This is a genomic window from Arthrobacter sp. Bz4 (assembly GCF_003075455.1).
GTDB lineage: Bacteria > Actinomycetota > Actinomycetes > Actinomycetales > Micrococcaceae > Arthrobacter_D.
Genome location: NZ_QDAE01000005.1, coordinates 56,036 through 168,879, shown reverse-complemented (window position 1 = coordinate 168,879; position 112,844 = coordinate 56,036). Strand labels below are relative to the sequence as shown.

113 protein-coding genes and 4 pseudogenes are annotated in these 112,844 nt (G+C 62.9%); 41 read left to right on the top strand and 76 right to left on the bottom strand.

All coding sequences use genetic code 11. The features are described from left to right. The first annotated feature begins 63 nt into the window (after positions 1–63). The 3 genes from DDA93_RS06445 to DDA93_RS06435 are packed head-to-tail and all read left to right on the top strand — an operon-like array spanning position 64 to position 2,085. Complete coding sequence (locus DDA93_RS06445) at positions 64–519, top strand: MarR family winged helix-turn-helix transcriptional regulator (protein WP_243400543.1); 456 nt, start codon at positions 64–66, stop codon at positions 517–519. Further along, on the top strand, positions 519–1,529 hold the full coding sequence (locus DDA93_RS06440) for a nitronate monooxygenase (RefSeq protein WP_116778331.1): 1,011 nt from the start codon (positions 519–521) through the stop codon (positions 1,527–1,529). The genes DDA93_RS06445 and DDA93_RS06440 overlap by 1 nt, the downstream gene beginning before the upstream one ends. A 43-nt stretch (positions 1,530–1,572) precedes the next feature. Further along, complete coding sequence (locus DDA93_RS06435; RefSeq protein WP_019481596.1) at positions 1,573–2,085, top strand: Lrp/AsnC family transcriptional regulator; 513 nt, start codon at positions 1,573–1,575, stop codon at positions 2,083–2,085. Between the two features lie 41 nt (positions 2,086–2,126). Here DDA93_RS06435 and DDA93_RS06430 read toward each other — a convergent pair whose 3' ends face one another. The 3 genes from DDA93_RS06430 to DDA93_RS06420 all read right to left on the bottom strand — a co-directional run bounded on the left by DDA93_RS06430 (position 2,127) and on the right by DDA93_RS06420 (position 4,336). After that, entirely contained in the window at positions 2,127–2,324 is a 198-nt protein-coding gene (locus DDA93_RS06430) for a hypothetical protein (RefSeq protein ID WP_116778330.1), read from the bottom strand. 13 nt (positions 2,325–2,337) lie between these two features. Then, positions 2,338–2,997 (bottom strand): helix-turn-helix domain-containing protein, encoded by a 660-nt coding sequence (locus DDA93_RS06425; RefSeq protein ID WP_116778329.1) that lies wholly within the window; start codon positions 2,995–2,997, stop codon positions 2,338–2,340. Between the two features lie 91 nt (positions 2,998–3,088). Further along, positions 3,089–4,336: an MFS transporter gene (locus tag DDA93_RS06420; RefSeq protein ID WP_116778328.1), complete on the bottom strand. Its 1,248-nt coding sequence runs from the start codon at positions 4,334–4,336 to the stop codon at positions 3,089–3,091. A 136-nt stretch (positions 4,337–4,472) separates the two neighbouring features. On the opposite strand from DDA93_RS06420, the gene DDA93_RS06415 reads away from it, so the two are divergent. The 5 genes and pseudogenes from DDA93_RS06415 (at position 4,473) to DDA93_RS06400 (ending at position 7,672) form a co-directional block, all read left to right on the top strand. After that, positions 4,473–4,946 carry an Lrp/AsnC family transcriptional regulator gene (locus DDA93_RS06415; protein ID WP_019481592.1) on the top strand — a complete coding sequence of 158 codons (474 nt, stop codon included), beginning with the start codon at positions 4,473–4,475 and terminating at the stop codon, positions 4,944–4,946. Between the two features lie 51 nt (positions 4,947–4,997). Next, positions 4,998–5,393, top strand: coding sequence for a hypothetical protein (locus DDA93_RS06410; protein ID WP_116778327.1), 396 nt, complete (start codon positions 4,998–5,000; stop codon positions 5,391–5,393). Continuing rightward, positions 5,341–6,444 (top strand): annotated as a pseudogene (locus tag DDA93_RS17090) (HAMP domain-containing protein); the annotation flags it as partial. The gene DDA93_RS06410 and the pseudogene DDA93_RS17090, both read left to right, overlap by 53 nt. 233 nt (positions 6,445–6,677) lie before the next feature. Beyond that, positions 6,678–7,004, top strand: coding sequence for a sensor histidine kinase (locus DDA93_RS16730; RefSeq protein WP_243400542.1), 327 nt, complete (start codon positions 6,678–6,680; stop codon positions 7,002–7,004). Next, positions 7,001–7,672 carry a response regulator transcription factor gene (locus DDA93_RS06400; RefSeq protein WP_116778326.1) on the top strand — a complete coding sequence of 224 codons (672 nt, stop codon included), beginning with the start codon at positions 7,001–7,003 and terminating at the stop codon, positions 7,670–7,672. The genes DDA93_RS16730 and DDA93_RS06400 overlap by 4 nt, the downstream gene beginning before the upstream one ends. A gap of 196 nt (positions 7,673–7,868) precedes the next feature. Here DDA93_RS06400 and DDA93_RS06395 read toward each other — a convergent pair whose 3' ends face one another. From DDA93_RS06395 to galU, 5 genes are all read right to left on the bottom strand, one after another. Beyond that, the gene (locus DDA93_RS06395; protein ID WP_116778325.1) at positions 7,869–8,288 is read right to left on the bottom strand and encodes a hypothetical protein; all 420 of its coding nucleotides are present in this window, start codon (positions 8,286–8,288) and stop codon (positions 7,869–7,871) included. A gap of 102 nt (positions 8,289–8,390) precedes the next feature. Further along, entirely contained in the window at positions 8,391–9,584 is a 1,194-nt protein-coding gene (locus DDA93_RS06390) for a phosphotransferase (protein ID WP_243400541.1), read from the bottom strand. 61 nt (positions 9,585–9,645) lie between these two features. Continuing rightward, complete coding sequence (locus DDA93_RS06385; RefSeq protein WP_133185448.1) at positions 9,646–10,665, bottom strand: hypothetical protein; 1,020 nt, start codon at positions 10,663–10,665, stop codon at positions 9,646–9,648. A 28-nt stretch (positions 10,666–10,693) separates the two neighbouring features. Further along, on the bottom strand, positions 10,694–11,374 hold the full coding sequence (locus DDA93_RS06380; RefSeq protein ID WP_024476861.1) for a GNAT family protein: 681 nt from the start codon (positions 11,372–11,374) through the stop codon (positions 10,694–10,696). 10 nt (positions 11,375–11,384) lie between these two features. Then, positions 11,385–12,281 (bottom strand): UTP--glucose-1-phosphate uridylyltransferase GalU, encoded by an 897-nt coding sequence (gene galU, locus DDA93_RS06375; protein WP_019481588.1) that lies wholly within the window; start codon positions 12,279–12,281, stop codon positions 11,385–11,387. Positions 12,282–12,369: 88 nt separating this feature from the next. Between galU and DDA93_RS06370 the strand changes: the two genes are divergently transcribed. The 3 genes from DDA93_RS06370 (at position 12,370) to DDA93_RS06360 (ending at position 14,246) form a co-directional block, all read left to right on the top strand. Continuing rightward, positions 12,370–13,005 carry a 5-formyltetrahydrofolate cyclo-ligase gene (locus tag DDA93_RS06370; protein ID WP_084442886.1) on the top strand — a complete coding sequence of 212 codons (636 nt, stop codon included), beginning with the start codon at positions 12,370–12,372 and terminating at the stop codon, positions 13,003–13,005. Between the two features lie 93 nt (positions 13,006–13,098). Continuing rightward, complete coding sequence (locus tag DDA93_RS06365; protein WP_024476859.1) at positions 13,099–13,452, top strand: FmdB family zinc ribbon protein; 354 nt, start codon at positions 13,099–13,101, stop codon at positions 13,450–13,452. 92 nt (positions 13,453–13,544) lie between these two features. After that, positions 13,545–14,246: an RcpC/CpaB family pilus assembly protein gene (locus DDA93_RS06360; RefSeq protein ID WP_051317687.1), complete on the top strand. Its 702-nt coding sequence runs from the start codon at positions 13,545–13,547 to the stop codon at positions 14,244–14,246. Positions 14,247–14,355: 109 nt separating this feature from the next. Here DDA93_RS06360 and DDA93_RS06355 read toward each other — a convergent pair whose 3' ends face one another. The 4 genes from DDA93_RS06355 to DDA93_RS06340 form a co-directional block, all read right to left on the bottom strand. Continuing rightward, a complete protein-coding gene (locus DDA93_RS06355; RefSeq protein ID WP_243400540.1) occupies positions 14,356–18,255 on the bottom strand; it encodes a DUF4011 domain-containing protein in 3,900 nt (1,299 codons plus the stop codon). 123 nt (positions 18,256–18,378) lie between these two features. Beyond that, positions 18,379–19,929: a glutamine-hydrolyzing GMP synthase gene (gene guaA, locus DDA93_RS06350; RefSeq protein ID WP_116778350.1), complete on the bottom strand. Its 1,551-nt coding sequence runs from the start codon at positions 19,927–19,929 to the stop codon at positions 18,379–18,381. A gap of 149 nt (positions 19,930–20,078) precedes the next feature. Further along, positions 20,079–20,567, bottom strand: coding sequence for a DUF3817 domain-containing protein (locus DDA93_RS06345; RefSeq protein WP_019481582.1), 489 nt, complete (start codon positions 20,565–20,567; stop codon positions 20,079–20,081). Then, on the bottom strand, positions 20,564–21,400 hold the full coding sequence (locus DDA93_RS06340; protein ID WP_116778321.1) for an SURF1 family cytochrome oxidase biogenesis protein: 837 nt from the start codon (positions 21,398–21,400) through the stop codon (positions 20,564–20,566). The genes DDA93_RS06345 and DDA93_RS06340 overlap by 4 nt, the downstream gene beginning before the upstream one ends. A 130-nt stretch (positions 21,401–21,530) precedes the next feature. Between DDA93_RS06340 and DDA93_RS06335 the strand changes: the two genes are divergently transcribed. Both DDA93_RS06335 and DDA93_RS06330 read left to right on the top strand, forming a co-directional pair. After that, positions 21,531–23,252: an ABC transporter ATP-binding protein gene (locus DDA93_RS06335; RefSeq protein ID WP_116778320.1), complete on the top strand. Its 1,722-nt coding sequence runs from the start codon at positions 21,531–21,533 to the stop codon at positions 23,250–23,252. Next, on the top strand, positions 23,245–25,011 hold the full coding sequence (locus DDA93_RS06330) for an ABC transporter ATP-binding protein (RefSeq protein WP_024476853.1): 1,767 nt from the start codon (positions 23,245–23,247) through the stop codon (positions 25,009–25,011). Before DDA93_RS06335 ends, DDA93_RS06330 begins: the two co-directional genes overlap by 8 nt. A gap of 34 nt (positions 25,012–25,045) precedes the next feature. Here the strand turns inward: DDA93_RS06330 and DDA93_RS06325 are convergent, their stop codons facing one another. From DDA93_RS06325 to DDA93_RS06315, 3 genes are read right to left on the bottom strand one after another with little or no spacing between them, the layout of a single operon-like run. After that, positions 25,046–25,537: a PTS sugar transporter subunit IIA gene (locus tag DDA93_RS06325; protein ID WP_024476852.1), complete on the bottom strand. Its 492-nt coding sequence runs from the start codon at positions 25,535–25,537 to the stop codon at positions 25,046–25,048. A 55-nt stretch (positions 25,538–25,592) separates the two neighbouring features. After that, a complete protein-coding gene (locus DDA93_RS06320; RefSeq protein ID WP_024476851.1) occupies positions 25,593–27,317 on the bottom strand; it encodes a glycerol-3-phosphate dehydrogenase/oxidase in 1,725 nt (574 codons plus the stop codon). A 49-nt stretch (positions 27,318–27,366) separates the two neighbouring features. Next, on the bottom strand, positions 27,367–28,506 hold the full coding sequence (locus tag DDA93_RS06315) for a GuaB3 family IMP dehydrogenase-related protein (protein WP_019481576.1): 1,140 nt from the start codon (positions 28,504–28,506) through the stop codon (positions 27,367–27,369). Positions 28,507–28,669: 163 nt separating this feature from the next. Between DDA93_RS06315 and DDA93_RS06310 the strand changes: the two genes are divergently transcribed. Both DDA93_RS06310 and DDA93_RS06305 read left to right on the top strand, forming a co-directional pair. Then, the gene (locus tag DDA93_RS06310; protein WP_243400539.1) at positions 28,670–29,200 is read left to right on the top strand and encodes a MarR family winged helix-turn-helix transcriptional regulator; all 531 of its coding nucleotides are present in this window, start codon (positions 28,670–28,672) and stop codon (positions 29,198–29,200) included. Between the two features lie 75 nt (positions 29,201–29,275). Further along, positions 29,276–29,551 (top strand): hypothetical protein, encoded by a 276-nt coding sequence (locus DDA93_RS06305; RefSeq protein WP_019481574.1) that lies wholly within the window; start codon positions 29,276–29,278, stop codon positions 29,549–29,551. A 10-nt stretch (positions 29,552–29,561) separates the two neighbouring features. On the opposite strand, the gene DDA93_RS06300 is transcribed toward DDA93_RS06305, so the two are convergent. From DDA93_RS06300 to groES, 4 genes and pseudogenes are all read right to left on the bottom strand, one after another. Then, positions 29,562–31,415: an ABC transporter ATP-binding protein gene (locus DDA93_RS06300; protein WP_116778319.1), complete on the bottom strand. Its 1,854-nt coding sequence runs from the start codon at positions 31,413–31,415 to the stop codon at positions 29,562–29,564. Between the two features lie 55 nt (positions 31,416–31,470). Then, positions 31,471–32,996: pseudogene (guaB, locus tag DDA93_RS06295) on the bottom strand (IMP dehydrogenase). 279 nt (positions 32,997–33,275) lie between these two features. Next, positions 33,276–34,883, bottom strand: a complete 1,608-nt coding sequence (groL, locus tag DDA93_RS06290; protein WP_116778318.1) for a chaperonin GroEL — start codon at positions 34,881–34,883, stop codon at positions 33,276–33,278. Positions 34,884–35,002: 119 nt separating this feature from the next. Next, positions 35,003–35,299, bottom strand: coding sequence for a co-chaperone GroES (gene groES, locus DDA93_RS06285; protein ID WP_019481570.1), 297 nt, complete (start codon positions 35,297–35,299; stop codon positions 35,003–35,005). Positions 35,300–35,637: 338 nt separating this feature from the next. Here groES and DDA93_RS06280 point away from each other — a divergent pair, with 338 nt between their 5' ends. The 3 genes and pseudogenes from DDA93_RS06280 to DDA93_RS06270 all read left to right on the top strand — a co-directional run bounded on the left by DDA93_RS06280 (position 35,638) and on the right by DDA93_RS06270 (position 39,045). After that, positions 35,638–37,263: a peptide chain release factor 3 gene (locus DDA93_RS06280; RefSeq protein WP_019481568.1), complete on the top strand. Its 1,626-nt coding sequence runs from the start codon at positions 35,638–35,640 to the stop codon at positions 37,261–37,263. After that, positions 37,238–38,502: pseudogene (locus tag DDA93_RS06275) on the top strand (class I SAM-dependent methyltransferase). Before DDA93_RS06280 ends, DDA93_RS06275 begins: the two are co-directional and overlap by 26 nt. Positions 38,503–38,607: 105 nt before the next feature. Next, positions 38,608–39,045: a hypothetical protein gene (locus DDA93_RS06270; RefSeq protein ID WP_019481566.1), complete on the top strand. Its 438-nt coding sequence runs from the start codon at positions 38,608–38,610 to the stop codon at positions 39,043–39,045. Positions 39,046–39,056: 11 nt separating this feature from the next. On the opposite strand, the gene DDA93_RS06265 is transcribed toward DDA93_RS06270, so the two are convergent. Further along, positions 39,057–40,073: a LacI family DNA-binding transcriptional regulator gene (locus DDA93_RS06265; protein WP_019481565.1), complete on the bottom strand. Its 1,017-nt coding sequence runs from the start codon at positions 40,071–40,073 to the stop codon at positions 39,057–39,059. A 314-nt stretch (positions 40,074–40,387) separates the two neighbouring features. On the opposite strand from DDA93_RS06265, the pseudogene DDA93_RS17085 reads away from it, so the two are divergent. From DDA93_RS17085 to DDA93_RS06245, 5 genes and pseudogenes are all read left to right on the top strand, one after another. Continuing rightward, positions 40,388–41,413: pseudogene (locus DDA93_RS17085) on the top strand (beta-galactosidase); the annotation flags it as partial. After that, the gene (locus DDA93_RS17080) at positions 41,368–42,375 is read left to right on the top strand and encodes a beta-galactosidase trimerization domain-containing protein (protein WP_347693147.1); all 1,008 of its coding nucleotides are present in this window, start codon (positions 41,368–41,370) and stop codon (positions 42,373–42,375) included. The pseudogene DDA93_RS17085 and the gene DDA93_RS17080, both read left to right, overlap by 46 nt. Next, positions 42,362–43,291, top strand: coding sequence for a sugar ABC transporter permease (locus DDA93_RS06255; protein WP_035766270.1), 930 nt, complete (start codon positions 42,362–42,364; stop codon positions 43,289–43,291). Before DDA93_RS17080 ends, DDA93_RS06255 begins: the two co-directional genes overlap by 14 nt. Positions 43,292–43,383: 92 nt before the next feature. Then, the gene (locus tag DDA93_RS06250; RefSeq protein ID WP_026040908.1) at positions 43,384–44,217 is read left to right on the top strand and encodes a carbohydrate ABC transporter permease; all 834 of its coding nucleotides are present in this window, start codon (positions 43,384–43,386) and stop codon (positions 44,215–44,217) included. A gap of 79 nt (positions 44,218–44,296) precedes the next feature. Next, the gene (locus DDA93_RS06245) at positions 44,297–45,628 is read left to right on the top strand and encodes an extracellular solute-binding protein (protein ID WP_116778317.1); all 1,332 of its coding nucleotides are present in this window, start codon (positions 44,297–44,299) and stop codon (positions 45,626–45,628) included. A gap of 200 nt (positions 45,629–45,828) precedes the next feature. Here the strand turns inward: DDA93_RS06245 and DDA93_RS06240 are convergent, their stop codons facing one another. Next, the gene (locus DDA93_RS06240) at positions 45,829–47,520 is read right to left on the bottom strand and encodes a glycoside hydrolase family 3 N-terminal domain-containing protein (RefSeq protein ID WP_347693146.1); all 1,692 of its coding nucleotides are present in this window, start codon (positions 47,518–47,520) and stop codon (positions 45,829–45,831) included. A 108-nt stretch (positions 47,521–47,628) separates the two neighbouring features. Between DDA93_RS06240 and DDA93_RS06235 the strand changes: the two genes are divergently transcribed. Further along, positions 47,629–48,768 carry a glutamate--cysteine ligase gene (locus tag DDA93_RS06235; protein WP_116778316.1) on the top strand — a complete coding sequence of 380 codons (1,140 nt, stop codon included), beginning with the start codon at positions 47,629–47,631 and terminating at the stop codon, positions 48,766–48,768. Positions 48,769–48,817: 49 nt separating this feature from the next. On the opposite strand, the gene tsaD is transcribed toward DDA93_RS06235, so the two are convergent. The 6 genes from tsaD to DDA93_RS06205 form a co-directional block, all read right to left on the bottom strand. Beyond that, positions 48,818–49,894 carry a tRNA (adenosine(37)-N6)-threonylcarbamoyltransferase complex transferase subunit TsaD gene (tsaD, locus tag DDA93_RS06230; RefSeq protein WP_116778315.1) on the bottom strand — a complete coding sequence of 359 codons (1,077 nt, stop codon included), beginning with the start codon at positions 49,892–49,894 and terminating at the stop codon, positions 48,818–48,820. After that, positions 49,891–50,334, bottom strand: coding sequence for a ribosomal protein S18-alanine N-acetyltransferase (gene rimI, locus DDA93_RS06225; protein ID WP_116778314.1), 444 nt, complete (start codon positions 50,332–50,334; stop codon positions 49,891–49,893). The genes tsaD and rimI overlap by 4 nt, the downstream gene beginning before the upstream one ends. Beyond that, positions 50,331–50,990, bottom strand: a complete 660-nt coding sequence (gene tsaB / locus DDA93_RS06220) for a tRNA (adenosine(37)-N6)-threonylcarbamoyltransferase complex dimerization subunit type 1 TsaB (RefSeq protein ID WP_116778313.1) — start codon at positions 50,988–50,990, stop codon at positions 50,331–50,333. The genes rimI and tsaB overlap by 4 nt, the downstream gene beginning before the upstream one ends. 9 nt (positions 50,991–50,999) lie before the next feature. Further along, a complete protein-coding gene (gene tsaE / locus DDA93_RS06215; RefSeq protein WP_243400538.1) occupies positions 51,000–51,536 on the bottom strand; it encodes a tRNA (adenosine(37)-N6)-threonylcarbamoyltransferase complex ATPase subunit type 1 TsaE in 537 nt (178 codons plus the stop codon). Beyond that, complete coding sequence (alr, locus tag DDA93_RS06210) at positions 51,523–52,698, bottom strand: alanine racemase (protein ID WP_116778311.1); 1,176 nt, start codon at positions 52,696–52,698, stop codon at positions 51,523–51,525. Before alr ends, tsaE begins: the two co-directional genes overlap by 14 nt. Positions 52,699–52,759: 61 nt before the next feature. Further along, entirely contained in the window at positions 52,760–53,848 is a 1,089-nt protein-coding gene (locus tag DDA93_RS06205; RefSeq protein WP_116778310.1) for a carbohydrate kinase family protein, read from the bottom strand. A gap of 91 nt (positions 53,849–53,939) precedes the next feature. Between DDA93_RS06205 and DDA93_RS06200 the strand changes: the two genes are divergently transcribed. Next, positions 53,940–55,286 (top strand): 6-phospho-beta-glucosidase, encoded by a 1,347-nt coding sequence (locus tag DDA93_RS06200; protein ID WP_116778309.1) that lies wholly within the window; start codon positions 53,940–53,942, stop codon positions 55,284–55,286. A gap of 45 nt (positions 55,287–55,331) precedes the next feature. On the opposite strand, the gene DDA93_RS06195 is transcribed toward DDA93_RS06200, so the two are convergent. The 9 genes from DDA93_RS06195 to glmS form a co-directional block, all read right to left on the bottom strand. Beyond that, complete coding sequence (locus tag DDA93_RS06195) at positions 55,332–55,844, bottom strand: GNAT family N-acetyltransferase (RefSeq protein ID WP_116778308.1); 513 nt, start codon at positions 55,842–55,844, stop codon at positions 55,332–55,334. An 11-nt stretch (positions 55,845–55,855) separates the two neighbouring features. After that, positions 55,856–56,902 carry an L-glyceraldehyde 3-phosphate reductase gene (gene mgrA / locus DDA93_RS06190; RefSeq protein WP_019481550.1) on the bottom strand — a complete coding sequence of 349 codons (1,047 nt, stop codon included), beginning with the start codon at positions 56,900–56,902 and terminating at the stop codon, positions 55,856–55,858. A 49-nt stretch (positions 56,903–56,951) separates the two neighbouring features. Next, positions 56,952–58,688: a malto-oligosyltrehalose trehalohydrolase gene (gene treZ, locus DDA93_RS06185; protein WP_116778307.1), complete on the bottom strand. Its 1,737-nt coding sequence runs from the start codon at positions 58,686–58,688 to the stop codon at positions 56,952–56,954. Beyond that, positions 58,685–61,015 (bottom strand): malto-oligosyltrehalose synthase, encoded by a 2,331-nt coding sequence (gene treY, locus DDA93_RS06180; RefSeq protein ID WP_116778306.1) that lies wholly within the window; start codon positions 61,013–61,015, stop codon positions 58,685–58,687. Before treY ends, treZ begins: the two co-directional genes overlap by 4 nt. Positions 61,016–61,099: 84 nt before the next feature. Continuing rightward, entirely contained in the window at positions 61,100–63,280 is a 2,181-nt protein-coding gene (glgX, locus tag DDA93_RS06175; protein WP_116778305.1) for a glycogen debranching protein GlgX, read from the bottom strand. A gap of 75 nt (positions 63,281–63,355) precedes the next feature. After that, entirely contained in the window at positions 63,356–63,919 is a 564-nt protein-coding gene (locus DDA93_RS17075; protein ID WP_347693145.1) for an ADP/ATP-dependent (S)-NAD(P)H-hydrate dehydratase, read from the bottom strand. Next, entirely contained in the window at positions 63,822–64,907 is a 1,086-nt protein-coding gene (locus DDA93_RS06170; RefSeq protein ID WP_347693144.1) for an NAD(P)H-hydrate epimerase, read from the bottom strand. Before DDA93_RS06170 ends, DDA93_RS17075 begins: the two co-directional genes overlap by 98 nt. A gap of 2 nt (positions 64,908–64,909) precedes the next feature. Further along, positions 64,910–65,308, bottom strand: coding sequence for a holo-ACP synthase (locus DDA93_RS06165; RefSeq protein WP_116778304.1), 399 nt, complete (start codon positions 65,306–65,308; stop codon positions 64,910–64,912). A gap of 6 nt (positions 65,309–65,314) precedes the next feature. Continuing rightward, the gene (gene glmS, locus DDA93_RS06160; protein ID WP_116778303.1) at positions 65,315–67,213 is read right to left on the bottom strand and encodes a glutamine--fructose-6-phosphate transaminase (isomerizing); all 1,899 of its coding nucleotides are present in this window, start codon (positions 67,211–67,213) and stop codon (positions 65,315–65,317) included. A gap of 109 nt (positions 67,214–67,322) precedes the next feature. Here glmS and coaA point away from each other — a divergent pair, with 109 nt between their 5' ends. The 3 genes from coaA to mscL are packed head-to-tail and all read left to right on the top strand — an operon-like array spanning position 67,323 to position 69,579. Beyond that, complete coding sequence (gene coaA / locus DDA93_RS06155; RefSeq protein ID WP_024476819.1) at positions 67,323–68,306, top strand: type I pantothenate kinase; 984 nt, start codon at positions 67,323–67,325, stop codon at positions 68,304–68,306. A 4-nt stretch (positions 68,307–68,310) separates the two neighbouring features. Beyond that, a complete protein-coding gene (locus DDA93_RS06150; RefSeq protein WP_116778302.1) occupies positions 68,311–69,168 on the top strand; it encodes a M15 family metallopeptidase in 858 nt (285 codons plus the stop codon). An 18-nt stretch (positions 69,169–69,186) separates the two neighbouring features. Further along, on the top strand, positions 69,187–69,579 hold the full coding sequence (mscL, locus tag DDA93_RS06145) for a large conductance mechanosensitive channel protein MscL (RefSeq protein ID WP_024476817.1): 393 nt from the start codon (positions 69,187–69,189) through the stop codon (positions 69,577–69,579). Here the strand turns inward: mscL and glmM are convergent. The 3 genes from glmM to rplM form a co-directional block, all read right to left on the bottom strand. Next, on the bottom strand, positions 69,576–70,928 hold the full coding sequence (gene glmM / locus DDA93_RS06140; RefSeq protein ID WP_024476816.1) for a phosphoglucosamine mutase: 1,353 nt from the start codon (positions 70,926–70,928) through the stop codon (positions 69,576–69,578). The two genes, mscL and glmM, sit on opposite strands and share 4 nt — an antisense overlap. A 130-nt stretch (positions 70,929–71,058) precedes the next feature. Next, positions 71,059–71,556: a 30S ribosomal protein S9 gene (gene rpsI / locus DDA93_RS06135; RefSeq protein ID WP_019481539.1), complete on the bottom strand. Its 498-nt coding sequence runs from the start codon at positions 71,554–71,556 to the stop codon at positions 71,059–71,061. Positions 71,557–71,597: 41 nt separating this feature from the next. Next, positions 71,598–72,041: a 50S ribosomal protein L13 gene (gene rplM / locus DDA93_RS06130; protein WP_019481538.1), complete on the bottom strand. Its 444-nt coding sequence runs from the start codon at positions 72,039–72,041 to the stop codon at positions 71,598–71,600. Between the two features lie 518 nt (positions 72,042–72,559). Here rplM and DDA93_RS06125 point away from each other — a divergent pair. The 10 genes from DDA93_RS06125 (at position 72,560) to DDA93_RS06080 (ending at position 82,439) form a co-directional block, all read left to right on the top strand. After that, positions 72,560–73,528 (top strand): siderophore ABC transporter substrate-binding protein, encoded by a 969-nt coding sequence (locus tag DDA93_RS06125; protein WP_024476814.1) that lies wholly within the window; start codon positions 72,560–72,562, stop codon positions 73,526–73,528. A 104-nt stretch (positions 73,529–73,632) separates the two neighbouring features. Next, positions 73,633–74,562 (top strand): iron chelate uptake ABC transporter family permease subunit, encoded by a 930-nt coding sequence (locus DDA93_RS06120; RefSeq protein ID WP_207771316.1) that lies wholly within the window; start codon positions 73,633–73,635, stop codon positions 74,560–74,562. Further along, complete coding sequence (locus DDA93_RS06115) at positions 74,552–75,553, top strand: iron chelate uptake ABC transporter family permease subunit (protein ID WP_243400537.1); 1,002 nt, start codon at positions 74,552–74,554, stop codon at positions 75,551–75,553. The genes DDA93_RS06120 and DDA93_RS06115 overlap by 11 nt, the downstream gene beginning before the upstream one ends. Continuing rightward, a complete protein-coding gene (locus DDA93_RS06110) occupies positions 75,550–76,308 on the top strand; it encodes an ATP-binding cassette domain-containing protein (RefSeq protein WP_116778299.1) in 759 nt (252 codons plus the stop codon). The genes DDA93_RS06115 and DDA93_RS06110 overlap by 4 nt, the downstream gene beginning before the upstream one ends. A gap of 126 nt (positions 76,309–76,434) precedes the next feature. Next, a complete protein-coding gene (locus DDA93_RS06105; protein WP_116778298.1) occupies positions 76,435–77,166 on the top strand; it encodes a hypothetical protein in 732 nt (243 codons plus the stop codon). Between the two features lie 10 nt (positions 77,167–77,176). Then, positions 77,177–77,914: an RcpC/CpaB family pilus assembly protein gene (locus DDA93_RS06100; RefSeq protein WP_116778297.1), complete on the top strand. Its 738-nt coding sequence runs from the start codon at positions 77,177–77,179 to the stop codon at positions 77,912–77,914. Next, the gene (locus DDA93_RS06095) at positions 77,911–79,119 is read left to right on the top strand and encodes an AAA family ATPase (protein ID WP_116778296.1); all 1,209 of its coding nucleotides are present in this window, start codon (positions 77,911–77,913) and stop codon (positions 79,117–79,119) included. The genes DDA93_RS06100 and DDA93_RS06095 overlap by 4 nt, the downstream gene beginning before the upstream one ends. Then, entirely contained in the window at positions 79,116–80,585 is a 1,470-nt protein-coding gene (locus DDA93_RS06090) for an ATPase, T2SS/T4P/T4SS family (protein WP_116778295.1), read from the top strand. Before DDA93_RS06095 ends, DDA93_RS06090 begins: the two co-directional genes overlap by 4 nt. Then, positions 80,582–81,535, top strand: a complete 954-nt coding sequence (locus DDA93_RS06085) for a type II secretion system F family protein (RefSeq protein ID WP_116778294.1) — start codon at positions 80,582–80,584, stop codon at positions 81,533–81,535. Before DDA93_RS06090 ends, DDA93_RS06085 begins: the two co-directional genes overlap by 4 nt. A 25-nt stretch (positions 81,536–81,560) precedes the next feature. Continuing rightward, positions 81,561–82,439: a type II secretion system F family protein gene (locus DDA93_RS06080; protein WP_116778293.1), complete on the top strand. Its 879-nt coding sequence runs from the start codon at positions 81,561–81,563 to the stop codon at positions 82,437–82,439. A 44-nt stretch (positions 82,440–82,483) separates the two neighbouring features. Here the strand turns inward: DDA93_RS06080 and DDA93_RS06075 are convergent, their stop codons facing one another. Further along, positions 82,484–85,324: an EAL domain-containing protein gene (locus DDA93_RS06075; protein WP_165802584.1), complete on the bottom strand. Its 2,841-nt coding sequence runs from the start codon at positions 85,322–85,324 to the stop codon at positions 82,484–82,486. 187 nt (positions 85,325–85,511) lie between these two features. On the opposite strand from DDA93_RS06075, the gene DDA93_RS06070 reads away from it, so the two are divergent. Continuing rightward, positions 85,512–85,919, top strand: a complete 408-nt coding sequence (locus tag DDA93_RS06070) for an Hpt domain-containing protein (protein ID WP_116778291.1) — start codon at positions 85,512–85,514, stop codon at positions 85,917–85,919. A gap of 20 nt (positions 85,920–85,939) precedes the next feature. Here the strand turns inward: DDA93_RS06070 and DDA93_RS06065 are convergent, their stop codons facing one another. Then, complete coding sequence (locus DDA93_RS06065; RefSeq protein WP_024475606.1) at positions 85,940–86,692, bottom strand: response regulator transcription factor; 753 nt, start codon at positions 86,690–86,692, stop codon at positions 85,940–85,942. Positions 86,693–87,055: 363 nt separating this feature from the next. Between DDA93_RS06065 and DDA93_RS06060 the strand changes: the two genes are divergently transcribed. Together DDA93_RS06060 and DDA93_RS06055 are read left to right on the top strand one after the other, a co-directional pair. After that, positions 87,056–88,639 (top strand): PAS domain-containing sensor histidine kinase, encoded by a 1,584-nt coding sequence (locus tag DDA93_RS06060; RefSeq protein ID WP_243400536.1) that lies wholly within the window; start codon positions 87,056–87,058, stop codon positions 88,637–88,639. 10 nt (positions 88,640–88,649) lie between these two features. Then, positions 88,650–89,219, top strand: coding sequence for an A24 family peptidase (locus DDA93_RS06055; protein WP_165802583.1), 570 nt, complete (start codon positions 88,650–88,652; stop codon positions 89,217–89,219). Here DDA93_RS06055 and DDA93_RS06050 read toward each other — a convergent pair. The 35 genes from DDA93_RS06050 to rpsL all read right to left on the bottom strand — a co-directional run bounded on the left by DDA93_RS06050 (position 89,216) and on the right by rpsL (position 112,783). Next, entirely contained in the window at positions 89,216–90,145 is a 930-nt protein-coding gene (locus DDA93_RS06050) for a tRNA pseudouridine synthase A (RefSeq protein WP_024475609.1), read from the bottom strand. The two genes, DDA93_RS06055 and DDA93_RS06050, sit on opposite strands and share 4 nt — an antisense overlap. 24 nt (positions 90,146–90,169) lie before the next feature. Then, positions 90,170–90,793 (bottom strand): 50S ribosomal protein L17, encoded by a 624-nt coding sequence (rplQ, locus tag DDA93_RS06045; protein WP_024475610.1) that lies wholly within the window; start codon positions 90,791–90,793, stop codon positions 90,170–90,172. Between the two features lie 65 nt (positions 90,794–90,858). Further along, entirely contained in the window at positions 90,859–91,869 is a 1,011-nt protein-coding gene (locus tag DDA93_RS06040) for a DNA-directed RNA polymerase subunit alpha (protein ID WP_019481518.1), read from the bottom strand. Positions 91,870–92,034: 165 nt separating this feature from the next. After that, entirely contained in the window at positions 92,035–92,436 is a 402-nt protein-coding gene (rpsK, locus tag DDA93_RS06035; RefSeq protein WP_019481517.1) for a 30S ribosomal protein S11, read from the bottom strand. A gap of 161 nt (positions 92,437–92,597) precedes the next feature. Next, complete coding sequence (gene rpsM / locus DDA93_RS06030; RefSeq protein ID WP_019481516.1) at positions 92,598–92,975, bottom strand: 30S ribosomal protein S13; 378 nt, start codon at positions 92,973–92,975, stop codon at positions 92,598–92,600. Between the two features lie 173 nt (positions 92,976–93,148). Then, positions 93,149–93,262 carry a 50S ribosomal protein L36 gene (gene rpmJ, locus DDA93_RS06025; protein WP_024475611.1) on the bottom strand — a complete coding sequence of 38 codons (114 nt, stop codon included), beginning with the start codon at positions 93,260–93,262 and terminating at the stop codon, positions 93,149–93,151. Between the two features lie 73 nt (positions 93,263–93,335). Next, positions 93,336–93,557 carry a translation initiation factor IF-1 gene (infA, locus tag DDA93_RS06020; protein ID WP_019481515.1) on the bottom strand — a complete coding sequence of 74 codons (222 nt, stop codon included), beginning with the start codon at positions 93,555–93,557 and terminating at the stop codon, positions 93,336–93,338. Between the two features lie 201 nt (positions 93,558–93,758). Continuing rightward, positions 93,759–94,580 (bottom strand): type I methionyl aminopeptidase, encoded by an 822-nt coding sequence (gene map, locus DDA93_RS06015; protein WP_024475612.1) that lies wholly within the window; start codon positions 94,578–94,580, stop codon positions 93,759–93,761. Between the two features lie 7 nt (positions 94,581–94,587). Further along, on the bottom strand, positions 94,588–95,160 hold the full coding sequence (locus DDA93_RS06010) for an adenylate kinase (RefSeq protein ID WP_024475613.1): 573 nt from the start codon (positions 95,158–95,160) through the stop codon (positions 94,588–94,590). Further along, complete coding sequence (gene secY, locus DDA93_RS06005; protein WP_024475614.1) at positions 95,157–96,470, bottom strand: preprotein translocase subunit SecY; 1,314 nt, start codon at positions 96,468–96,470, stop codon at positions 95,157–95,159. Before secY ends, DDA93_RS06010 begins: the two co-directional genes overlap by 4 nt. A gap of 195 nt (positions 96,471–96,665) precedes the next feature. Further along, complete coding sequence (gene rplO / locus DDA93_RS06000) at positions 96,666–97,160, bottom strand: 50S ribosomal protein L15 (protein ID WP_024475615.1); 495 nt, start codon at positions 97,158–97,160, stop codon at positions 96,666–96,668. Continuing rightward, entirely contained in the window at positions 97,160–97,372 is a 213-nt protein-coding gene (gene rpmD / locus DDA93_RS05995; protein ID WP_019481510.1) for a 50S ribosomal protein L30, read from the bottom strand. The genes rplO and rpmD overlap by 1 nt, the downstream gene beginning before the upstream one ends. Continuing rightward, positions 97,372–98,121 carry a 30S ribosomal protein S5 gene (rpsE, locus tag DDA93_RS05990; protein WP_116778289.1) on the bottom strand — a complete coding sequence of 250 codons (750 nt, stop codon included), beginning with the start codon at positions 98,119–98,121 and terminating at the stop codon, positions 97,372–97,374. The genes rpmD and rpsE overlap by 1 nt, the downstream gene beginning before the upstream one ends. Beyond that, positions 98,118–98,501, bottom strand: coding sequence for a 50S ribosomal protein L18 (gene rplR / locus DDA93_RS05985; protein WP_019481508.1), 384 nt, complete (start codon positions 98,499–98,501; stop codon positions 98,118–98,120). Before rplR ends, rpsE begins: the two co-directional genes overlap by 4 nt. 2 nt (positions 98,502–98,503) lie before the next feature. Further along, positions 98,504–99,040, bottom strand: coding sequence for a 50S ribosomal protein L6 (gene rplF, locus DDA93_RS05980; RefSeq protein ID WP_024475617.1), 537 nt, complete (start codon positions 99,038–99,040; stop codon positions 98,504–98,506). 24 nt (positions 99,041–99,064) lie between these two features. Further along, positions 99,065–99,463 carry a 30S ribosomal protein S8 gene (rpsH, locus tag DDA93_RS05975; RefSeq protein ID WP_019481506.1) on the bottom strand — a complete coding sequence of 133 codons (399 nt, stop codon included), beginning with the start codon at positions 99,461–99,463 and terminating at the stop codon, positions 99,065–99,067. A 99-nt stretch (positions 99,464–99,562) separates the two neighbouring features. Further along, positions 99,563–100,138, bottom strand: a complete 576-nt coding sequence (gene rplE / locus DDA93_RS05970; protein ID WP_019481505.1) for a 50S ribosomal protein L5 — start codon at positions 100,136–100,138, stop codon at positions 99,563–99,565. Beyond that, positions 100,138–100,518 carry a 50S ribosomal protein L24 gene (rplX, locus tag DDA93_RS05965; protein ID WP_019481504.1) on the bottom strand — a complete coding sequence of 127 codons (381 nt, stop codon included), beginning with the start codon at positions 100,516–100,518 and terminating at the stop codon, positions 100,138–100,140. The genes rplE and rplX overlap by 1 nt, the downstream gene beginning before the upstream one ends. A gap of 3 nt (positions 100,519–100,521) precedes the next feature. Further along, positions 100,522–100,890: a 50S ribosomal protein L14 gene (gene rplN, locus DDA93_RS05960; RefSeq protein ID WP_019481503.1), complete on the bottom strand. Its 369-nt coding sequence runs from the start codon at positions 100,888–100,890 to the stop codon at positions 100,522–100,524. A gap of 287 nt (positions 100,891–101,177) precedes the next feature. After that, entirely contained in the window at positions 101,178–101,471 is a 294-nt protein-coding gene (gene rpsQ / locus DDA93_RS05955; protein ID WP_019481502.1) for a 30S ribosomal protein S17, read from the bottom strand. Then, positions 101,468–101,803: a 50S ribosomal protein L29 gene (gene rpmC / locus DDA93_RS16985; protein ID WP_116778288.1), complete on the bottom strand. Its 336-nt coding sequence runs from the start codon at positions 101,801–101,803 to the stop codon at positions 101,468–101,470. The genes rpsQ and rpmC overlap by 4 nt, the downstream gene beginning before the upstream one ends. A 2-nt stretch (positions 101,804–101,805) precedes the next feature. After that, positions 101,806–102,222 carry a 50S ribosomal protein L16 gene (gene rplP, locus DDA93_RS05945; RefSeq protein ID WP_019481500.1) on the bottom strand — a complete coding sequence of 139 codons (417 nt, stop codon included), beginning with the start codon at positions 102,220–102,222 and terminating at the stop codon, positions 101,806–101,808. Next, positions 102,223–103,080, bottom strand: coding sequence for a 30S ribosomal protein S3 (gene rpsC / locus DDA93_RS05940; protein ID WP_019481499.1), 858 nt, complete (start codon positions 103,078–103,080; stop codon positions 102,223–102,225). Continuing rightward, a complete protein-coding gene (gene rplV, locus DDA93_RS05935) occupies positions 103,080–103,445 on the bottom strand; it encodes a 50S ribosomal protein L22 (protein WP_116778287.1) in 366 nt (121 codons plus the stop codon). The genes rpsC and rplV overlap by 1 nt, the downstream gene beginning before the upstream one ends. Positions 103,446–103,483: 38 nt before the next feature. Then, complete coding sequence (gene rpsS / locus DDA93_RS05930) at positions 103,484–103,765, bottom strand: 30S ribosomal protein S19 (protein ID WP_019481497.1); 282 nt, start codon at positions 103,763–103,765, stop codon at positions 103,484–103,486. Between the two features lie 12 nt (positions 103,766–103,777). Then, the gene (gene rplB, locus DDA93_RS05925) at positions 103,778–104,617 is read right to left on the bottom strand and encodes a 50S ribosomal protein L2 (protein ID WP_024475620.1); all 840 of its coding nucleotides are present in this window, start codon (positions 104,615–104,617) and stop codon (positions 103,778–103,780) included. Positions 104,618–104,648: 31 nt separating this feature from the next. Beyond that, entirely contained in the window at positions 104,649–104,954 is a 306-nt protein-coding gene (gene rplW / locus DDA93_RS05920; protein ID WP_019481495.1) for a 50S ribosomal protein L23, read from the bottom strand. Beyond that, positions 104,951–105,598 carry a 50S ribosomal protein L4 gene (gene rplD / locus DDA93_RS05915; RefSeq protein ID WP_024475621.1) on the bottom strand — a complete coding sequence of 216 codons (648 nt, stop codon included), beginning with the start codon at positions 105,596–105,598 and terminating at the stop codon, positions 104,951–104,953. The genes rplW and rplD overlap by 4 nt, the downstream gene beginning before the upstream one ends. 4 nt (positions 105,599–105,602) lie before the next feature. Further along, entirely contained in the window at positions 105,603–106,259 is a 657-nt protein-coding gene (gene rplC, locus DDA93_RS05910; protein WP_024475622.1) for a 50S ribosomal protein L3, read from the bottom strand. 16 nt (positions 106,260–106,275) lie between these two features. Next, a complete protein-coding gene (gene rpsJ / locus DDA93_RS05905) occupies positions 106,276–106,584 on the bottom strand; it encodes a 30S ribosomal protein S10 (protein WP_003803825.1) in 309 nt (102 codons plus the stop codon). Between the two features lie 624 nt (positions 106,585–107,208). Further along, positions 107,209–108,159 (bottom strand): type IV toxin-antitoxin system AbiEi family antitoxin domain-containing protein, encoded by a 951-nt coding sequence (locus tag DDA93_RS05900; protein WP_133185446.1) that lies wholly within the window; start codon positions 108,157–108,159, stop codon positions 107,209–107,211. A 280-nt stretch (positions 108,160–108,439) separates the two neighbouring features. Then, complete coding sequence (gene tuf, locus DDA93_RS05895; protein WP_019481491.1) at positions 108,440–109,630, bottom strand: elongation factor Tu; 1,191 nt, start codon at positions 109,628–109,630, stop codon at positions 108,440–108,442. A gap of 151 nt (positions 109,631–109,781) precedes the next feature. Then, on the bottom strand, positions 109,782–111,896 hold the full coding sequence (gene fusA, locus DDA93_RS05890) for an elongation factor G (RefSeq protein ID WP_019481490.1): 2,115 nt from the start codon (positions 111,894–111,896) through the stop codon (positions 109,782–109,784). 42 nt (positions 111,897–111,938) lie between these two features. Continuing rightward, positions 111,939–112,409 (bottom strand): 30S ribosomal protein S7, encoded by a 471-nt coding sequence (gene rpsG, locus DDA93_RS05885; RefSeq protein ID WP_019481489.1) that lies wholly within the window; start codon positions 112,407–112,409, stop codon positions 111,939–111,941. Further along, positions 112,409–112,783: a 30S ribosomal protein S12 gene (rpsL, locus tag DDA93_RS05880; protein WP_019481488.1), complete on the bottom strand. Its 375-nt coding sequence runs from the start codon at positions 112,781–112,783 to the stop codon at positions 112,409–112,411. The genes rpsG and rpsL overlap by 1 nt, the downstream gene beginning before the upstream one ends. Positions 112,784–112,844 lie beyond the last annotated feature (61 nt).

The window sequence follows — 112,844 nt, the reverse complement described above, 5'->3', positions numbered from 1 at the left end:
AATGTATCGCTCGTCGGATGCTGGAACTTGACCCGCCGGGCAAAATGTTAACTACTTAACAGTATGGATCTCCGACAGTCGACCGTGTTCAAGCTGCACCGGGCAACAACACTGGTGACCCGGGTGTCCGACGAGTACCTCATCGCACGTCATGGCATCCACTACGCACCTTTCCTGGTCCTGTTGACCCTTCGCATCGCTGGCCCGTCTCCGCAGCGGGCAATAGCCCAGGGACTCGACGTGAGCAGGGCATCGGTCACTCAACGCGTCCACCAGCTCAGGGAGCAGGGCCTGGTCAGCGTGTCGATCAACGCCGCAGATCCGCGGGCGAACGTGGTCGACCTGACGCTCTCGGGTCGGCGGCTAACCGACGCCGCGTGGCACGGGCTCGAAGCGACGCTTAACGCCGTCGACGACGGTGTGGACGACGGATTACTCCGACATCAGCTCGAAAAGCTGATTACTAACTGCACCACTGCCCTTTCAGTGGTCAACGCGACCGGCCACAGGACTGAGTGATGTTCCCTTCCCCAATCATCGCGGCGCCCATGGCCGGCGGCGTATCGACCCCGGCCTTGGTGTCAGCTGTCGCGCGGGCCGGCGGCCTTGGCTTCCTCGCTGCGGGCTACAAATCAGTCACGGCTTTGCGCGCTGAGATTGCATCGGTCCGCTTGACCGGCCTGCCTTTCGGGGTGAACCTGTTCGTTCCCGGTGGTCCTGCGAAAAACCGGGAACCGCTGTTGGCCTACCGCGCGAAGCTGGCTTCCCTTGCTGACCGTTATGGCGTGGTACTGCCCGATCCCCAGTACGACGACGACGGCTGGGACTCCAAAGTCCGCACCCTGATGGACGAGCCAGTCCCCTTCGTAAGCCTGACTTTCGGGCTACCGGACCGGGCAATCATTGGCGCACTCCAGCAACGCGGCACCGTGGTCATTTCAACGGTGACATGCCAACGTGAGCTAGTCGTAGCCCAGGAGCACGGGGTCGACGCAGCTGTAGTCCAGCACAGTTCAGCGGGAGGCCACAGTGCTGTCTTCGAACCCAGCCATCCGGCCGAGAGGCCAACCACCGACATTGCAGCCCTGATTGCCTCGCTGATCCCGAACTCCACAGTCCCACTGATTGCAGCGGGAGGTCTCACCGGAGGACGGGACATCCGGCGGACGCTCGACGCCGGGGCGACAGCCGTTCAGCTCGGAACACTGTTTGTGCGAACCCATGAAAGCGGTGCGCGCCAGATCCACAAAGACGCTCTCGCCTCCCTGGCATTTCAGGGGACTGCGGTGACCCAGGCATTCAGCGGAAGACCGGCAAGGGGGCTCGAGAATCGGTTCATGAGGGAACACCGCGATGCCCCGCTCGGATACCCGGAAGTGCACCATCTGACATCACCCCTGCGCGCGGCAGCCGCAGCTGCTGGCGATCCTGAGCTGCTGGCATTGTGGGCCGGCACGGGGTACCGCGCCGCTCAGCCGATTGGGGCGACCGACCTGGTGGCACACCTAATAGCCGAGCTCGACCGCTAGGGTGGAACCCAACCGCAATCGTTCACGAGGAAGTGGCTTGCCCATGGCTGAAGACGCCGCACCTACCCTAGCCGCCCCCAACCGTGCGCGGGATACCCCGATGCTCGATCAGACAGACCAGCAGATCCTGAAGGAGCTGGTCGCCGACGCACGGATCACCAACGCGCAGCTCGCGGAGCGGATTGGGGTGGCGCCGTCGACGGCTCTCTTACGAACGAGACAACTCGTGGACCGCGGAGTGATCAGCGGGTATCACGCACAGCTCGATTTCGCGGCAATTGGCCGCGCCGTTCAGGCCATGGTCTCGGTCCAGCTCAAGGGTCATAATCGCGAGGAGATCGATCGGTTCACTGATCGGGTGCCGAATCTGCCGGAGGTAGTTTCCACCTTTCACGTCGCAGGATCGGTGGACTATTTGCTGCATCTGGCGGTGCCAAGCACGGAGGTCCTGCGGGACTGGGTACTGGACCATCTGACGACAGATCCGGTGGTAGGCCACACCGAGACGACCCTGGTGTTCAACCATTTACCGGGCAATACCGGGGTGTTGCCTTAGCCGCGACGACGGACGCTGCGGGGTCAGGTACAACTGGGCCCCTACGGCCGCAGGCCTGAGTGGTGCGCGGCCGCTAGATCCCGCCGTCGCTCGTCGTGAGCATGGATTGCTTCACTATGGCGGGCATGATCGAGTGCGAGTCGCTCGCCGATGGAGACCAGGCGGTGACCCACCAGGATGAGAAGGGCGTCGAAACCCGTGGGCCTGACGGACGGGGAATAGGTGGCAAAAGTGGTCATCACTGCTTCTTTTCTACGTCAAAGGTTCGGATGAAGGTGGCTTCCCCTGATGCTGTAGCGGAATGTCGAATTGTCCCTGCAGGATGGGGAAAGCGTTGAAGTGCAGCTGCACTGCGCGAGCGTCGGGATCGGTAGCGCCGCTGTCACGATATTTCGCCAGAAGGGCTCTGGCGTGGTTCAGCATCTCTCCAGTGATCTCGGCCAGCTGCCCGGCAGTCAGCCGGGCGTTCATGGTGGCGATCACCGACCCGTCAAACCAGTCCTGTGGGAGGTAGTCATAGCCTTGTTCCATGAAGTCCTGTAACAGAGCCGCCCGGTGATGCTCAATCTCACGGTTGAGTATTCGTGACGCGTGCAGGGCCGCAGGATCTTCGGCCAGATCACTGGAAAACAGGCTTAGCGCACCCGGTGGCCGCTCCCACCAGCGCTCCCGGGCTGAGCCCTTACCCTCCACCTCTCGGACCAGTTGGTGCTTGGCGAGTTGGCGAAGGTGATAGCTGGTCGCACCACTCGATTCCCCAAGCCGGGCAGCAAGTGTGCTGGCGGTCTGGGGGCCGAGTTGAGATAGCTGCTCCAAAAGCTGGATTCTAAGCGGATGAGACAGCGCTTTGAGCCCGGCGAGATCCAGGGTGCGGTCGGCTGACTGGGCATCGGATCCGTGGCGTGTACTCATAGACCCAAGATACAGTTACAAAACTTTCTTTGCAAGGGTTTCTTTGCATAGAAATCTTTGTAGTGGGGCCTCAGTAGCTGGGCGGTGAAAGCTACCCAGGGAGGTGGCCTCGAAGTGTGCTGCGCAGGCTTCGCATTGCCAGAGCAAAGCTTGCCAGAGCGATCAGTCCCGCGAAGCCAGCTACCGAACGGTCCAGTCCCCACGCTTGGGTGGCGGCACCAAGGCCGACCACCGGAAGGCTGCTTCCCAGGTAGGTGAGGACATAGAGGGTACTGATGATCTGGGCATGCTGGGATGACTCCACCCGCAGGGACACCTCGTTGAACACCATCCGAAACGCCACCCCCTGTCCCGCCCCGGCAATAACACACGCCACAACCAAGAGCGGCACACTGTCGATAGACCCAGCCACGGGGATCAGTGCCACCCCCACCCCTAGTGCGGTCAGCCCGAGTCCGACGACATGCCTACCCCGCACCTTCATCAATTGGCTCAGCGCCGACGAGGCCAGGACCAGAGCTGCCAGGAGCCCGATCAGGGGCCGGGAGCTAGTGTCGGCGAGCGAGGCAAAGCACGTCGGCGCCAAGCTGAGGGTGAAACCGAAAACGGCAAAACTGAGGAATCCAACTGCTGATGCATTCCAGAAGGCCCTACCAGCGGCTTTCGACACAGCGGGACGACGCGGCTTCAGGGCGCGGAGGGGTGACGCTGGGTCAGCCGTCCTGATGGCTGGCCGGGCCTTCAGGGTGAGCAGCGGAACCAGCAGCATCAGCAGGACCACCGAATAGATGGCGAACGGGGTCCTGCTGGGATCGGGCAGCAGGGATAGCAAGCCGCCGATAATTGGCCCGGCGGCAACTCCCCCGGCTGACGCCAGCAGCGTGAATCGTGAAGCCCAGTCTGGTCGGTGTGGCAATAGGTCTCGCAATGCAGCGGAACTGGCCCCGGTCGCCAGGGCGACCGCCGCACCCTGCAGGCAGCGCCCCAGAACCAGCATTGGAAGCGAGGTTGCTGCTCCGAATACCCCTGCCCCGGCAAAACCGATCAGGACGGCGAGCACCAGGGCCGCCCGCCGGCCAACATGGTCAGACCAATGGCCCACGAGCAGCAGGCCGACCACCAGCGACACCACATAGGCGGAGAAGGCCACTGTGACTTCGAGCGGCGAAATTCCAATCTTTGACTGCAGGAGTGGATAGATCGGCGTTGCCAGGTTGGCCCCGATAAGGAGGGTCGAGATGACCACCGCAGCCAGCACCAGCCGACTTTTGACTGACGCGTCCCAGCCCCAGCGGATCTTGTCCGACGGTTTCATCCGCAGCTCGCTGAGAATACTCACTTCGACTCCATACAGTTAAACAAACAGCACATATCCCCCTTATTCTCCGGTCCTCAGGTGCAATCGGAGCATTTTGGATAGTAACTTGAGCGTTATCACCAATTTTTGACTACGTTACTGACAGGAAGTGGACGTCATGAGCAAATTGGACCTGGTCGACATCCGGCTCCTTCTGGAGCTCGTTCGGGATCCGCGGGCACAGATTGGCGAACTCAGCGATCAGCTGGGGGTTGCCCGCAACACAGCCCAGTCACGTATTCGACGGTTGCTCAGATCTGGGACTCTGCGATCGAGCGGTCGCGAACTGGATTTGGAAGCGCTCAACTACGATGTTGCGGCCTTCGTCACCATCGAGGTCTCCCACCGCGAGCTCGACGGCGTCATTGCCGGCCTTCGACGCCTCTATCAGGTACTGGAAGTCCATGAGATCTCGGGCCGTGGCGATATCTGGTGTCGTGTCACCGCAACCGACACGCATCACCTGCAATCTGCACTTCGATCGATCCTGCGCATCAAGGGAGTGATTCGCACCGAGACCGTTCTGGCCCTGCACGAACACATCCCGTACCGCACCGAACCGCTATTGCAGACCCTCGCCGAGGAGAACTGATTTTTCCCGGATTCTCATGCGGGTCTCATCTTTAGTGGGGATACTTAGGACATGAAGTCCCCGTCGCTCCATACCTGGTTGGTGGGTGCGGTATGCCTGAGCGGAGTTCTTGCGGCCGGCGCCGGGTTGGCGAGCTCCCTGGCAGATCCCGAGCCGGCGGATCTTGGATCGTCATTCACCCAAACCGCAACCCCGGCCCCACCCACGGAGCCCAGCAAGGCACCGTCACCCATGCCGATGGCACCGTCCCCCTCGTCGCCGCAGTCCGACACTGTGCCAAGTCCTGTCCCGGAACCTGTTGCACCCGAAGACGGCCCCCCTCTCCCCGCTAAGGTGGTGCCGCCACCGCTCCCCCTGCAGAGCGACGAAAGCGACGACGACGATTGGGAAGTCGATGACGGAGCCGACGAGGACGATGGGGATGACGGGGACGATGGGGATGATTAAGCCATCGTCCAGCCCCCGCACAGAAGTACTCCCTGCTCAGGCGGGCGACCGTAACGACCATCTTGCACGCCCGCCAGCCAATCGGCCAGGTCCGCCTGAATCACCTGCTGAACGCCCGCCAGCCGCCCTGCCCCCTGCGGGCCCGGACCGTAGGTGGCAGCGGATCTCTTCTGCGCTTCGCGGCTACTGGACCGTCAGGACGAGGGTGCTTGGTGCAGTTCTCGCGTTATCTGCTCTCGGCCTGTTGGTGGCCGGTTCAGCCGCGTACGCGTTGCAGCGCGGCGATATCAACGCTGACATGGACAACTCACTCGAACGAAACTTCCTTGAGTTCGAGTCCTTGCTCGAGACCGGACTCGACCCCACCACTCGCGAAGACTTCACCGAAGCAGGGGAGCTGATTTTCGTCGCCATGCAGCGCACCCTCCCGGCACCCAACGAGGGGATGCTGGGCACACAAAACGGCGAGGCGGTCCTGCTGACCAACCCTGCGGTACAGGTTCGATTGGAGGATGACCCGGAGTTGGTGGACTACGTTACTTCGCAAGCGGACCCGACGAGGGTCAGCATCACAAGCATCACAACCACCGAAACCACCTATCGTGCCCTGATCATCCCCGTCCAGCTAGCTGCCGATACGTCACCCAGCCAGTACGTTCTGGCCTTCGACGCCCGAGCGGAGCATGGGCAACTCAACCAGACCTTCGCGACCTTCGCCATGATCTCTTTCGGTACCCTCGTTTTCATCGGTGTGGTCGGCTGGCTTCTGGTCGGCAACCTACTCATGCCGATCCGCCTTCTTCGAGATACCGCCGAGCACATTGGCGATTCCGATCTGTCCGAACGGATACCCGTTTCAGGAAACGACGACCTGTCGGATCTCACCAGGACAGTCAACGCCATGCTGGAGCGCCTCGAAGGCTCCTTCACCTCGCAGCGACAGCTTCTCGACGACGTCGGCCACGAACTGCGGACTCCGATCACCATTGTGCAAGGCCACCTCGAACTCCAGGACTCCCGCGATCCGGCCGACGTCGCAGCGGTCCGTGGTATCGCTCTCGACGAACTCGACCGGATGCGGCTCCTCGTCGATGACCTGGTTACCCTCGCGGGAATCACCCGACCAGACTTCGTCAGACTGGAACTGGTAGCCGTTGGCCGCCTCACTGACGAGATCCTCGACAAGGCGCGCCCACTCGGGGCGCGCCGTTGGACCATCGCGCCCGGGCGGAAACTTCGTGCCTGCTCGACCCACGCCGGATTACCCAGGCCTGGCTCCAGCTCGTGGTCAACGCGGTCAAGTTTTCTGGCGATGGCTCAACGATTGCTGTTGGTTCGCGGCTGGATCACGCCGGACTGTCCTTGTGGGTGCGGGACGAGGGAATTGGCGTACCGGAGGAAGACCAGGGGCGGATCTTTGAACGATTTGCGCGTGGCGTTCGCGGACGACGGACCGAGGGTTCCGGTCTCGGGCTCACGATCGTCAATGCAATTGCGGGAGCTCACGGGGGTATTGTGCAGCTGAAGTCAGCTCCCGGCAACGGGTCCACGTTCACCATGGTGCTGCCACTCAATGACCAGTCGGACAAATCAGAGGAAGTAAGAGCTTGAGTCAGATCCTAATAGTGGAAGACGAGGAGCGGATCAGTTCTTTTGTTGCCAAAGGCCTGCGATCCGCTGGCTACGCACCCACCGTTGCCGACAGTGGGAGGGATGGCTACCATCTTGCCCAGACTGGGGACTTCGAGCTGATAGTGCTTGACCTTGGCCTGCCCGACCAGGACGGGTTCACCGTGCTGCGGCGCCTTCGCGAGTCACGGAACACCACCCCCGTGATCATCTTGTCGGCGCGGAGCTCGATCGACGACACTGTTGCGGGCCTGGAGGGAGGCGCCGACGACTATATGGCTAAACCGTTCCGTTTTGAGGAACTCCTGGCCCGGGTTCGTCTTCGGTTACGACAGGATGCCCCCACCGCCGACAACTCGGTTCTCACTCACCAGAATCTGCAGCTGGACCTTAGGACCCGCCGCGCGGCGGTCAATGGCAAGGAGATCGATCTCTCAGCCCGGGAGTTCGCGTTAGCCGAGGCTTTCCTTCGAAACCCTGGTCAGGTGCTCAGCCGGGAACAGCTGCTCTCCCGGGTCTGGGGATACGACTTTGATCCCGGTTCCAACGTGGTGGATGTCTACGTGCGTTATCTGCGTAACAAGCTCGGCGCGCAACGGTTCACCACTGTTCGCGGCATGGGATATCGGCTGGCCTCGGACGAGCCTTGATCCGCCACTGTCACCTGCTCTGCGCCGCCATGGGAAAAGGAGCGGCGGCAGTACCGGACATGTCGGGACCGCACCGCCAACACCGCTGACTGATCAAACCGTCAGCAAGGTTGGGATTCCGGAATGCTTGGGGCGAACACTCCGGAATCCCGGCTTGAGGGCTGGCCAACCTTCTTTAGGGCCAGACAGAATTTGGTCATTCCCCACTTGACGCCGACACAGCGCTGGGGGCCGAGTAGCCCGAATTCCCCGAGACCACAGGTGGCTGAACCGGGGCTGGGGCCGGAACCAGGACGGGTGCCGGTGCTGCGGGGGTCGAGACAGACGGAGCACTTGCGGCACTGGGCGCTGAGGATTCAACGGCCTTCGGAGTGGGCGAAGGGGCTGGCGAGGGTGTCAGCCTGTCGGAGTCGACGGTCGTAGCGTTCCCGACGTCGTCGCCCGGGCTGGTGCTGCCGTTCGCCCGGTCTTTGGTGGCGGCCCCATCGTCGCTGGACCGGTTGATACTGGAGCCAAGATCGCGAGGGGCGTGGTTACTGTCCGCGACGGCAACCCCAAGGCCAAGGGCCATAACGCTGAGTGAGCCGGTGGCGATCCAGATGTTTCGCTTCTGCACGGTGGGGTCCTTTCGGGATCCTCAGTAACTGGTTGTACAACTACTGTGCACGGCGTTTGTGAGACGAGGAGGAACTGATTATGAGAGACCTCTCACAATCAGTCAGCTTTCAAGCGTCAACGCTTCGTTGGCGAGGGTCTCCGCGATGGAGAGCCGCTTCAGGGCGTCGGCTCTCCAGGACGTCGGATCCGCGGTGGTCGCCCTGTGTTTGGCGCCGGCCACCAAAGTGAGCGCCACGCCTGCAGCACGGCCACGAAGGGCGGCCGGGTTCACTTCGTCGTCGAATACTGCCAGGAACCGGTTGAGAGCCGCGGGGACATGCTGGTAACGGCTGTCCAGGGCCGGTAAGACCGCGAGATGCCCGATGAAGCAGGCCAGGTCGTCCACCAGGTACCCGGGGCCCAGCGCGTCAACGTCCAATAGACCTGACACGTTGCCGCCCGAAACCAACAGATTCCCTTCATAGAAGTCGCCGTGCGACGGGACTTTGGGGCCGGCAGGGCTTGATGAAACGAGACTGTGCACCCGTTCGGCGAGTTCCGAGATTCGTGTCGCTTCGCCCGGTAGGACGGCGGTAGCTCCCTTGGCGTAGTCGCGGACCCGTGCCGACCAGGCTGGCCGCTCCGGCAGCTGCATCGCTTCGGCTGGCAGCCGGCGCAGCAACTCGACCAGGGTCTTCGGGCTCAGCGACTCCGCACCGTCGCGCATGAGTTGTTCAGCAAGCGGGGTGCCGGCAGCTGGGTGCATCGCCAGCACATCGGGTGCCGGAACGTCGATGAGTGACGGGGCGGGTATCGCCGCCGCCCTGAGCATTTGATGACGTGCGGCGAGTTGAGCTGCTTGACCGGCCCGGAGAACCTTCAGATAACGCCGCTGGCCGGCCAGATCTGCGGTGAGGACTGCCCGCCTGAGGGGACGGTAGCTGACCGTCGCCAGCACCGGAACGCCCTCCGGTAACGACCCGGTTAATTGGCTGTCCAGGAACAGTGCTTCGCCCACTTTTCGGGCATCGCACGCCCACGGCAGCCCGGGTAGCAGCGGATCGTTAGGGTGTAGCCACACCGTTAACGTGGTGTCGTCGGGTCCGCTGAGCTGCACCGTTGCGGGGATGTCGGCAGGTAGTGACGCGGTACTGACGCATAGAAAATCTGTGGTGAGTTCGCCGTTTTCGGCTTCCGCCTGCACCTGATATATTCCGGTTGCCCCGGCCCCGGGACGGTGGTGAACCTGTTCCAGTGACCAGTGAGTGGGTCGTCGTCCTAACGTCGCGAGTGCGAGGCGAAGTGGCTCAGCCACGGCGTCTCCCTCAAGCAAACGCAGTTGGGCCGCCTCGGCCCCCTGCCTTGGATGGGAAGAATCAGGCCCGACGACGCTGTAGGACGTCATCCAGGTTCATCCTGCCAGTGGTGGGGTTGGCGGTTGAGTTGCTTCCCGATGACGTGTCAGGACTGGCTACTGCCGGCGCAGCTGCTCCTTGTTTCAGGGTCGTTTTGGCCTGTGCCTTCGGAACAGCAGGGAGCTCCAGTGGGGCTGGAGCCTGCCGCTGTGCCTTTGCGGCTGCAACATACATCGGCTTGGGCACCTCAACGGGCTCCCAGGGTGTTCCTGCGGATTCGGTAGTCGCCTCAGCGTCAGGTGAGACGGAACTGTGGGGATCAACGCTGGCTGCTTCCGTAACGGTGGCACTGGCGGCGACGGCCAGGGCCGCCTGGCGCAGTTCGATGGCCGTCAGGTTTGCGGTACCGGTTGTGCCCGTCGTCGACCCCTGCTCGTTGGGAGAGCTCTCTGCTGCGGGGCCCGTTGTTTCGGCGTCGAAGAGGTTGGTCTCCCGCCGCGGGGCGGGAACAGCCGGGGCGGCGAACGCTTGTGCCCGGGGAGGCAGGTCAGTCGTCCGGTGTGACATGGCGTCTGCGAATGCCGCCTCGACCTTACGACGCCGATCGCGGACAGCGAGGACCCGGAGTCCTGCTACCGCAAGCAGGAACAGCACGAAGGCTCCAGCAGGTACCAGTGCTGGTATCAGGGACAGGACTGCGAGAGGTATGCAGACGACGGCCGCTAGAAGCGCTACAGCAGCGATGGCCGCAATGGAGCCGCGCCCGCGCCGGATGGTGAGCCGGCCCTGGGGCGAGTATGCCTTGGGGGCTGCTCCGCCGCCCATGGTGCCAGCGGCGTCGGTAGTGTGGCCGGACATTTCCATAATGCTCCCCTGAGAGACTTTGCTCTCGGCTGTTGCTGATGAAACTAGGGCGGAGGTGGCCACCGGCTCAACCAACAGGGCCGGGCGGCGGATACGAAGAACGTAGGGGGCAACCCAGATCAGCCAGAGGCCAACAATAGCGGCGAGCACCACCGAGCTGTTCATAGAGAAGTCCACGTCTAAAACCGTAGGTTGTTTACCCCGATCAGGTGAGTATTGCCGGCGGTGTGTCGTCCCCGGGTTGGTGAATTGCCGTGTCCCGGTGGCTACGGGCCACCTGGTTTTTCCAGCGTGCCAGTAGCCCGTCGGGGACCTCGTCGTGGGTCAGCGCGAAGCTGCGATGGTCAGCCCATCGACCGGCAATGTGCAGGTAACTCTCGCGCAGCCCTTCGTCCCGGAATCCCAGTTTCTCGACGACCCGTAGACTCGCCGAATTTTCCGGCCGGATGTTGATTTCCATCCGGTGGAGTCCCAGGCTCCGGAAGCAGTAGTCGGTCACCAGGGCAACTGCGGTGGGGGCGATGCCCTGGCCGGCGCGCTGCCGGTCCACCCAGTAGCCGAGAGTGGCGCTCATCGCCGACCCCCAAACGATCGTCGAAACCGTGAGTTGGCCGACAATGGCGGTCTCCCGGAGGTGAGAGCTGCGTTCAGTGATCAGAAAAGGTAACGCGGAGCCGCTCCGTGCCTGTTTCTTTAACGACCGGACCATCTCGGTGTAACTCGGCAGGTAGCCGCCCGGGGCGGGATTTGATGCCTCCCAAGGCGCCAACCAGTCAGCGTTGCGCTGCCTGACCGCCGACCATTCCCGCTTGTCTCGAAAACGAACGGGCCTGAGGACCAGATCGTCGGTCTCAAGGGTCACCGGCCAGGTGAATTGCCCGCTCACTGGGTACAGGCTAGCCGTTGAGGTTGTTGGTGAAGCTCTTCAACCAGTCCTGGAGGTCTGGGCCGAGATCCTCACGCTCCGACGCGAGGGTGACCACGGCCTTGATGTAGCTGAGCTTGTCTCCCGTGTCATACCGGCGTCCACGGAACACCACTCCGTATACGCCTGATCCTTCGCCGTCGGCAGAGGCAAGAGTCTGCAGCGCATCGGTCAGCTGGATTTCACCGCCGCGGCCGGGGCCGGTGGTTTCCAGAACGTCGAAGACCCGCGGGTGCAGGACATAGCGACCGATGACTGCCAGGTTCGATGGAGCTTCGTCAATTGCTGGCTTCTCCACCAGTTCGCTGACCCGAACATACTCTTCGCCGTCGATGGCTGAAATGTCGGCGCAGCCGTAGGCGCTGATCTGCTCAGGGTCAACCTCGATCAGCGCGATCACTGACCCACCGGTCTTTTCCTGTACCTCGATCATGGTCTTGAGGAGAACATCTCGCTCGTCGATCAGGTCATCGCCGAGCAGGACGGCGAATGGCTCGTTGCCGACGTGAAGCTTCGCACGGAGCACTGCGTGTCCGAGACCCTTCGGGTCGCCTTGGCGGAGGTAGTGGATATCCCCGAGCTCCGATGGACGACGGACCGCGGCGAGCTTTTCGTGATCGCCCTTCGCCTCGAGGGTCTGCTCGATAAATGGCACCCGGTCGAAGTGGTCCTCCAGCGAACGCTTGTTGCGTCCGGTGATCATCAGAATGTCGGTCATACCGGCATGGACTGCTTCTTCGACCACATACTGGATCGCCGGCTTGTCGACTACCGGAAGCATTTCTTTGGGCATCGCCTTCGTGGCGGGAAGAAACCGCGTGCCAAGTCCCGCAGCGGGGATGACAGCCTTGTTCACTCGTGAGCTCATGACACCACCCTACATAACGTCAGTCCGCTTATAGCGACATTTGGCTGCGGGAGGCTAACAGTGGTCGGTTTCGGTAGTGTGTGCCGGTATGGGACACACTACGACGGCGGCGGAAAAGCAAAATGCCAGGCAGTTCTTTCGTTCCAGGCGCCGAGAAATGTCCAACGAAGAGCGTCTCCGCTCGGCTGCTGGCCTGGCTCAGCAGGTCCGACAACGGCTGCAGGCATCGTCAGGCCCCCACGGCGGTTTGATCGCCGCCTACCTATCAATGGACCCTGAACCAGGGACCGCGCGGCTCCTTGACGCGTTAAACCGCGACGGATACGACGTCGTCGTGCCGATCTGCGAGCCTGACTATCAGCTGTCCTGGTGCCAGTGGAGCGCCGACGCCGAACTGCGCCGCAGCCCTCGCGCGCCCCTGATGGAACCTGTAGGTGAACGCTTCAGCTTTTCCGAGCTACTGGACCGTCATGGCTTGCCCTCCCTCGTTTTGGTGCCAGGACTGGCGGTCGACCACACCGGCACCCGCCTGGGACAGGGCGGCGGCTACTACGATCGGTTCCTTGCCCAGGCACGGACGGTGGTGCCGGACCTCCCGGCGGCAGCATATCTCTATGAACACGAACTGTTACCGAAGCGGTCGCTTGCCAAGACCGAACTCGACATGCCGCTCAGCGGCGCGTTCACCCCCTCCGCGTTCCACCGGCTGAGCCCTGCAGCGTAGCGGTGTAGACTTAGCACTCGGGACCTTAGAGTGCCAGTCGAACCGACTTGGGTGACCGATCCCCAAGAACACAGCTTGTCCAGGAGGATTTTCTTGCCTACTTACGCATACGCCTGCAGAGACTGCGAACACGCTTTCGACATTCACCAGGCCTTCTCCGATAACTCCCTGACCGTCTGCCCTGAATGCGACGGATCGCTTCGGAAAAAGTTCAACAGCGTGGGAGTTGTCTTTAAGGGGTCCGGTTTCTACCGCAATGATTCCCGCGACAGCAAGAAGTCAGTCGACGTCGGTGCGAGCAATTCCGTCGCGTCCACCGGCTCGGGTTCTGAATCGTCATCCAGCAGCTCCGAGAACAAACCGAGCACCACAGGCCCGGGCAAGGACGCCTCCCCGGCCCCCACCAAGTCAGCACCGGCGACAAAGACCACCGCGGCCGCCAGCTAGGGACACCGCTGAACACCGTCTGCCACACTGGCTTTATCCACATAGCAGGCGAAGCGCCCCTCGTGCTGCCAAAGCGGTTCTAACGTTTGTGGATGGCCCTTGGCAAACATCCACCACGGCACCCCCAACGAGCCGGGGAATCCTCGCACCGCGTCGGGCGGTTCGTGTTCCGAAACCGCAGGCTCCTGGCAGCAATGCTGTTCTGCCTGGCCACGGCAGTGGCCGTGGAGGCGTTGATCCCTCCCGAGCAGACCCGCGTCGGCGTTGTTGCGGCGGCGGCAGATCTCCCGGTGGGTACCGTTCTCACTGCCGCCCACCTGACCATTGTTGAACTGCCGGCCGAGGCGGTCATGTCCGCGTCCTTCGCCGACCCGAGCGAAGTAGTGGGTGAACAGCTCGCCACTCCCCTGCCGCACGGCTTCGTTCTCACCCCCACCGCCTTTGTCGGATCAGGGCTGCTCACCGGCGCACCCGCAGGCACCGTCGCGGTACCCTTACGCCCGTCGGACCCGTCAACGGTCCAGCTGCTGTCCCCCGGCCACTATGTGGAAGTTGTGCTCAGCACGGGGAATGGCTTCGACGTACCTGGTGACACAACCGTGCTGGCTCGGGGTTTGCCGGTGCTGTGGACCTCGGCTGCCCCCAGCAGCGGCCCATCGGGCGTCTGGCCGGGCAACTCTGAGAGCGAAGGGCTCGTGGTGGTTGCCGCAGCACCGGCAGACGCCGCAGCCCTGGCGGGCGCCACCAGCACCGGCAACGTTCATCTGGTGCTGACCGGCGCACCACCCGGCTAGGACATCGAGTTAGACCATCGAGTTAGGGCACGGGCGAGGGCACGGGCGAGGACATTGCGCTAGCGCACGGCGTCCTTGGTTCGGCTGCCAGGGCTGCCAGTCAGGACCATCAGTCCCAGTGCGGGGGACGCTGGTCCTTCAACCACGCTTCATGGGACTCGTCGCGCTCACCCCATGAATCGGCCTCATCCTCTGCAGCGCGCTTGGGCAGGACACTGTCGTGGCTTGCCTGGCCTGTTCCGCTCATGCTCGTCCCGCTCTGTGAGTTTGAATGTCGTCCACTGGTCACCTCGGGCAACCCCAGATAGCGTCCAATCAGATCAGCGCATCCGTTCGGGTCGGTGAACACCTCGATGGTCCAGAGGGGCATGTACCGCCACCCCATCCGCTCAAGGAGTTGGGGGCGAAGCCTGCTTCGCTCCCGAACCGTCATGGTGCGGTACCTTTCGGTCCCATCGGATTCGATAGCGATCGGTGGCGTTTGCATGCCGGAACCTGACTCGTCGGACGGCTTACCTACTGTTGCCGACCCTGCTGTGGCGACGATGTCGAGAACCCCGTCATAGTGGTCCAGCACGTGGGCACCACGGTCGCGAAGTCGATTGACCAGATCCGCGACCAGCGGATCTGGGTTCACCGGTGCTGCGGGCTCCCCTGACGGATCCGGGGTCTCTCCGGTCCCCTCCCCCAGCTCTCGCTCGAGCAGACCGAAGAAATCCAACGCTCCATTGTCGAGCCGGGTGGGGTCGAGGTCCGTTGGGAGGAAGCACGTAACAATGTGGAGTTGGTGACGCGCCCTGGTCATGGCTGTGACGAACCGACCGCGACCATCGGGGCCGGACAGCTGGCCGAAGTTATGCAGTGCCCTGCCGTGCGGGGTCCGCCCGAAGCCGAGGGAAAAGATCACGCAATCCCGGGTGAGGCCCGCGGCCCGCTCGACCGGGACCACTCGGAACGACTCCTTGCCCGGGGCGAAGAAGTCAGCCGCCCAGGGCAGCTCTGCCATCCGCTGTCTAATCGCCTGACCTACCCGCCCTGCGTGCCGGGCGCTAGCGGTCACCACTGCCAGCGAACTGCTGGGACGGCGTCGGATGTGTTCGAAGACCAGTTCCACGACACGGCTGACTTCGGCCGCAACGCTTTCCACACCGGCCTGATCGGCGCTCGGCATTCCGGTGCCGTCTGGTAGATAGTCGACGGTGAGGGCCCGGCCGGTACCCGAAACTTCCGAACCATGAGGTAGCCGGGAGAGCCGGCCGTCATAGAAGGTGTCGCTCAGATAGCCGGTCAAAGCCTTGTCAACGCCCCGATACACCACGCTCAGCGGACTGGTGGGGAAGATGCCAGAGAGGGCCGAGTAGGCGCTGTTGAGCTGGTCGGCTTCCTGAGGTGACTCGGCTCCTGCACCGACGCTGAAGCTTTGGGGTCCGCCGAGGCGGTCATCGCCGAAAGCGATGACCTGGGTTGCCCTCGCCAGAGCCGGAACGGCCGACTGCAGGGAGATTGATTCGGCATCCAGAACAATGACCGCGTCAAAGGTCTTGTCGGCTGGTAGCACCATCGGAAGCATGAGGGGACTCGCCGCCCAAACCGGCATGAGGGCGGTCACCAGGTCGTCATCCTGGGCACTGAGCCCAGCGAGATCCAGGGTGCCTGTGCGGAGCAGTTCCCGGAGCTTCTCCGCTTCCGCGGGATGCGCCGCAAGCGCCGTCCGCCAGCGTTCAGCGAGGGCAAATCGGAGCCGTCCTGGACCGGAAGCGATGTGCGCGTTGTCGGCCAGACGGTAGTCCGCTTCGAGCCGGCGCAGGCTCTCGCCGTCGGACATTGCCAGATAGTCGTCACCGCTGATCATGGCGTCGAGGGCAGACTGCCACCACGCCAGTTCCAGTTCGGATCCCACCTGACGCGCGCTGACTTCGCGCCGCGCCAGATCGTCGAGCAATTCGCCCAACCCACGTTCACGCATTTCGTCGAGCAGCAGGGTGCGCTCCGGCAGGGTTGCGAGGGTTTGTCTGTCCCTGGCGAGCTCGGCGAGGCGTTGGCCCAGCTCTTCCAGCGGCATAGCGGCCAGGTCAACATGGCCGGGGGTCGTGGCAAGTACTTTGGTGAGCTCGTCCAGTTCCCGGCGGATCTTGTGGTGGAAGTTGTTGATCTCGGCGAGACCCGTTGGCACAGAGGGGTGCCGTTCAGTCGTCGCGTACCGGGTCCAGAGCGTCCGCTGCTGCTGCACTTCCACCAGGGAAGTGTGCAGGTCGGCGATGTGTACACCGGGGCGAACATATTCCTTTGCCACCCTGCGAAGCCGCGATCGGGTCATCGAGCTCATCTCGATGGCGCGCTCCCGACGCCAGGACGATGAGGCCGTGGCGGTGATGAGGTCGGTGACCGGCCGGTCGAAGATATCTGGCGTGAATTTGTCGAGACTTGCCCGGACCGCTGCGAGGAGCTCCAATTGCTCTCCCCACTCGGTGAACGAACCGCCGAGACTGATCTGGGAATGATCGGCTACCCGCAGCACCTTTTCCCGAAGCAGCGGGATGTCGCGGGCCAGGTCGACGGCCAGCTCGTGTGCACGCTCAGTTTCCTTACGGTTCAGCAGCTTGGCACCGTACCAGGGACTCTCTACGGCCGAGGCGCTGAAGCTGCCTAGTTCTGCTGCCCTGCGGAGCCGGCCAGCGAGCTCGGCACGGTCGGGGATGCTGTCCATCACGCTACGGAGCAGGCGAACCGTTGTTGCCGGCGAGGGATTCAACGAGGTCAATTCCGCCAGCGACTGCATTGCCTGGTAGGGCGAACAACCCCAGCGGCTTCGCACGTTGTGCAGAGACCTCACATGGTCCTGCAGCTGATGGCGGTGATCGACCAGAGTCTGGTGGAGTCCGTCCAGCTCGGGCCGCGTCGCCTTCTCGTTCCGCACGATCGCCCGGATCAGCTGGTCTTTGAGTTGCTGTTCGTTGATGTTGGCATTGAGCTGGAGGACCAGCGAGCCAAGGTTCAGTGTGTCCAGTTCCTGGACCACTTCGTTGAGGGTACCGCGACGCTCAGCCACCACTAGGACGCTCTTGCCCTGCTCGGCAAGAGCCGCAACGGCGTTGAGAGCGGTCTGGGTCTGGCCTGATCCTGGGGGTGCCGACACCACCAATGACCGTCCCTGGATGATCTGGTCCAGGACCTGCTGCTGCGCAGAGTCGGCATCCCTGATCAGCAGTTCATCGGCTGGCAGACGTTCATCAATCGGTGTTGCCAGCTCAGGGGCATCCGGTGCCGCAGGTGCGGGCTGTCCCTCCTTTGCCGCATCCACCAGGGCTGCAAGCACGGGATGGTCGGAGCGGATGGCCGGATCGTCGGCGACGTCAGCGAGATCGGCAAAGGTGGACACGAGGAGATGGTGCTCGATGGCCATCCCACGCACACCCTCGGTCAGTGCACGGAGCTTGTCCAGGACCGGCAACGGATCGAAGCGCGCTGTGCCGTAGGCCAGTTTGGCGACGGACTCGGGGTCGAACGACACCCCCTGTGCTGACCGCAGGTGGCGCACCAGCGCGGGATTAAGCCGCGCATGCTCGGTGAGCTGGAGTTCGTAGTCATCCTGGGACGCATGAACCGTCAGTGAAACCGAGGTCAACAGAACCGGCGCGGTCAGCGACTCGGACCGGCCGTCGTCGTCGACGCTGCGCCAGGCGGCGGTTCCGGCAGCGAGATAACCGACGTCGATACCGCGCTCGGTGCCCACCTCGTAGATCTTCGCCCGAAGGACCCGTGCCGCCTTCATCGCAGCCGCGTACTGACCCGGGTCCCGGAGGAGAGTGGACAGCCGGGTGCGACGGCCAGCAAGGAGCTGGGCGAGACCCGAGGGGTGGGCGTGCGTGAGATCGATGCTGTTGGCCGACGCAGGTGAGAAGTGCAGCAGGGTGTCGGCACCCGCGTGGGCGCCGAGCTGCTTGAGCCACGGCAGGAGGAAGTTCCCAGCGGAGTCCCCGGGATCCTGCACTGACACGGTGGTCTCCATTTCTGCGGTTATTTTCGACGATCTCGACCAGATGGGCATGCCTTCCAAGCTATCCGACAAGGGTGGTCACGGCGGGGCCGCAACACCGGGGACGGTCAAATACCCTTCCCAACCGGGGTCGGACTACTCCCACTCGATGGTGCCTGGCGGCTTGCTGGTGATATCCAGCACCACCCGGTTCACTCCCTCTACCTCATTGGTGATGCGGTTGGAGATCCGGGCGAGCAGGTCAAACGGCAGGCGGGACCAGTCGGCGGTCATTGCATCTTCACTAGACACGGGCCTGAGTACGATCGGATGCCCATAGGTTCGACCGTCACCCTGCACTCCGACGCTCCGAACGTCGGCGAGCAGCACGACGGGCATCTGCCAAACCTCGTTGTCCAGTCCGGCAGCTGTCAGTTCCGCACGGGCGATGGCATCTGCCCGGCGTAGCAGGTCAAGCCGTTCCTGGGTCACGTCGCCGACAATCCTGATTCCCAGACCTGGGCCGGGGAACGGCTGTCGACCCACAATTTCGGCGGGCAGCCCAAGCTGCGCGCCGACCGCCCGGACCTCGTCCTTGAACAGGGCACGAAGGGGTTCGACGAGTTCAAACTGCAGGTCCTCGGGAAGACCCCCCACATTGTGGTGGCTCTTGATGTTCGCAGCACCTTCGCCGCCACCGGACTCAACGACGTCGGGGTAAAGGGTGCCCTGCACCAGGAAGCGGATCTTTTCACCGTGTGCCTGAGCCTCGGCGATGATCGCCCGCTCGGCTTCCTCGAAGGCGCGAATGAACTCGCGGCCGATGATCTTGCGCTTGGTTTCAGGATCGCTGACCCCAGCCAGTGCGTCCAGGAACCGCTTTTGTTCATTGGCTACGTAGAGGTTGACGCCGGTCGCAGCAACGAAGTCACGCTCGACCTGCTCTGCTTCCCCCTCGCGGAGCAGACCGTGATCCACGAATACGCAGGTCAGCTGGTCGCCCACTGCCCGCTGTACCAGGGCTGCGGCGACGGCGGAGTCAACCCCTCCGGAGAGCCCGCAGATGACGCGCGCGTCCCCCACCTGCTCACGGATGCGGTCTACCTGCTCTTCAAGAATGTTGCCGGTGGTCCAGTTGGCGTCAAGCCGTGCGCCCTTGAACAGAAAGTTTTCCAGCACCTGCTGCCCGTGGTCCGAATGTTTCACTTCAGGGTGCCACTGCACGCCGTAGAGGCGCCGTTTTTCGTCGGCGAAGGCAGCAACCGGGGCACCAGCGGTGCTGGCCAGAACCTCGAATCCATCGGGTGCGGCCTGAACGCTATCGCCGTGGCTCATCCAGGCGTTCTGGTGCTCGGGGACACCGTCAAGCAACGATCCCCCGACGCCGGACGCTGCGACGTCGGTGGAGCCGTACTCCCGAAGCCCGGTCTTCGCGACCGTACCGCCCAGGGCTGAAGCCATGGCCTGGAAGCCGTAGCAGATTCCCAGGACGGGCACGCCTGCCGAGAACAGCTCGGGGTCAACCCGAGGTGCACCCTCGGCATAGACGCTCGAGGGACCGCCCGACAGGATGATCGCCACCGGGTTTTTGGCCAGCAGATCGGCTGTTTTGAGGGTGTGCGGCACCACCTCGGAGTAAACGTCCGCGTCACGGACCCGGCGGGCAATGAGCTGGGCATACTGGGCGCCGTAGTCCACCACCAGCACCGGCCGGTGGCTGGTTTCGGAGATCTCCTCGAGGGGGGTGGCGGTGGCTTCGGCTTGGCCTGAAACTCCGGGTCCGGGTGCGGGAATAGTCACGCATCAACAATAGTCGCCATGGGCACCCGACCGCACATTGCGACGGCCCGATATCGCTAGTACCGAGACGCTGCCTCGGGGTGGGCGGCGAGCTCCTGCTCTACCTGACGGTGGATCCGGCGTTCAACAATGAAGGACAGCAACGGCACAACCCCACCCAGGGCCATCACCAGGAACTGTTTGAACGGCCAGCGCATCATCTGCCACAACCGGAAATCAGCGATCAGGTACACCACGTACATCCAGCCATGCACGATCAGCACAGTGGTGGAAAAGTTGAACCCTTCGGCGGAATCCGAGAACTCCTTGTCAGTCAGGGACAGCAGCCCCTCGGGTCCGCCGATCATGATGTGGGATTGCATGCCGTAGGCGGCAATCATCTCCACGACCACCAGCAGCAGCATGATCCCGGTGGCGTAGGCCAGCACCTTGTAGAACTTCACGGCGGAGAGAATCTGGGCGTGGGTGCCGCCGAACCGTCGCTTGGTTTTCTTAGCGGTACCAGCTCTGCCGTCGATGGATTTGTTGACGTCTGGCGTGCTCACTGTCGTACCTCATTCGTAGTTGTTTCACGCTCGGACGGGGCGACTTCTTCCGCCTCGTCATCTTCTGCTTCTTCGAGGGTGCGCCGGTAATCATCAGCCACCAGGCGCCACCAGAGGAAGAAGGCGAACCCGGCAAAGACAAACCATTCCACGGCATAGAAGATGTTCAGCCAGTTCAGCGGGGTCTCCTGCGGCTGGGGACCGACTGTGACGACCTCCAGTGGATCCTCGGGTGCCTGCTGCGCTCCAGCCAGCGTGGTGCTTGTTGAGACGACGAAGCCGGAGTAGATGGCCCGGTCCCACCGGTTGGTGAGGTCGGCAGTCGCGAGGGTGGGAATCTGGCCAGCGACTGGTCGCTCGGCGACCGGTCCCTCAGCTGGAAGCAGCCGCCCGATCACGGAGCCTGGACCCACCAGCTCAGGCACCTCAATCGCCGCTGTGGCGTCGGCGATCCAACCGTGCACCACCGGAATTACTGTCTGCTCGTCGAAACCGGTCGCCGCCACCGTGGTCCCCTGATCGACCGCAAAGGCCGAGACCAACCAGAACCCCGGCCGGTCTTCCTGAAGCCGATCCTGCACCAACACCGTGGTGTCAGCGAGAAACTCGCCATCCATGGTGATCATCTGGTCCGCGACCGGCGCTGTCATGGGGACACCCGGGCTAAAGACGTCGGTTAGCGGTTGTACCTGCTCGGTGGCGCTCTCTGGGGGCGGCGCTTCACCGGACGAGTTGGAGAACTGCCATTGGCTCAAAAGCACAAAGACTCCCGCAATCACCATGGCGAGGATCAGTGAAAGGATCCAACGGGGTTTCAGCGCGGTTTTGAGCACACCTTAACGGTACTTCGTCACCGTGTAGAAAACCGAATGCACCCGAGAATTCCCAGCCGGCCAGCAGTGGGCAATTTAGTGATTGGGAAGTGCCTACCACTTGGGTGCGAAGGCGCTAGGATGGTTGATCGTGCGCTCGTATCCCTACCCTGACCCCGGCCCTCCGGACCTCCGCTCCCCTTCCCGCTATCTGCTCTGGCTCGCATCGAAGCAAAAAGCAACGCTTCTGGCCGGAGTAGTGTTCGGCACTGCCTGGATGGTCGCCCAGGCTGTAATGCCCTATGTGCTGGGTCGGGCCATCGATGAAGGCGTGGTGGCAGGCGACTTCGACCGGCTCCTGCTGTGGGTGGGCGTCCTGATCCTCCTGACCGTCGTGCAGGCAATCGCAGGCACTCTCGAGCACCGCACGGCAATCAGCGGCTGGCTGCAGGCGGCCTTCCATTCGATCCGTTTGATCGGCTACAAGATCACCCGTACCGGGGATGCTTTGCCGCGGCGACTCTCCACCGGTGAGGTGGTTTCAACTGCGGCCTCGGACGCCACCCGGCTGGGCGAGATTTACGCGGTATCGGCCCGGCTGGCTGGCTCCATCATGGCCTGGCTGGTGGTCTGTGTGCTCATTTCACAAACCTCTCTCCTGCTCGGTCTGATCGTCCTGATCGGTGTTCCTGCGTGCTGCGGCCTCCTGCTCTTCGTGGTCCGCCCCCTCCAGGCCCGTCAGCGTGAACAACGCGAAGCGTCCGGCAAGATGACCGCCGTCGGCGCCGATACGGTGGCCGGGCTCCGGGTGCTCAGGGGAATCGGCGGTGAGCACATTTTCGTGAACCGCTACCGTCAGCACTCCGCGAAAACCCGGAACTCTGGCATCCGTGTTGCGTACTCCCTGGCCGATCTCGAAGCTTCCCAGGTGTTCATTGCCGGGGCCTTCAGCGTGCTGTTCACCTCGGTCGGCGCCAATCTGGCCCTCGCGGGTGAGATCGAGCCGGGACAGCTGGTGGCGCTCTACGGCTATTCGATCTTCCTCATGACTCCGATTCGCGCGGCTGCCGACAGCGTGGCCCGCTTCATCCGGGCACATGTTGGTGCCCGCAAGATCATCGCCGTTCTCGTCGTCGAACCCGACGTAACTGACAGGGACACCACTTCCCCAGCACCACCCCCCGGCGCTACGCTGCACGACGCCAGCACCGGCGTGCTCATCCACCCCGGTCGGATGACCGCGGTGGTGTCGGTGGACACCGCCGCGTCAGCCGATCTGGCAACCCGGTTGGGCCGGTTTGAGGACGAGGTGCTCCACCTCGCCGAAGTCCGCTGGGGTGCCGAACCGTTACGCAACATCGCACTGCAGGACATCCGCCAGCGGATCGTGGTGAGCGAGGCGAACCCCCAGCTTTTCACCGGCTCCCTGCGCTCCGAATTGGATCCACAGGCGAGGCATGATGACACGCGCATCCTTGCCGCCCTGGACGCCTCCAGTGCACTGGACATCCTCGACGGAATCGACGACGGCCTGGACCACGAGGTGACCGAGCGCGGCAGGGGCTTTTCGGGTGGGCAGCGTCAACGCCTGGTCCTCGCTCGCGCCCTGCTGACTGAGGCCGAGACGCTGGTGCTGATCGAACCGACCAGCGCCGTCGATGCCCATACCGAATCCAGGATCGCTGCCCGGCTGAAGGGCCTGCGGGGCGGCGCCGACCAGACCACGGTTGTGGTGACGGCCAGCCCGCTGATGCTCGGCGTCATGGACCACGTCATTTACCTTGAGGATGGCCGTGTGGCCGCTGAAGGAACGCACCTGGAGCTGCTGACCAGCCAGCCCGCCTACCGAAACGTGGTAATCCGAAGTGAGTGAAACAACTGCCGCTCCCGACCCGACGGGGAAGCTTCCGGTTGCGGACCCGATCCAGGTTCGAGCCGAAGCCGCGCGGCTAATCAGGCACCACCGCGGCGGACTTTCCCGCGTCATTGCGCTTTATGTTGGGTCTGCCATCGCCGGACTGGTGGGACCAGTACTACTCGGTCGAGTGGTCGACGCCGTGGTCGAGGGAACCACTTCGGACTATATTGCGGTCATTTCGCTGGTCATGCTGGGGTTCCTGATTGTTCAGGCCCTCCTGCGACGACTGGCCGTCCGGGCCGGAATGGTGTTCGGGGAAACGGTTTTCGCCGAACTGCGCGAGGACTTCATGAAACAGGTCACCTCGCTGCCGCTGTCCACCGTGGAAAAAGCCGGAACCGGTGACCTCGTATCCCGCACCACCAACGACGTCGACGCCGTCTCCCACACTGTGCGGTTCGGTGTGCCCCAGGTGGTGGTGTCGATAGTGACCATCCTGCTGACCATCGGCGCAGCAGTGATCACCTCGCCGATCCTCGCACTGGGTCTATTGGTCGGCCTCCCCGTGCTGTATCCGGTGACCCGGTGGTACCTCAAGCGAAGCTCGGCTGGTTACCAGAAGGAACGGGAAACCTACGCCGTCGTGAACGGCTCGATCACCGAAACCATCGAGGGCGCCCGCACGGTGGACGCTCTTGGGCTGGGTGCGCTGCGCCGGGACCGCATCGATGGAGCGTTGACGGACAGCTATCGGGCCGAGCGGTACACCCTCTGGCTGCGCACTGTGCTTTTCCCGGCAGCCGACTTTGCCTTCTGGCTGCCGGTGGCGGGTGTACTGCTCTGGGGCGGCTGGCTCGCCTCCATCGACGTCGTTACCCCCGGCGTCGTCGCAACGGTTGCCTTGTTTGCCGTGCGGCTCATTGATCCGGTGGATCTCCTGATCATGTGGACCGACGAAATTCAGGTGGGTGCCGCATCGCTGGCGCGCATCGTAGGGATCAAGGAGGTTCGGCCGGATCGGCACGCCACCGATAATGAGCCGTTGAACGACGACATCCTCGTATCCAAGGCACGGTACGCCTACCGCCCCGGCCACGACGTCCTGCATGGTGTGGATCTGCAGTTGCGTCGGGGGGAACGGCTGGCAATGGTCGGGCCCTCAGGCGCTGGTAAGTCCACCCTGGGACGGTTGATTGCCGGGATTCACCCGCCCACCGCCGGTTCGGTCACCGTCGGAGACGTGCCCCTGGTTGATCGTCCCCTCGACGCGCTGCGCCGTGAGGTGGCACTGGTCACTCAGGAACACCATGTGTTTGTCGGATCCCTGGCGGACAACATCCGCCTCGGTAAGGACGATGCGACGCAGGCGCAACTCGAACAGGCCCTGGACGACGTCGGGGCGCTGGGTTGGGCGCGCGCCCTACCGCTCGGACTCGAAACCGAAGTGGGTTCCGGCGCGCACGAGCTAACCCCAGCCCAGGCCCAGGAACTTGCACTTGCGCGGCTGGTCCTCGCCGACCCGCACACACTGGTCCTGGATGAGGCAACCTCATTGCTCGATCCGCAGGCCGCCCGCGATCTGGAACGCTCGCTGAACGCGGTGCTGGAGGGGCGGACCGTGGTGGCCATTGCCCACCGCCTGCATACGGCTCACGACGCCGATCGGGTGGCCGTCGTGGAGAACGGCAACATCACCGAGCTCGGCTCGCACGATGAGCTGCTCGCCCTTGATGGTTCCTATGCGGCGTTGTGGAAGTCATGGCGGTCCGAATGACGACCGCCATGACAACGGGCTTCTCGCAGACGGCTCAGTGGTCGAAGAACACCAGTGAGGAATTGATCAACTCGGCGATTACCTCGGTGTCGTGGGCACGCCTGAGTGATTCCCTGAAGTTCTCCTTGAACAGGGACCGCGCCAGCGTGGCCAGCACCTCGAGGTGTTCCGAGAAGGACTGCGACGGCGTGGCGATCAGCAGGACCAGCGTCGCCGGTCCGTCCACTGCCCCGAAGTCGAGGCTGTGGCCATATTTGGTGACGCCCACCGCGATACTGGTCTGGTTAACGTAGTCGCTGCGGGCGTGCGGCAGCCCTACCCCGCCCGGCAGCCCGGTAGCCATCTGGTGTTCCCTCGAATTGACCTGCGCAAGGAATCCCTCGAGCTGCGAGATACGCCCCGCCTCGAACAGTTTGGTGGCAAGCTGTTCCGTCGCCGCTTCCTTGTCGGCGGCAACCATCTCCAGGATCACCAGGTCAGGGGTGGTCAAAACGGCATCGGTGAATTCCAGGGATCGCTCGGTCATGGTAGACCTCTCGCGGGTTGCATTGGGCAGGCGGCACGGCGTCCAGACCGCGGTCCTAGCTTAGCGGGACAATATCTTCAACTCCCATCCGGGCATTGTCTGCCAGGACGTCGTCGGGCTGCTCCTGACTCAGCCGCTCGGCTTCTACCCGGGCGAGGTAGTGTTTGACCTCGCGGTCCACCTGGGCGTCGCTCCAGTCGAGGAACGGCGCCATCAGCGACGCGACCTCAGGAGCCGCCGACACGCCACGGTCCCAGGATTCGATGGAGATCCTGGTGCGGCGGGTGAGGACGTCGTCGACATGGCGCGCGTTCTCATGGGTTACCGCGTAGACCACTTCAGCTCCAAGATAGTCATCTGCCCCTGGCAACGGCTCGCCGAGGCTCCTGTCCTCGCGGATCAGCGCGAGAATGTCCTCCGCATGGCTCCCATAGCGCTGCAGGAGGTGTTCCACCCGTGCCACGTGGACACCCGACTGGTCAGCCATCCTGGCACGCTTGTTCCAGGCCGCCTTGTACCCTTCAGCGCCCAGCAGCGGGACGGTTTCGGTGCAGCTGGCGGGGACCCGCTCGTCCAGTGCCCGGGTCGCCTCATCCACCGCGTCCTTGGCCATCACCCGGTAGGTGGTCCACTTGCCCCCAGCGACGACCACGAGGCCCGGAACCGGGTGCGCGACCACGTGCTCCCGTGAAAGTTTCGCCGTGGAGTCACTTTCGCCAGCCAGGAGCGGCCGCAGCCCGGCGTACACACCCTCGACGTCTTCCCGGGTGAGCGGGCGGCGCAACACCTTATTGACATGCTCCAGGATGTAGTCGATGTCCTTGGAGGACGCGGCCGGGTGCGCCTTATCCAGGTCCCAGTCGGTGTCGGTGGTTCCGATGATCCAGTGACGACCCCAGGGGATAACGAACAGGACGGACTTCTCGGTGCGCAGGATCAGTCCCACTGTGGACTGGAAGCGGTCCCGCGGAACGACGAGGTGGATGCCCTTTGAGGCCCTGACCTTCATCTGGCCGCGGTCGGTGACCATAGCCTGGGTTTCGTCGGTCCAGACGCCCGTGGCATTGATGACCTGCTTCGCGCGGATGTCGAACTGTTCGCCGGTTTCCTGGTCCTTGACGCGGGCTCCGACCACACGTTCACCCTCGCGGAGGAAATCTACTACCGTCACCCGGTTGGCGACTTTGGCCCCGTAGTGATCTGCGGTCCGCACCATGTTGACCACATACCGCGCGTCGTCCACCTGGGCGTCGTAATAGCGGATGGAGCCCACCATTGCGTCTTCTTTAAGGCTGGGGGCGGCCCGGAGGGTCCCGCGACGGGAAAGGTGCTTGTGCATGGGGACGCCCCGCGAGTTGCCTGAGGTCATGCCCATGGTGTCGTACAGCAAGATTCCGGCACCCACATAGGGGCGCTCGAAGAACCGCTTGGTGAGCGGGTAGAGGAACGGTACCGGTCGGACCAGGTGCGGTGCGATTCGCTGGATCAGCAGGCCGCGTTCTTTGAGGGCCTCCTGTACCAGCGCGAAGTCGAGCATTTCGAGGTACCGCAGACCACCGTGGATCAGCTTCGATGACCGTGAGGAAGTGCCTGATGCCCAGTCGCGGGCTTCAACCATCCCCACGTCCAGTCCGCGGGTCACGGCGTCGAGCGCCGATCCAGCGCCGACGACGCCGCCGCCTACGATCAGGATGTCCAACTCCCTACCGGACTCCGAGGTGGCTTTCAACGCTGCTAGCGCGTCTTCACGGTTCTTCGGGCTCAGTGCTCCTGATGACATGGCGGCGATCCTTCGTCGGGTTCGATACTACGTCCCCCAACCTTAGCAATCAGCCGTTGGAAATGTAGGGGGAAAGAACTACTTCCACCCGCTGGAACTCCTTGAGGTCCGAGTAGCCGGTGGTGGCCATCGCCCGGCGCAGGGCGCCAATCACATTGGAGGTTCCATCCGTGTGATGCGACGGCCCCCACAGCACCTCCTTGAGCGGACCCACCGTGCCAATCTTGACCCTGTCGCCGCGGGGTAGTTCGTCGTGGTGAGCCTCCTGGCCCCAGTGCCAGCCCTGTCCCGGCGCTTCCTCGGCGCGGGCCAGTGCCGAACCGAGCATGACCGCGTCGGCACCCATCGCGATGGCTTTGACGATGTCACCGCTGGCACCCATCCCGCCATCCGCGATCACGTGCACGTAGCGACCGCCTGATTCATCCATGTAATCCCGCCGTGCGGCTGCTACGTCCGAGATGGCCGAAGCCAGCGGTGAGTGGATGCCCAGGGCGCGTCGCGTCGTCGTCGTCGCACCCCCGCCAAACCCGACCAGCACGCCGGCAGCACCGGTGCGCATCAGGTGCAGCGCCGGGGTGTAACCGGCGGCTCCCCCGACGATGACCGGGACGTCGAGCTCATAAATGAACTGTTTGAGGTTCAGGGGTCGGTCGTCCTTGGAGACGTGCTCGGCGGAGACCGTGGTGCCACGGATCACGAAGATATCGACCCCCGCGGCGAGGACGGTCTTGTAGAACTGCTGGGTGCGTTGGGGTGTCAGAGAGCCGGCCACCGTAACCCCGGCCTCGCGCATTTCGGCGAGCCTGCTGGTGATCAGGCCCTCCTGGATTGGCGCGTTGTAAATTTCCTGCATCCGGCGGGTGGCCGCCGGACTGAAATTCTCGGTGCTCAGGTTCGCGATCTCGTCCAGCATGGGCTGGGGATCCTCATAGCGGGTCCACAAACCCTCAAGGTTGAGCACGCCAAGACCGCCCAGCCGCCCCATGGCAATGGCGGTCTCCGGTGACATCACGGAATCCATCGGTGCGGCGATGACTGGCATTTCGAACTGGTAGGCGTCGATCTGCCATTGCACCGACACGTCATGGGGGTCACGGGTGCGGCGGGACGGAACCACCGCTACGTCATCGAGGGAGTACGCCCTGCGTCCGCGCTTGCCTCGGCCAATTTCAATCTCGTTAGTCACCTGACAAGGTTATCCCAGGGCGACACGCAAGGACTCCGCGGCGGGTTTCCCGGCATTCAGCCGGTCTGTCGCCCTGAATTAGGGGGCTCCACCCACCAGATCCCACCAGATCCCGCCAGACGGTGATAAGCCTACTTTCTTTTCGCCCCACAAGAGGGCTAGGGTGGATGGCATCCCCGACATCGCATCCCGGACATGGGAGCCTACCTGGTACCGGTCCTCCGATCTCACTAGTGAAGGAGCTGTCGACATGCAGGAGCTGGAGCAATGGCCCACCGGGAGGCTATTGACCACCGCGGCGCGACTGGTCGACCATGCCTGGAACGCGGGGCTGGTTGACCTCGGACTCACCCATGCCGGGTACACCGCGCTGCGAGTGTTGCAGGATTACGGCCCGATCAATCAGACCAAGCTGGCTCAGCTGATTCGTGTACAGAATCAGACCATGGGTAAAACCATCGAGAAGCTGCAGGTGAATGGCTACGTCAATCGCGTCCGGGGCGAAGTGGACCAGCGAATCCAGATGGTTTCAGTTTCCGACGCCGGTAGGAGCGCGTTGGTCAGTGCACTCCAGATCGAACAGAACCTCATCGCCGGTGGCGGGCTGCTCTCTGACACCCTCAGGGCGGAGCTGCGCAACCTGATCGAAGAATTGGGTGCAGGACGCAACGGTGGCGCTCAGGCCGCAGGCTAATATTTCGCAGCCCTTTCGACGTAGACTGCCGTGTGCAGGGATTATCCGAGCACATTCTTCGAAAGGCAGAGGCTTATGGGCGACAAAAGTAGGCTTTCACCGGAGCAGCCCTTCCCGGCGGACCTGGCTCCCCTGGAGGATAGCCAGGTTGAAATTCTGAACAGCAAAATCCACCGTCAGCTGGACACCGAATACACCACGGATCACGAGCCCGATCCGGAAACCGAGTCCCGCTACGAGGAGCTCAGGGCCGAACTTGACTACCGAGCCGCGGACCATCAGCTGCCCGTGGACGGACGAGACGCGTTTGCCACCTCGGCTCAGGAGCCGAAGGACAAGACCTCGGCTTAGGGCTTGCCGATCAGGTTTCAGTAACGGTGTTCGGGTCAAGCCCAAGCTGGCTCTCAAACATCCTGAAATACCGGCCACGGAGATTCACGAGTTCATCGTGGGTCCCCGACTCCGCGATCTGCCCATCCTCCAGCATGTAAATGATGTCGGCTTTCTCGATGGTCGCCAGCCGGTGGCTGATGGCAATGATCGTGTGTTCCCGGTCGGCAAAGAGCCGGCCGAAGATGCGGTGTTCGGCAAGCGCGTCGATCGCCGAGGTGGGCTCGTCCATCACGATGAACGGGGCACCGCGGTAGAAGTTGCGGGCCATCGCCAGTCGCTGCCATTGCCCGCCGGACAGCCCACTCCCCTTCCGTCCACGGGGGTCTTCCATCCAGTTGCTGACATGGCTTTCGAACCCGTTCGGGAGGCGACTGATGAAGTCGCTGGCCTCGGCGTCGCGGGCGGCCCGCTCGATCCGTGTATCGTCCCGTGGCAATGACACATCCCCGAAGTAAATGTTGTTGGCCGCCGTTGCGAATTCGTACTTGAGGAAATCCTGCGACATCACCGCGAGATGCCGATGCCATGAGCTGATGTCCAGGCCCCTCAGGTCCTGCCCATCCAGCAGCACCTTGCCCGACTCCGGCTGGTACAGCCCGGCCAGAACCCGGATCAGGGTCGACTTTCCCGCACCGTTTTCCCCGACAATGGCTATGTGCTGTCCCTTCCGGATGCTCAGGGAAATGCCCTTCAGCACCCGAGCTGACCCACCGGTGTAGGTGTAGGAAATATTCTCCAACGTCACCTCAGCCGGGGCTTTGGCCAGCACCTCTCCACCGCCGACGGCCGTGGGGTATTTCATGAATTCCTCGTAGTCCTTGAGGTTCGCGAGGTCCTCATCGATTGAACTGAGTGAGGTGACCAGCGAATTGGCGGTCGTAAGGGCGCGGCTGACAATCTGCTGGATGTAGAGGAACTGTCCCACCGGCTGTGCCCGGGCAATGATTTGACCTACCACCCAGATCAGGGCCACCACTTCGGCGCCGTATTGAAGCGCATCGGCAGCCAGTTGTTTGGGAATGTACCGCTTCTGGAACTCCAGTCGGCGGAGTTCGTCGGCACCGCGGAGGCGGGACCGCAGGTCCATCAGGTAGCCCACGATGCCGTAGAGCCTCATCTCGGCAATATGTTGCGGCCGAATCAGGTTCGTTTCGATCAGCCGACGCTGCCGGCGTGAATCCACCTGGGTATTCCAGTGGGCCATTTGTTCGCGGGATAGCTTGAACTGTAGGTAGACGCTCGGGATGATCGCGATCAGTACGATCAGTGCGACCCACCAGCTGACCAGCAGGAGCGCGCCGATGGCCAGGACCACCGAGGCTAGCTGGGTGAAGATCGCAGCGATCCGGTCGAGAACGCGCGCATAGGAATCCGAGAACCGTTTGGCCCGGTCGTACAGGTCAACGGTGTCCTTGTCGTCGTACCGCCAGAACTCGAGCGCGAGAAACCGTTCGTACATCAGGTCACCCACCACCGCTCCCACCCTGAAGCTCATGACCTGCTGGATATACCGGTCCACGCTGGTGAAAGCGCCCCAAAACAATCCCAGGCCGGCGGTGATCAGCACATAGAGCACCGCCTGCTGGCCGGCGTCGGGATTCCCGGCGTAGGCCTCGGCAAGCGCGGTCGTGGTCAGCGCGGCGAAATAGGTGGTCACCAGCGGGAGGACAGCAGCGATCAGCGACCCCACGACCTTCATGACGACGGCGCCCGGTGACGCCCTGAAGCTCACTCTCAGGACCTGCCCGACGGCGCGCGCGTAGGGCCTCAGGGAAAGCCTCGGTCGAGGGACCCGGGGTGGGCGGAGCTCATCACCTGTCATGGATCCTCACCGTTCTGCCAGGACCCATGCACGCTGCTGACCCGCGCCCGGTGCGTTACTTGCTGCCGTAGTTCGGAGCCTCGACGGTCATCTGGATGTCGTGGGGGTGCGACTCCTTCAAGCCGGCGGAGGTGATACGGACAAACTTGCCCTTTGCCTTCAGCTCTCCGATGGTGCGGGCACCCGTGTAGAACATGGTCTGACGCAGTCCCCCGACCAGTTGGTAGGCGACGGACTCGAGCGGTCCTCGGTAGGCAACGCGGCCTTCGACGCCTTCGGGGATCAGCTTGTCGTCCCCTGTGACGTCGGCCTGGAAGTAGCGGTCCTTCGAGTAGGACGTATTCTTTCCGCGGGTCTGCATGGCGCCGAGGGAACCCATGCCACGGTAGGTCTTGTACTGCTTGCCGTTCACGAAGATCAGTTCGCCAGGGGCTTCGGCCGAGCCGGCCAGCAGCGAGCCGAGCATGACGGTGTCGGCGCCGGCGACCAGCGCCTTGCCGATGTCGCCCGAGTACTGGAGTCCGCCGTCGGCGATCACGGGCACCCCTGCCGGGATGGCAGCCTTGGCTGATTCATAGATGGCGGTCACCTGGGGTACGCCAACGCCCGCCACCACTCGAGTGGTGCAGATGGATCCGGGGCCTACCCCGACCTTGATACCGTCGCGCCGGCGTCGATCAGCGCCTGGGCGCCGTCCCGTGTTGCTGCCTGGCCACCGATGATGTCGACGTGAGCCACTGATCGTTCGGCTTTGAGCCGGGCAATCATCTCGAGGACACCGGCACTGTGCCCGTTGGCGGTGTCAACGAACAGGGCGTCAACTCCGGCGTCCACGAGGGCCATGGCGCGATCCCAGCCATCACCGAAGAAGCCGATAGCGGCGCCGACCCGCAGCCGGCCTTCGTCGTCCTTCGTGGAGAGCGGATACTGCTCGGCTTTTGTAAAGTCCTTAACAGTTATCAGTCCTCGAAGAATGCCTTCTCCGTCGACGAGCGGAAGCTTTTCAATTTTGTTCTTGGCCAGCAGCCCGATCGCGTCCTCACCACTGATTCCGACCTGCCCGGTCACCAGCGGCATGGGAGTCATGACCGCGCGCACCAGGCGGTGTGGCCACTCATGTTCGGAGACGAACCGGGTATCACGATTGGTGACGATGCCGAGCAGATGCCCGGCGTCGTCGACGACGGGAAGACCCGACACCCGATAGTGGCCGCATAGTTCGTCCAGCTCAGCAAGGGTGGCATCGGGTCCGATGGTGACCGGATGAGCGATCATGCCGGACTCACTGCGCTTGACCCGGTCCACCTGCTCCGCCTGATCCTGGATCGACAGGTTCCGGTGGATCACGCCGAGGCCGCCCTGGCGGGCCATTGCCACGGCCATGCGTGACTCGGTGACGGTGTCCATTGCCGAGGACAACAGCGGGGTCTGAACGGTGATGCGCTTGGAAACGCGCGAACTGGTGTCAGCCTCGGACGGGATCACATCGGTGAGGCCGGGCAGGAGCAGGACGTCGTCGTACGTCAGGCCAACGAATCCGAATGGGTCATGGGTTTCGTTGCGCTGGGACGGCTGGGTCACTGCGTCGCCTCTTTCTCAGATGGTCTGTGGGTAGAAGCTGGCCGAGGGATATTCGAATTGCCAGACTCTCATCCTAAAACGATTGCCGGGTGCACCCTATTCCGGGAGCGTGCGATTCGACACAGCCCGGATCGATCAGGAATGGAGCAGAGCATCAATCTGGTGGGTTATCACCCGGTAGTAGGAGCTGGAGGGGATAGGGAGAACTGCCCACCAGATGGCAGCACCCCCGGTCCGAGGACCGGGGGTGCTGTCATGTCTGTCTAGCCCTTGAGGGGACTAGCGGCTGTGACCTTCTTCGTCGTCGCTCTCTGGCTTCTCGACCACAAGTGTTTCGGTGGTGAGAATCAGGGCCGCGATCGAGGCCGCGTTCCGGAGTGCTGAACGGGTGACCTTGACGGGGTCGATGATGCCGGCGTCGATGAGGTTCTCGTAGTCACCGGTGACAGCGTTGAAGCCGTGTCCGGGCTCGAGTTCCTCGACGCGGTGCACCACAACGTAGCCTTCGTGGCCAGCGTTCTCAGCGATCCAGCGCAGTGGCTGGGCCAAGGCGCGTCGCACCAGGTTGATTGCGGTTGCGGCGTCGCCTTCGAGGGCGAGTACCGAAGCGTCAGTGTCCAGCGCCTTCGAGGCGTGGATCAGCGCCGCGCCGCCGCCGGCAACAATGCCCTCATCGAGAGCTGCACGTGTCGCTGACACGGCGTCCTCAATGCGGTGCTTCTTTTCCTTGAGCTCAACCTCGGTGGCTGCGCCAACCTTGATGACTCCGATACCGCCGGCCAGTTTGGCCAGGCGTTCCTGAAGCTTCTCGCGGTCCCAATCAGAATCGGTGCGCTCAACCTCGGCACGGATCTGGGCTACGCGGTCCGCAACATCGGACTCGCTGCCGATGCCGTCAACGATCGTGGTGGTGTCTTTGGTAACGGTGATCCGGCGAGCGGAACCCAGCACCTCAAGGCCTACCTGGTCCAGCTTGAGGCCGAGGTCTGGTGAAACAACCTGGGCACCGGTCAGCGTGGCGATGTCCTGCAGCATTGCCTTGCGGCGGTCGCCGAAGCCTGGCGCCTTGACGGCAACCACGTTCAGGGTGCCGCGGATCTTGTTGACTACCAGGGTGGACAACGCTTCGCCGTCAATGTCCTCAGCAATAATGAAGAGGGGCTTGCCGGCCTGCAGCGCCTTCTCCAGCAGCGGCAGGAATTCCTGCAGCGAGGAGATTTTGCCGGAGTTGATCAGGATCAGTGCGTCTTCGAGCACTGCTTCCTGGCGTTCGGCGTCGGTGATGAAGTAGGGGCTGAGGAAGCCCTTGTCGAACTGCATGCCCTCGGTGAGCACGAGTTCGGTCTGGGTGCTGGAGGACTCCTCGATGGTGATAACGCCATCCTTGCCGACCTTCTCGAAGGCTTCAGCGATGAGCTCGCCGACCTCTGAGCTCTGGGCGGAGATGGAGGCGACGCTGGCGGTCTGCTGACCGACAACTTCGCGGGCATTCTCGAGCAGGCGGGCAGCAACGGCCTCGATGGAGACCTCAATGCCACGCTTCAGCTGCGATGGGGCAGCGCCGGCTGCGACATTCCGCAGGCCTTCGGTGACCAGTGCCTGTGCCAGCACCGTCGCGGTGGTGGTGCCGTCACCGGCGATGTCGTTGGTCTTGGTGGCCACTTCCTTGGCGAACTGAGCACCAAGGTTCTCGAACGGATCATCCAGTTCGATTTCGCGGGCGATGGTCACGCCGTCGTTGGTGATGGTGGGGGCGCCCCACTTCTTGTCCAGCACGACGTTGCGGCCGCGGGGGCCGAGCGTCACCTTGACGGTGTCAGCCAACTTGTTGACTCCCGCTTCCAGTGCGCGGCGTGCAGCGTCGTCAAACTTCAACTGCTTTGCCATGATTTGTTCCTCTTCCATTGTGCAAATACTGCTTGTGAAAAACCTGGTGGTTCTTGGTACGTCTTCACGCACCGACGAGAGAACCCCGGCCTGTGTGGCCGGGGTTCTCTCGAGTGAAACTACTTAACGACGATCGCCAGAACGTCGCGGGCTGAGAGTACGAGGTACTCCGCGCCGGCGTGCTTGACTTCAGTTCCGCCGTACTTCGAGTAGATGACAATGTCGCCTTCGGCTACATCTACAGGCACGCGGTTTCCGTTATCGTCAACGCGGCCTGGGCCTACTGCAACAACTTCGCCCTCCTGGGGCTTTTCCTTGGCAGTATCCGGGATTACCAGACCCGAAGCAGTGGTCTGCTCGGCTTCCAGTGGGCGGACAACAATACGATCCTCAAGAGGCTTAATAGAGACCGGCACGCGGACCTCTCCTTCGCTTGGGTGACAAATGGAATTAAGGCCTTCGGATGGCGCTGACCGTCGTCGCGGTGCCGGCTCACGCTTCCCTGAAGGAGTTAGCACCCTCATGGTGAGAGTGCCAAGTCTGACTTTATGCATTGGTTAGCACTCGGTCAAGGCGAGTGCCAGATTGCGCTGCCAGCGCAGCCCGGTTTCCGACCGGTTTATCCCAGGGATTCGTTTCCAGGGGTTCAGCGGTCCGACCGCGCTTCGACCGCGCTTCGACGCCGTTAGACTCCGCCCAGTAGACTGGGGAACTGGCCAGCAATGGCATTCCCACCACTTTCGAAAGCAGTTTCGTGACCCAGCAGGTACAGGCCTCCACCCAGCGCCACACTGGCATCGCCCAGGAGGCGTCCCGCCGTCGTACATTCGCCGTCATTTCTCACCCCGATGCCGGCAAATCGACCCTGACCGAAGCCTTGGCCCTTCACGCCCGCGTGATCGGCACGGCCGGTGCCACCAACGGCAAGGAGAACCGCCGGGAGACCGTATCCGACTGGATGCAGATGGAGAAGGACCGCGGCATTTCCATCAGCTCCACGGCGCTGCAGTTCTCCTACCGGGACACGGTCATCAACCTGCTGGACACCCCCGGCCACTCGGACTTCTCTGAGGACACGTACCGGGTGCTGGCCGCAGTGGACTGCGCGGTCATGCTGATCGACGCAGCAAAGGGCCTTGAGACCCAGACCATGAAGCTGTTCGAGGTCTGTCGGCAACGCAACATTCCCATCATCACGGTGATCAACAAATGGGACCGACCCGGGCTGGATGCTTTGGCACTCATGGACGAAATCACCGAGCGCACCGGGCTGATTCCGATGCCGCTGACCTGGGCCGTGGGTTTCGCCGGCGACTTCCGCGGCGTGTGGGACCTCAAGCGTGACGAGTTTGTTCGTTTCACCCGCAAGAACGCCGGTGCTTCCCTTGCCGTCGAAGAGCACCTGAGCCCAGCCGAAGCCTTGGCACAGGAGGGCGACGCCTGGACGGACGCCCTCGACGAAGCGTCGCTGGTCATCGAGTCGAACCAGCCGTTCGATCTGGAAAGCTTCCACGCCGGTACGGGCACCCCGGTGTTGTTCTCGTCGGCGGTTCTGAACTTTGGCGTCCAGCACATCCTGGACGCCCTGGTCGACCTGGCACCAGCCGCCGGTCCCCGCAAGGACGTCGACGGCAACCCCCGTCCGGTCGATGCCCCTTTCTCGGGATTTGTCTTCAAGGTCCAGGCCGGCATGAACCGCGCGCACCGCGACCACGTCGCATTCATCAGGGTCTGCTCCGGCGTGTTTGAACGCGGCATGGTGGTCACCCACGCCAACTCCGGCAAGACCTTCGCCACCAAGTACGCCCAGCAGCTCTTCGGCCGTGAACGAGAGGTGATTGACGAGGCCTGGCCGGGCGACGTCGTCGGGCTCGTCAATGCATCGGCGCTGCGGATGGGCGACAGCCTCTACATCGAGGAGCCGGTGGAGTTTCCGCCGATTCCCCTGTTCAGCCCCGAGCACTTCCGGGTGGCCAGATCCAAGGATGCCGGCCGCTTCAAGCAGTTCCGGCGCGGGATTGAACAGCTGGGCCATGAGGGAATCATTCAGGTGCTGCGCTCGGATCTTCGTGGCGATCAGGCACCGGTGCTGGCCGCCGTCGGGCCGATGCAGTTCGAGGTGGTGGCCGACCGGATGGAGCACGATTTCGGCGCACCGATGCGAATGGAGCCGCTCCCCTATTCGCTGGCCCGGCTCACCACCCACGACGCGCAGGCAGCCCTCAGCGCCATCCGTGGCACAGAGGTGCTGGTCCGGTCCGACGGCGAGTATCTGGCCCTGTTCAACGACATCTGGGCGCTGCGTCGGGTCGAGAAGAATTCCCCCGAGATATCGCTGAGCACCATCGGCACCGATGCCGGGGACGCCCGAGGCTACTAAGATGGCCTCCGACGCCGCGACTGACCTGATCGCGCCGCTCCTGACCCCTGCGGGCTGGGAACTGTTGAACTCCCTGGCTCCGTACAACGAAGCCGACACGATGCGCCTGAGCACCTCGCTGCGCCGGGCAGGGCACGACCCGGTGGTCATCTCGGCCGCTCTGACCCAGTCCCGGTTGCGCTCCAAGGCGGAAACGAAGTTTGGGCCGTTCGCAGCCCGCATGCTGTTCACCGCCGCCGGTCTGGAACAGGCCACCCGCCTCGGTGTGGCTGCCCATCATGCTGAACGCTTTGTCACGGCTGGCCTCGAACGGGTCGCCGACCTGGGCTGCGGGATTGGTGCTGACGCGATCGCCCTGGCCAGCCTGGACCGCCAGGTCACTGCCGTGGAGATCGACGAGACGACCGCCGCCGCCGCAACCATGAACTTGATGCCCTGGCCCAATGCGACTGTGGTGGGTGGCGATGCGGAGTCGTTCGACCTCACCGGGTACGACGGCGTCTGGCTGGACCCCGCCCGCCGCACCACGAGCACCTCGGGCACCACCCGGATCTTTGACCCGGAGGCATTTTCCCCTCCCCTGTCCTTCGTCGAGCGGCTCGCCGACGAAGGGACCCCAGTCGGGGTGAAGCTAGGCCCGGGCATCCCCCACGAGGCGGTGCCCGCCGGGTGCGAGGCGCAGTGGGTATCCGTCGATGGGGATGTCACTGAGGTGTCACTCTGGTTCAACTCCCTGAAGCGCCCCGACGTGCGCCGTTCCGCGCTGGTGATTAGCTCCCACGGTGCCGCGGAGCTCACCAGTGCAGCCGATTTCGACGACGGAACCCGCCCGCCGATCGGCGCCCCCGAAGGGTACCTATACGAGCCGGACGCGCGGTGATCCGCGCCGGGCTGGTGGCGGACGTCGCACGTCAACTGGACGGCCACCTGCTGGATCCGCGGATCGCATACATCTGCGCCCCGAACCTGCAGGAAACTCCGTTCGCCCGCGCCTACAAGGTGTTGAGCGTGATGCCGTATAACGTCAAGGCCCTCCGGACGTGGGTCCGCGAGAACGGCATCGGCGTGCTGGACATCAAAAAACGCGGCACCTCGGTGACCCCCGAAGAACTTCGCAAGCAGCTCCTCGCCGGGTCGGGGAAGGCCCGTAAATCCGCCGGAAAAAAGAAGGCCACGCTGGTCCTCACCCGGATCGGCGAGGATCGGGTGGCGATCGTCGTCGAGCCCGTCACCGCCTGACGGCGTCAGCTGCTCCCGCGTGGCCACTCGCCGTCGTCGGCGTCGTCGGCGTCGTCGCCGTCGTCGTCGCCGGAAAGTGTCGGTGGCGGGTGGAAGAGTCTGGTCATGGAAGCAAAAACCCCACGAATAGATGTCATTCTGCGTTCGTTCCTGGCGGACGAAAGTGCGGGCCGCAGTCATGTCGTCGGCGCGCGGTACTACCGGGTGATGGCCCACCTGTGCCATTACCTTGAGTCAGTGGACGCTACGGTGCTGCTAGGGCCGGAATCCGGAATCATTCTCGCTGCCGAACGTGAGTTTCAACCGAACGGTGCCTTCCTGCGGCTGTTCGACGCCCACGATCTGATCTACTGCCTGCCGGGTTTTCTCGACAGCCGGTGGCTGATGACCAATCCCAGCGATGCGCGCACTCAGGTCAGTCTGACGGACCGGCTGCTGCGCTGGGTGCGGCGGCGCTATCGGGAAGACATATATTACTGCGCTGGCGGGATCCGCCAGTGTACCGAGGCAATCAGACAGGCCCGACGACGGCTGCGGGGGTAACGCCCGGCTGCCTAGGCCGATCCCCGCCACATCACTGACGTCTCCAGCACTTCCGCTGGGCTCGGCAACCCTCTGATCTGGGCCAGCACCAGTTCCGCCGCCCGTTTACCCAGCAGATCCGCCGGTTGCCTGACCGTTGACAGCTGTGGCCGGCACCGCAGCGCCCAGCTACTGTCGTCGAACCCGACAATCCCCACGTCCTCCGGGACCTGTCGACCACTTTCCTGCAGGGCCGTCATCGCCCCGGCGGCCACAGCATCGGAGGCCGCGAAGACGCCGTCGAGGTCGGGGCGACGCCTGAGCAACTCCTGCATCCCCTCCAGCCCAAACCCATACGTGTACAACGGGTACTCCACCACCAGCCCTGGATCAAACAAATCCCCCATCGCGGCCTTGAACCCGGCCAGCCGGTCCTGGCCGGAGTCACGGTCAAGCGCGCACGCGATCATGGCCACCCGGGTACGTCCAGTGCCCAACAGTCGGGCGGTGATGGCTTCGGCCGCCGCTGCGTTATCGATAGCAACATACGGAATATCCGGGATCCCCGGTGGGTGGCCGACGAAGGCCGCAGGCACACCGAGATTCTTGACCGCCAAGGCAATCGGGTCGGACGCCCGCGCGGACACGATCACCGCGCCGTCCACCAAGCCACCCTGAAGATAGTCGGCAACCCTGCGGCTATCGCGTTCGGAGTCGATGATGAGCGACACCAGCTGGTAGTCCGCGGCTGACAATACCGCGTTGGCGCCCAGCAGAATCGACCCGATGTTGGGGTCTTCAAACAACAGCGAGTGAGGTTCGTGAATGATCAGTCCGATGGCCCCGGACTCCTGCCGGACCAGATTCCTGGCCACCGAGTTACGCACATATCCGACCCGCAGGATCGCTTCTTCCACGGCCAGTTTCGCATCCTCGGACACATAGCGTTCCCCGTTGACAACCCGCGACACCGTCCCACGGGACAGCCCGGCAGCCGACGCAACATCATTGATGGTTGCCCTGCGGATGCGCGTGCGCGTTGACTCCATACCTGTACCTTAGCCGAGCCGCTGCCTGCGGCCGTGGCCTGCCCCAGGCTCGCATCGCACCCGCGGCCAAATAATTTCGTTGACAAGCAAATGTGACGTGCCTTACTCTGGGAACGTTCACAGAAGACCTCGAAGGCGAGTTCATTAGCCCGATTCTGGGAGCGTTCACAGAACGCATCCGCTTCACCGGCCGCCCTCGAACTGAACGTCCACTATCGACGACGAGGAGCCCGGTTGAATTCGAGCACCACCACTGTCACAGATCTCTCCGGCAACGGAGACCTGGTCTACGGCTGCGACTACAACCCTGAGCAATGGGATCCGCCGTGTGGCCCGAGGACATCCGGCTGATGAAGGAGGCGGGCGTCAACCTCGCCGCCATCAACATCTTCGGCTGGGCTGAGCTGGAACCCGCCGACGGCGTCGTGACGTTTGACCGGCTGGACGAGGTCATTGCGCTGTTGCATGCCAACGGTATTTCGGTGAACCTCGGGACCGGCACCTCCTCCCCTCCCCCCTGGCTGACCGCCCTGCACCCGGAAATCCTTCCGCAAATGGCCGACGGCACCCGGCGGTGGCCCGGCGGACGCCAGGCGTGGTGCCCCAGCTCCCCGATATTCCGCGAGCGCGCACTCCGGCTGGTGGAGCGGGTGGCGCAACGGTACGGCAACCACCCCGCGGTCACCGTATGGCACGTCTCCAATGAACTGGGCTGCCACAACGCGCTGTGTTACTGCGACGTCTCAGCCGCCGCGTTCCGCACCTGGCTGCACCACCGCTACACCACCGTTGACGAGCTCAACCGGGCCTGGGGCACCTCCTTCTGGAGCCAGCGCTACTCGGACTGGGCACAGATCCTCCCCCCGCGGGCCACCATTTCGGCTTTGAACCCCACCCAGGAACTCGATTTCCAACGCTTCAGTTCCGACGCACTGCTTGACTACTACCAGGCTGAAGCCGCAGTGATCCGGAACCACAGTTCCATCCCCATCACCACCAACTTCATGGTTGCCGCCCACATCCGCAACCAGGATTACTGGACCTGGGCCCCTGAGATGGACGTCATCGCCAACGACCATTACCTCGACCACCGGCTCGACGCGCCCCTGGTTGAGCTGGCGTTCGCCGCCGACACCACCCGCGGACTCGCCCAGGGCAAGCCGTGGCTGCTGATGGAACATTCCACCGGCGCCGTAAACTGGCAACCCCGCAACATTGCCAAGGGGCCCGGCGAGATGGTCCGCAACTCACTCGGCCACCTGGCACGTGGCGCCGATGGCCTCTGCTTCTTCCAGTGGCGCGCGTCTCTGCAGGGCAGCGAGAAATTCCACTCCGCCATGCTCCCCCACGCCGGCACCGATTCGCAGACCTGGCGCGACGTCGTCGGCCTCGGCGCAGCCTCCGAAAGCTGCGCGAGCTGGGCGGAACCACGGTGCACGCCGAGGTGGCGCTCGTCTTCAGCTGGGAGGCATGGTGGGCCCACGACCAGGAGTCGCACCCGTCGGGTGACGTCAGCTACATCGGCCAGGTCCACGCTGCCTACACTGCGCTGTGGGAAGCCGGACTCACTGTCGACGTCGTCGCCCCCGGCGCTCCGCTCTCCCGCTACAAGCTGGTGGTGGTCCCGAACCTGTATCTGATCCGGGACGAGCATGCCGCGGTCATCAGGGATTTCGTCGACGACGGCGGGTCCGCCTTCATCAGCTTCTTCAGCGGAATCGTTGACGAGAACGAAAGAGTGCGCCCCGGCGGGTACCCCGGAGCATTCAGGGACCTGCTGGGTATCCGCACGGAGGAGTTCTTCCCTCTCGATCCGGCACATCCGCTCACCCTCGACAACGGGTCCCCCGCCTCTCTCTGGTCCGAAGCGCTCCACCTCACGAGAGCCGAAGCCATCCTGAGTTATGCCACCGGCACCCACGTGGGCACCCCAGCAGTGACCCGCAACCACTATGGGGCCGGTGAGGCCTGGTATGCCGCGACGGTACTGGACCGTGGCGTCTTGAAGGACCTGCTGCTGCGAGCCGCGGTGACCGCCAGCGTGACACTGCCCGAGGTGCAGTCAGGGCTCGAGTCGATCACGCGGCGCGGCAACGGCCATGAGTACGTTTTCCTGATCAACCACACCACCGAGGACCGCAAACACCGGGTCAGCGGCCTGGAACTGTTGACTGACGAGGCCGTGTCCGGCGTCGTCGTCGTTCCCGCCGGCGCAGTGCGCGTGGTTCGTACCACCCCAGAAATCCCCGACGCCCACGGCCTGGCTCAGGGCCGAAAGGATGCAGGCCATGACAGTCACTAACCCTCCGGTCGGGGCGCCAAAGGCCCCTCCGGTCGTGAGGAAAAACCGTTCGTCGGGAGCGCAGCGCCGCGCCGTCGCCCTGTTCATCGCGCCGTTCGGGCTCCTGTTCCTCGCCTTCTACGCAATTCCGATCGTCTACGCGATTGTGCAGTCGCTGCTCACCGTCGAGCGCGAAGGGACATTCGGCGCACCCCGCCAGGTCTTCGGCGGCTTTGTGCAGTACGAGCAGGTCTTCCAGGACGGCGCGTTCTGGGCTTCGGTGGGCCGGGTGATGGTGTTCGGCGCTGTACAGGTGCCCATCATGCTGGGGCTGGCGCTCCTGTTCGCCCTGCTGCTGGATTCACCGCTGTTGAAGGGGAAAAAGTTCTTCCGCCTGGCGTTCTTCGCCCCCTACGCCGTCCCGGGAGTAATCGCCGCCATCATGTGGGGGTTCCTCTACTCGCCGTCGCTCTCACCCTTCGGCGCGGTGACATCGAACGTCGACTTCCTGTCGGCGAACCTCGTGCTCTGGGCCATAGCCAACATCGTGACCTGGGTGTATGTCGGGTACAACATGCTCATCATCTATGCGTCGCTGCTGGCGATCCCCACCGAAATCTACGAGGCCGCGAGGCTCGACGGGGCGAGCAACATCCAGATCGCGTGGCGCATCAAGATCCCCCTGGTGATCCCGGCGATCATCCTGACGGCGGTCTTTTCGATCATCGGCACCCTGCAGCTGCTCGCCGAACCGCAGACCCTGCGTAGCTTCAGCTCGGCGATCAACAGCACGTTCACGCCCAACCTCGCGGTCTACACCACCGCGTCGGTTCCAAACTACAATCTGGCCGCGGCGTTCTCGGTGGTCCTCGCACTCGCCACGTTCATCCTCTCCTTCGTCTTCCTGAAGTCGACCCAGCGGAAGGTTACCCAGTGACCGCAGCCCCAGCCACGGCCTCCAAACGCCCACGCGGTGGAGGACCCAGACCGCCCCGGGAAGACACCGCGCGTGGACCCCGCCAGAGCATCATGTCGCGCAGCGCCGCGATGCTCATCATGGGTGTTTTCACGCTCTACTTTCTGACCCCCATCTGGTGGCTCCTCACCACCTCAACGAAAACCGGTGGCGAAATCACGTCGACGGCGCCGCTGTGGTTCACGGCGAATTCGTTCGGAACCTTCTTCAACAACCTGGGACGGCTATTCACCTACAACGACGGACTGTTCGGCCGGTGGCTCCTGAACTCGGCCATCTACGCGGGGATCGGGGCCCTGCTCGGCACCGTCATTGCCGCGATGTGCGGGTACGCGCTCGCTAAATACGAGTTCAAGGGACGCGAGGCGATCTTCAACATCGTGCTCAGCGGTGTCCTTGTTCCCGCGACAGCGCTGGCTTTGCCGCTCTTCCTGATCTTCAGCCAGGCCAATCTGACAAACACCATGTGGGCGGTGTTCCTGCCGAGCCTGGTCAGCCCGTTTGGCGTCTACCTGGCCCGGATCTACGCGGCGGCCAGCGTCCCCGGGGAGTTGCTCGAGGCAGCGCGACTGGACGGATCGGGGGAGGTCCGGACCTTCTTCACGGTCTCCACCCGCCTGATGGCTCCCGCGCTGGTCACGATTTTCCTCTTCCAGTTCGTGGCGATCTGGAACAACTTCTTCCTTCCTCTCATCATGCTCCGCGATCAGGTACTCTTCCCGGTCACCCTGGGCCTCTACGCGTGGAACAGCCAGATCAGCCAGATCCCCGAACTGCGGTCCCTGGTGCTTGTCGGAGCTCTCGTCTCGATTGTCCCGCTGATCATCGCGTTCCTCGCACTACAACGCTTCTGGAGCAGCGGGCTCGGCGCCGGCGGCGTCAAATAGCACACAGATTTTCACAATCAGCACCACCTGGTGCAGGGACATCCGCTCCTGCACTGAACTACCACCGATAGGAAAAACAATGCGCGCGCATTACGGAAAAGTCACCGCGGCCTTTGCCATCTCTGCGCTGGCTCTCACCGGTTGTTCAGCCGGCGGGGACAGCTCGGGCGGAGGGGCCGAAGCGGCACCCTGCGAGGCCTCCGAGGGGCCAGTCGAGCTGAACTTCACCACCTGGGTTCCAGGGATGGACCAGGTAGTTGAACTGTGGAACGAGGAGAACCCGGACATCCAGGTCACCGTGCAGACCGGACCCAACGGCAACTCCGGTACCTACCAGAACTTCTTCAATCAGATTCAGGCTGGCAACGCACCCGACCTCGGCCAGATCGAGTACGACGCACTGCCGAACTTCCGTGTCCAGGACGGGCTGGAAAACATCGCCGAGTGCGCTGGCGTCACGGAGGCCGCCGACCAGTTCGTCGATTGGACGTGGGGACAGACGACCTTCGGCGAGGAGGGCTCCGTCTACGCCATCCCGCAGGACAGCGGCCCCATGGCCATGTACTACCGCGCCGATCTCTTCGAGGAGGCCGGCATCGAGGTTCCCACCACCTGGGAGGAATATGCCGTTGCCGCCGAGCAGATCAAGGCGGAGGGCGCCTACATCACCAACTTCCCCAAGACTGACGTCAACTGGTTCGCTGGCATGGTCTGGCAGAACGGCGGCCAGTGGTTCGCCAACGACGGCGAGAGCTGGGACGTTAATCTGACCGGGCCCGAGTCCGAGGAAGTCGCGACCTACTGGCAGGACCTGCTGTCGGAGGACCTCGTGTCCACCCTCCCGTCCTTCTCGGACGAGTGGAACGCATCGTTCAACGAGGGCCAGCAGTGGACCTGGGTTTCGGCCGTGTGGGGTGCAACCACCCTGTCCGACGGCGCACCCGACACAGCAGGCAAGTGGGCCGTTGCCCCCATGCCGCAGTGGGAAGCAGGCGGAGAAACCGCCGGCAACTGGGGTGGCTCCTCCACCGCTGTGCTGAAGGGCTCAGAGCACCCGGCCGAGGCAGCGCAGTTCGCCTTGTGGCTCAACACCGACCCTGAAGCCCTGGCCCTGGCCAACGAACTCGGCGGGCTGTACCCAGCAGCAAAGTCTGCGACCGAGCTTGAGGCCTTCGCTGGCGGCGTCGAATTCTACGACGGACAGCAGATCTATGATGTCTTCGCCGAAGCCTCAGCGAACGTTGACCCCAACTTCACCTGGGGCCCGACCATGACCCAGACCTACACTGACGTCTCCGACGGTTTCGGTGCAGCGATTGGCGGCTCCGGCACACTGCTGGATGCGCTCAGTGAAGGCCAGCAGCAGACCGTCGATGCACTGACAGCGCAGTCCATCCCGGTCCAGGAATAGCAGTAGCCTCCCTACCCGGCCGTTAGCGCGGCGGCGTTGTGACGGACCCGGATTTGCATGAGTAGTTGATGCCGATCCGGGTCCGCTGTTCATTCACCGCAATGCACCCGTCCGGGTCAGTAACCCGCTGCGCCCGGTCACACACACCGCTGCCAGCTCGTCCTCCCGACCGGGTCGCCGGTTAGCCGGTTAACAGCCGCTTAGCAGCCGGTTCCGGCGTCGTACCCGGCAGCGTCGACCGGAAGTTGTCCCGGCGCTGGAGCGGCCCCCGTCAGGACAGCCAGCACGGCGGCGAACGCGCCCGGCGTGTTTCCGTACGCAGCAATCTCCACGGGAGCGTCAACCGCTTCCAGCCACCAGGGGGCATCCAGCGCGACGGCGACGTCGGCCGGCGCTGCACCGGTCCCGCCAGCACCGACCAATGAAACTGTGGTGCCGCCAGGGCCCACAGTAACCCCCGCCGCCTCAGCAGCCTCGGTAAACCGTTGGGCGTCGGCTTCAGTACCACCGACGACCGAAGCCGTACCGTTCAAGAGGTCCCCGCCGCACTGGCCGGTGAGCACGGTGATTGCAGCTGCCGACGCCACACCGCTCGCCTCCGCCTGCTCCCCTGGTTCGGCCGGGTCGGCTTCAGCCGCCAACTCCGCCTGCCACAGCATCAGCGAGACCACACGGGTCGCGGCCTCGGCCAGCCGTTCGTCGGGGAGGCTGCCGTCGTCGATGGCGGCAACAATTGCCGCGTGTGCGGCGTACGAGTCGGTGGGCATCAGGAGCAGGTCCGCGCCGGCGGCTAGCGCACGGGGAGCCGACTGCCCGCCCGGGTATAACTCTTCAACGGCTGCCATGTTCAGGGCGTCGGTGACTATCACTCCGTCGAAGCCGAGCCCGCGCAGCGCTGCATAGTTCGGCGCCGAGACCGACGACGGCACGCCCGGGTCCACGGCGTCAACGGCGATATGGCCCATCATCATCACCGGTGCTCCCGAGTCCGCCGCGGCTTTGAACGGCACCCAGTCGCGGGTCTCAAGCTCCTCAAGGGAGGCGGTCTGCACCGGCAACTCAAGATGTGAATCGGCGGGTACCGACCCGTGCCCGGGGAAGTGCTTCACACTGGGCAGCACAGCCGACTCCAGTATTCCGGTGACGGCCGCCGAGCCAAGCTCGCCGACCAGGGCCGGGTCATCCGAATAGGCGCGGGCACCGATGGTGGGGTCACTGGCCCCGGTGGTGACATCGACCGACGGGGCGTGGTTCATGGTGAACCCAAGACCCGCGAGTTCGGAGTTCATGGCTGTCATTGAGGTTGCCACCAGCGCCGGATCCCCGGCGGCACCGTAGGTCATAGGAGTTGGCCAGCTGGTCAAGGGTGCGCCGAGGCGGGCAACCTGCCCGCCTTCCTGATCCACGGAGATGACGGCGGGCCAGGTCCGGCCGTCAGCAGCGACGGCTTCGGCCAGGCCGGACGTGACTGCTGCCATCGCGTCCGCATCGGCTGTCCCGTCACCGGCCAGTGGAACGTTGTCTCCCATAATGATGCTGCCCGCGAGGTGCAGGTCGCGGATGGCCTGTTGCTGTCCGGTCGGATCGGTGCCAGCGTAGAAGCCCACCATCACCTGCCCCGCCCGCTGCTCGGTGCTCATCGCAGCGACGGCGGCAACGGCGTCGTCGTAATTCGCGGTACTCGGGCCCCACGGCAACACGGGGTTGCTGGGTGCCGTCGGTTTCGGGGACGACGACGTGGGCGGACTCTCGGGGGAGGGCGACCCGGTGCCGTTGCCCGCGGGGGTGCACCCGGCCACGAGCAGGAGCGTGAGAACCGCTAATCCTGTCTGGCGTAAGCCCCGAGGACGTGGCGGAATCCCAGTGTTCGCCCGGCGGGCTGCGCGTTTCACTGTATCGATGCTACTCCTGCTCTAATATTGGGACAGTTCTCTTCCGCGGATGACGCGATACCGAGGCAGAATTTTCCAGCAGTCCGGTACCGGTCAGGAGCCAGCTACATGAAGATCGAATTTGCGCAATCAGCCCAGTCAACGCTCGGCGTGGAGTGGGAACTCGCTCTGGTGGACCGCTACAACGGCGATCTGGTCTCGGTTGCCAATCAGGTCCTGCGGGGAGTCGCGGCCAACCATCCCGAGTTGCAGGAGGATGAGGAGCACCCCCATATCAAGCAGGAGTTGCTGCTGAACACGGTGGAGCTGGTGACCGGCATCTGCCACACGGTGGCCGAGGCGAAAGCTGATCTTTCCCGCTCCCTGGCAGCGGTCCGCGAGGTCACCGACCCGATGGGCGTTGAGCTGTTCTCCGCCGGCTCGCACCCTTTCAGCGTGCCACGGTCCCAGCCGGTGACCGATAAGGAGCGCTACTTCAAACTGATTGATCGCACCCAGTGGTGGGGCCAGCAGATGGTCATCTACGGTGTCCACGTGCATGTGGGGCTGGATCGCCGGGACAAGGCGATGCCGATCCTGGACGGCCTGGTGAACTATGTGCCGCATTTCCAGGCGCTGTCGGCGTCGTCGCCGTTCTGGGGTGGCGATGATACGGGGTACGCGTCGCAGCGTGCCCTGATGTTCCAACAGCTACCCACCGCTGGATTGCCGTTCCAGTTCCCCTCCTGGGCGGAGTACGAGTCCTATGTGCAGGACATGTTCACCACCGGGGTGATCGACTCAGTGAACGAGATCCGGTGGGATATTCGACCGGTCGCGAACCTGGGCACCATCGAAATGCGGGTTTGCGACGGACTCTCAACCCTCCAGGACGTGGGAGCAGTTGCTGCGCTGACCCAGTGCCTCGTCGACGAATTCTCCACCACCCTGGACAATGGCGGAACCATCCCCACCATGCCGCCCTGGCATGTGCAGGAGAACAAGTGGCGTGCCGCCCGCTATGGGATGGAAGCCATCATTATCCTGGACGCCCAGGGCAAGGAGCAGCTGGTCACCGAGCACCTCGTGGAGGTGCTGGAGCGGCTGCAGCCGGTCGCGAAGAAACTGGGCTGCGTCGAGGAGCTCGGTGATGTGGAGAAGATCCTGGCCCGCGGTGCTGGCTATCAGCGGCAGCGTCGGGTCGCCGCCGAGCACGACGGCGACCTCAGCGCCGTCGTCCTCGACATGGTGGCCCAGCTTCGCGAATAGCCCCCACTCCGCTGCCCCCAAAACCCCGGATCAGTTGGTGGTGGTGGGGTCAGGCGAAGACGCTGGTCACCGGGAGCGAGGAATCGGTGGCGAAGCGCAATCCCGTGGGCTCCCCACCATTCATCACGATCTGCGCCCCGAGGGCCGCCACCATTGCACCGTTATCGGTGCACAGGGACAGCGGCGGCACCGTTAGGGTGATCCCGGCGGCCGCGCAACGCTGGGCGGTCAGCGTCCGCAACCGCGAGTTGGCGGCCACCCCGCCGCCGAGCAGCAGACTGGTGATCCCGTGTTCACGGCAGGCCAGCACGGCCTTGGAGGTGATCACGTCGACCACCGCCTCCTGGAAGGACGCCGCGATGTCGGCAACGGGGAGGTCGACGCCGTCTGCCTCGTATTGTTCCACGCAGCGGGCGACGGCGGTCTTCAGGCCGCTGAACGAAAAGTCGTACCGGTGTTCTCCGGGCTGCTCCGCCGTTCCGAGGTACTTGGGCTGGGTGAGCCCACGGGGAAACCGGATCGCCTTCGGGTTACCGTCGGCGGCAATCCGGTCTATTGCCGGGCCACCCGGGTATCCGAGCCCGAGGATGCGGGCCACCTTGTCATAGGCTTCACCGGCGGCGTCGTCGATGGTGGACCCGAGCAGCTCGACGTCGAAGGCCAGGTTGTTGACCCGCAGTATCTCCGTGTGACCACCCGACACCAGCAGGGCACCGAGATTCGGGGGGAGGCCGTCCGGGAACGCCGAATCCAGCACGCCCACACCCACGTGGGCCACCAGGTGGTTGACGGCGAATAGCGGTTTGCCGGTCGCGAGCGCCAGGGCTTTCGCCGCCGAAACACCCACCATCAGCGCACCCGACAGCCCGGGCCCCGATGTCACAGCGATAGCGTCGATTTCCGCCAGTGAGACGTCAACCTCAGCGAGCGCCTGGTGCAGGGTGGGAACGAAGGCGTCAAGGTGCGCCCGGGAGGCGATCTCGGGGATCACTCCCCCAAACCGGACGTGTTCATCCATTGAGGAGGACACCGTGTTGGTGAGCAGTTGCGTGCCACGGACCAGCCCGACGCCGGTCTCGTCGCAGGAGGATTCGATGCCGAGGACCAGCGGATTGTCACGGTTCACAGGATCAGCCTCATCACCCAGGCGTCGACGCCGTCGCGGTAGTATTTTCGCCGGGTATGAATATGCTCAAACCCGGTCAGCGTATAGAGTTTCTGCGCCCGGGGGTTGTCAGCCCGGACTTCCAGGAGCACTTCGGTGGCGCCGCGGTGTCGTGCCTCGGCCAGCAGCTCGTTCAGCATCGTGGTCCCGATTCCCTGCCCCTCATAACCGGGCAGCACGCCGATCGTCTGGATGTCGGCAGTCGCCGCCACACACATGACTCCCGCATAGCCGACCATGCGGCCCTCGATCTCGGCGACAAGGTAGCGGCGTGTTTCGGTCTGGGACACCTCATCCAGGAACATCTCCAGCGGCCAGGCGTCAGTAGGGAACAGTTCCAGCTCCAGGCGTGCGACAGCCGGAACGTCCTGCAGCAGCAAATCGCGCAACGAGAAGCTCATCCGGTCGCCCGCTTCCGGGGGCCGGGGACCCGCGCGTCGGACTCCCGCAGGTACAGCGGAGCGGTATCCAACAACGCCAGCCCAGCGGAGAGCCGCCGGGAGGCGGACCGCCCCAACGCCGCGGCCGAGGGGTGCAGTTCGGTGAAGCCTGCGACTCCTGCCAGGACGTCGGGGTAGAGGCCCGCGCCTTTGCCATAGGTCGGGAGGGCAGGGAGCGACGACGGCGCGCCCACGTGCGGCCCCTCCAGCACCCCGGGGACGCCGTCGTCGGCCCGGTACCGGGCCCAATAGACCTCTTTCCGCCGGGCATCCGTGGCGACCAGGAACTCGCCGGTCCCGGCATGCGCTGCAGCGTCCTCGGCGATGGAGTCGAGACTCATCACTCCGTGCAGCGGCACGTCCCAGACGTAGGCGAGAGTCCTGGCGGTAGCCAACCCGGCCCGCAGCCCGGTGAAAGGTCCCGGTCCAACGCCCACCACTATCGCCGTCAGATCCGTTCCGGTGATACCCGCTTCGGCCAGCAGATCGGCGACTGCGGGGGCGAGCACCTCCGCGTGGCTCCTCGTGTCTTCGGTCGCGAAAGCCCCGGTCACGACGCCGTCCAGCACCAGGGCTGCACTCGCCGCGGCGGAGGTATCGAGGGACAAAATCAGCATCCTGCCAGCCTAATCGAGGGAGCCGACGACAGACGGCGTATTCGCCCAGCGCTGACCGTACCCTTCGATCAGGACCCGTCGAGGCTCGTCGTCGTCATCGGGGTCAGCGGAGGCGCCGGCCATCGCTGGCCGGTCAAGATGAATCTCGAGGTGGCTCTCGGCCAGATGCTCCACCCGCCCGGCTCCCCACTCGACGACTGTCACGCTGGTATCCATGGTCGATTCCAGGTCGAGGTCATCGATGTCGGCGGCGGATTCCAGCCGGTAGGCGTCGGCGTGCACGAGCGCCGGCCCGCCGGCCAGCGGTGGGTGCACGCGGACGAGGACGAAGGTAGGAGAGATGATCCCCGGCCGGACGCCAAGGCCTTCGCCCAGCCCCTGGGTGAAGGTGGTCTTCCCGGCACCGAGTCCGCCGGTGAGGATCAGCAGGTCACCGGCCGCCAGGTCGCCGCCGAGCGCCGCGGCGAACCGTTGCAGTCCGGCGGCCGAGTGCACGGTGAAACTCCGGGACCACGCCGGTCCGCAGTGCCCGCTACTGGTCTGCATTGGCGCTCGTGTCGTTGAGGTAGGTGCGGGGGACGCGGCCACTGATCCGCGTCACGATCTCGTAGTTGATCGAGCCGCTGGCGTCAGCCCAAGCGTCGGCCGACGGTTCGTCGGGGCCGCCACCGAACAGCACCGCCGGGTGGCCCAGCGGGCTTCGCCCGGTGCCGGCAATTCCGGTGGTCTGCAGGTCGATGACCAGCTGGTCCATGGCGATCCGGCCCACCACCGGGTACTGGCACCCATCCACCAGCACCGGTGCACCGGTGGCGACCCGGGGGACGCCGTCGGCGTAGCCCACCGGGATCAGCGCCAGCGTTGTGGGTTGGGTGGTGCGGTAGCTGAGGCCGTAGGAGACCCCCTGCCCGGCGGGTACTTCCTTGCAGTTGGCCACCGAGGTGACGAATCGCATTGCGGGGCGCAGGCCCAGCGCCTGCGAACTCTGGCCGCGGAACGGTGAGAGCCCATAGATGCCGAGCCCCACCCGCACCAGGTCGAAGTGCGTGTCTGGGCGGGACAGTGCGCCGGGGGTGTTGGCGAGGTGGCGGAGTTCGAGGTCGACGCCGGCGTCCTCGGCCACCGCAACCGCCGCACGGAAGCGGCGGACCTGGTCGTCCGTTTCGTGGCGGTCCGGTTCGTCGGCGACTGCCAGGTGGGAGAAGACCCCGACCACCCGGAGGAGCCCGGCCTCCTGCTGCTCCAGCGCCCGGCCGATCAGCGTGTCCCACAGTTCCGGTGGGCAGCCGTTGCGTCCCAGCCCGGTGTCGATTTTCAGCTGGATCCGCGCGGGCAGTTGCTGGCGCCGGGCCGCTGCCACTACGTGGTCGAGTTCCCATCCGGAGACGCCAATGTCGATACCGTTTCTGATGGCCGCCCCGAAATCGGATTCGACGGTGTGCAGCCAGGCGAGGATGGGTGCTTCGATGCCTGCTTCACGCAGGTCCAGCGCCTCCGAGATGTGGGCGACGCCCAACCAGGCGGCACCGGATTCCAGTGCGGCACGAGCCACCTGCCGGGCGCCGTGCCCGTAGCCGTCGGCTTTCACTACCGCCATGACGCGGGCCGGGCTGACGACGTCGGCGATGTGCCTGACATTGTGACGCACTGCGTCCAGATCGACCTCGACCCGCCGTTCGGCTGCCGGGGGTTCAGCTAAGAAACTCACTGGTCCATTCTGTCATTCCTGCGCGGGGGCTCCCGCCGGGCGACCCCGCGCTCGATGAGGTTCACGCGTCGGATTGGCGGGCGATGGTCGCCGAAGCCCGCCGCACTGCTTCCAGCGGAACACCCGAGACCATGTCCTCGAGGAACTCGTAGCGTTTCAGCCACTGTTTGCGGACCTTGTCGCGGGATTCGCTCACCCGGTGCCACCAGTCGGCAATGTCACCCCACCCGGGTGCGGCGAGGGACCCGCCCACTTCCTGCACGGACAGGGCGGCGCACAGGTTGGCGAACCGTAGCCGGTCGGCGAGGGAGAACCCGGCGAGGTCACCCATCACGAAAGCGGCGGCGAAGCAGTCACCCGCCCCGGTGGGGTCATAGGCTTTCACCGGCAGGGCCGGCACCCACTCCTCTTCCCCCGTGATGGAATCGATGGCGATGGCCCCCTGCTGGCCCACCGTGACCACTGCCACCGGCACCCGGTCGGCGAGCGCATACAGGGCCGCCCACGGGTCGTCGGTGCGGGTGTAGGCCATCGCCTCCACATCGTTGGGCACGAAAGCGTGGAAGTACTGCAACGTATCCAGCGCATTTCCCGACCACTGCCCGGTGGGGTCCCAGCCCACATCACCAAACAGTTTGGTCCCATTCGCCTGCGCGGCGAGCGCCCAGGGTTCCAGCTGCGGTTCGACGCTGACGACGGCGGCCCGGGCGCGCGGCGGCGGGTCGCCGAGCAGGTCGGTGGCGGAGACCGGCGAGGGGTGGCCGTGGGTCACCATTGACCTGTCGCGTTGCACCGACAGGGACACCGTGACCGGTGAGTGCCAGTTCTCGAATGTCCTCGACCGGGACAGGTCAACATGTTCCTGATCCCGCAGGATGCCCTTGTTGTAGTCACCGTAGCCATCGTCGCCGAACGCCGCCGACAGGGTGGTGCGTAACCCCAGCCGGCTCGCGGCGATCGCCTGGTTGGCAACACCACCCGGGCAGGATCCCATCCCGTCAGCCCACACCTCGGTGCCCGGTGACGGCAGGTGTTCAAGGCCGGTGAAAACAATGTCGAGGAAGACTGATCCGCTGAGGAGCAGGTCAAACTCCGGATCGGACGCGGAGCGGCTATCAGCCAGAGGATCAAAACGATGCGCGGTGCCCATGTACGGCACAATACTCTTAGGCCTCCGGCGCGCAGCACACGTGTGACGCCGGACGCCCGCTTATGAGGACATTTACTGCTGCGGAGGGTTCATGAAACTGGTCATCGTGGGCGGCGGCGGCTTCCGGGTTCCGCTGGTGTACCGGGCCCTGGCAACCGGTCAGTTCGCGGGCGTCATCACTGAGGTGGTCCTGCATGATTCGGACCCGTCCCGGCTGAAGGCTATTGCCCGGGTCCTGCAGACGATGCCGCTGCCGGCGGGCTCCAGCCGGCCACAGTTGGAAACCGAGTTGGCCCTTGACCATGCCCTGGCCGGCGCCGATGTGGTCTTCGCGGCCATCCGCAGCGGCGGCGCAGCAGGGCGGGTCCTCGACGAGCTTGTTGCCCTGGACGAGGGCCTGCTGGGTCAGGAAACCGTGGGCGCCGGGGGCATCTCCTACGCACTGCGGTCGGTGCCGCAGATGCTGACGGTCGCTGAATCCATGCGACGAGTCTGCCCCGCCGCGTGGCTGATCAACTTCACCAACCCGGCGGGAATGGTGACCGGCGCGATGCAGGCCGTTCTGGGTGACAAAGCGATTGGAATCTGCGATTCGGCTGCCGGGCTGGTGTCACGCGCGGCGACGGCGGCAGGGGTCCCCCTCGTCGAGGGCTCCCTGGCCGGGGTTGACTACGTTGGTCTGAACCATCTGGGCTGGTTGCGTGGCCTGACGTACGAGGACGTCGACCGGCTGCCGGGGTTGCTGGCGGACCCGCAGCGGCTCGCCTCCTTCGAAGAGGGCCGGGTGTTCGGGCCGGATCTGCCGAGGCTCCTCGGGGCGGTGCCCAACGAGTACCTGTTCTACTATTACTTCCACCGCGAGGCGGTCCGGTCCCTGTCGGGGGCCGCTGAAACCCGCGGTGCGTTCCTGCACCGTCAGCAGGAGCAGCTCTACACCGAGTTGCTGACGACGCCCGAGCCCTTCGCGGTGTGGGACGGAGCGCGGCTCGCCCGGGAAGAGGGATACCTGGCCGAGGCCCGCCCGGACGCTGAGGAACGCGATGAAGCCGGCCTGGCTGGGGGCGGTTATGAGCGCATCGCTTTGGCGGCGATGCGAGCCCTGTTGACCGGCCAGCCCACCGAGCTGATCGTCAATGTCCGCAATGGGGGCACCCTACCGGCCTTGCCGCCGGACGCCGTCGTCGAGCTTCCCGCCCGGCTCGACCAGACCGGTGCCACGCCGCTGCCCGCCGGGCCGCTGACCACCCACCAGCTGGGTCTGATGGGGCAGCTGCTGGCGGTGGAGGAGGCGGTGATTCACGCGGCCGTCCACGCCGACCGGGACTCGGCGCTCCGAGCGTTTCTGGTGCATCCGCTGATCGACTCGGCCCACGCTGCCTCGCGGTTGTTGAACGGGTACGAGCGGGCGTTCCCCGACCTGGCCGCGTTCTGGAGGTAGCCACCCACTCTTGGAGGGGTGTTTCGATGCGGCGGAACGGGCCGGTCAGAGCTCCCGGAACATCAGGTGCAGCCCCACAAAACCTTCGGTCGGGTGCCGGAACGCGCCGGGAACGGTGGCGAGGATCCCGAACCCGAGCGATTCCCACAGCCGCACCGCACGGGTGTTCGTTTCCACGACCGCGTTGAACTGCATCGCGCGGTATCCCTGCTCCCGGGCCTGCGACAGCACCCGGCCGGCCAGAAAACGCCCCACTCCCCTGCCGCCGGCGTCACCGGCCACCAGGAAACTGGCGTTCGCCACGTGCGACCCGCCCCCGCCCCGGTTCGCGTGCAACTGGGCGGTCCCGACGACGGCGCCACCGGGCACCTCCGCGACGTATACCCGCATCGTGGCGTCGGAGGGGGCCAACCATTCGACCCGCGCCTGCGCTTCGGAAAGCTCAGCGTCCCAGCAGTAGGTCTCACCGGCGCGCAGCACCGGTTCCATGATGGCCCAGAGGGCGGGCCAGTCCGCCTCGGTGGCTTCACGGACGTGCAGCGCCCCAGCGTCGGACATCGGTGGGACGCCTAGGCGTCGAGGGCCTTGGCCCACAGGTTGATGTCCGATTCGACAGCGAACTCGTCGATGGCGGTGAGCTCGTCCTGGCTGAACTCGAGGTTCTTCACGGCTGCCAGGCTGTTCTCCAGCTGCGTCACGCTTGACGCGCCGATCAGGGCCGATGTGATGGGGCTGCCCTTGGACTGCTCGCGCAGGATCCAGGCGATTGCCATCTGCGCCAGCGACTGGCCACGGTCCTGGGCGATCCGGTTGAGGCCGCGGACCCGGCGCAGGTTGTCCTCGGAAAGGTGCTCTTCCGACAGCGACTTGTTGGACGCCGCACGGGAGCCCTCGGGAATTCCGTCGAGGTAGCGGTCGGTCAACAGCCCCTGGGCCAGTGGCGAGAAGGCGATTGATCCGACGCCCTCCTGCTCCAGTACCTCGGGCAGGTTAGGAGTGCCGTTCTCCACCCAGCGGTTCAGCATTGAGTAAGAGGGCTGGTGGATCAGCAGAGGCGTGCCGAGATCCCTGAGGATTGCTGCGGCTTCGGCAGTTTTCTCCGGCGAGTAGGAGGAGATCCCCGCGTACAGGGCCCGGCCCGACCGCACCGCGGTGTCCAGGGCCCCCATGGTCTCCTCGAGCGGCGTGTTCGGGTCGGGACGGTGGCTGTAGAAAATGTCCACATAGTCCAGCCCCATCCGGTTCAGTGACTGGTCGAGGCTCGCGAGCAGGTATTTCCGGGATCCCCACTCGCCGTAGGGGCCCGGCCACATGTCGTAGCCGGCCTTGCTGGAAATGACCAGCTCGTCGCGGAACGGAGCAAAGTCGTCCTTGAGGTGCCGTCCGAAATTCGTTTCGGCGCTACCGGCAGGGGGTCCGTAGTTGTTGGCCAGGTCGAAGTGGGTGACCCCCAGGTCGAAGGCACGCCGCAAAATGGCGCGCTGATCGGCGAACGGCTTGTCATCCCCGAAGTTGTGCCACAGGCCGAGCGACACAGCGGGGAGCTGCAGTCCGCTGCGCCCCACCCGTCGGTAGGGCATCGTTTCGTAACGGTCATCGGCTGGGTGATACGTCATGGGTCTCTCCTGGGTCTGGGGGAAGGGTGGTGCGGCGGGACTGGCTGAATCAGCTGAGAATTGCCGACCCGCGGGCCGGCAGGGTGCACCGGCCGGCGTCCAGCACCTCGCCTGGGACGGTGGACAGCAGTACCTGTGAGGCGTCCACGGGAACGGTCCGCTCCTCGTCGGCGAGATTGACGACGACGACGGTCCCGCCGCGGCGGATCGCCAGCCACTTCTCGGGCTCGCTGAAGTCGACGGACACAGCAGTGAAGTCGGGATTCATCAGGTCGGGGGTGTCGCGCCGCAACCGGATCAGCTGGCGGTACACCTCCAGGAGGCGCGCGTGGTCGCCGGTCTCCACTTCTTCCCAGTCCAGCTTGGCTGACGCGAAGGTCGCTGGATCCTGCGGGTTGGGCACAGTGTCGGCGTCCCAGCCCATCCGTTCGAATTCACGCAGCCGGCCCTCGGCTGTTGCCTTGCCCAGTTCCGGTTCGGGGTGGGAGGTGAAGAACGGCCAGGGGGTGGAGGCCCCAAATTCCTCGCCCATGAACAGCATCGGGGTGAAGGGCCCGGCAAGGTTCAGGACAGCGGCCTGCGCCAGCTGGGCGAAGCCAACGGTGGCGCCCATCCGGTCACCGGCCGCCCGGTTACCGATCTGATCGTGGTTCTGCGTGCAGACCACCAGCTGGTGCGTGCTGATGTGGGCCGGGTCGATAGGCCGTCCATGGCCGCGTTCGCGGAAGGACGAGTAGGTACCGTTGTGGAAGAACCCGTCTGTCATGACTTTGGCCAGCGCGCCTACCGAGTCGAAGTCTTCGTAGTAGCCGGTGGTTTCCCCGGTGACGTTGACGTGCACGGCGTGGTGGAAATCGTCGCTCCACTGGCCGGTCAGCCCGTAGCCGCCCGCGGCACGTGAGGTAATGAGCCGGGGATTGTTCAGGTCTGACTCGGCGACCAGGAACAGGGGTTTGCCCAGTTCCGTGGCAAGGGTGTCGGTCTCCTGGGCGAATTCCTCGAGAATGTGCAGCGCACGTTCGTCGTGCAGTGCGTGCACCGCGTCGAGGCGGAGGCCGTCGACGTGGAAGTCCTTGAAGAACATCCGAATATTGTCCAGCACGTAGCGGCGGACCTCATCGGACTGCGGCCCATCGAGGTTCAGCGAATCACCCCAGGTATTCGCTTTGCCTTCGGTCAGGTACGGGCCGAACTGGCCCAGATAGTTGCCGCTGGGTCCCAGGTGGTTGTGCACCACATCCTGGATGACGCCCAGACCCCGCTGGTGCGCCGCATCGACGAACCGCTGGTATCCGGCGGGACCCCCGTAGGTCTCCTGGATTGCGAACCAGAGGACGCCGTCGTAACCCCAGTTGTGGGTGCCGTTGAACGCGTTCACCGGGAGGAGCTCGATGTGCTGGACCCCCAATCCGACCAGGTAGTCGAGCCTGCCGATCGCCGCATCAAAGGTGCCCTCGGGCGTGAAGGTCCCGATGTGCAGTTCGTAGATCACTCCGCCGTTGAGGCCCGGAGACGCCCAGGAGCTGTCCTGCCACGCGTAGGAGCTCGGGTCGAAGGTCTGGGAGAGTCCGTGCACGCCGTTGGGCTGGCGGCGGGACCGGGGATCGGGGATCGGCGACTCAGCGCCGTCCACCAGATACCCGTAGGTGGTGCCCTCCGTTGCCGCCGGGAGCGTGTCGACGGTCCACCAGCCGTCGTCGCTTCTGGTCATGGCCGAGGTGGTGCCATCGGCGTGCAGCGAGAGGGTGCTTGCCTTGGGGGCCCAGACGTCGAATGGTTTCCTCATGATGCGTCCTCCCGGACCAGCAGTGCTACTGGGTAGGTTTCAAAAATGGTTTTGGCGGGCACGGGACCGCCGGAGAAGGATGCACCGGTGATGGCGCAGCTGTACTGGCCCTCCGGCAGCACGATCGAGGTGTCCTTCCAGCCGCCCTGGCGTTCGAGGCCGAGGGGTAGCCGGGTCACCAGGGTGAGAGCCCCCCCGCGGTCGAAGGCGAACACATGATCGGCGGCCGCACCGGTTGTCGCGACGGCGGTGTACCCGCCAAACAGTTCGGGCCGGTCGCGGCGTAGCTTCAGGGCGCGGGAGACCACGAGCAGCTTGGCCACCGCTGACTCGTCGACCGCTGGCAGCGCACCGAAGGCCAGGTTCACCAGTGCTTGTTTCCGCGCTTCGAAGTCCACGGGCCTGCGGTTATCGGGGTCCACCAGGGAGTCTTCCCAGAATTCGGAACCCTGATACACGTCGGGGACGCCGGGCATGGTCAGTTGCAGCAGCTTCGCGCTCAGGGAGTTTGACCAGCCGTAGCCCTTGATCTTGTCCACCAGAGCGGTGATGAGGGCTGTGACCGCCGGGGTGTCGTAAGCCGCGTCGACCGCGGCGTGCATGCGGTCCTCGAAGGCGTCGTTCGGGGCTGTCCAGTGGGTACTGGAGTCGGCTTCGCGGGAGGCCTTTTCCACGTAGGCGTGGGCCCGTTCGCGGCTGAGCGGCCACGCACCGACCATGGCCTGCCACAGCAGTGACGAGAAGGCCGGGTCACCGAGGGGCGCGGCGTCATCGAGCTGGCCAAGAATGGTGGCCCACTCGTCGGCCATTTCGGACAGGACGCTGATCCTTGCCCGGGTGTCCTCGCTGCGTTTGGTGTCGTGGGTGCTCAGCGCCGTCATGGACAGTGGGTTGTCGCGCTGGCGGCGGAGGAGACGGTTGTGCATCTCGATCCGGCCGATGGAGAAAATGGACGGGTCGGCGCCTACCTCGTTCAGTGAGGTGAGCCGGTTGTACCGGTAGAAGGCGGTGTCCTCGACCCCTTTGGCCATCACCATGCCCGAGGTCTGCTGGAACCGGGTGGCCAACTCGGTCAGGGGGGTGTCAGTGCGCGCGGCGTCAGGGTCGGCCAGGTAGGGGTTGAGCAGGGGGTGCAGCGCCTTGAGTGTGGCGGCCAGGTCGGGGCGGTGCACCTGGGCGGCGACGACGGCGTCGTCGAGGTAGTCCGCACCACCGGGCAGGTAACTGCGGTAGACCGGGAAGCACGCCAGGAGTTCGGCGATTGCGTCGGCTGTCTGCTCGGCGTCGAGCCCGGCGTCGGTCGGAACCAGGCGGGTCAGCCGCAGCACCTCCGACCGGAGGATCCCATCGGCGATCCCCCGTTTGGTGCCGTGGATCATCGAGTGGAACTCCTCGGCTGGCGCAACCCGTTCAAGTGCGGCCTGGCCGGCCGGGTCAACGAACAGGCGGTCAATATCCGCGAGCGCATCGTAGCCGGTGGTGCCCTCGGTTGCCCATTCCGGCGGGAGGACTTCGCCCGGCTCCAGAATTTTCTCGACCAGGACATAGGCCCCGCCGGTGAGTTCACGCAACCGGTCAAGGTAGCCCGCAGGATCGGCCAGCCCGTCCGGGTGATCGATCCGGAGCCCGTCCACCAGGGATTCCTCAAACCAGCTGCGGATCTCGCGGTGGGACTCATCGAAGACCCGTGGCACTTCGACGCGCACCCCTGCGAGGGTGTTGACGCCGAAGAACCGGCGGTAGTTCAGCTCGCTGTCCGCGCGCCGCCAGTTCACCAGTTCGTAGTGCTGCCGGGCATGCACAGCCTGGGCTGTGTCGCCGGTTTCGTAGCTGCCGTCAGCGATCGGGAACCGGTGGTCGTAGTAGCGCAGTTCCCCGCCGTCGAGCTCCAGGGCCGACAGCTCGTCATCCCCGTCGCCGAGGACCGGCAGACGGATCTTCCCGTCCGCGGCCGCCCAGTCGACGTCGAACGCCTCGGCGTAGGGCGAGTCCTGGCCACCCTTGAGCAGCGAGGACCACCAGGGGTTCTGCGCAGGGGTCTGCACACCCAGGTGGTTGGGCACAATGTCCACCAGGACACCGAGCCCCGCCGCATGCGCGGCGTCCGAGAGCGCCACGAAGGCGTCCCGTCCGCCGCGCTCCGGGTCGATCGCCGTGGGATCGGTGACATCGTAACCGTGCCCCGATCCCTTCTCAGCCGTCAGCACCGGAGACAGGTACACCCAGTCCACGCCAAGGTCCCGCAGGTACGGGACCACCGCGGCGGCAGCCCTCAGGTCGAACTCGGATTGAATCTGCAACCGGTAGGTCGACTTCGGGATCCTCATGGATGTACTCCTGAACTTCGGTTCTGTGTGTCGTTCGAGCTGCGGCAGGGTGAACTGCTGCGGTGCCTGGGCTGGCCCAGGCGGTTAGGCGCCGCCGGGCTGGTGCGAGTTGGCCAACGCGGCCAGTGACGCTGCCACCGAATGATCGAGATCCTCGGTTTCGGCGTGGGCGCGCAACACCACCATGGACTTGGCTTCCAGCGTGATCGTGGCTTCCGCTGGAATGGCGTCCGAGTCCGCGTATTTACCGGCCGTATCGATGACCTCATCCCAGGCCGGAGCGTACTCCTGCTGTGGGAGGGTGAAGTCGACTGGCTCGTCGCTGGCGTTGAAGAGCAGCAGGAAGTTCTGGTCGGTGATCCGCTGCCCGCGGGCGTCGCGGCCAGAGATACCCTGCCCGTTCAGGAACACGCCGATGGAGCGGCCGAACCCGGAGTCCCAGTCCTCGGGCGCCATGACGGTGCCGTCAGTGCCCAGCCAGACGATGTCCGGCAGGGCCTCGCCCTCGCCGCGTCGTACCGGCCGGCCGTCGAAGAACCGGCGTCGGCGGAACGTTGGGTGCTCCGACCGCAGCCGGTTCACGGCGGCAGTGAATTCGAGCAGCGGCTGATCCATCTGATCCCAGTGGATCCAGCTGATCTCGGAGTCCTGGGCGTAGGTGTTGTTGTTGCCCTGCTGGGTGCGGCCCAGTTCATCGCCGTGCAGCAGCATCGGCACACCCTGCGACAGCAGGAGGGTAGCAATGAAGTTGCGCTGCTGGCGGACCCTGAGGGTGTTGACCTCCGGGTTGTCGGTGGGGCCTTCCTCACCACAGTTCCAGGACCGGTTGTGGGTTTCGCCGTCGTTGTTGTCTTCACCGTTGGCGTCGTTGTGCTTCTCGTTGTAGGACACGAGGTCCCGGATGGTGAAGCCATCATGGGCGGTGACGAAGTTGATCGACGCGACCGGGCGGCGGGCTGACTGCTCATAGAGGTCTGCTGAGCCGGTCAGTCGTGAGGCGAATTCGCCGAGCGTCGACGGTTCTCCACGCCAGAAGTCGCGCACCGTGTCGCGGTACTTGCCGTTCCACTCGGTCCACTGCGGTGGGAAGTTGCCCACCTGGTAGCCGCCGGGTCCCACGTCCCACGGCTCGGCGATGAGCTTGACCTGGGAGACCACAGGGTCCTGCTGGACCAGTTCGAAGAACGCTGACAGCCGGTCGACGTCGTAGAACTCGCGGGCCAGTGTGGACGCGAGGTCGAAGCGGAAACCGTCGACGTGCATCTCGGTCACCCAGTAGCGCAGGGAGTCCATCAGGAGCTGTAGGGAGTGCGGGTTGCCCACGTTCAGTGAGTTACCGGTGCCGGTGTAGTCCATGTAGTACTTCTTGTCGTCTTCGACGAGCCGGTAGTACGCGGAGTTGTCGATGCCGCGCATCGACAGGGTGGGGCCCATGTGGTTGCCCTCGGCGGTGTGGTTGTACACGACGTCGAGAATCACTTCGATGCCTGCGAGGTGGAGTTCACGCACCATGGCCTTGAATTCCTGGACCTGCTCACCGGTGTCACCGGCGGAGCCGTAGGTGTTGTGTGGTGCGAAGAACCCGATGGTGTTGTAGCCCCAGTAGTTGGTGAGGCCCTTTTCCTGGAGGGTGCTGTCATTGACGAACTGGTGCACTGGCATCAGTTCGATGGCGGTGATTCCCAGCTTCTGCAGGTGCGAGATGACTGAAGGGTGTGCGACTCCGGCGTAGGTGCCGCGCTGTTCCTCGGGGACCTCCGGGTGCAGCTGCGTGAGTCCCTTGACGTGGGCTTCGTAGATGACCGACTGGTGGTACGGGATCCGGGGCTTACGGTCACCGTCCCAGTCGAAGAATGGGTTGACGACCACGCCCAACATCATGTGGGGTGCCGAATCGTCGTTGTTAATCGAGTTTTCGTCACCGAAGTTGTATCCGAACAGTGCCGGGTCCCAGTCCATCTGGCCGTGGACGGCCTTGGCGTACGGGTCCAGGAGGAGCTTGTTCGGGTTGCAGCGGTGGCCCTCTTCGGGGGCGTTGGGCCCGTGGACCCGGTAGCCGTACTTCTGGCCCGGGACGATGTGCGGCAGGTAGCCGTGCCAGACGTAGCCGTCCACCTCGTTGAGGTGCACGCGGGTTTCGGTGCCGTCGTCGTCGAACAGACAGAGCTCCACCCTGTCGGCAATCTCGCTGTACAGCGCAAAGTTGGTGCCGGTGCCGTCATAGGTTGCACCCAGGGGGTACGCTTCGCCGGGCCAGAGTTCCATGTGTTCTCCTGAAGTGGTGTAAATCGTGGGTCGAAAAGTGAACGGTCCAGCTACCTTCATAGCGCAACCAGGTGACTAGTTAGTGAATTGTGTCCTTGAGGGTGGGGCGGTGAGCAGGTCCGCGAGGACGGCACCGAGGTGTTGCGGCAGCTCCGAGACCACGATCGGTCCGAACTTCGCAGCTCTGGTTCCCGCCAGACCGTGGAGCAGCGCCGCAGCTGCTGCTATCGCCGCCCATTTGTCCTGCACCGGTACGCCGATGCGGTCGATGGCAGCGTCCCCGTCGTCGTCGGCCAAGGTGGCCACCAGGGCACCCAGAATGCCGGCGAGCGTATCCCCCGACCCCGCGGTCGCGAGCCACGGGGTCGCGTCCGCCTGACTGAACAGTGCACCCGACGGCGACGCCACCACGGTGACCGCACCCTTGAGTAACACTGTGGCGCCGGTGAGCTCAGCCGCGATCCGGGCGTACTCGGTGGGGGCCGCCTCGATGTCGCGGCGGGTCGCCCTGACCTTGCGCTTCGCCAGCACCGCCTGCAGCTCACCCGCATGAGGGGTCAGGATCACCTGTGGCGCCAGCCTGCGCGGCAGGAGCGCCAGCGCACCGGCGTCCACCACCGTGGGCAGGCCGGACGCCATCGCGTCGCGGGCCCGACGCCGCTGGTCCGGGTGCTCGTCGGCCCGGGCCGACCAACCAGGCCTGGACGTGGGTCGGCTTGACCTGCCCCTGGGAGCAGACCGCTTCGGGGTGGGTCCGGTTGACCAGATCTGCGACCGACGGTGGTCCCAGATACCTGACCATTCCCAGCCCGGTGGCCAGGGCTGCTCCGGTCGCCAGGACCGCTGCACCCGGGTACATCGCCGAGCCGGCCGCAATACCAAGCACGCCGCGGGTGTATTTGTGGTCGGCGGGGCGGGGCCTGCGGTACAGGGCCGCGGCGTCGGCGGCCTCGAGACGGAAGAGGTCGGGTTCCAGCAGGGACCCGGAGAGCCCGATGTCAACGACGACGACGCGCCCCGCGGCGTGCGCCCCCGGCCCGGCGAGGAGCCCGGTCTTGAGCGCGCCGAAGGTGACCGTGAGATCGGCGTGAAGGACCGGTTCGTTGACCACGCCGGTGTGCGCATCCACCCCGCTGGGCAGGTCGCAGGCGACGACGACGCCGGTGGCCACCGCGGCGAGCTCCTGGACGAAGGTGGCTGCCGGTTCCCGGAGCCCCCCTGACCCGCCGATCCCCAGAATCCCGTCAATGACGAGGTCTGCGGCGGCGGTTGCCTCCACCAGGCGGTCGGTGGTCGCCTGGCTGAGGAGTTCAACCCGGCCGCCGGCGCGCTGAAACGCTGCGAGTGCCAGCGGATGAGTGGTGGCGGAGGTGAGGATCGCCGTGGTGCGCACACCCCTGCCGGCCAGACGTGCCGCTGCGAACAGGGCATCGCCAGCGTTGTTGCCGCTGCCAGCGAGCACCACCGCGGTGCGCCCGTAGCAGCCGCCGGTCCGGCTGATCAGTTCGGCGGCTGCCGCGGCGTACAGGCCGTGGGCTGCGCGCTGCATCAGGGCAGCGCCGTGCCCGGCGTCGAGGAGGGGGGCTTCAGCCGAACGGATCGCACTGCCCGAATAGGCGCTAAGCATACTTAGGAGTCTATCCCGACCGACGGTGCTGTTGCTGCCACGGGTCCGGGATCGGCTTCGGCGACCACCATTGCTGTCGCTACCCCTCCGTCATGGCTGAGCGAGAGGTGCCAGCGGCGCACACCCTTCGCGGCGGCGACCGCCGCAACGGTTCCTTTGACTTCCACCGAGGGGCTGCCGGCAGCGTCGATCCCAATCCAGCAGTCCTGCCAGTTCATGCCCGCGGGGGCGCCGAGGGCCTTGGCCACCGCCTCCTTGGCCGCGAACCGGGCGGCGAGCGAGCGCAGGTTCAGCACTCGCTCGGCCGGCACGAACAATCGTTCACGCAGGCCAGGCGTCCGCTCCAGCTGCCGCCCAAACCGGTCTATGTCAACAACGTCAACGCCTATGCCAACGATCATCGGTGATTACTCAACCGTGACTGATTTGGCCAGGTTGCGGGGCTGGTCGACGTCGTACCCCTTGGCGGACGCCAACTCGCAGGCGAAAATCTGCAGCGGCACCGTGGTGAGCAGCGGCGCCAGCAGGGTGGGAGTCTTGGGGACGTAGAACACGTGTTCGGCGTAGGCTTCCACCGAGGTGTCGCCCTCCTCGGCGATCACGATGGTGACTGCGCCGCGGGCGCGAATCTCCTGGATATTGGAGACCACCTTGGCGTGCAGGGAATCCCTGCCGTTCGGTGACGGCACCACGACGACCACCGGCTGCCCATCCTCAATCAACGCGATGGGGCCGTGCTTCAACTCGCCGGCGGCGAACCCTTCGGCGTGGATGTAGGCGAGTTCCTTGAGCTTCAAGGCACCCTCCATCGCCACCGGGAATCCGACGTGCCGGCCCAGGAAGAGCACCGACTTGGCGTTGGACATGTCGCGGGCAAGCTTCTTGACCTTGTCGGCGTTGTCCAGGATGCTCTGGATTTTCGCTGGCATGTCGGCGAGATCGGCCAGGACGTCCGCGATCTCGTCGCCGAACTTGTTGCCGCGCAGTTGCGCCAGGTACAGACCCAGCAGGTAGGCAGCGGTGATCTGGGCGAGGAACGCCTTCGTCGAGGCGACGGCGATTTCCGGACCGGCGTGGGTGTACAGCACGGCGTCTGACTCACGCGGGATGGTGGATCCGTTGGTGTTGCAGATCGCCACCACCTTGGCGCCCTGTTCGCGGGCGTAGCGCACCGCCATCAGGGTATCCATGGTCTCACCGGACTGGGAGATGGCGACCACGAGCGTCTTCTCGTTGACGATCGGATCGCGGTACCTGAACTCGTGGGAGAGCTCCACCTCGGTGGGGATACGGCACCAGTGCTCGATGGCGTACTTGGCTACCTGTCCGGCGTAGGCCGACGTGCCGCAGGCGAGGACCACGATCTTGTCCACGGAGCGCAGGATGGTCTCGTCGATCCGCAGCTCATCAAGGATCAGCTTGCCCTTCGCGTCGGAGCGGCCCAGGAGGGTCTGCGCGACGGCGTCGGGCTGGTCATTGATTTCCTTCTCCATGAAGGAGGGGTAGCCGCCCTTTTCCGCGGCCGCCGCGTCCCAGTCCACGTGGAATTCCTTGCCCTCGGCCGGGGCACCGAAGAAGTCGGTGATGACGACGTCGTCGGGGGTGATGGTGACAACCTGATCCTGGCCCAGCTCGACGGCGCGGCGGGTGAAGTCAATGAAGCCTGACACGTCGGAGCCGAGGAAATTCTCGCCGTCGCCAAGGCCGACGACGAGGGGCGAGTTGCGGCGGGCCGCGACGACAATGCCCGGCGAGTCCTGGTGCACGGCGAGGAGGGTGAAGGCGCCCTCCAGTAGCTGGCTGGCTTTGCGCATGGCATGGGTGAGCGGGTCAGGGTCGCCAGCGGCCGAGAGTTCCCGGTAGATGCTGCCGAGCAGCGCTGCCGCTACCTCGGTGTCCGTTTCGGAGAGGAACGTTTCGCCCTGTTCAAGCAGCCCTGCCTTGAGTTCGGCGAAGTTCTCGATGATGCCGTTGTGAATGACGGCCAGCCGGCCGTTGTCGGCGAGGTGGGGGTGTGCGTTGGTGTCATTGGGTGCACCGTGGGTCGCCCAGCGGGTGTGGCCGATACCGGTCAGGGACGCGGTCAGCGGTCGGGCCTCGAGTTCGGCCACCAGGTTGCTGAGCTTGCCGGATTTCTTCCGCGACTCGATGCCGTTGGGGGTCAAAACTGCCACTCCGGCCGAGTCGTAACCGCGATACTCAAGGCGCCGCAAACCTTCCATGACGACGTCGAGCGCGCCATGGGTTGCGGTTGTACCGTCTGAGGACACTGTTGATCGGCCTACGTAGCCTACGATTCCACACATGGGCTTAAGAGTACCGTCAGCCCGGGCGTTCAGACGCAGGCCGCCGCTCCCTAGGAGCGGCCCGCCTGGGTGAGGTTCGCATCTGAGGCCGCCAGCAGGCACAATTCAGATGGTGAATGAGACAAATCCCGGGGTGACCCCGGGCAATGGTGCGGAGAGCAACTTCACACCCTTCGTTGAGTTGGACCGTCAGACCTGGGCGCGGCTCTCCAACGAGATCAGCTCCCCCCTCGGCCTTGAGGACATTCTTCGGCTGCGGGGGCTGGGCGATGAGCTCAACCTCGATGAGGTGCGTGAGGTCTACCTTCCCCTGTCGCGGCTCCTGTCCCTCTACGTGGCGGCCGCAGGTGAGCTGCACGCCGCCACTACGACATTCCTGGGCGAGCAACGCACCCGCACCCCCTTCGTTATCGGGGTCGCCGGTTCGGTGGCCGTCGGAAAGTCGACGACGGCCCGGGTGCTGCGCGAGCTGTTGAGCCGCTGGCCGGACACCCCCAACGTGGAGCTGGTCACCACCGATGGGTTCCTGTACCCCAATGATGAGCTGGAACGCCGCGGCCTGATGCAGCGCAAGGGCTTCCCTGAATCCTATGATCGACGACGCCTGCTCAGGTTCGTCAGCGAGGTCAAGAGCGGAGCCGATGAGGTGCGCGCCCCGTGGTACTCCCACCTGACCTACAACATCGTGCCCGACCGTGAAGTGGTGGTGAGGCGTCCCGACGTGCTCATTGTGGAGGGCCTCAATGTGCTGGCGCCCGCCAGGACCCGTGCCGATGGGCGGTCCGGGCTGGCTTTGAGTGACTTCTTCGATTTCTCCATCTATGTCGATGCCAAGACCTCCTACATTGAGCAGTGGTACGTCCAACGGTTCCAGTCACTGCGCTCGGGTGCGTTCGCCAACCCCCAGTCCTATTTCCACCGGTATGCGTCGTTGACCGACGACGAGTCCCGCGAGACAGCGCTCGGCATCTGGAAGCGGATCAACGAGCCCAACCTGATGGCCAATGTGCTGCCAACCCGGGGCCGGGCGCAGCTGGTGCTGACCAAGGAAGCCGATCATTCGGTGCGGCGGATGTTGCTGCGGAAGACCTGACCGGATGCGTCGACGGCCCCCGCGTCGGTTGCTGGTGACGGCAGCGATCCTGGCTGCCGCCGTCACCGGCTGCGGCACACCCGCCCCGGGCCCGACGGCATCGGACATCCCGAGCTTTGCCGTCGGCCAGATCCCCGCGCCCGCTCAACGGTCGCCGTCGTCAGCTGCGGCTCCCGCTGCCGGCTCGGTCCCTGCCCCTGCCGGCTCAGCGGCGGCCGGCTCTGCATCGGGAGACTCTGTTTCGGGAGACTCTGTATCGGGAGACTACGCCGATCCCTCGGCCGCCACCGTCGTCGTCAACAAACGGCGGCCGCTCGCCCCGATCGACTACACCCCGGCGGACCTCGTCCTTCCCAAGGTGCCCCTCGCGACGGATCGCGTCAATGCAACCCTGCGCCCTGATGCGGCCGAGGCTGTGGAGGAGATGTTCGCCGCAGCCGCCGACGACGACGTCTGGCTCACCCTGGTCAGCGGCTACCGCTCCTACCCCGTCCAGGCCGCTACCTACGACTACTGGGTGAGTCGCAACGGCAGCCCCGAGGACGCGGACAACTACTCCGCCCGGCCCGGCTTCTCCGAACACCAGACCGGGCTGGCCTTCGACATCGGGCAGGACGACGGCGCCTGTACCCTCCGATCCTGTTTTGCGGAGACAGCCGCTGCGGCCTGGGCCGCGGACAACGCCCACAGGTTTGGCCTCATCCTGCGGTACCCAGAGGGCCGCCAGGACACCACGGGGTTCCTCGCCGAGTCGTGGCACTACCGGTTTGTCGGGGTTGAGACCTCGGGCGCCATGCGGGACAACGGAGTGCAGACCCTCGAGGAGCACTTCGGGCTGCCCGATGCGCCCGACTACGGCTAGCGATGCTATCCTTAGCGGATGCTCAACGGATTCCAGAAATTCATCATGAAGGGCAACGTCGTCGACCTCGCCGTCGCCGTGGTGCTCGGCACGGCCTTCGGCGCCGTCGTTACAGCTCTTGTCGATTCGGTTCTCATGCCACTGATCTCGGCTTTGGTGGGCTCACCGAACTTCGACGACTTCGCTAAGGTCACCATCAATGGCAACGACATCCTGTTTGGGGTACTCCTCACGGCGATCGTCAACTTCCTCCTGATCGCGGCCGCCGTCTACTTCGTGATCGTGCTGCCGATGAACAAGATGATCGAACGCCGCAATCGAAGCCTTGGCATTGTGGAGGAAGGGCCCGCTGTGGACCCCCAGGTCGCCCTGCTGACCGAGATCCGGGACAGCCTGGCCAACCGGTCCTAGGCGGAAGCCAGAGCCAACCGGAGCGACACAGTCTCAGCGAGGCGGTCGGCGGTCAGCTGGGCGGTCGCCATGTCGGCAGCCTCCACCATGACCCGCACCACCGGTTCGGTGCCGGAGGGCCGCAGGAGCACCCGGCCGGTCTCCCCCAACGCGTCCTGCGCTTCGAGGACTGCCTGCTGGACATGCTCGTTCGTGGTTACGGCGGCCTTGTCGACGCCCTTGACGTTGATGAGCACCTGAGGGAGCTTGTTCATGATCTGGGACAGCTCCTTGAGCGTCCGTCCGGTCCGCGCCACCTGCGCCGCCAGTTGCAGGCCGGTCAGAACGCCGTCCCCGGTGGTGGCGTACTCTGCGAAAATGACGTGCCCCGACTGCTCGCCGCCGAGGCTGTAGCCGCCGTCGCGCATTCCCTCGAGCACGTACCGGTCGCCCACCCCCGTCTCCCGCAGGCTGATGCCTGCCTCGCGGAGAGCGAGCTTCAGCCCGAGGTTGCTCATCACCGTGGCAACCAGGGTGCTGTCCTTCAGGGTTCCAGCAGCGTTCATCGCCACGGCCATGATCGCCATGATCTGGTCGCCGTCGACGATGTTTCCTTCATGGTCGACGGCGAGACACCGGTCGGCGTCGCCGTCGTGGGCGATTCCCAGGTCAGCTCCATGCTCGAGCACAGCGGCCTGGAGGGGTCCGAGGTGGGTAGACCCGTACCCGTCGTTGATGTTGATCCCGTCGGGGTCAGCTCCGATGACAACGATCTCGGCGCCCGCGTCAGCGAAAACCTGGGGTGAGCAGCCGCTGGCGGCTCCGTGGGCGCAGTCCAACACCACCTTGACTCCCTCCAGCCGATTGGGGAGGGTCTGCAGGAGGTGGACCACGTAGCGGTCCTCGGCGTCTGCGAAGCGTTGGATCCGGCCGACATCTCCTCCGGTGGGCCGGAGGGCTGGACGGGTCAGTTCCAGCTCGATCGCGTCCTCGATCGTGTCATCAAGCTTCTTGCCCCCGCGTGCGAGAAACTTGATGCCATTGTCAGGTGCGGCGTTGTGGGAGGCGGAGATCATGACGCCGAAGTCGACGTCCAGGTCCGCCACCAGGAAAGCCGCGGCGGGCGTGGGGAGAATTCCGGCGTCGAACACGTCAACCCCAGCTCCGGCCAGGCCGGCTTCGACTGCCGCAGCAATGAAGTCACCGCTGATCCGCGGGTCGCGTGCGATCACCGCGGTGGGCCGTCTGCCGTTGGTGAAGCGGTGGCCGAGTACCACTGCCGCCGCCTGGGCCAGCTGCATTGCCAGCTCCGGCGTGATCAGTTCATTTGCCAGTCCACGGACACCGTCGGTCCCAAATAATCTACTCATCGATGTACATCCTAATTCAGGGGGAATAGATCCCGATCTTAAACACCCAACGCCCATCCGGAACCCGGATGCGTTGGGAAGCACACAGAACCGGACACCCTTGACGATGCGGGCCGGTCCACGCGGTGCTCTAGCGCTTCGAGTACTGAGGTGCCTTGCGAGCCTTCTTGAGACCAGCCTTCTTACGCTCGATCACTCGTGCGTCGCGGGTCAGGAAGCCGGCCTTCTTGAGGATGGCACGGTTGTTCTCGCGGTCGATCTCGTTCAGGGAACGGGCGACGCCGAGGCGCAGCGCACCGGCCTGGCCGGATGGGCCACCACCGTGGATGCGGGCGACGACGTCGTAGGAGCCCAGGAGGTCAAGGATCTTGAACGGATCGTTGACTTCCTGCTGGTGCAGCTTGTTGGGGAAGTAATCGGCCAGTTCGCGGCCGTTGACAATCCACTTGCCGGTACCCGGTACGAGCCGGACCCGTGCGACGGCTTCCTTGCGACGGCCAACGGCTCCGCCGCCAACAGTCAGTGCGGGACGTTCCTTGGCTACAGCCTCGGTGGTCTCGCCGGATTCTGAGGTGTAGCTCGTGAGCTCCTCAGTTGGTTCATTCAGCTCTTCAGTGTTCTGAGCCACGGTTCTCCTTGAATTAATTTCTTAGTGTGTGGTGGCCAGGACTACTGGGCGACCTGGGTAATTTCGAAGGTCTTCGGCTGCTGGGCAGCGTGTGGGTGCTCAGCACCGCGGTAGACCTTCAGTTTCCCGATCTGCTGGGCAGCCAGGGAAGTCTTGGGAAGCATGCCTCGGATAGCCTTCTCCACAGCGCGGACTGGATTCTGTTCCAGCAGCTCTGCGTAGTTGACCGACGAGAGGCCACCCGGGAAACCGGAGTGGCGGTATGCACGCTTCTGCTCGAGCTTGGCGCCGGTGAGGGCTACCTTCTCGGCGTTGATGATGATGACGAAATCGCCCATATCCATATGGGGTGCAAAGGTCGGCTTGTGCTTTCCGCGCAGCAGTGTTGCGGTCTGGCTGGCAAGTCGGCCTAGGACAACGTCGGTGGCGTCAATGACGTGCCACTGGCGGTTGATATCGCCTGGCTTCGGGGTGTACGTACGCACGGTTTTTGCCTTCGTTTCTTGTTCGGTGACGCCTCCACGCCGGGAAGATTAATTCCCACGCGAAAGCTCAGCTTATGCATGCGCTACCGGAACTTCAGGTGAGGGCTGAAAGCCAGTGATCCCGGTTATCTCGGCCATCCCCGCGGGCCAGGTGACTCTGCAACCGAGTCGCCACGCGGGCATGGACGTATCGAGGAGGGATACGCACAACGACTACCCAGATTAGCGCGAAGCTGTGCCCCAGGTCAAAGCGAGCTCTGGGTCGACCGTCCTCGTCGGCGGGAGTTGCCCTGTCGGCCCAGAAACGGCCCCCCGGTCAACGTTGGCCGGTTGCTCTCGGCAGCTCTTGGCCTCAGGGCCGTTTCTACGACTGGGGACCCTCACAGCGGGCGGATTCGACGGCCAGCAGCCGAGAATCCGGGGATTTTGCCGAAAGCTGAAACTTAAGGTTAGGTTAGCCTTTCCTAATTGTTCCGGCAGGAAGTGCCGTAAACAGACATGTTGATTGGAGTTTCCAGGTGAAGCACATCATGGGCCGGACCGTTGCCCTTTCCGCGGCCGTCGTAACGACGGCGCTCGTCCTCGCGGGGTGCGGGACCGCAGCCAGCAGCACTGACGCGACCAGTGAAACGTCGGAGTCGGCTGCCACTGAGCTCACGGTTGAACATGCCCAGGGTGAGACGGTCCTGGAGGGCGTTCCCGAAACCGTTGTCACCTTCGACATGGCTTCGCTCGACACACTGGATACCCTTGGTGTGCCTGTCGCCGGACTCCCGCAGGATAACCTGCCGGACTACCTCGAGAAGTACTCCGGCGCTGACTACCAGAATATGGGAACCCTCTTCGAGCCGGACTATGAGGCGGTCAATGCTGCCGAACCGGACCTCATTATCGTCGCCAACCGGTCCTCCGAGGCGTACGCCGAGCTGAGCAAGATCGCCCCGACCATCGACCTGACCCTGGACTGGGAAGACTATCTCGGAAGCTTCACCCAGAACGTGGAAACGCTCGGTGAGGTCTTCGACAAGACGGCCGAGACGGATGCCGCACTGGAAGAGGTCTCGTCGAAGATCGGTGAGGCCCAGTCCGTGGCAGGGGAGGCTGGAACCGGTCTGATCGTCATGACGAGCGCCGGGGAAATTACCGCCTATGGACCGGGGTCCCGGTTCGGCTGGCTGCATGACGAGCTTGGCCTGGAACCAGCTGTTGCCGACGTCGAGGCGGAAACCCACGGCGATCCGGTATCAAACGAATTTCTGCTCGAAACCAACCCTGACTGGCTCTTCGTCATCGACCGTGACGCAGCGGTCGGCGAGTCCGGTAGTGCCAACGCCCGGGAAGTCCTCGACAACGAGGTAGTTGCCGAGAGCACCGCGTGGAGTGAGGACCAAGTGGTGTATCTGGACCCTGTGCCCTGGTACATCGTCATGAGCGGTCTCACCGCGGTGAACGACATGGTTGATTCCGTCATCGACGGGCTGTCGTAATCGGCCCTCAAGCCCTGCGCACCACTAGCATCGACCCGGCCACTCCCCCGGTCCGTCGCCGTGGACCAGCGCCACTACTGTTACCCCTTGCCGGGGTGGCCGTCGTGGCGCTGGCGATCGGCAGCACCTTCATCGGCGTCAGCGACGTCACCCCGGCGAGCCTGCTACGGGGCGGCGCCGATAGTGAGGCAGCATTCCTGCTCCTCGCCAGCCGGGTGCCACGGACCATCGCACTGGTTCTGACCGGCATTTCCCTATCGGTGGTCGGTCTCATCATGCAGATGCTGGTGCGCAACAAGTTCGTCGAGCCCAGCACCACCGGCACTGCCGAATCAGCTGCCCTGGGATTGCTGGTCGCAACAGTCTTCCTGCCAGAGGTTTCCCTGATGGGGAAAATGCTGGTGGCCGCGCTGTTCGCCCTTGCCGGAACATCCCTTTTCCTGTTGATCCTGCGGCGCATTCCGGTCCGGTCGATCGTGCTGGTCCCTCTTGTCGGCATCATGCTGGGCGGGATCATCGGTGCGGTGACCACCTTCTACGCCTACCGCCTTGACCTGCTGCAGACCCTCGGCGTGTGGATGACCGGTGACTTTTCGGGAATCCTCAGGGGCCGGTACGAGCTCCTCTGGGTTGCCTTCGCCATGACTGTCATTGCCTACCTGGCAGCCAACCGATTCACCGTCGCGGGGTTGGGCCAGCAGTTCACCAACAACGCTGGACTCAACTACGGGCGCCTGCTGATCTTTGGTCTGGTGATCGTGTCGGTTGTCAGCGCCGTCGTCGTCGTGACGGCCGGCGTCATTCCTTTTCTGGGGCTGGTGGTACCCAACGTTGTGAGCCTGATGATGGGAGACAACGTCCGGAACTCGATGCCCTGGGTCGCGGTCCTGGGAGCCGGCTTCGTCCTCGTTTGCGACATGATCGGCCGTCTGGTGCGTTTCCCCTACGAGATACCGCTGGGCGTTGTCGTCGGCGTGGTGGGAGCTGCGATCTTCCTTTTCCTGCTCTTGAGGAGTCCCGGCCGTGCCCACTGAATTGATAGCTTCGCCTCCGGGAGCGCGCCGGAGTTGGCGGCCCGATCGACCAACAGCAGTGCTCGCCGTCCTGGGTCTGCTGGCTCTCGGGTGCATCGTCTGCTTCCTCACCGTGGGAATCGTTGGCAGCTGGGATTTTGCAGTGCCGTTCCGCGCGCGAAAAGTCGTAGCCATGACGCTCGTGGCCATTGCCGTCGGCGTCTCAACAGTCCTCTTCCAGACCGTCACCAACAACCGGATCTTGACCCCATCCATCATGGGCTTCGATGCGTTGTATGTGCTGATCCAGACGGTGATTGTCTTCAGCTTCGGTGCCCTGACCCTCGCGACAGTCGATGACCGGCTGAAGTGGGTTCTCGAGGTGGGCGCGATGGTCCTGTTCTCTACCCTCCTCTTTCGCTGGCTGTTCTTCGGGGCACGCCGCAGCCTGCATCTGATGATCCTGGTGGGGATCATCCTAGGGGTGCTCTTTCGGAGCATCTCCGGATTCATCCAGCGGATGCTCGACCCAGCGGCGTTCGCCGTGCTGCAGGACTCATTTTTCGCAAGCTTCAACGCGGTGAACGAGGACCTCATTGTCATCTCGGCGGTAGCGGTTCTGATCTGTCTGGTGGTCGGAGCGCGGCTGCTCCCAGTCTTCGACGTCCTGGCACTGGGCGAGAACCACTCAATAGGTTTGGGCGTCAACCACCGACGAACCGTGATGACCGTGTTGGTCCTCATTGCGGTCCTGGTTTCGGTGTCCACCGCGTTGGTCGGGCCGATTACCTTCTTCGGGCTGATCGTCGCCAACCTCGCGTATGCCCTCACCGGAACCAGCCGGCACCGCGTGGTGCTGCCCGGGACGGTCCTGCTGGGCATCATCGCTCTTGTTGGTGGTCAGCTCATTCTCGAGCAGGTCTTCGGCTTCAATACGGCGCTGGGCATCATCATCGAGTTTGCTGGCGGAATCTTGTTCGTCATTCTCCTGATCAGAAAGGGACCCCGATGATCACGTTACGAGGGGTAACAAAAAGCTACGGCTCGCAGGCAGTGGTCGACGGCGTCGATCTGGACCTCGGCCGGATTGGGGTCACGTCAATCATTGGCCCCAACGGCGCCGGCAAGTCGACGCTGCTCTCGATCGTTGGACGACTGTTGTCGATGGATCACGGCACCGTCGACATTGATGGGCTGGACATCACGACGACGTCGGGCAGGGTCCTGGCGAAAAAGATTGCCATGCTGCATCAGGACAACCACCTCACTGCACGCCTGACAGTGGGCGAACTCGTGGCTTTCGGACGCTACCCCCACTCCCGGGGGCGCCTCACCAATGATGACAAGAAACGGATTGACGAGGCCCTGCGCTACCTCGATCTGACGGAACTTCAGTTTCGCTTCCTGGACGAGTTGTCGGGTGGGCAGCGACAACGGGCGTTCATCGCGATGGTGCTGGCGCAGGACACCGACTATGTCCTTCTCGATGAACCGCTGAACAACCTGGATCTACGGCATGCGGTGGAAATCATGCGCCTGCTGCGCCGGGCCGCCGATGACCTGGGCAAGCGGGTGGTGCTGGTCATGCACGACATCAATTTCGCCTCGGTCTATTCGGACGAGATCATCGCCGTGGCTGGCGGAAGGATCATTCACCAGGGCCCGGTTGAGACCATCATGCGGCCCGAGGTGCTTTCTGCCATCTATGAGACTCCAATCGATGTTCAGAGCATCGATGGGAAATTGATCAGTTTGCATTACACCTGATCTGAGCCACCGACCCTCCAGATCAGCGAGATGCTGCCAAGTTCCCGCAGGGTTAGGACCGGAATCACAGCCTCTGCGCAGGGTTTACGCAGGATAAGAAAAGCACCCGTATTCAACGAGTTGCTAATGCTACTTTCTATCCAGCGGCGGTTCTCATCCGGCGTACCGAACGCCAACGACGAATTGTCCAGTGCAACTGTAGATCTAGCCGTTGCAAATTCGGTCACCGTTCGAACCACCACCCTGACGTCCGACGGTGACTCAGCCGTCCAGTTCTGGTTTGCACCCATTTTGGGTATCGATTCCTCCGAAGTTTCCGCCACCGCGCGAGCTTCGTGGGGCAGCCCTTCAAAAGCGACAGTCTTTCCCTTCACTGCCCCAAAATGTCTCTTCGACCAAACGCCGTCCGAGCAGGAAACCTGGATAACCGTCGACTCCACCTGCACGGACACGGCCGGAAATACCCTCCCCGGCGCGTTCGGTTGGCTAGAAGAGACCGAGAAAAAAAGCTGCAGCGCTACGGTCGATGTTGACGAAATCATTCCTGGTCAACCTGGTAAATCTGCTCCCCACAACTGTGACATCTCCGGAAAAACGATTCTATTGCCGGTCTACGTCGACAAATCAGGCAATGGTAGCAATGTCGAGTATGTGATTGACGGGTTCGCCGCATTTCACGTCACCAATCACAACTGGCCGAGTTCCAGTCCACAGGTAAATGAACCGGGCTGCAGTAATTGTGCAGGAATTAAAGGAAAGTTCATTACCCTAGTGTCTCTCGAGGACCTGGAATCGTTTGGCGTAGAAGAACTTGGCGGCGAAGAGTTGAACGCCTTCTTCGTAACGCTGAGCCAGTAGGAGATACATAGTGAAGAGCCGAATCATTGGGGCGATCGCAGCTGTCCTGTTGGCCATAGTGGGTACCGTCCTGCTCGTGCAATACGTCAGTTCCGCCGAACAGCGTGCCCTTGCGGGCACAGAGACCCAGACGGTATTGGTGGTCCGCGACGGGCTGACCATTCCAGAGGGGACGGTCGCCGAGAATCTGGTCGATTTCGTCTCGGAGGAAGAAGTACCCACCAAGGTCGTTCCGACTGACGCTATAACCAATCTGAATGAAGTAGCCGGGCAGGTGACCAGCGTAGAGCTAGTTTCCGGTGAGCAAGTGATAGGCACCAGGTTCGTTGACCCGGCGGAGCTGGAAGATGAAAATACAGTTGAAGTGCCAGAAGGAATGCAAGAGCTCACTATTCTTCTGGAGCCTCAGCGAGTGGTAGGCGGACAACTGGAGCCAGGCGACACTGTTGGAGTTTTCATTTCATTGGCCCCCGAGGTCGGCGTAGAGCTTCCTGTTACCCATCTGACTTTGCATAAGGTTCTGATTACAAGCATTCAAGGCCTCGCTGAGCCAACTGAAGAGACAAACGCGCCGTCGTCTAACCCACTACCGCAGGGCAGCGTCCTCGTGACGTTGGCCCGGACCGCACCGGATGCCGAGAAAATTATCTACGGTCAAGAATTTGGGACGATCTGGCTCTCCAAAGAACCTGCCGGAGCAATTGAGGACGGCACTCGCCCCGTTACAAAAGACGAGATTTACGAATGAGTCGCTACGCGATCGTGACCACAGCGCCTGACTTCCAACAGAGGCTTCAGGACGCCGCGTCTGGCGCCCTCGAGGGCGAAATTCATGCCTGGCTTGGTTCCAGTTTTCCATCCGGCGCTCAGGAACTGGTCGACCAACTTCCTGACCCCCGCCTTCTCGATGTCCTAGTCCTCGGGCCTGGAGTAGCTCTCGACGACGCTCTGCTCCTCGCCGACGAGTTTGAAGTGCAGCATCCCGAGGTGAGTGTGCTGCTGGCTACAACACCCTCCCCCTCAGTCGTCCTGAGCGCCATGCGAGCCGGAATCCGGGACGTGGTAGAACCCGAAGCTGACGTCGCGGACCTGAGTGTGCTCCTTCATCGGGCAACGCGCAGTGCCGCGATCCGGCGCCGTGCCGCGAGCTTGTCTTCCGGTGAGACTAGTGGATCAGCCAACGGTCGAGTAATAGCCGTGGTGTCTCCCAAGGGCGGAGCCGGCAAAACTACAGTGGCGAGCAACCTTGCCGTGGGACTCGCTGCTAATGCACCCCATGCCACGGTCCTTGTCGACCTCGACCTGCAGTTTGGGGACGTCGCCAGCGCTCTGTCGATCAGTCCTGACCACTCGGTGACGGATGCCGTTCACGGGCCCGCCAGACGCGACACCATGGTGTTGAAGTCATTCCTGAGCGCTCATCCGACCGGGTTGTTCGCCCTCTGCGCCCCAGACCTACCCGACTCCGCCGATCAGGTATCCGGCGAAGACGTGTCTCATTTGCTGGATCAGCTTGCCAGCCAGTATCGCTTCGTGATTGTCGATACGTCGCCGGGCCTCTCAGACCACACGTTGGCGGCGCTGGATAAGGCGACCGACTACGTTTTCGTCAGCGGGATGGACGTTCCCAGCGTTCGGGGACTGAAGAAGGAACTTGATGTGCTGCGGGAGTTGGGACTGACACCGATTACCCGTCACATTGTGCTGAACAGCGCAGACCAGCGAGACGGATTAACCTTGGCCGATGTCGAGACCACTCTCGGAACCAAGGTGGACATTGTCATTCCTTCATCTCGCCCAGTCCGGATTTCAACGAATCAAGGATCTCCCCTTTTGCAGGGTAAGAAACGCGATCCCGCTTCAAAAGCCTTGCGAAAGCTACTCCTCCGATTCGCGCCGCCCGTTATCGTCAGCACGAAAGGCAAGGGACGTCATCGAGGTGGTAAGTCATGAACCTCGCTGAGCGTCTTGAGGCAGCCCGGCGACCAGCTGGACCGTCCGTGGTTCCCGCGCCAGAGCAGGACCGGCCGACACCTTCACGCCCCGCCGTGGAACCAGCAACGCCCACGAAGTCAGCTAGCCAACCTTCCCGGCAGAGCAAGCCATCCGCGCAGCAACCAGCCCCCGCTCGCGACGCACTCGCTAAGCTGAAAGACCGAGCGGGAAGCATTCTGTTCGAACGGCTAGGAAACAGACTGCTTGACTCTGCTCTAACCGAAGAACAACTCCATGCCTTGGTCCAAGAGGAACTCACTCAGGTAGTCGAGGAGGAAGAGGTTCCGCTCTCCAAGGAGGAACGGCAACGGCTCATCCGTGGGGTCAGCGATGATGTGCTGGGCTACGGTCCGCTGCAGCATCTGCTTGACGATGAGAACGTCACCGAGATCATGGTCAACGGACCGAACATGATCTACGTAGAACACAATGGAAAGCTGACCCGCAGCGGAGTGCGGTTTGCCTCGGAGGAACACCTCCGTAAGGTAATTGAACGCATCGTATCCCGGGTGGGACGCCGGATTGATGAATCGTCACCTCTGGTGGATGCACGTCTCGCCGATGGTTCCCGAGTCAACGCGGTGATTCCTCCCCTGGCCGTCAATGGATCGTCCCTGACCATCCGCAAGTTTGCTACAGATCCGTTTCAGGTTCACGACCTGATCGGCTTCGGGACTCTATCACCAGACATGGCTGAACTGCTTGACGCATGTGTCAAGGCACGACTTAACATCATCGTTTCGGGGGGCACCGGTACCGGCAAGACCACCCTTCTGAACGTCCTTTCATCATTCATCCCCGAAGGAGAACGAATCGTCACGATTGAGGATGCGGTTGAGTTGCAACTGCAACAGGACCACGTGGTGCGTTTGGAGAGCAGACCCACCAACATTGAGGGCAAGGGCGAAATAACTATCCGCGATCTGGTCCGCAACTCATTGAGAATGCGCCCGGATCGTATTGTGGTGGGCGAGGTCCGAGGCGGCGAAACGCTGGACATGCTCCAGGCGATGAACACCGGTCATGATGGCTCACTGTCGACCGTGCACTCCAACTCCCCCCGTGATGCGATTGCCCGACTGGAAACACTTGTCCTGATGGCGGGCATGGATCTGCCCCTGCGCGCGGTACGCGAACAGATTGCCGCTGCGGTCGATGTAATAGTTCAGCTGACCCGGTTGCGTGATGGGACAAGACGCGTGACTCATGTAACTGAAGTACAGGGGATGGAGGGTGAAATAGTGACTCTGCAGGATGCTTTCGTGTTTGACTACAGCGCTGGAGTCGATTCGAACGGCCGTTTCCTCGGCAAGCCGGTGGCGACCGGGGTCCGACCAAAGTTCACCGACAAGTTCCGGGATCTGGGAATCGAGCTCTCCCCAAGCGTATTTGGCTCACCCCTTAACGGCAGAGGCGACCGATGACTCCGGAGCCCCCAATCACACAACTTCTCCTCGGGATAATTGCGTGTTTCGCGGCTATCGCCTCAGCAATATTCCTTGTCATCATCCCCCGCAAACCACGAAATACCCTCAATCGCACCAGGACTACTGCCACGCCTTCATCGGTTCAGCTAACGCAACTGGCCTCGCTGACGACAGGTGTAGTAGACAGCCTCCTTAAGAGCCGTAATCTCATGGCAGGTATCGCGGGAAAGCTGGAAGACGCGGGATTGAAGTTACGCCCCGCCGACTTCGTGGTGCTCACAGGGGTGGGTGCTGTACTAGCCGCATGCGTCGGATTGATCCTTTCTGGTCCTTTCATCGGGATTATGTTCGCGGTCTCCGTGCCAGTTCTGGTCAAGGTTGGCCTCGGTTTACTCACGGCACGCCGTCGGAAACAGTTTGCTGATCAATTAGATGACACTCTGCAGCTCCTGGCTGGCGGACTGAGGGCAGGGCATAGCCTGCTGCGCGCAATAGATGCAGTCTCGGTTGATTCGGAGTCACCAACGACCGAGGAGTTCACCAGGATCATTAATGAAACCCGGTTGGGTCGGGACCTGGGCGAAGCCTTGGATGATGCAGCGCTGAGAATGCAGTCGGAGGACTTCTCTTGGGTAGCTCAAGCAATCGCAATCCACCGCGAAGTGGGAGGGAATCTTGCGACAGTTCTTGATCAGGTGGGGCAGACCATCAGGGAACGAAATCAGATCCGTCGTCAGGTCGAATCACTCAGCGCAGAGGGCAAGCTATCCGCGTACATTCTTATGGGACTTCCATTCGCAATGGCGGGGATCCTTATGGTGGTCAGCCCGGGCTACATGAATCCCCTTTTTCAGAACACAATCGGGTACTTCATCATGGGAGTCTCAGCCGTCCTCCTTCTAGTGGGCGGACTGTGGATGAAAAAAGTTGTCTCCTTCAAATTCTGAAGTCTGAACGAGGAAGAAGAACGGAATGCCACTCACCACTTGGCTCGGAATCATGGCGATCGCCGCAGCCCTACCGTTGCTCGGTTGGTCCCTCTTCGGTCAGCGCACACCCCATAAAAAAGCGATCCAAGAAAACCTACGTCGTGGAATCGCCGCAGAGGCCAAGGCAAAGAAACGGTCGAGCGGCCGGTTTGAGGAGATTGCAGGGAAGTTCACGCCCGATCGACTGGTAGCCACGCTCGACCGTCAGTTGGCCCTCGCGGGGCGCCCCCCGAAATGGCCCCTAAGACGTCTGGTAACCGCGAAAATCGCGCTCGGCACGGCTGCCGTTCTTCTAAGCTTCCTTTATGTTGGCAACATGCCCGGCCCCAAAAGTATGCTTCTGGCTGTCGCTCTGACCGCCGTTGCCTATTTCGTACCAGATCTTCTTGTCTACAGCAAAGGAACTGAACGTCAGGCTGCTATCGCCCTTGAGCTTCCTGACACGCTCGATCAAATGACCATCGCAGTTGAGGCTGGATTGGGATTCGATTCAGCTATGGCGCGAGCGGGACAAAACGGTAAGGGGCCTCTGGCCGCCGAACTGGTACGCACCCTTCAAGATATGCAGCTAGGTATGGGACGACGTGACGCGTATATGGCCCTACTGGCTAGAACTAAGGCGCCGGACCTTCGACGTTTTGTGAATGCGATAGTGCAAGCAGACCGTTACGGCATTTCAATCTCAAGCGTCCTCCGAGTTCAAGCGAGCGAAATGAGATTGAAGCGCAGACAACGTGCTGAGGAGAAGGCCATGCAGATCCCCGTCAAGGTACTGTTCCCGCTGATGGTCTGCATCCTGCCCGTGCTGTTTATGGTGCTACTCGGGCCCGCAGCAATAAACGTCTTTGAGACGGTTGGGTAAGTTGAGCCCAGCTTTGTCAGAATCGATCTGACTTGCCGTTATCCTTACTGCCCCTGGTGCGCAGCGAACCACGCGGGCACCTGGTCCGCCGGCAAAGCCGGCGACCACAGGTACCCTTGCGCAATGTGCACCTGCATCCGGGACAGCTCGTCCAGTTGCTCAGCGGTTTCCACTCCTTCAGCCACTACCCGTAGACCCAGAGCCTGCCCCATCGCGGCAATGGCTTCCACAATCGGGCCAGCGTGCACGTCGCTACCACCCAGACCGTCAATGAATGACCGGTCAATTTTCAATGATGTGACGGGAAAGCGTCTGAGATAACTCAATGAGGAGTAGCCAGTGCCAAAGTCATCAACCGCAATGCCAATCCCAAGGCTGCGGAGTTTGGTCAGCGTTTTTAGTGACTGGTCGGCGTCGCCCATCAGGACAGATTCGGTGATTTCCAGGATCACTGCCGACGGTTCAATCCCTGCCGTCCGAATGGCGGTGCCCACTGCTGAGTGAAGGCCTGCGTCCTGCAGTTGCCGCGCCGAAAGATTCACAGCCATCCGCCATTTTTCCGCACCGGGCAGGTTCGCCTTCCACCACTTCATCTGCTGGAGAGCCCGGTTGAGCACCCATAACCCGATCGGCACAATCTGACCGGTTTCTTCAGCGACCGGAATGAACGCATCAGGCCCAATCAGACCGTGCTCCGGGTGCTGCCATCTCACCAGGGCTTCAAATCCGACTGGTTTACCGTTCGCCACATCAATCACCGGTTGGTAGTGAACCTGCAATTGGTCGCGCTCGATGGCACGGGGCAGCTCCGTTTCGACGGCCAGCCGCAGCGCTGCTCGCCGGTGCATTGCCTCGTCGAAAACGATTGCTTTGTTCCTACCGCTCACCTTGGCCCGATACATCGCGGCATCGGAATTGTGCAGCAATGATTCCGGGGTGTCATCGGCCGAGGAGATGGCGATGCCGATACTGACATCCACGAACACTTCCCGGTCCAGGAGCTCGAACGGTATTTGCACTGCTGCGCGGATCCGGTGAGCCAGTCTTTTCGCGCTGTCCTCAGTCATGTCCGCGCAGACAATGACGAACTCATCGCCAGCAAAACGGGCCAGGGTGTCCTCTGGTCGAACAGCAGCCAGCAACCGGGACGACAGCTGGACCAGAAGGCTATCCCCTGCAGCGTGGCCCAGGCCGTCGTTGATGACCTTGAAACGGTCCACGTCGAGGAAGAGCACTCCAACGTGTGAGGCTCTCAGCGTGCACTCGGCCAGAGCCTCCTGAATGCTCTCCGTGAGCAGCGCCCGGTTCGCCAAGCCGGTCAGCGGATCCCGGAACGCAAGGCGTTCAAGCGCCTGTTCCCCCAGCTTTCGCTCCGTGATGTCCAGGGCTGTCCCCAGCATCTTGACCGGCCGGCCGTCGTCGTCCCGCTCAAGAATCGCCCGAGCGTAAACCCATCGCACGTCTCCGTCCGGGTCCCCCACACGGTAGGTGAAATCGACTGACGTGCCGTGGTCCATCAAGTCTTTCCACAGCAGGGCAATACGGTCGCGATCCTCCGGGTGCACCGCACTCAACAGTGGCCCACGCGAGCCCTCCGCCGTAACCGGGAGTCCATGGATCCTGCAATATTCATCAGACCGCCAGACCCGGTCGGCAAGGGCATCCCACTCCACGGACCCAACGTGGGCCATTTCCTGGGCAGCTGCCAGCCGGTCCCGCTCCAGTTCGGAAGCGGCGCGGAGCCTGTTGATCTCGGAGACATCACGGGCGACCGCCGATGAACCGACCAATTGTCCCTGCTCGTCGTACATCGGGGAGAGTGTGAGCGAAATGTCCAACAGGGATCCGTCTTTTCGCATCCCCCGAACCAGCTGGCCGATCACCGGCTCCCCCCGCCGAAGCTTGTCACGCAGCTCCTCATCCGGACCGGTACGTTCCTCGGGTGAGAGCATCAGTACGCTACGGCCAATCGCCTCCTCCGGCGAATAGCCGTAGATGCGTTCAGCTCCGGCATTCCAACTGGTGATAATCCCATCGAGGGTTGCACCGTTAATCGCATCGTTCGAAAATTCGACCAGACTCGACAGCCGACTCATCTCGGCCTGGGCACGATTCGATTCGGTCGTGTCCGTGGAGACATCGATTACCGCGATTACCTGCCCTGCTTTGTCATACAGCGGGGTGATTGTTGAGTAGACGGACAGACGGCGACCGTTTCTGTGTTTGGTCCAATGCTCGCCAGACCACGGCTTCCCCGACGATACCTGGGCAATAATCGCGGTCGCTCTGGAGCCATTGTCGAACAGGGCGAGATCCGCGAAGTGTCGGCCAACCGCATCCCCCGCGCTCCACCCCAGCATCTGGACCGAGGCGTCGTTCCAGTAGGTAATCCGCCCCTGTAAATCAATGGCGACAACTGATTGCCCGACGGCGTCGAGCAGCGATGCCTGGAAGGAGCTTTCCTGCTGCGCGACTCGCTGCGACGTGATGTCGATGTGGGTGACCACCAGACCGCCGCCGTCACTCTTGCAGATGCGCGTGCGAATCCAGCGTTCACCGCCCTGAGACGGGTACTCAAGCGCGAGGTTTTGATGGTCTCCGCTCAGGACAGCGTGGAGACCAGCTGAAACTTCAACAGCGGCGCTGTCACCCTGCGCTGCCGCCGCAACACATTCCCTCAGGTAGGAGACCCCGGCGACCGGAGCTGCGATCCCGGCGAAGGGCTGAGAGAAACGCTCCCATTCCCGATTCACGGCTGAGATCACCCCATCCGCATCGAGTAGCCCCACCGCAACCGGGAGCGCGTCAAGGGTTTCACGCAATCCTGCCCGCGGGCGCTGCGCGGGATTGCCGTCGGCCGGGACCGAGGGTCGGTACGTGGTCATCATCACAGCCTATGCCAACGATCGGCCGGGCCTACCATGAACGGACCATGCAAAGGAATAACGCAGCTTTTGCGCAGGGTAACCCAAACTATCGACCGAACTAAAGCCTGTCAAAGTACCCTCGGTAAATGATCCCTGCAAATTGCGCCGTGCTTAAAGCGGTGAGGACGGTTTACACGGTGGCGGAATGTACCGCACCAATCGCTCAGTGCTGCCCCTGATACTTTCTCCACAGGACCGTGTTCCCCTCATCGATCAAGACACCCTAATGGCCCTTGCAGATCAACTCGAAAACCCGTCGGCGGTCAAGGCATTTATCCTCGACTTCATCCATGTTTGGGATGAGAGGTTTATCCGGCTGGCGGACACCGTTTCCCGTCGTGACCACGCGGCCGCCATGGAAGCGGTGCTGAGCGTCCGGACTAGCTCAATGATGGTCGGGGCGGCGCGGCTTGCCAGCCTGGCGTCCGCCCTGGAAGAGTCAATCCAACTCAACGACCCGATCAAAGCCGCCGACATCCTTCCGATCGTGGAAGCGTGTGGCATTCAAACGATCCGCGAACTGGCTCTCTGCTCCGAATCTGTTCTCGGGTAAGACGAACTCTGGCCGCTGGATCAGGTCCGTTTCGGTGCCAACCTGTAGCCCACCCCGCGGACGGTCAACAGCCATCTTGGTTCGCGCGTATCCTCACCCAGCTTGCGGCGGAGGTTGCCCATATGGACCTCAACCGCCCGCTCGTCGGCATCACTGATATAGGCGTCGTCCCGGTAGTGGTGCCCCCTGACAACCCGGACCAGATTCGCTTTGGTACGGACTGATCCGCCGCTTCGAAGGAGATCGTGCAGCAAATCGAACTCGCTGCGTGTGAGGCTGAGTTTGTTTCCGCCCAACGTTGCGGTCCGCGTTTCGTGGTTGAGCGCCAGCCCATTGTGCAGCAGCACCCCCGGCTCGCCCTCATCGGGAGGAGGAGCGCTGCCCTCACCGGATGCATCGGGGTTCCGTGGCCTGCGGAGCATGGCGGCTATCCGGGCCCGGAGTTCCCGTGGGCGGAAAGGTTTGGTGATGAAATCATCGGCACCCGATTGCAGTGCGGTCAGGGTATCCAATTCGTCGGTTCTCGCCGTCAGCATCAGAACGTAGCAATTGCTTGACTGCCGGATCCTGCGGAGTACCTCGTACCCGTCAATATCCGGAAGTCCCACATCGAGGGTCACAATGGTCGCGTTATGTTTGCCGACCAGCTCGACACCTGCCCGGCCGGAGCCTGCCGAGTGAACCTCAAATCCAGATTGAGTGAGAACAGCATCAACCAGATTACGCACATCGGCATCGTCTTCGATGACCACTGCAACTCCGGGATCGCTCATATCATTCCCTATTCTCGGCTCGTCTGACCGCTAGGCCATTGGGCTGTAAAGGATACGTCCCCCCGCATTTCACAATACTTCCGTTCGGTCCCCCAGCATACTCTTTGCCGCGGAGCCTGCTTGGTTTCAATCCGGCGCCCGTATCGACTGAGTATCAATTTGCGAGATTTCCGGTGCAAGGGTGGGCAAAGCCTATTGTTGGGACATAATAGGCGCATGCGTTACGACGGCCCGGGGAAGCCGACAACCGAATACTCTCGCCATGATTCCGGAAACTCGGCTACGCCTGAGCGCTTGTGGCTGCCTGGATTCGGACGGTTTGAGGGGGGCTTCAACTCCCGACGGAGGGCTGCGACGCACCAATTGCCCCTGACGATTGCGGTCGTAATTATCGCCGCCACCGCACCGTTATTGAATCCGGATTTACTGCTGAACGGGCTCTTCGTCGCAGGACTATTCCTGACTATTGCACTCTTCGCGGCGTGTTTCCTGATTCCGTGGGGGCGCCTACCGACGGGGGCATTGCTTGTCATCCCCATCCTTGATTTCGTCGCAATTCTGCTCTGCCGGAACGGCGCCGTCGACATCGTCCCTGGCCTTGGCGCGCTAGCGGCGTTCCCGGTCGTCTGGCTCGCTGCGTCCGGTCTGATGCCGCTGCTATCCGCGGTAGTCAGCTTCGTTGGGCCCTACCTTATTGTGCTTTTCCCCTATCTACTGGACTCCACCACCACCTATGCATCCTTGGTGGACACCCTGTTGCTCCCCACCATGACGCTGGCCCTTTTCCTCGTCATGAGGGTCCTCACGCTCCAGATGCGGATGCAACGGCTGGAGTTGCAGCAAAAGGCTGATGAGGTGTTGGCCCTTGAGACACAGAGTGGTGATCGCGAAAGACTTCTCGCTGCCATCCTCGACACCGTCGACGTCGGCGTCGTCGCCGTCGATACGGGAGGAAACACCTTGCTGTCCAACCGGCAGCAGCAACTGTTCCAGCAGGGAGCGTCTTCCCAGGACTACGACGGGGACATCCGGTTCTTCCGAAGCAAGGGATCAACTCCCCTACCCGAATCGCTGCACCCCATTCGCCGGGCCGCCGAGGGGGAATCGTTCTCCAATAACCTTCTCTGGTTGGGCGAAGGGGACTGCCAACGGGCGGTGTCCACAGCAGCACGGCCGATGACTGGTGGAGACGGCGAGTTTACCGGCTCCGTCGTCGTCTTCACGGACGTTACCGATCTGGTGAAGGCCCTGACGGTGAAGGAGGACTTCGTCGCCAATGTCACGCACGAGTTCAGCACGCCACTCACCTCCATTCTCGGCCATCTCGACCTGGTACTCGAGTCCCCGAACCTCCTGACCCCGCAGACCCGCGAGTCCCTGTCCATCGCCAGACGGAACGCTGAACGCCTCTCCATCCTGGTTTCGGACCTCCTGTCTGCAGCCTCCGCTTCGATCAGCCTGCACGCCAAGCCGACCGAACTGACGGCCCTCCTGACCTCCCGGATACGGTCAGCCCGAACACATGCGACCAACGCCGGAATCACACTCGTTTCGGAGGTACCTCAATGCCTCTGGGCCATCGCCGATCCAATGAGGATGGGCCAGGTAGTAGATAACCTGCTCTCAAACGCCATTAAGTACTCGCCCGACGGCGGAGCCGTCACCATCCGGGCACATGCGGGAGAGGGAAGGGTTTTGCTGGAAGTCGAGGACTGTGGAATAGGCATGACGCCGGACGAGACAGCCCTGATTTACGGTCGGTTTTTTCGCGCCCACAGCGCAAGGGAGTCGGCGATCCCCGGGGTCGGTTTGGGCCTGGCCATCACCAAGGCAATCGTCGAAGGCCACGGCGGCACCATTCATTGCTCCAGCTCGCTGGGAACCGGCACAAAGTTCACTGTCAGCCTGCCAACAACCATGGCGCATGCGCCGGCAGTGATCGGCTGACGAGATGCCGATGAGGGGATCTGTGGGCAGCGAGGTCCTGGCTCTGCCACACGATGTCCGCATCGTGACCGTGGCTGTAACAGCGCTGCTGGCCGGCCTGGTTCTCCTGCGGTTCGGGTGGGCACCCGAGACCCCTTCGTTCCTTGTGCTGCCCCTGTTCGGGGTGGTGCTGGCCATGATCGACCTGCGCACCAGGCTCCTGCCGAACGCGCTATTGCTGCCGTTCGCGGCCACCACGCTGGTCCTTCTCCTAGCGTCCAGCGGCCTGTCCGGGGACTGGAACCGGCTGGTCGGCGCGGTCCTGGGCAGTGCTGCCATGTTCGGCATTTACCTTGCGCTTGCACTTGTTTCACCGGGAAGCCTCGGAATGGGCGACGTGAAGCTCGCCGCGGTGCTTGGTCTCTACGGTGGTTATGCCGGAATGACCCCCTGGTTGGCAACGCTGCTCGGCGGCTTCCTCATCGGCGGCCTGATCAGTGTGTTCCTGCTTCTCTTCACCAGAGCGTCGGCCCGTTCGGTCTTCCCGTTTGGGCCGCCGATGCTCGCCGCGTGCTTCGCTGCGATTGTCGCATTCGGTTAGCTCCGCAGCCCCGTCACAGGACCGTCCCGCCGCGCACGGGTCTCCTCAGCGCGGGTCCCGATGGCGTCGTCGTCGGGGTACCTGACCTCCTCGAGAACCAACGGGTGGGGCGCCGCAAGCACCGAGCGGGCCTCCTTGCTGCGTGCGGTGAGCCGTTCGAAGAGCCACTCGGGGTCTTTCTCCCCCACTCCCACGCGCAACGTTGAGCCGATCAGTCCCCGCACCATGTTGTGGCAAAAAGCGTCAGCCTGAATGGCCGCGGTGATGACGCCGTCGTCGCCGCGGCTGAAGTCGAACCGCTGCAGTTCGCGGACGGTTGTCGCGCCGGGCCGCGGTTTCACAAACGAACGGAAGTCCTGCAGGCCGAGGAGCCGCCTGGCGCCGTCATTCATCCGGTCAACCTGCAGTTCGTCGGGGTGCCAGAGCGTCACACGGCGGACCAAGGGGTCCCGCAATTCGGGACGGTCGGCGATCCGGTAGCTGTACCGACGCCACAGCGCCGAGAACCTGGCATCGAAGCCGGTGGGGGCCAGCCCGACCTTGCGGACGACGACGGCGGGCACCTGGTGGCGCTGCCGGTCGGCCTTGTGGAGTTCTCGGCTGATCGTGGCTCCCAACCTGCGCATCATGGCCGTTTCCGGGGTCATCTCCTTGCCACGGCTGAGACCATGCCACTCCCCCGGGGTCAGATCCACGTGGGCCACCTGACCACGGGCGTGGACACCGGTATCGGTGCGCCCCGCGACCGTCAGCCGGGCGGGTCGGCGCAGGAGGGTCTCAAGGCCGGCCTCGATTGCTCCCTGCACGGTGAGCAGCCCGGGTTGCAGGGCCCACCCGGAAAAGGACGCACCGTCGTAGGCAAGATCCAACCGGACACGCAAAAGCCCGCTGTCCTCACGAAGGACAGCGGGCTTTTGCTCAGTCATGGTGCTTCTTCAGATGCGGAAGAATTACTTCTTGCCGTCGTCTTCTGTGGTGCCTTCTTCGACTACAACAACCTCATCGGCACCGGCCTCGGCGCTGACGTTGGTGTCCTCAGCGGCGACCTCGTCGGCCGACGGTGCTGACTCTGCTGAATCGACCGAGTCAGCTGACTCCGGCGAATCAGGGGAATCTGCTGATTCTGCCGATTCTGCCGATACCGGGGCAGCCGCGGCAGGCGCTGCGTTCGCCTTGGACTGCTCGGCTTCTGCAACGACTGACTGCTTCGCTGACATAGGCTCCAGAACCAGTTCAATGACCGCCATGGGGGCGTTGTCGCCCTTACGGTTACCGATCTTGGTGATGCGGGTGTAGCCACCTTCGCGCTCGGCAACGGCAGGAGCGATGTCCGTGAACAGTTCATGGACGATGCTCTTGCTGCTGATGACGCCCAGGACGCGACGACGTGAAGCGAGATCGCCCTTCTTCGCGAAGGTGATCAGGCGCTCGGCGTAGGGGCGAAGCCTCTTCGCCTTGGTCACCGTGGTGGTGATGCGCTTGTGCTCGAACAGTGAGGCGGCCAAGTTGGCGAGCATCAGGCGTTCGTGCGCCGGACCGCCTCCGAGACGTGGGCCCTTTGTTGGTGTGGGCATGATTGTTTCTCCTCTAAGTGGTCCTGTCCGCCGCTACCAGCGGCGGACAGGTCTTTCTAACGTTGTTAGAGCTCGTCGTCGCTGTAGGCGGCGTCGTCTTCTTCGATGGCTGCTGCGCGAGCCGCGAGGTCGAACCCTGGAGGGGAATCCTTCAGGGACAGACCCAGCTCAACCAACTTGGCCTTGACCTCGTCGATCGACTTTGCGCCGAAGTTGCGGATGTCCATCAGGTCGGCCTCGGAGCGGGCAACGAGTTCACCCACGGTGTGGATACCCTCACGCTTGAGGCAGTTGTATGACCGAACGGTCAGCTCGAGATCTTCAATGGGCAGCGCCATGTCGGCTGCCAGGGCAGCGTCTGTTGGCGATGGGCCAATCTCGATGCCTTCGGCAGCGGTGTTCAGCTCACGAGCCAGTCCGAACAGTTCCACCAGGGTGGTACCGGCCGAGGCTACTGCATCGCGGGGAGCGATGGCGTCCTTGGTTTCGACGTCGACGATCAGACGGTCGAAGTCGGTGCGCTGCTCAACACGGGTTGCTTCGACCCGGAAGGTGACCTTCAGGACCGGCGAGTAGATGGAGTCAACCGGGATACGGCCGATCTCTGAGTCGCCGGACTTGTTCTGTGAGGCCGACACATAGCCGCGTCCACGCTCGATGGTCAGCTCAAGCTCGAACTTACCCTTCGAGTTCAGGGTGGCGATGTGCAGATCCGGGTTGTGGAACTCGACACCGGCTGGCGGCGCAATGTCCGCAGCGGTGACGACGCCGGGACCCTGCTTGCGCAGGTAGGCAACAACTGGCTCGTCGTGCTCGGAAGACACAGCCAGGTTCTTGATGTTCAGGATGATCTCGGTGACATCTTCCTTGACACCCGGAACCGTGGTGAACTCGTGCAGCACTCCGTCGATACGGATGCTGGTTACAGCTGCACCCGGGATCGAGGAAAGCAGGGTGCGGCGGAGTGAGTTTCCGAGGGTGTAGCCGAAACCGGGCTCAAGCGGCTCGATGACGAACCGTGAGCGGTTGTCGGCGACGACTTCTTCAGTCAGGGTGGGGCGCTGTGCAATAAGCACTTACATTTCCTTTCAGGGAGCATCCGCTATATGACGCAACACAAATGGTGGAAAGGGACAGCTAGCAAGCAACGCTTATTAGCTTGGGGATCGGTGTCGAACGCCGCCCTGAACAATCCCGGGTACTGGGATCATTCAGCGCGGCATTCGCACCGGAAAAGCTAATTAGACGCGGCGACGCTTCGGAGGCCGGCAACCGTTGTGGGCGCTGGGGGTGACATCCTGAATGGAGCCAACCTCCAGGCCGGTGGCCTGCAGCGAGCGGATAGCTGTTTCGCGTCCTGAGCCTGGGCCCTTGACGAAAACGTCGACCTTCTTGACGCCGTGTTCCTGCGCACGCTTTGCAGCAGCCTCGGCTGCCATCTGAGCGGCGAACGGCGTCGACTTGCGAGAACCCTTGAATCCAACTTCACCGGCGGAGGCCCAGGAGATAACTGCTCCTGACGGGTCCGTGATGGACACGATGGTGTTGTTGAAGGTGCTCTTGATGTGCGCCTGTCCAAGCGCGATATTCTTCTTATCCTTGCGACGCGGCTTACGTACCGCTCCACGAGTCTTGGGGGGCATTGCTTCTCCTACGAAAGGTGATGGGTGAGGTGCCGGGACCTGAAGGTCTGGCGAGCAAGCGGCTGGCTAGAACCATAAGCCCCTATAACAGGGGCCTCCGCTGGCGAGGGTTCCCTGGCCGGACGAGCGCTAGCGAGTCAGGTTAGGGAGCCAGTGGGGATCTAGCGCGCGGCCTTCTTCTTGCCGGCCACGGTGCGCTTGGGGCCCTTACGGGTACGCGCGTTGGTCTTCGTACGCTGTCCGCGTACGGGAAGACCGCGGCGGTGCCGGATGCCTTCGTAGCTTCCGATCTCCACCTTTCGGCGGATGTCGGCGGCTACCTCACGGCGGAGGTCACCTTCGACCTTGTAGTTGACTTCGATGTAGTCACGCAGCTGCAGCAGCTCCGCGTCACTGAGGTCCTTGACGCGCGTATTCGGGCTGATCCCGGTTTCTGCCAGCGTCTGGTCTGCACGGGTCTTGCCCACGCCATAGATATAGGTAAGCGCTATCACTACCCGCTTTTCGCGGGGAATGTCTACGCCAGCGAGACGTGCCATAGTGGCGGTTCTCCTTTGGTGTTTCTGGAGGTCTGAAGCAGAGCGGCCTGCTGAAAATTTCAGCTCCCCGGCCTCCGTGCCCGGGGGTGTGCTCCCACCGATCGTGGGAACTGCTCTGCCTTTATGGTTGTACTACTGCAGCGCGTGGGTGGTGCTTCTCTTGACGAGAAGAACTAGCCCTGACGCTGTTTGTGGCGCGGGTTTTCGCAGATTACGAGTACGTTGCCCTTGCGGCGAACCACCTGGCACTTATCGCAGATCCGCTTGACGCTCGGCTGGACCTTCATGGTTTTCCTTTGCGTTGTTTGCAGATTGTGCTGTAACTACACTCCCTGTCCTGAGGCAGGACGGGAGAATTCCTTATTTGTAGCGGTAGACGATACGGCCTCGGGTGAGGTCGTAAGGGCTAAGCTCCACTACCACCCGGTCCTCAGGAAGGATCCGGATATAGTGCTGACGCATTTTTCCCGAGATGTGGGCGAGGACAATGTGACCGTTTGCCAGCTCAACGCGGAACATCGCGTTGGGCAGAGCCTCGTTCACAGTGCCTTCAATCTCAATGACACCGTCTTTCTTGGCCATATCCTCCGCTAACGTCGATGCCCGCCACTGACGCGGCAGGCGATTGGGGTTGTGATCGTTGACCTACTCCCAGCGCAGCAACAGACCCGGGTTACCGGATCGTGCACACGTGGCGCCCTAAATGGGCACACGAGTAGAGACAACCAACAGGCAACTCTACGCTAACAGCTGTGAAATGTTAAATCTGGGTTCACGGGGTTGTCAGAGCGCAACGGGCGTGACACCCAGGGGCGCGAGCTTGGCTGCTCCCCCATCTTCGGCGCTGAGCACCCAGATGCCGCCGTCGTGCACCGCTACGGTGTGCTCCCACTGACATGACCGCTTGCCGTCAGTGGTCACTACAGTCCAGTCGTCGTCCAGCAACGTTGTCTCCAGGCTACCGAGGACCAGCATGGGCTCTATCGCCAGACACAGCCCCGGCTTGACCTTGGGACCACGGTGTCCACTGCGGTAGTTGAGCACGTCGGGCGGCTGGTGCATGGCGGTGCCGATCCCATGGCCAACATAGTCCTGCAGGATCCCTAACGGAGCGCCGTCCAGTCCCGAGACGTAGTCATCAATTGCATTGCCCACATCGCCAACATTCCGGGCGTTAGCCAGCGCGGCGATGCCATGCCACATGGCCGACTCCGTCGCGTCGGACAGCCGCTGGTCCTCGGCCCGCGCCTGTCCAACGATCACCGAACGAGCGGAGTCTGAATGCCAGCCGTCCACGATGGCGCCACCATCAATAGAGAGGATGTCACCGTCCTGGAGCACATAATCTCCTGGGATCCCGTGCACCACTTCATGGTTCACCGATGCACAGATTGATGCGGGGAACCCGTGGTATCCCAGAAAGTTGGACGTTGCTCCCGAAGCCTTCAAAACCCCAGCGAACACGCCGTCGAGTTCCCGGGTAGTGACACCGACCGCAGCCGCGGCCACGGCTTCGTCGAGCGCTGCCGACAGGACCAATCCGGCCTTCCGCATGGTGCGGATTTGCTGGTTGTTCTTGTATTCGACCTTCGACTGGCGAAACATCGTCAAACTACCGGGTGCCGTTCAGGGCACTGACGACTCGTTCGGTCACTTCGTCGATAGCTCCGATGCCGTCGACCCGCTTGACGATGCCGCGTCCCTCGTACTGCGAGACAACCTCTTCGGTCTGCTCGTGGTACAGGTCAAGCCGGTGGCGGATGACGGTTTCGTTGTCGTCGCTGCGGCCGTCCAGCTCAGCGCGGCCGGTCAGGCGACGGATCAGTTCCTCGTCTGGGGCGGTGAGCTGCAAGACGGCGTCGAGGGTGAGCTCGTTCTGCTGGAGAATGTCATCCAGTTCGACAACCTGGGCCGGAGTGCGCGGGTAACCGTCGAGGAGGAATCCCTCGCGCACGTCGTCTTCTTTCAGACGATCCCGCACCATCGAATTGGTGACACTGTCAGGCACGAAGTCCCCGGCGTCCATGTACTTCCTGGCCTCGAGGCCAAGCGGAGTCTCCCGCTTCACGTTGTCCCGGAAGATATCTCCAGTAGAAATCGCGACGACTCCTAGTCGCTCGGAGATTCGCGAAGCCTGTGTGCCTTTGCCGGATCCGGGAGGTCCAATTATGAGCATGCGTGTCATCGCAACAACCCTTCGTAGTGACGCTGCTGAAGCTGAGCGTCGATCTGCTTCACCGTTTCGAGTCCAACACCCACCATGATGAGGATTGAGACACCACCGAAGGGGAAGTTCTGGTTAGCGTTGATCAACACGAGCGCGATCAACGGGATCAGTGCCACCAGGCCAAGGTATAGGGCACCGGGCAGGGTGATGCGGGACAAGACGTACTGCAGGTACTCGGCCGTCGGACGACCCGCACGGATGCCCGGGATGAACCCGCCGTACTTCTTCATGTTCTCCGAGACCTCATCCGGGTTGAACGTGATCGCTACGTAGAAGTAGGTGAAGAACACGATCATGGCGAAGTACAGGGCCATGTAGAGGGGGTGGTCGCCGTTCGCCAGGTAGGTGGTGATGAAGTTGACCCACTCCGGTGGCGGTGTCTGCCCATCGGTTGGCGTGTTGAATTGCGCGATCAGGCTCGGCAGATACAGCATCGATGAGGCGAAGATGACCGGGATAACACCGGCCATGTTCACCTTGATCGGGATGTAGGTGCTGCTGCCACCGAGGGTGCGTCGACCCACCATCCGTTTGGCGTACTGCACGGGGATGCGACGCTGCGACTGCTCAACAAAGATCACCAATGCAACCACTACTAGCCCGATGGCGATCACTGCCACGAAGACGGTCCAGCCCTGGGTGCGGAGGATCTCGCCCAGGGAGGTGGGGAAGCCTGCGGCGATGGCGGTGAAGATCAGCAGCGACATGCCGTTGCCGACTCCACGCTCGGTGATGAGTTCACCCATCCACATGATCAGGCCGGTACCGGCGGTAAGGGTCAGGATCAGAAGCAGAATGGTGATGAGACTGTCGTCCGGGATGATCGGCACTGGGCAGTCGCCTAGCAGGGCTCCGGATCGGGCCAGGGAAACCAGTGTGGTCGCGTTGAGCAAGGCCAACGCGATGGTGAGGTAGCGCGTGTACTGGGTCAGCGTCGACTGCCCCTGCGCGCCTTCCTGGTGCAGCTCCTGGAACCGCGGGATGACCACGCGGAGGAGCTGGGTGATGATGCTCGCCGTGATGTAGGGCATGATGCCCAGAGCGAAGATGGACACTTGCAGGAGAGCGCCACCACTGAAGAGGTTCACGAACTCATAGAGACCACCCTCGGTGTTGCCGAGCTGCAAACACTGCTGAACATTGCCGTAATCGACACCGGGCGCGGGGATGAAGGCACCCAGGCGGAAGATGGTGATGATTCCAAGCGTGAACAACAGCTTGCGCCGCAAGTCTGGCGTCCGGAAAGCCCGGCCAATAGCGCTAAGCAAGCGTCCTCCTGAAGGTCTTGGTGTCCATGGCGGACAGATACACAACAACCGAGTCTAACGGTTGAAACCCGGTGCGTCGGACCCGGGGGTGGCTAGGTAAGCCCATGTGGCCATAAAAAAACTCTTGGTGGGCCGGAATGTTCCGGCCCACCAAGAGTCTAGTTGCTAGATCGGGTAGATCACAGCGGCTCTGAATTAGAGTCCGGTGACCGAACCGCCGGCTGCAGTGATTTTCTCTGCAGCGCTAGCCGAGTACGCGTGCACAGTGACATCAACCTTGACGGTGATGTCGCCGGTGCCCAGTACCTTCACGGGCTGGTTCTTACGAACCGCACCGTTGGCGACCAGGCTGTCGACTGACACCTCGCCACCGTTGGGGTAAAGCTCCGAGATCTTATCCAGGTTTACTACCTGGAACTCGACCCGGAATGGGTTCTTGAAGCCACGCAGTTTGGGAAGGCGCATGTGCAGGGGAAGCTGTCCGCCTGCGAAGCCTGCCTTGACCTGGTAACGGGCCTTGGTTCCCTTCATACCGCGTCCTGCAGTCTTACCCTTGGAGCCTTCGCCACGGCCCACGCGGGTCTTGGCGGTCTTCGCTCCAGGGGCGGGACGCAGGTGGTGAACCTTGAGCGCGTGAACGCGCTCATTATCCGACTTGACCGTGGCTGCTGCCACATTCTTCTCTGCCATTAGTTGGCCTCCTCAACCTTCACGAGGTGCGGAACCGTGTTGACCATGCCAACAGTGACGGCATCAGCGGTACGGACAACGGTGTGTCCGATGCGCTTGAGGCCGAGAGACCGCAGGGTGTCGCGCTGGTTCTGCTTGCCGCCAATGACGGACTTGATTTGGGTGATTTCAAGCTTCGCTGAGCTTACTAACACGCGCTTGGGAGTTGCCATTACGCACCTGCCTTTTGTTCCTGCATTGCGCGCAGCATCGACGAGGAAGCCACCTGATCCAGCGGCAACCCACGACGGGCGGCTACTGCCTGAGGCTCTTCCAGCCGCTTCAGCGCGTCAACAGTTGCGTGAACAATGTTGATGGCGTTCGAAGAACCGAGTGATTTGGACAGAACATCGTGGATGCCGACGCATTCCAGCACAGCACGCACCGGGCCACCGGCGATAACGCCGGTACCTGGGGAGGCCGGGCGGAGCAGGACTACGCCTGCGGCCGCTTCGCCCTGCACCAGGTGAGGGACCGTGCCACCGATGCGGGGGACCTTGAAGAAGGACTTCTTGGCCTCTTCAACGCCCTTTGCGATAGCTGACGGAACTTCCTTGGCCTTGCCGTAACCGACGCCGACCATTCCGTTACCGTCGCCAACGACAACCAGGGCGGTGAAGCTGAAACGCCGTCCACCCTTGACTACCTTTGACACACGGTTGATAGCAACCACGCGCTCGACAAACTTGTCCTTGTCGTCGCCACGACCGCCGTCACGGCCACCACGGCCGCCGTCGCGACCGCCACGGCCACCGTCACGGCCACCGGCGCCGCTGCTGCGGCCACCACGTTCTGCGCGGGCACCGCCCTTGCGGTCGTCGGCTGCTGCCGCTGCGGGTGCCTCTGTAGCCGGAGCTGCAGCGGCAGGCTGATCAGTACCTGTACTCAATTCAGGTTCCTTTGCATTGTTTTCCTCGGTCACAGTGCCAACCCACCTTCGCGGGCGCCATCAGCGATGGCGGCAATACGGCCGTGGTACTTGTTGCCGCCGCGGTCGAAGACTACTGCTTCGATTCCTGCAGCCTTGGCACGCTCTGCGACGAGGTTGCCCACGCGCTTAGCTTTGGCGGTCTTGTCGCCGTCGAATGCACGCAGATCGGCTTCGAGGGTGGATGCCGAAGCAACCGTGACACCCAGACCGTCGTCCACAACCTGAACGAACATGTGACGTGCAGACCGGTTGACTACCAGACGCGGGCGGACCGCGGTTCCGGTGATGCGCTTGCGCACACGGAGGTGGCGGCGTCCGCGCTGGGCGGACTTGCTCTTTGAGCTTCGCTTCTTATTAATGCTGATAGCCATGATTATTTACCAGACTTTCCGACTTTACGGCGAACAACTTCGCCTGCGTAGCGCACGCCCTTGCCCTTATAGGGGTCCGGCTTCCGCAGCTTGCGGATGTTTGCGGCGACTTCGCCGACCTGCTGCTTGCTGATGCCGGAGACGGAAACCTTGGTAGGTCCCTCAACGGTCAGAGTGATGCCCTCCGGTGCCTTGACGGCGACCGGGTGGCTGAAGCCCAGTGCGAACTCCAGGTCGGAACCCTTCGCCTGCACGCGGTAACCGGTGCCGACAATTTCGAGGTTCTTCTTGTATCCGTCAGTGACACCGATGATCATGTTGGAGATCAGCGTGCGTGTCAGGCCGTGCAGCGAACGCGATTCGCGCTCGTCGTTCGGCCGGGTGACGGTCAGTGTGCTCTCGTCGAGATCCACCAGGATCGGGCTGGGCACAGTGTGGCTCAGCTCCCCCTTGGCTCCCTTGACGGACACCAGGTTACCGGTGACTTTTACCTCAACACCCGCGGGAACGGAGATGGGGAGACGTCCAATACGTGACATGTGTTTACTCCTTCTCTGTTCCGGCTACCAGACGTAGGCGAGGACTTCCCCACCCACGCCCTTCTTGGATGCCTGGCGGTCTGTCAGCAGTCCGGAGGACGTTGACAGGATTGCAATCCCAAGGCCACCCAGCACGTGCGGCAGGTTGGTGGACTTCGCGTAAACGCGGAGCCCGGGCTTGGAGATGCGGCGGATGCCGGCGATTGAACGCTGGCGCTCAGGACCGAACTTGAGGTCGATGGTCAGCTTCTTGCCAACCTCCGCTTCCTCTTCCTTCCAGCCTGCGATGTAGCCTTCAGCCTTCAGGATGTCGGCGACGCGAGCTTTGAGCTTGCTGTATGGCATGCTCACGGTGTCGTGGTATGCGGAGTTTGCATTGCGCAGACGTGTCAGCATGTCTGCCACAGGATCTGTCATTGTCATGTGGGCTCTTGCCCTTCCTCGTAACGGTTTCCGGGGCCCGGTTTAGGGTGTTGGACTTGCGCCCTACCCTGCCCGGTACGGACCTGGAACGTAGTTAGATTAATCTTCGGATTTAAACGGGAAGCCGAGCGCTTTGAGCAGTGCGCGACCTTCGTCATCGGTTTTTGCGGTGGTGACAACGGTGATGTCCATGCCACGTACGCGGTCGATCTTGTCCTGGTCGATCTCATGGAACATTGACTGTTCCGTGAGCCCGAAGGTGTAGTTGCCGTTTCCGTCGAACTGGCGGCCGCTGAGGCCACGGAAGTCGCGGATACGGGGCAGCGCCAGTGACACCAGACGGTCTACGAATTCCCACATCCGGTCGCCACGGAGCGTTGCGTGGCAGCCGATCGGCATTCCTTCGCGCAGCTTGAACTGAGCGATCGATTTGCGGGCCTTGGTGACCTGAGGCTTCTGACCAGTGATCTGGGTCATGTCGCGTACAGCACCATCGATGAGCTTGGAGTCCTTGGCGGCATCTCCAACACCCATGTTCACAACAACCTTGACCAGTCGTGGGACCTGGTTGACGTTGGTGTAACCGAATTCTTCCTGCAGTCCGGACTTGATTTCAGCGGCGTAGCGCGTCTTCAGGCGCGGGGAGATCTTTGTCTCTACGGCTTCGGTAGTCATTAGAGATCCTTCCCTGATGCCTTGGCGACGCGAATCCGGACCGTACGCTCTTTACCGTCTTTTTCGACGGTATCGATGCGGTAGCCAACGCGGGTTGGCTTGTTGGTCTCGGGGTCAACCACTGCAACATTGCTGATGTGGATGGGGGCTTCAATGACCTCGATGCCGCCAGTCTTCGAGCCGCGCTGCGACTGTCCGACCTTGGTGTGGCGGGTGACGCGGTTGATTCCCTCGACGAGGACCCGGTTGTTCTCCCGGAATACCTTCAGAACCTTGCCCTGCTTGCCGCGGTCTCCGCCGCGTTCCTGCTTGGCTCCGCTGATGACCTGTACCAGGTCACCCTTCTTGATCTTGAACTTCACTGTCTTATTCGCTCCCATGGGTTAGAGCACCTCCGGCGCTAGCGAGATGATCTTCATGAAGCGCTTGTCACGGAGTTCGCGACCGACGGGACCGAAGATACGCGTACCGCGCGGGTCGCCGTCTGTCTTCAAGATCACCGCAGCGTTCTCGTCAAACTTGATGTAGGAACCATCCGCGCGGCGGCGTTCCTTCTTGGTGCGGACGATGACCGCCTTGACGACGTCGCCCTTCTTTACGTTACCGCCGGGAATTGCATCCTTGACGGTGGCGACAATTACGTCGCCGATGCCTGCGTAGCGACGTCCAGATCCACCGAGAACACGGATTGTCAAGATTTCCTTGGCACCCGTGTTGTCGGCGACCTTAAGCCGCGACTCCTGCTGAATCACTTATTACTCCTGTCGTCGCGCTGGTTCTCTATACGAGCCTTGCGGAACGGATATGGGTTGGCCCCGTAATACTGGTCCTCAGCCTGCGCGGGCGCGAACACGCCAACGCAAAGAATGCTGAACAAGATTATCGGGCTTTTGTCTCAATCGCCGGTGTGGAAGCTCATACCTCTAACCCACCGGACAGACAAGATTTTCATCTTATCGCGAAAGTGCCCCGGAGGTGAAATCGCAGTGCGATCTCACCTCCGGGGCCCAGTCGTTAAAGCTGGTTCCCTTGCGGGAGCCTACTTGGCGCGCTCGATTACCTCGACCAGACGCCACCGCTTGGTAGCGGACAGCGGGCGGGTCTCACTGATGAGAACGTGATCGCCGATGCCGGCGGTGTTCTCTTCATCGTGGACCTTGACCTTGGTGCTGCGGCGAAGAACCTTGCCGTACAGTGCGTGCTTCACCCGGTCCTCAACCTGGACCGTGATGGTCTTTTCCATCTTGTCCGAGACTACGTAGCCACGACGGGTCTTACGGTAGCCGCGGGCGAGATCGTCCGACGTCGTTGCTTCACTCTTCTGTTCACTCACTTGGCGTCCTCCTTAGATGCCTCGGTGCCCGCATCCGGGGCGTCTTTGGTGGAGGCCTTCTTGGACTTCTTGGCCTTTTCAGGCTTTGCTTCCTCAACAGGAGCAACAAAGTCAGGCCGAATGCCGAGCTCACGCTCACGCATCACCGTGTACAGGCGTGCGATATCGCGCTTCACTGAGCGCAGACGCCCGTGATTTTCCAACTGACCCGTAGCGGACTGGAAGCGAAGGTTGAACAACTCTTCCTTACCCTTGCGGAGTTCTTCGACCAGGCGATCACGATCGAAGCCGTCCAACTGCTCGGATGTCAGTTCCTTTGAACCAATAGCCATGTCTACTCACCACCTTCACGACGCACAATGCGTGCCTTCAACGGCAGCTTGTGGATTGCTAGGCGCAATGCTTCGCGGGCTACCTCTTCTGATACACCGGAGAGTTCGAAAAGAACCCGACCCGGCTTGACGTTGGATACCCACCATTCTGGGGAACCCTTACCGGAACCCATACGGGTTTCAGCAGGCTTCTTGGTCAGTGGGCGGTCCGGATAAATGTTGATCCAGACCTTGCCGCCACGCTTGATGTGGCGGGTCATGGCAATACGTGCAGCTTCAATCTGACGGTTGGTGACGTAAGCCGGGCTCAGCGCCTGGATACCCCACTCACCGAAGCTGACCTCAGTGCCACCGGTTGCAGCGCCGGAACGACCCGGGTGGTGCTGCTTACGGAACTTGACTCGACGAGGGATAAGCATTTAAGCCTGTCCTCCTTCCGCTGCTGCCGGAGCTGCAGCTTCAGCCGGTGCGGCAGTTGCCTGCGCCTCGGTAGGAGCGGAGCCGGCCGGGTTACGACGACGACGGTCTGCACCGCGGTCTCCGCCACGGTCAGCGCCAGCTGGGCCACGGCTCGGACGGTCGCTTCCGCCGCCGCGTCCGCGGGACGGTGCAGCTGCAGCCTGGGCTGCGAGCTCCTTGGCGGTGATGTCGCCCTTGTAGATCCAGACCTTCACGCCGATACGGCCGAAGGTGGTCTTGGCTTCGAAGAAACCGTAATCGATGTTCGCGCGGAGGGTGTGCAGGGGCACACGGCCTTCGCGGTAGAACTCGGAACGGCTCATTTCTGCGCCACCCAGACGGCCGGAACACTGAACACGGATGCCCTTGGCTCCTGCACGCTGCGCCGACTGCATAGCCTTCTTCATCGCACGGCGAAATGCCACGCGTGAGGAGAGCTGCTCGGCAACGCCCTGGGCCACAAGCTGGGCTTCCATCTCGGGGTTCTTGACCTCGAGGATGTTCAGCTGAACCTGCTTGCCGGTCAGTTTCTCCAGCTCGCCGCGGATACGGTCTGCTTCGGCGCCGCGGCGGCCGATTACGATGCCGGGACGTGCAGTGTGGATATCCACACGAACACGGTCACGGGTGCGCTCGATCTCTACCTTGGCGATACCGGCGCGGTCCATGCCCGTCGCCATGAGCTGACGGATCTTGATGTCCTCACGGACGTAATCCTTGTACCGCTGACCTGGCTTGTTGCTGTCGGCAAACCAGTGCGAACGGTGGTCCGTGGTGATACCGAGCCTGAACCCATGCGGGTTTACTTTCTGTCCCACTAGCGGACCTGCGCTTTCTCAGGGGTGGCTACTACAACTGTGATGTGACTGGTCCGCTTCAAGATGCGGAACGCACGGCCCTGGGCGCGCGGTCGGAACCGCTTCATCGTGGGGCCCTCATCAACAAATGCCTCGCTGATGATCAGGCTATCTTCATCGAATGCGATGCCGTCCCGGTCCGCGAGGACACGGGCGTTGGCGACCGCCGACTGTACTACCTTGAATACCGGCTCTGAAGCTGCCTGTGGGGCGAACTTCAGTATTGCCAGAGCCTCATTCGTCTGCTTGCCACGAACCAGGTTGACGACGCGCCGGGCCTTCATAGGCGTGACACGCGAAAAACGCGCAACTGCCTTGGCTTCCATTGCTTTCCTTCTCTCGTCTTCTGCCGCTCGAGCAGCGCCTAGCGGCGCTTGCCCTTGCGGTCGTCCTTTACATGGCCGCGGAAGGTCCGCGTCGCAGCGAATTCGCCGAGCTTGTGCCCGACCATTGACTCTGTGACAAACACCGGGATGTGCTTGCGCCCGTCGTGCACGGCGATCGTGTGCCCCAGCATGTCGGGGATGATCATTGAGCGGCGGGACCACGTCTTGATGACGTTCTTGGTGCCCTTGTCGTTTTCACGAGCTACCTTCACAAAAAGGTGCTGATCGACGAAGGGGCCTTTCTTCAGGCTGCGTGGCATGTCTCCAGGCTCCTATCGCTTGTTCTTGCCGGAACGACGGCGACGCACAATCAGTGAGTCGCTCTCTTTGTTTTTGCGGCGGGTACGGCCTTCGGCCTTACCGTTCGGGTTCACCGGGTGACGGCCACCAGAGGTCTTACCTTCACCACCACCATGTGGGTGATCAACCGGGTTCATGGCAACGCCACGAACGGTTGGGCGGACGCCCTTCCAGCGCATACGGCCGGCCTTGCCCCAGTTGATGTTGGACTGTTCTGCGTTTCCAACTTCACCGATGGTGGCCCGGCAGCGAACATCCACATTGCGGATTTCACCGGAGGGGAGGCGGAGCTGCGCGAAGCGGCCCTCTTTGGCAACCAGCTGGACTGACGCACCGGCCGAGCGAGCCATCTTGGCCCCGCCGCCTGGACGCAGTTCCACAGCGTGGATCACGGTACCAACCGGGATGTTCCGCAGTGGCAGGTTGTTGCCTGGCTTGATGTCAGCACCGGAACCGGCTTCCACCATGTCGCCCTGCTTCAGGCGGTTAGGTGCAACGATGTAGCGCTTGGTGCCGTCAACGTAGTGGAGCAACGCGATGCGAGCCGTGCGGTTGGGATCGTATTCGATCTCAGCAACGCGGGCGTCAACGCCGTCCTTGTCGTGGCGACGGAAGTCAATCAGGCGGTACTGGCGCTTGTGGCCACCACCCTTGTGACGGGTCGTGATCTTGCCGGTGTTGTTACGTCCACCCTTTTTGGGGAGGGGACGCACCAGGGACTTCTCCGGTGTCGACCGAGTGATTTCTGCGAAGTCAGCAACGCTTGAGCCGCGACGGCCAGGCGTTGTTGGCTTGTATTTGCGAATAGCCATGTGTCATTTCCTCGTTAAAGTGGTCTCCGCCCTAACCGAGCGGACCGCCGAAGATGTCGATCGTTCCTTCTTTGAGGGTCACGATGGCACGCTTGGTGCCCTTACGCTGCCCCCAGCCGAAGCGGGTGCGCTTGCGCTTACCCGAACGATTGAGTGTGTTGATCGAATCGACCTTGACGGAGAAAATCTTCTCCACGGCCAACTTGATCTCTGTCTTGTTCGAGCGAGGGTCGACCAGGAAGGTGTACTTACCTTCGTCGATCAGGCCGTAGCTCTTTTCCGAGACGACCGGCGCAAGGACGACGTCGCGGGGATCTTTGGAGATGGTCGCGCTCACTTGGCGTCCTCCGTAGCTGTTGTGCTCTCGTCAGCATCTACGGTCGAGTCAGCTGACCCGACGAACGTGTCGTAAGCGGCCTTCGTGAAGATCACGTCGTCGGAAACCAGCACGTCATAGGTGTTGAGCTGGTCAACATAGAGGACGTGTACTTCCGGGACGTTCCGCACGGACAGTGCCGTGAGATCGTTGGCGCGCTCGATAACGATGAGCAAGTTTGGACGCTCCGAGATGCTGCGAAGCGCTTCGATTGCACCCTTGGTGGACGGCTTGTCGCCGGACACCAGGGACTCGAGGACGTGGATACGGCCGTTGCGTGCCCGATCAGAGAGGGCACCGCGCAGAGCGGCAGCCTTCATCTTCTTGGGGGTGCGCTGGCTGTAGTCGCGTGGGGTGGGTCCGTGGACGACGCCGCCACCGGTCATGTGAGGGGCACGGATCGAACCCTGACGGGCACGACCTGTTCCCTTCTGCTTGAACGGCTTGCGGCCTGCGCCGGATACCTCTGCACGAGTCTTCGTCTTGTGCGTACCCTGACGGGCAGCGGCAAGCTGAGCCACGACGACCTGGTGCAGCAAGGGCACATTGGTCTGCGTGTCGAAGATCTCTGCGGGGAGATCGACCTTTACAGTGTTGACAGCCATCTAACTATGCTCCCTTCACGGCGGTGCGCACGAGGACGACCTGGCCGCGGGCGCCGGGAACGGCACCCTTGATCAGCAGCAGCGACTTCTCGACATCCACAGCGTGAACTGTGAGGCTCAGAGTGGTCTGACGAACGGCACCCATACGGCCTGCCATTTTCATACCCTTGAAGACGCGGCTAGGGGTGGACGCGCCACCGATAGAGCCGGGCTTGCGGTGGTTCTTGTGGGCACCGTGGGATGCGCCGACGCCGTGGAAGCCGTGACGCTTCATGACACCTGCGAAGCCCTTGCCCTTGGTGGTGCCGATGACGTCGACCTTCTGGCCGGCTTCGAAGATCTCAACGGAGAGCTCCTGGCCCAGCGAGTAGGTGTCAGCATCGGAGGTACGCAGCTCAACCACGTGGCGGCGCGGCGTGACGCCGGCCTTTTCGAAGTGACCGGCCAGTGGCTTGGTCACCTTGCGGGGGTCGATCTGGCCGAAGCCGATCTGGACAGCTGTGTAGCCGTCCTGGTCCGCTGAGCGGAGCTGGGTAATGACGTTGGAGTCAGCCTGGACGACAGTAACCGGCACCAGCAGGTTGTTTTCGTCCCAGACCTGGGTCATTCCGAGCTTGGTGCCCAGAAGACCCTTGACCTGACGCGTAAGTGAAGTAGACATTATGATCCGCTCTCCCTTACAGCTTGATTTCGATGTTCACGTCCGCAGGCAGGTCGAGACGCATCAGCGAATCAACGGCCTTGGGCGTGGGGTCAATGATGTCGATCAGACGCTTGTGAGTACGCATTTCAAAGTGCTCGCGGCTGTCCTTGTACTTGTGCGGTGAGCGGATAACGCAGTACACGTTCTTCTCCGTCGGCAGGGGCACTGGGCCAACTACCGTAGCGCCTGCGCGCGTCACCGTCTCAACGATCTTCCGTGCTGATACGTCGATGACCTCGTGGTCATACGACTTCAGCCGGATGCGGATTTTTTGTCCCGCCATGCGTCTCGACTCTCTCTCTCAAGAATTCTTGAATAACTGTCAGTTCCTGCACGTGCTGCGCCCGTTGCACTGGCGCTCCTCCCACAGACTGAATCCGGAAGTTTCCGGGTTCCTCACCCTGTGGAGGTACCGACCCCCGCGCTCGGGCGTGTCGCGGATTTTCTGCAAACTGATCCCTCTGTTTGCTTCCACGTTTCCAGCCGAACTGAAATGGGGGTGGTCATATTTGGGCTAACCGCCCGGTGAACACCGACCCTGCATCAGGCATTATCCTGATCGGGACGGTATCTCAAACCGCGCGCGCAAGCGCTTGAACAACTTCTCCAGTCTGCCAGATATCAGGGCATAAGGCGAATCCACGCCGCGACACGCCCCTGGATGGTGAACTTTGCAGGCACCCATGTCCAAAAAAATGGCCGGGCCGCAGAATCGCCGTCGGGCAACCACTCCCCTGCCGCTCCAACACTATGCTGCGAACCGGACTGCAGTTGGACCATTCCACCGGCCCGTTCCCGGTCCCTCCCCACGGGTGAACGCGGCCCAAACCCGACGGAGAGCCCGAAAGCGGCTGGCGCAGCACATATATCTGGGGCGTCTGCCGTTTCCTGCTGCGCTGGTCGGGTTCTACCGCTTCCATCTGAGTGGGCTTCCAGCAATCAATCCCTTGGAGACCAACAATGAGAGCAGCCGCTGCGGTTTGTTGACATCCTCCCAGACCCAGCGCACCACAGTAAAACCGAGGGCGCGCAGCCGATCTTCGCGGATCTTTTCATCGACCACCACCTGGCTGGCGCTACGTCCGCCCATGTACTCGGGCTTCTGGTATTTGATGAAGCCGTCGAACTCACCAATCAGCCCCCGTTCCCGCCAATAGAAGTCCGTCTGGGCGATGAAGCCCCGGGCATCGCGGAACGTCTTCTGAAGTTCGGGCGGCTGGATCCCGAACAGGGCCATGTGTGCCCGGCTGGCGGACTCCCCCGGGGATTCCGACGCCGGATCACCAAAGTCCAACACCATGCCAAACCGATTGTTCGCTGCCGCCGTCCTCAGACTTTGCGCGGCGGTCCGTAGCTGGGCCGGGTCAGTCCTGTTCCGCCGGAGTGAGTCATCCAGCGCGACGACGGCGCTGGGGAAGGTGGCCTCAGTGGCCAAAGCCAAAAGTGTGTAGTTCAACGACGTCGCGCGTAGCCCATCCAGCCGTACCTTTCCCGGCGTGTAGTCATCAGTGAAATGGCGGCGGATGTCCTTCCGCGATCTGTCGGACCGCCGGCCCTCCTGTTGTGTGTGGACCAAGCGGGGGACACCCAGGATTGGTATTGAATGAATCAGGGCTGCAGTCTCGTGGGAGAAGAGCGGCGGTCGCTGGGCGCTGAGGTTTACTGCCAGGACCAGTACCCGATACCTGTCCCAGCGATCCAGGTTGTGCCATGCCTCCGCCCTCAGGTAGATGCCGTGCCTCACCCGGACCAGGGTGCCGGCTCTGCATTGACGCTGCAGTTGGGTGAGGTCCACGCCTTGCAGTGCCAGTTCCGCGGAAGTCCTCAGATGGTTACGCAATTCGAGCATACGATTCATCCCCCGAGTGTGGCGCGCCAGCGACCGGCCAGGGTGCAACGTCGTCGTTTTGTGGACAACGCTCCCCCGGCCAGCGCTCCCGAACTCTTCTCCCGCAGCCGAAAACGTCCTGCGCTGCGGTAATCGGCAAACGCTGCAGCTATAGGTGGGGCGGTTGCCGATATGTACTGCGCCCGCCGACACCTGCTGCGCCATCAAAAGACCGACGCAAGGGCAAACACAAAAAGGAAAGGCCCCACTGCAACTGCAGCGGGGCCTTTCCTCAGTGACTCGTGAAGAGTTACTTGATGATCTTGGTAACGCGTCCTGAGCCTACGGTGCGGCCGCCTTCGCGGATAGCGAAGCCGAGGCCTTCTTCCATAGCGATTGGCTGGATGAGCGCAACGGTCATCTCAGTGTTATCGCCAGGCATAACCATTTCAGTACCCTCGGGGAGAGTAATGACACCGGTGACGTCAGTTGTACGGAAGTAGAACTGAGGGCGGTAGTTGGAGTAGAACGGGTTGTGACGCCCGCCTTCGTCCTTTGCCAGGATGTAGACGTTGGCATCGAAATCGGTGTGCGGGGTGATTGAACCCGGCTTGACGATAACCTGTCCACGCTCAACATCTTCGCGCTTGATTCCGCGGAGCAGGAGACCACAGTTCTCGCCTGCCCATGCTTCGTCGAGCTGCTTGTGGAACATCTCGATACCGGTAACCGTGGTCTTCTGGACCGGACGGATGCCGACGATCTCGATTTCCGAGTTGATCTTCAGGGTTCCACGCTCGGCGCGGCCCGTAACAACGGTGCCACGGCCAGTGATGGTGAAGACGTCTTCAACAGGCATCAGGAACGGCTTGTCCTTGTCGCGGACTGGGTCCGGAACGCTGTTGTCGACTGCGTCCATCAGGTCCTCAACGGACTTGACCCACTCGGGATCGCCCTCAAGTGCCTTCAGGCCGGAGACGCGCACAACTGGTGCCTCGTCGCCGTCGAAGCCCTGCGCGCTGAGCAGCTCGCGGACCTCCATCTCGACGAGATCAAGCAGTTCCTCGTCGTCGACCATGTCGGACTTGTTCAGCGCGACCAGCAGGTAGGGAACGCCAACCTGGCGGGCGAGCAGAACGTGCTCGCGGGTCTGAGCCATCGGGCCGTCGGTCGCAGCAACCACGAGGATTGCTCCGTCCATCTGTGCGGCGCCGGTGATCATGTTCTTGATGTAGTCAGCGTGGCCGGGAGCGTCTACGTGTGCGTAGTGGCGCTTCTCGGTCTGGTACTCAACATGCGAGATGTTGATGGTGATGCCGCGCTGCTTCTCCTCGGGGGCCGAGTCGATGGACGCGAAGTCGCGTGCCTCGTTGAGATTGGGGTACTTGTCGTACAGCACCTTGGAAATGGCAGCCGTCAACGTCGTCTTTCCATGGTCAACGTGACCGATGGTTCCGATGTTAACGTGCGGCTTAGTCCGCTCGAACTTTGCCTTCGCCACGGGTTCCTCCTAGAACGTTTTGAGAAGATTTGCTTCCCAGCCGCGCTGTTCGCGGCTGAAACTGTTGCAAGTCTACTGGGGGCTTTTACTTTGATGAAATTACTGCATGCTGCAGGAGCCGGATGGCTCCTGCAGCTGGTCTGCGGAAAAGTTATTCGCCGCGGGTCTTCTGGATGATCTCGTCGGCAACTGCCTTCGGAACTTCCGAGTAGCTGTCGAACTTCATCGAGTACACCGCGCGGCCCTGGGTCTTCGACCGCAGGTCACCGATGTATCCGAACATACCCGACAGGGGCACCATGGCCTTGATGACCTTGACACCGCTGGCGTCCTCCATGGACTGCATCTGGCCACGACGTGAGTTGAGGTCACCGATAACTTCACCCATGTATTCCTCAGGGGTGCGGACTTCAACTTCCATCAATGGTTCGAGCAGGACAGGATTAGCCATCCGTGCCGCTTCCTTGAACGCCATCCGGCCAGCGATCTTGAACGCCATTTCGGACGAGTCAACATCGTGGTAAGCGCCGTCGAGCAGCACAGCCTTGATGCCGACAACCGGGTAACCGGCCAAGACGCCGTCGTTGAGGGCATCCTGGATGCCCGCGTCGACGCTGGGGATGTATTCGCGAGGGATACGACCACCGGTGACTTTGTTGTCGAACGCGTACAGGACGCCGTCTTCAACTTCCATCGGCTCGATGGCGATCTGGATCTTCGCGAACTGACCCGATCCACCCGTCTGCTTCTTGTGGGTGTAGTCGTGCTTGGCGACGGCGCGCTTGATCGTCTCGCGGTAAGCAACCTGGGGCTTGCCCACGTTGGCTTCGACGCGGAACTCGCGGCGCATGCGGTCCACCAGGATGTCCAGGTGAAGCTCGCCCATGCCGGCGATGATCGTCTGGCCAGTGTCAACGTTGAGGGAGACCTGGAAGGTCGGGTCCTCAGCGGAGAGCTTCTGGATAGCCGTTGACAGCTTCTCCTGGTCACCCTTGGTCTTCGGTTCAATCGCAACCGAGATCACTGGGTCAGGGAAGCTCATCGACTCGAGCACGATCTGGTTGGCACTGTCCGACAGCGTGTCGCCGGTGGTGGTGTCTTTCAGACCGATGGCTGCGTAGATGTGACCTGCAAGGGCTTCCTCAACGGGGATTTCCTTGTTGGCGTGCATCTGGAACAGCTTGCCGATGCGCTCCTTCTTGTTCTTCGTGGAGTTGGTCACCTGCGTGCCAGCCGAAATCTGGCCGGAGTACACGCGGATGAACGTCAACTGTCCGAAGAACGGGTGGGTAGCCACCTTGAAGGCCAGAGCCGAGAACGGCTCTTCGGTGCTCGGCTTGCGAGTCAGTTCGATTTCCTCGTCCCGGGGATCGTGACCGATCATCGGGGGAACATCCAGTGGATTCGGGAGGTAGTCGACAACAGCGTCAAGCATCGGCTGAACGCCGCGGTTCTTGAACGCTGAGCCACACAGGACCGGGTAGATCTCCGAAGCAATGGTGAGCTTACGGATTCCAGCCTTGATCTCGGCAACCGAAGGTTCTTCGCCGGCGAGGTACTTCTCCATGAGCTCGTCGTCAGCTTCGGCAACGGCTTCGAGCAGACGCGCCCGGTAGTCGTTAGCCTTCTCCACGAGGTCAGCCGGGATCTCTTCGATCTCGTACTTGGCACCCATGGTGACGTCACCCTTGGAGTCGCCGCGCCAGGTCAGCGCGCGCATTTCCACGAGGTCGATGACGCCTTCGAAGTCGTTCTCCGCGCCGATTGGCAGCTGGATGACCAGCGGCTTGGCGCCGAGACGGCTGATGATGGTGTCAACGGTGAAGTAGAAGTCGGCGCCCAGCTTGTCCATCTTGTTGACGAAGCAGATACGGGGAACTTCATACTTGTCAGCCTGGCGCCAGACGGTCTCGGACTGCGGTTCTACGCCTTCCTTGCCGTCGAACACTGCCACTGCACCGTCGAGGACGCGCAATGAGCGCTCAACCTCTACCGTGAAGTCGACGTGGCCCGGGGTGTCGATGATGTTGATCTGGTTGTTGTTCCAGAAGCAGGTCACGGCGGCGCTCGTGATGGTGATGCCGCGTTCCTTTTCCTGTTCCATCCAGTCAGTCGTGGAGGCGCCGTCGTGCGTCTCGCCGATCTTGTGGTTTACACCCGTGTAGAACAGGATGCGCTCGGTAGTAGTGGTCTTGCCGGCATCAATGTGGGCCATGATGCCGATATTGCGGACCTTGTTGAGGTCGGTAAGCACGTCCTGTGCCACGGTGTCTCCCTTATTCTTGGGTTTCTAGAAGTCGGAGTCTGGTTACCAGCGGTAGTGTGCGAAGGCCTTGTTCGACTCAGCCATCTTGTGCGTGTCCTCGCGGCGCTTGACAGCTGCACCGAGACCGTTGGAAGCATCCAGGATCTCGTTCATGAGACGCTCGGTCATCGTCTTCTCGCGGCGAGCCTTCGAGTAGCCAACGAGCCACCGCAGGGCGAGTGCCATGGAGCGGCCGGGCTTGACCTCGACGGGGACCTGGTAGGTCGCTCCGCCGACTCGGCGGGAGCGGACCTCGAGGGAAGGCTTGACGTTGTCCATTGCCTTCTTCAGTGCTGCGACAGGATCGCCGCCGCTCTTGGCGCGGGCACCCTCAAGTGCGCCGTACACGATGCGTTCTGCAGTGGACTTTTTGCCGTCGACGAGTACCTTGTTGATCAGCTGAGTGACCAGTGGGGAACCGTAAACGGGATCTACAACTAGCGGCCGCTTAGGGGCCGGGCCCTTACGTGGCATTACTTCTTCTCCATCTTCGCGCCGTAGCGGCTACGAGCCTGCTTGCGGTTCTTGACACCCTGGGTATCAAGCGCACCACGGACGATCTTGTAACGGACACCGGGCAGATCCTTCACACGACCACCGCGCACCAGCACGATGGAGTGTTCCTGAAGGTTGTGACCGACACCTGGGATGTAAGCGGTAACTTCGATGCCGCCGTTGAGGCGCACACGGGCGACCTTACGGAGCGCCGAGTTCGGCTTCTTGGGGGTGGTCGTGTAAACGCGGGTGCAAACGCCGCGCTTCATGGGGCTGCCCTTCAGTGCGGGCGCCTTGGTCTTGACGACCTTAGGTGTCCGGCCCTTACGGACCAGCTGGTTAATAGTAGGCACTTCTGCGTTCTCCGTAATGTCTAGAGATATTGGCTGTCGTTTGCGCCGAACCCACACATGT

Excerpts from the sequence above, each read along its gene's own strand:
- DDA93_RS06445 (WP_243400543.1), top strand. The coding sequence starts at position 64 with ATGGATCTCCGACAGTCGACCGTGTTCAAGCTGCACCGGGCAACAACA.
- DDA93_RS06440 (WP_116778331.1), top strand. The coding sequence starts at position 519 with ATGTTCCCTTCCCCAATCATCGCGGCGCCCATGGCCGGCGGCGTATCG.
- DDA93_RS06435 (WP_019481596.1), top strand. The coding sequence starts at position 1,573 with ATGGCTGAAGACGCCGCACCTACCCTAGCCGCCCCCAACCGTGCGCGG.
- DDA93_RS06430 (WP_116778330.1), bottom strand. The coding sequence starts at position 2,324 with ATGACCACTTTTGCCACCTATTCCCCGTCCGTCAGGCCCACGGGTTTC.
- DDA93_RS06425 (WP_116778329.1), bottom strand. The coding sequence starts at position 2,997 with ATGAGTACACGCCACGGATCCGATGCCCAGTCAGCCGACCGCACCCTG.
- DDA93_RS06415 (WP_019481592.1), top strand. The coding sequence starts at position 4,473 with ATGAGCAAATTGGACCTGGTCGACATCCGGCTCCTTCTGGAGCTCGTT.
- DDA93_RS06410 (WP_116778327.1), top strand. The coding sequence starts at position 4,998 with ATGAAGTCCCCGTCGCTCCATACCTGGTTGGTGGGTGCGGTATGCCTG.
- galU (WP_019481588.1), bottom strand. The coding sequence starts at position 12,281 with ATGAGCTCACGAGTGAACAAGGCTGTCATCCCCGCTGCGGGACTTGGC.
- DDA93_RS06370 (WP_084442886.1), top strand. The coding sequence starts at position 12,370 with ATGGGACACACTACGACGGCGGCGGAAAAGCAAAATGCCAGGCAGTTC.
- DDA93_RS06360 (WP_051317687.1), top strand. The coding sequence starts at position 13,545 with ATGGCCCTTGGCAAACATCCACCACGGCACCCCCAACGAGCCGGGGAA.
- DDA93_RS06355 (WP_243400540.1), bottom strand. The coding sequence starts at position 18,255 with ATGGAGACCACCGTGTCAGTGCAGGATCCCGGGGACTCCGCTGGGAAC.
- DDA93_RS06325 (WP_024476852.1), bottom strand. The coding sequence starts at position 25,537 with ATGACCGAGCGATCCCTGGAATTCACCGATGCCGTTTTGACCACCCCT.
- DDA93_RS06320 (WP_024476851.1), bottom strand. The coding sequence starts at position 27,317 with ATGTCATCAGGAGCACTGAGCCCGAAGAACCGTGAAGACGCGCTAGCA.
- DDA93_RS06305 (WP_019481574.1), top strand. The coding sequence starts at position 29,276 with ATGGGCGACAAAAGTAGGCTTTCACCGGAGCAGCCCTTCCCGGCGGAC.
- DDA93_RS06300 (WP_116778319.1), bottom strand. The coding sequence starts at position 31,415 with ATGACAGGTGATGAGCTCCGCCCACCCCGGGTCCCTCGACCGAGGCTT.
- groL (WP_116778318.1), bottom strand. The coding sequence starts at position 34,883 with ATGGCAAAGCAGTTGAAGTTTGACGACGCTGCACGCCGCGCACTGGAA.
- DDA93_RS06270 (WP_019481566.1), top strand. The coding sequence starts at position 38,608 with ATGGAAGCAAAAACCCCACGAATAGATGTCATTCTGCGTTCGTTCCTG.
- DDA93_RS06265 (WP_019481565.1), bottom strand. The coding sequence starts at position 40,073 with ATGGAGTCAACGCGCACGCGCATCCGCAGGGCAACCATCAATGATGTT.
- DDA93_RS06255 (WP_035766270.1), top strand. The coding sequence starts at position 42,362 with ATGACAGTCACTAACCCTCCGGTCGGGGCGCCAAAGGCCCCTCCGGTC.
- DDA93_RS06250 (WP_026040908.1), top strand. The coding sequence starts at position 43,384 with ATGTCGCGCAGCGCCGCGATGCTCATCATGGGTGTTTTCACGCTCTAC.
- DDA93_RS06245 (WP_116778317.1), top strand. The coding sequence starts at position 44,297 with ATGCGCGCGCATTACGGAAAAGTCACCGCGGCCTTTGCCATCTCTGCG.
- DDA93_RS06235 (WP_116778316.1), top strand. The coding sequence starts at position 47,629 with ATGAAGATCGAATTTGCGCAATCAGCCCAGTCAACGCTCGGCGTGGAG.
- rimI (WP_116778314.1), bottom strand. The coding sequence starts at position 50,334 with ATGAGCTTCTCGTTGCGCGATTTGCTGCTGCAGGACGTTCCGGCTGTC.
- tsaB (WP_116778313.1), bottom strand. The coding sequence starts at position 50,990 with ATGCTGATTTTGTCCCTCGATACCTCCGCCGCGGCGAGTGCAGCCCTG.
- tsaE (WP_243400538.1), bottom strand. The coding sequence starts at position 51,536 with ATGCAGACCAGTAGCGGGCACTGCGGACCGGCGTGGTCCCGGAGTTTC.
- DDA93_RS06205 (WP_116778310.1), bottom strand. The coding sequence starts at position 53,848 with ATGGGCACCGCGCATCGTTTTGATCCTCTGGCTGATAGCCGCTCCGCG.
- DDA93_RS06200 (WP_116778309.1), top strand. The coding sequence starts at position 53,940 with ATGAAACTGGTCATCGTGGGCGGCGGCGGCTTCCGGGTTCCGCTGGTG.
- DDA93_RS06195 (WP_116778308.1), bottom strand. The coding sequence starts at position 55,844 with ATGTCCGACGCTGGGGCGCTGCACGTCCGTGAAGCCACCGAGGCGGAC.
- mgrA (WP_019481550.1), bottom strand. The coding sequence starts at position 56,902 with ATGACGTATCACCCAGCCGATGACCGTTACGAAACGATGCCCTACCGA.
- treZ (WP_116778307.1), bottom strand. The coding sequence starts at position 58,688 with ATGAGGAAACCATTCGACGTCTGGGCCCCCAAGGCAAGCACCCTCTCG.
- treY (WP_116778306.1), bottom strand. The coding sequence starts at position 61,015 with ATGAGGATCCCGAAGTCGACCTACCGGTTGCAGATTCAATCCGAGTTC.
- glgX (WP_116778305.1), bottom strand. The coding sequence starts at position 63,280 with ATGGAACTCTGGCCCGGCGAAGCGTACCCCCTGGGTGCAACCTATGAC.
- DDA93_RS17075 (WP_347693145.1), bottom strand. The coding sequence starts at position 63,919 with ATGGCGTCCGGCCTGCCCACGGTGGTGGACGCCGGTGCGCTGGCGCTC.
- DDA93_RS06170 (WP_347693144.1), bottom strand. The coding sequence starts at position 64,907 with ATGCTTAGCGCCTATTCGGGCAGTGCGATCCGTTCGGCTGAAGCCCCC.
- DDA93_RS06165 (WP_116778304.1), bottom strand. The coding sequence starts at position 65,308 with ATGATCGTTGGCATAGGCGTTGACGTTGTTGACATAGACCGGTTTGGG.
- glmS (WP_116778303.1), bottom strand. The coding sequence starts at position 67,213 with ATGTGTGGAATCGTAGGCTACGTAGGCCGATCAACAGTGTCCTCAGAC.
- coaA (WP_024476819.1), top strand. The coding sequence starts at position 67,323 with ATGGTGAATGAGACAAATCCCGGGGTGACCCCGGGCAATGGTGCGGAG.
- DDA93_RS06150 (WP_116778302.1), top strand. The coding sequence starts at position 68,311 with ATGCGTCGACGGCCCCCGCGTCGGTTGCTGGTGACGGCAGCGATCCTG.
- mscL (WP_024476817.1), top strand. The coding sequence starts at position 69,187 with ATGCTCAACGGATTCCAGAAATTCATCATGAAGGGCAACGTCGTCGAC.
- glmM (WP_024476816.1), bottom strand. The coding sequence starts at position 70,928 with ATGAGTAGATTATTTGGGACCGACGGTGTCCGTGGACTGGCAAATGAA.
- DDA93_RS06110 (WP_116778299.1), top strand. The coding sequence starts at position 75,550 with ATGATCACGTTACGAGGGGTAACAAAAAGCTACGGCTCGCAGGCAGTG.
- DDA93_RS06105 (WP_116778298.1), top strand. The coding sequence starts at position 76,435 with ATGCTACTTTCTATCCAGCGGCGGTTCTCATCCGGCGTACCGAACGCC.
- DDA93_RS06095 (WP_116778296.1), top strand. The coding sequence starts at position 77,911 with ATGAGTCGCTACGCGATCGTGACCACAGCGCCTGACTTCCAACAGAGG.
- DDA93_RS06090 (WP_116778295.1), top strand. The coding sequence starts at position 79,116 with ATGAACCTCGCTGAGCGTCTTGAGGCAGCCCGGCGACCAGCTGGACCG.
- DDA93_RS06085 (WP_116778294.1), top strand. The coding sequence starts at position 80,582 with ATGACTCCGGAGCCCCCAATCACACAACTTCTCCTCGGGATAATTGCG.
- DDA93_RS06080 (WP_116778293.1), top strand. The coding sequence starts at position 81,561 with ATGCCACTCACCACTTGGCTCGGAATCATGGCGATCGCCGCAGCCCTA.
- DDA93_RS06075 (WP_165802584.1), bottom strand. The coding sequence starts at position 85,324 with ATGACCACGTACCGACCCTCGGTCCCGGCCGACGGCAATCCCGCGCAG.
- DDA93_RS06070 (WP_116778291.1), top strand. The coding sequence starts at position 85,512 with ATGTACCGCACCAATCGCTCAGTGCTGCCCCTGATACTTTCTCCACAG.
- DDA93_RS06065 (WP_024475606.1), bottom strand. The coding sequence starts at position 86,692 with ATGAGCGATCCCGGAGTTGCAGTGGTCATCGAAGACGATGCCGATGTG.
- DDA93_RS06055 (WP_165802583.1), top strand. The coding sequence starts at position 88,650 with ATGAGGGGATCTGTGGGCAGCGAGGTCCTGGCTCTGCCACACGATGTC.
- DDA93_RS06050 (WP_024475609.1), bottom strand. The coding sequence starts at position 90,145 with ATGACTGAGCAAAAGCCCGCTGTCCTTCGTGAGGACAGCGGGCTTTTG.
- rplQ (WP_024475610.1), bottom strand. The coding sequence starts at position 90,793 with ATGCCCACACCAACAAAGGGCCCACGTCTCGGAGGCGGTCCGGCGCAC.
- rpsK (WP_019481517.1), bottom strand. The coding sequence starts at position 92,436 with ATGCCCCCCAAGACTCGTGGAGCGGTACGTAAGCCGCGTCGCAAGGAT.
- rpsM (WP_019481516.1), bottom strand. The coding sequence starts at position 92,975 with ATGGCACGTCTCGCTGGCGTAGACATTCCCCGCGAAAAGCGGGTAGTG.
- rpmJ (WP_024475611.1), bottom strand. The coding sequence starts at position 93,262 with ATGAAGGTCCAGCCGAGCGTCAAGCGGATCTGCGATAAGTGCCAGGTG.
- infA (WP_019481515.1), bottom strand. The coding sequence starts at position 93,557 with ATGGCCAAGAAAGACGGTGTCATTGAGATTGAAGGCACTGTGAACGAG.
- map (WP_024475612.1), bottom strand. The coding sequence starts at position 94,580 with ATGTTTCGCCAGTCGAAGGTCGAATACAAGAACAACCAGCAAATCCGC.
- DDA93_RS06010 (WP_024475613.1), bottom strand. The coding sequence starts at position 95,160 with ATGACACGCATGCTCATAATTGGACCTCCCGGATCCGGCAAAGGCACA.
- rplO (WP_024475615.1), bottom strand. The coding sequence starts at position 97,160 with ATGGCAGAGAAGAATGTGGCAGCAGCCACGGTCAAGTCGGATAATGAG.
- rpmD (WP_019481510.1), bottom strand. The coding sequence starts at position 97,372 with ATGGCAACTCCCAAGCGCGTGTTAGTAAGCTCAGCGAAGCTTGAAATC.
- rplR (WP_019481508.1), bottom strand. The coding sequence starts at position 98,501 with ATGGCTATCAGCATTAATAAGAAGCGAAGCTCAAAGAGCAAGTCCGCC.
- rplF (WP_024475617.1), bottom strand. The coding sequence starts at position 99,040 with ATGTCACGTATTGGACGTCTCCCCATCTCCGTTCCCGCGGGTGTTGAG.
- rpsH (WP_019481506.1), bottom strand. The coding sequence starts at position 99,463 with ATGACAATGACAGATCCTGTGGCAGACATGCTGACACGTCTGCGCAAT.
- rplE (WP_019481505.1), bottom strand. The coding sequence starts at position 100,138 with ATGACTACCGAAGCCGTAGAGACAAAGATCTCCCCGCGCCTGAAGACG.
- rplX (WP_019481504.1), bottom strand. The coding sequence starts at position 100,518 with ATGGGAGCGAATAAGACAGTGAAGTTCAAGATCAAGAAGGGTGACCTG.
- rpmC (WP_116778288.1), bottom strand. The coding sequence starts at position 101,803 with ATGGCTATTGGTTCAAAGGAACTGACATCCGAGCAGTTGGACGGCTTC.
- rplP (WP_019481500.1), bottom strand. The coding sequence starts at position 102,222 with ATGCTTATCCCTCGTCGAGTCAAGTTCCGTAAGCAGCACCACCCGGGT.
- rplV (WP_116778287.1), bottom strand. The coding sequence starts at position 103,445 with ATGGAAGCCAAGGCAGTTGCGCGTTTTTCGCGTGTCACGCCTATGAAG.
- rpsS (WP_019481497.1), bottom strand. The coding sequence starts at position 103,765 with ATGCCACGCAGCCTGAAGAAAGGCCCCTTCGTCGATCAGCACCTTTTT.
- rplB (WP_024475620.1), bottom strand. The coding sequence starts at position 104,617 with ATGGCTATTCGCAAATACAAGCCAACAACGCCTGGCCGTCGCGGCTCA.
- rplD (WP_024475621.1), bottom strand. The coding sequence starts at position 105,598 with ATGGCTGTCAACACTGTAAAGGTCGATCTCCCCGCAGAGATCTTCGAC.
- rplC (WP_024475622.1), bottom strand. The coding sequence starts at position 106,259 with ATGTCTACTTCACTTACGCGTCAGGTCAAGGGTCTTCTGGGCACCAAG.
- rpsJ (WP_003803825.1), bottom strand. The coding sequence starts at position 106,584 with ATGGCGGGACAAAAAATCCGCATCCGGCTGAAGTCGTATGACCACGAG.
- DDA93_RS05900 (WP_133185446.1), bottom strand. The coding sequence starts at position 108,159 with ATGAATCGTATGCTCGAATTGCGTAACCATCTGAGGACTTCCGCGGAA.
- rpsG (WP_019481489.1), bottom strand. The coding sequence starts at position 112,409 with ATGCCACGTAAGGGCCCGGCCCCTAAGCGGCCGCTAGTTGTAGATCCC.